Raw genomic sequence first — 111,807 nt, 5'->3', positions numbered from 1 at the left:
CACTCCACCGGCCACCCACCTGAGTGGACCGGACCGCTTCAAGTGGTGGAGCCCCTTTACGGAATCGAACCGTAGACCTTCTCCTTACCATGGAGACGCTCTGCCGACTGAGCTAAAGGGGCGCGCCGTGGGGCTTTCTCTCGTCCGCCCCGGGGGCGTTGCCCCCTTGCGCTGGTCATGACTATACAGGTCTTCGGGGGTGGTCTGCCAAATCAAATCCCGCCCGCCCCCGGCACGGACCCCCGGGGGTGCCTCCACCCCACTCCCCCGGAAGGGAAAACCCCAGTTCGAAGGCGGTTTCCCGGGCCATCGGACCCCTTACGCGGAACCCGCGGAAACCGCCGATGTGATCCAGGACGCCCCCCGCGAGGGGGCTCCCGGGCCTCACCCGGCCCCCTCGGCCACCCACACGTTGGACATGGCGTCGCGGTTGATCGTGCGGATGGTGGAGGGCAGTCCGAGTCTGCGCAGGGCGTCGGACAGGCGCGTGTCGTGTGTGAACACGATGAGCTGCCGGTGGCGGCCCACCTCCGACAGGACGGTGGCCAGCCCCTCGACGGTCTCGGTGTCCATCGCCTGGACCGGGTCGTCGAGCACGAGGAAGCCGAAGGGGTTGCCCTCCACGAGGGCGCGCGGCAGGCAGATGGACAGTGCCAGTGCCTGGAACTCGCCCTGGCTGAGCAGGCCGGGGGCGCTGGTCTGGTCCTCGACCCCGTCCACGGACACCTCCACCTCGACCCTGCGCCGGGCGCCGCGGCCGATGAGGCGCATCCCCTGGAGGTCGATGTGGCGTTCCTGGCGCAGCCGGAACCAGACCTGCTCGGCCTGGGTCGCGACCGGACCCAGCTGCTGCGACCGCAGTCCCCGGGCCTGTTCGGAGAGCCAGTTCAGGGCGGCCTCGGCGGGGGCCAGCGCCTCCCGGGCCGTGATGGCCTCCTGCGCGTCGTCGAGCCAGCCGGAGAGCTGTTCCGCCAGGGGGGCCCACCCTCCGGAGGGGTCCTCCAGGCGCTCACTGGCGTCGCGGCGGGCCGTGACGGCGGCGGCGCGGAGTTTGCGCCCGACCGTCTCGATGTGCTCGGCCAGCTCCCCCAGGTCGGCGATGTCGGCCCCGGACTCCCACAGGGCCCACACCTGTCCCAGCTCGCTCTCCGGAGGCAGCCACGAGGGCGCCGGGGCGAGCAGGAAGCGCGCCTGGTCGCGTGCGGCGTCGGCGCGTTCGTAGGCCGCGGAGGCGGTCGCCGCCTGGGAGCGCAGCGCGCGGAGCTGGGCGTTGGCCCGCCGGACCCAGTCGGCGCCCAGGGCCCCCTGCGTGGAGCAGGTGGGGCACGTGGTCTCCGAGGGGTGGCGCTGGTGGTGTTCCAGGGCCTGTTCGAGCAGGCGCACGACGCCGTGGGCGTGGTCGCCCTTGCTGCCCGCGGCCATCGCCAGCTCCATGGCCGCGCCGCGGAGCTCGTTGACGACGTCGCTGATCACGACCCGTTCGGGCACGGAGAGCCGGCGCAGTCGGCGCAGGACGGTGTGGAGGGCCGGGTCGCTCGGCCCGTCGTCGGTGGCGATCGAGCGCAGCGCGTCCAGCTCCAGGTGCGGCGCCGTCAGGAGCTGGGCCGCGCGGGCGGCCCTGGGGTCGTCCGCGTTCTGGAGCGCCTCCAGGAGGAACCTGAGCTCGCGGGAGGGCCGGTCGCGGCGCTTGGCCAGACCGTCGCACACCCGGGCCAGCCTGCGCTCGGCCTCGGCGAGACCGGTGAGGCCCAGGAGGGCGGTGAGGGTGTCGTAGAGTTCGGCGGCCCGACCGGTGACGGTGCGGCCGAGTTCGTCGTAGGACAGGAACGGGCGGTAGCGGACGAGGTGCTCGCCCCAGGCGAGGGTGCGCAGGGGGGAGGTCTCGCCGTTGGGGTGGACCACCTCGCCGCGCGCGGAGCGCACGCTCTCCCCGGTCCAGCGCCGGTTGACGCGGGTGGGACCGTCGTCACCCGCGATGTGCAGGTCGACGGTGGCCTCGGTGCGCTCGTCGTAGTGGAGGTTGCGCCAGCCGTCGCGCCACCCGGTGGGCATGGCGTCCCAGCGGGGGTTGCGGCCGGTCAGCGCGGCCTCGGCGGCCTCGGCGAAACTGGACTTGCCCGAGCCGTTGCGGCCCACGATGACCGTGAGTCCGGGGCCGGGCGGGAAGGTGAGCTCCGCGGGGCGGCCGATGCCGCGGAAGCCCTGCACCCGTATACCGGTGAGGTAGGCGCGGCGGGCCGGGCCCGCCGGAGCCGCCTCGGGTACGGGTGCGGCGCCCTGGGCGGCGTCCGGCATGTGCTCGCCGTTCAGCAGGGCCGTCAGCGCCTCGTCGCCCCACAGGGCGGCGGTGACCCAGGAACGGACCTCGGCGGGCAGCCCCGACCGTGCCAGCTCGTCCAGGATCCCCTCGGTGACGGGGTCGTCCGCGGGCGGCGGGGCATGGCGGTCGTGCTGTCCTCCGTCGTCGAACGCCTCGGGTCCCCGAGTCACCTGCGCCACCCCGCTCCGTTGTCGATCCTGCACAAGCAGATTAGGACAGAGGGGAAACAAGCACGCTTACTTCCCCCTCGTCTCCTCTTCCGCCTCCCCCCGGCCACCCGCCGTCCGCCGTGCCCGGAACCGGCCGTCTCACACCCCGCTCACACGCCGACCAGCCTGCGCCTGCTCCCGTCCCAGGTGAAGTGCAGTGTGGCGATGCCGGGCACGTCGGGGTCGCGCAGGCACTCGTAGATGTTGAGGCTCGGCACGCTGGCGAAGCAACCCCACACACGTTCGGAGGTCAGCACGAAGTCGAGGTCGAGTTCCACGAGCAGTCCCAGCAGTCGTCCGTGCGTGGGTTCGTCGACCTTGGCGAACGCGTCGTCGAGCAGGATGAGCCTGGGCGCCCACGGGGCGTGGGCACCGAGGGCGTCGAACTGGGCGGCCGCGGCGGCGAACAGCACCAGGTAGGCCACCACCCGCTGCTCGCCCTGGCTGAGAGCGGTCCGGTGGCCGAGCCTGCGCTCGGCCCCGCTGCCGTCGGTGACGTAGACGGTGAAGGCGAACCAGGAGCGGTAGTCCAGGGCCGCGCGGAGCTGGGCGCCGCCGGTCGCGGTGGGGTCGAGTCGGCGGATCGCCTCGATGCAGCGGCGCAGGGCGTCGCGCAGGCGCGTGGTCTGGACCCGGGTGCGCCTCTCGGCCGGAGTGGCCAGGAGCGGGACGACGGCCTCGACGTCGGCCCCGGCGTCGGGGGCCAGGTCCCAGTCCAGGCGGACACCGAGTCCGGCGGAGGTGGTGACGTCCTTGAGGACGCCGTTCATGGTGGCGATGAGGCGGCGCGCCTCGTCGATCTGGCGGGAGAGGTGGCCGGCGAGTTCGCCGAGCAGGTGCCGTTCGAAGGCCTCCTCCTCCGCGATGGCGACGGTCTCCTCGGCGCGCGCGGCGGCGGCCTTGACGCGTTCCGCGTAGCCGGTGACGTCGTGGGTGCCGTCCTCGTCGTGGACGGTGAGCCGCTTGAGCCCGCGCGGTTCACTGAGCTCGGTACGGGTCTGGGACCAGCCGACCGAGGAGAGCAGACGGCGCAGTTCCTCGCGGCTGCCGAGGATCGCGCTGTCGTCGACGTCGGCGGCCTCACCCTGGTCGGCGAGACCCTCCTCCAACCGGGTGACGACATCCTCCAGCAGGGCGAGGCGGGCGTCGGGGCCGGGCGGCGACGCGGGGGCCTCCCCGGCGGGTGCCGGCCCCCCGGCGTCGCCGTCGTCGGAGGACGGGGCGCCCTCGGCGCGGGCGGCGAGGTAGCGGGCCAGGGGCGCGTCGGCGGCCGCGCAGTCGGCGAGACCGGCGGCACCGAGCAGGACCGCGTCGGGTGCGTCGCCGGAGGTCCCCGAACCGGTCGTGACGGCAAAGACGAGCGCGTCCCCGGCGACGAGGGCCAGTCGGACCTGTTCGGCCCGTTCGCGGGTGGCGGCGGCGAGGCGGGCCTCGGCGCTGACCCGGTCGTCGCGGGCGCGCTGGGCCGCGCGTTCGAGCTCGGGCAGCCGGGCGGCGGCCTCCTCGGCGCGGACCCGGACCTGTTCGCGGGCCGCTTCGAGCTGTTCCCCGGGCACGCCGCGGGCCCGGTCGCCCAGTTCGATCTGGCGGCGGACCGTGATCATGTCGTCGATGGCGGCGGCCCGGGCGTCCTCGGCCAGGACCCGGTCGGAGCGGGCGCGCCCCCAGGCCGCGACGTGGCGCTCGTGGTCGGCCAGGGCCCAGGCCAGGACGTCGAGGTCGCGCAGTGCCGTGGCGACCAGGACACGCAGGTGGTCGAGGGCGCGCAGGGTGCTGTCGAGTTCGGCGCGCACGGTCGGGAGCGGACGGTGCTCCGACGGCCGGGCGGCCTCGCGGAGGCGGGCGCGGATGTCCAGGAGTTCGGCCCGGGCCTCGTCTGCGGCGGTCTGGGCGGTGTCGTGGGCGCGGCGGGCGGCGGCCACGTCGGCTCGGGCGACGTCGAGGGTCGCCCAGGCGCGGACCAGCGGGGCGGGGTCGGGAAGGTCGCGGGAGACCTCCAGGAGTTCGGCGTAGGAGCTCTCCACGGCCCAGCGGCGCTCCCCGGCCTCGGAGAGCAGCGCCTCGGCGATGGCCCTGCGGCGGTCGGTGTTGGCCACCTGGCGGTCGCGGGCGCGTTTGCGGGCGGCCTCGCCGATGAACTCGGGATCGGACTTGTGGTGTGCCCCGGAGGTGACCCCGAGGCGCCAGCCGCCGCCGAGGGACATGGAGCTGACGGTGGCGACCGCGGCGTCGCGGCGGTGCTTGGGTTCGGAGTCCTCGGCCGCGTCCTGGGCCCCGGAGCGCAGTGCGACGGAGGAGAGCAGCGTACGGAGCGTGTCGTGGCTGACCCCGGTGTCGGGTGCGGCCACGGGCACGAGGGCGTCGAGGAGGGTGCGGCCCTTGGCGGGGCGCGCCGGGGTGAGCACGATGTCGCGCGTGGCGGGGTCGTGGAGGACGCCGTCCGCGCGGATCCACGCGGTGAGCAGCCCGCTGGCCTCCAGGGCGGCCTCGAGCCCGGCCCGCTGGTCGTGGGTGAGGTCCTCGGCGAAGTCGACGGCCAGGTGGAAGGGGACGCCCTCCCCGTCGGGTCGGGGATGGGTGGCCCAGGCCGGGCGTTCGGGGGCGTGGTCGGTGTTGTGGGCACGGCGGTCGGCGAGCTCGTGGAGTTCGTCGGAGAGCCGGCCCTCCTCCCCCACGGCGACGTCGCGGCGGGCGCGGAGCTCCTCCAGGAGCGGGTCGACGGCGGCGTGGGCCAGCCGGGAGACGCCCACGGGCACGTCGGCGGCCAGGACACGCAGGTCCTCGCTGATGGGCAGTTCGACACTGCCCTCCAGTTCGTGGATGGCCTCGCCCAGGGCGTGGGCGTGGCTGGAGTCGCGCAGACGGGCGGTCCAGGCGCGGACCCCCTCGGCGTAGTCGGCGCTCTCCCCGCGCAGGCGGGCGATGGCGTCGCGTTCGCGGCTGTGCGCGTGTTCGAGGTGGGCCTCGGCGCTCTCCGCCTCGCTGGTGAGGGCGACCAGGCGGCGGTCGGATGCGGCCTCGTCCGTGGTGAGGCCGGTGAGGCGGGTCGCGGCGTCGGTGCGGGCGTCGGCGAGGGCGGCGGCCGAGGTGAACCGGTCGTGGAGCCGGCCGAGGTGCTCGCGCAGGGCGTCGAGGTCGATGCCGTCGACGGGCGGACGTTCGACGGCCTGTTCCAGTCCCTGGAGGTCGACGCGGGTGGTGCTCTCCCGGGGGGCGTGGACGCGGGCGTCGGTGTCGGGGACGCGGCCGAGGGCGGCGGGGTCGATCCCGGCGGCGACGGCCGCGCGGGTGGCCTCGGTGTGGGTCTGCCGGAGGACGTCGAGGGTGCGTTCGATGGCACCGGTGTCCTCGCCGAGCCGCTCGACGGCGTGGTCCTCGGTGCGTTCGGCGTGTTCCGCGGCGACCCAGGCGGCCTCGGCGGCACGGATGTAGGCGCCGACGGCGGCGTCGTAGGCGCGGCGTTCGTTGTCGGTGGCGGTCGCTCCGCCGCTCTGGGCTGCGGTGGAGAGGGTGCCGTCGTCGGCGTTGGCGGTGTCGCGGGTGCGGCGGGCCTGGTCGCGTTCCTCGGAGATGCGGCTCTCCGCGGTGACGAGCTCGTCGAGTTCGGCGCGCAGGCGGTCGGCCTCGGCGGTGCGCGCGGCGCAGGAGTCGAGGCGCTCGCGGACCGCGGTGGCGCGGGCGCGCAGGGCGTGGACCAGGTAGCCGCGGTAGTCGGTGAGGAAGTCGGCGACCCCGGCGTCGGCGCGGGTGAGCGCGTCCTTCTCGGTGCGGGCCTGTTCGAGGTCGGCGATGTTGCGGGCGACCTCGTCCAGGACGGTCTCGTCCATCGGCGGCAGCGCCTCGGACAGGACGCTGACGAGCTCCCCGGCTTCGAGGCGGTCGCCGATGGTGGGCCTGCGCAGGCGGTAGAGCAGGTGGACGAGGTTGCGGTAGCGGACGGAGTCGTCGATGCCGAAGAGGGTGCTCATGACGCGGGCCCGGTAGGCGACCGGGCTGGTGAAGCAGTGGTCGGCGCCGAGCTCGGAGCGGAGGCGGTCGACGGGCTTGGGACGGCCGTCGGTGACCAGCTCCAGGTCGTACCCGACACGGCGGTCGGTGACGAAGAACACGCAGCGCGGGTCGGCGTCGCCGACGGCCAGGACGGCGGCGCCGAGCGTGAGGTGGCGGGGCGGGCCGTCCGGGGCCGCGGCGGAGTCGTCCCGTTCCCGGTCGGCGGCACCGCGTCCGGCGGCGTCCAGGCCGCGGTCGCCCCGGGCGGTGGTGAACTCGACCCACAGGTAGCCCAGGCGTGTGGCGGGGCCGGCTCCGGTGTCGTCCGGCGCGCCGTCCTCGTCGGCGGGTTCGGGCAGTTCGGCGCCGCCCAGCAGGTCGGGACCGGTCTCCTCGGGGTCGGGTCCGCGGCCCGCCCTGGGGCCGTCGGCCATCAGCCAGCGCAGGCTGGTGCGGTTGGTTCCGGTGGTGTCCAGGCGGCGGACGTCCCCGTCCAGGAGGAAGGGCAGCAGCATCTCCAGGGCCTTGGACTTGCCCGCGCCGTTGCGTCCGCGCAGCAGGAGGCGCCCCTCGGCGAAGTCGAGGACCTGGTCGTCGTACTGCCAGACGTTGCGGATACCCGCCCGTTCGAGACGGTAGCGGGGCGCACTGGCCGGGTCAGTCGGAACCGTTCCGGGGGTCTCGCTCGTCTCCTGGGTCACCACTGGTCGCGCTCACCTTCTCGTTCGCCACCGCTTGCAGCACGGACGCCACGCGGCTCAGATCACCGTGGGGGTCGGCGGAGGCCCCGGGCGCGCCGGGGTCGGCGCCACTCGTTTCGTCGGGGTGTGTCCGGCTGTTGTCGTCATTGTCCTGGATCCGGGGGACGCGCTCGTCCGCGTCGCCTCCGTAGCGGGCGGCCGCGGCGGTGAGCCGCCGGCGGCCGGGGCCGCCACGGAGCAGGCCGAGGTCGGCCAGCAGGGTCAGCACCCGTGCGCGGAGCCGGTCCGGATCGGGGATCTCCGGTCCGGCCGTCCGGGACCACTCGGCCCGTTCGGGGGTCCCCTCGGCGCACAGGACGTCGAGCACGGCGTCCAGTTCGGGTTCGGGGACGGGGACGGAGGTGGCGGGTCGGCCGGGGTGCAGGCGGCCGGAGAGGTGTCGGACCAGGGCGAGTGCGGTCTGGCCGACGGGGTCGTCGGAGGGGAGGGCGGTGTGCGGCGCGGCCTCGTCGGGGGAGACGAGCGCGACGCCCTCGGCGCGGACCTCGGTGTCGAGGCCGAGGAGGTTGCCCAGGGCGGCGGCCGCGCGCCACTGGTGGGCGGCGAGCCGGTCGCGCTGGCGGTCGGGGAGCTCCTCGCGGTAGACGACGGCGGTCTCCGCGAGCAGGCGGCGCAGGGCGACCTCCCCCGCGTGGTCCCCGGAGGGGGCGGTGTCGGCCGCCTCCGCGAGGAAGCTGTCGGGGGTGTCGCCCGCGTGCGGCGGATGCGCGACGACGGAGCTGAGCACCTGGTGTTCCGGGCGCAGCAGCGGGTCGGCGGTGGCGTCGGCGCGGTGGTCGGCGACGGTTCCGGACACCTCGGTGAGGGCGCCGAGGCCGACCAGCCGGGTCAGGGCGGCGCAGAACGCGCGGCGCTCCCCGAGTCCGCGTGCGGGGTCGGCGTCGACGCCGGCCTCCCGGCCCGCGGCGCGGACCCGGGCGGCGAGCGTCCGGACCGGGAGGGGCTCCGGCTCCTCCGGCAGGACCGCCAGGGACAGTGCCAGATAGGTGTGGACGCGCGGGGTGAAGCGGGCGCCGGTGTGCCGGGTGTGGGGCCGGGTGATCTCGGTGACGAGCCCGCGCTTGGCGAGGCGCGCGTGGTCGTCGGCGACGGTCAGCCGGTAGCCGAGTACGCGTTGGAAGCGCTGGACGAGCCACTCGGCGTGGGTGCGCACGAGCGCGAACTCGGCCGGGTGGGTGCGCGCGGTGATCAGCGGACGCGCCATGAGCGCGCGGGCGGCCGCCTGGCGCTCGCCGATGAGGGCGGCGTCCTCACTGTAGGTGTCCGTCTTCTTCACCCCCGTCTAGTGGGCGTCGCGCCGGTGCGCGGACAGGTCGATCGGTCCGGTGGTCTCGTTGTCGGGGTTGGCGTCCGCTCGGGAGTGCGGGGCCCCGCCCCGGGGCGGTTCGGCCCCCGCGTCGTCGGGCCGGGGGGTGTCGGCCGGTGCCGCCGGATCGCCGTCGCGGGTCTGCGGCGTGACGACGGGGAGGGGCCCGGTGTCGGCGTCCGCGGCGTCGCGGTCGGGCCGGGCCGCGGCGGTGTCCCCGGGCAGCAGGGACGTGAGGAGTTCCGTGGCGGTCAGGGGCTGGGCGGTCCCGCGGGGGGCGTCCGGGGGCACCGCGGCGTCCCCGGACCCGGAGGTCTCCCGGGGGCCCGGGTCCTCCTGGCTCTCGGCGGGCTCCTGGTCCGTCCGAGTCACCTGGGGGGTGCGTGCCTCCGGAGACCCGGAGGGGTCCTGGGCCACCGTGGTGTCCCGGGGTTCGGAGAGCTCCTGGGACTCGGATGGCTCCGGGGAGGCCGGGCCCCCGCGGCTCTCGGCGGACTCCTCGGCGACGGGTTCGGTCAGGGGGTCCGGCAACGCCGGGAGTTCGACGGTGTGCTGGTCGTAGGGGGTCACGCAGAGGCGCAGCCCCTCCAGGGTCAGCTCTCCGCCCTCCCCCAGGATGGTGACCTCGGCTCCCGGTGCGGAGACCACGTGCAACCGCAGGGAGAACTCCAGGTCCCCGGCGGAGGTGGGCCGGTGGCTGGCGTCCCCGGCCCCGAGGGCGGCGGTGAGGAGCTCCATGAGGACCTCCATACCGGCCCCGGACAGGTCCAGGCTGGCCCGTGCGCCCGTGGGCTCGGTGAGCAGGGACCGCACCTGCGCGGCGCCCGCACGGCGCCAGTGGGCGGAGGACTCGGCCGCGTCGCGGAGCCGTGCGCGCTGGGCGCGGTGGTCGCGGACGGGTTCGGGCGGTCGCGTGCCGGGGCGTTCGGTGACCGGGCTGCGGTCGGGCTCGGCCTGCCACCAGCTGGTCGTGGCGGCGACCGTGTCGTCCACACGGCCGCCGAGGTGGAGGGAGGCGTGCAGGCCGTAGGCGGCGGCGGCCAGCGCGTCGGCCCGGTCCGGGTCGGCCTCCTCGAACCAGGAGGCCAGACGCAGCAGGGCCGCGCGGCCGTGTCGTGCCGCCGACGGGTCGCCGGGGCCGTGTCCTTCGTGCGCGCCGTCCTCTGGACGCTCCTTGAGTCCCACAACTCAGCAGAGTAGAGACCTCCGGGACGCGCCACGCCCGGTTCGGGCCCGGATGGCCCGACTGGGCCACCCCCGACACCAGCTCTGAGCAGGGATTATGTACTTTTTCCTAAGATTGGACCGATTCCGGGTGACGCGGTCACTCCTGCGGAGGCAGGTCCAGTCGACCGGCGTCCGCGGACTCCATCGCCTCGCGGGCGTCGGCGGGCATGTCACCGGCGGGGTCGCTGACCGTGTAGGTCGAGAAGTACACGGTGCCGCCGACGTCCGTCGGCTCGGAGAGCTCGACGTCCACCTCGTAGGGATTGCCCACGCAGCCCTGTTCGAAGCACCAGGTGCCGGAGAGCTCACCGTGGCCCCGCGCGGTGTCCGCGGACCACTCCTCCCAGTTCATCCGGCCGAAGGTGGTGAACTCGGTGGCGACGTAGTCCGTGGGCCGCTGGTCGTCGTAGCCCTCGGGGTCGCCGTAGCGGTTGAACACGTAGGTCCCGGCGTCCGCGTCGCCGGCGGTCGGCGTCCCGCCGTCGTCCGGGGACGTACCCCCGCCCTCGGGTTCCCGGGGTGGCTCGATCTGCTGTCCGCAGGCCGTCAGCAGGACAAGGGCGACACCGCCCAGAAGGGCACGCTTCATTCCGACCTCCTCCGTGTGGCCCCCATCATGCCCCTGAACAGCGGGAAGGCCCCCCAGCACACGCCGGGGGGCCTCCGAACCGCTCTGTTCCGTCACTGTGGGGCCGACGGCCCCGCCACGCTGGGTGGGCTAGAAGCCGTACCCGTCGTCCTCGTGGCTCATGTTGGTGCTCTCGGGGCCGTTGGTGCAGTCGCCGGTGGTCTGCGGCGACAGGATCGGCACGTTGGCACCGACCAGGCCCACGGCCAGCTCGGTGTTGCAGAGCTGAACCGGAACGACCTGCAGGTTCTGGTTGAACTGCTGGTCGCCGCCGTGCGAGGCCGAGGCCGGGGAGGCCGCCAGAGCCGCCCCGAACGCGATCCCCGCGATGGCACCGGCCACGGTGAGCTTACGCAGCATCGCCGGGTCTCCTAGTCGATGTTGGTGTGCGTCGGCCCGTTGACGCAGTCGCCGGTGGTCTGCGGCGACAGGATCGGGATGTTGACGCCGGCCAGGAGGCCCACGGCCAGCTCGGTGTTGCAGAGCTGAACCGGAACGACCTGCAGGTTCTGGTTGTACTGCTGGTCGCCGCCGTGCGAGGCGGAGGCGGGCGTGGCGGCCAGGATGGCGCCCAGGGCGATTCCGGCGACGGCGCCGGCGGTGGTGATCTTGCGCAGCATGATGGTTAACCCCTAGCGGATGTTGGTGGAGACCGGGCCGTTGGTGCAGTCGCCGGTGGTCTGCGGCGACAGAACCGGAACGTTGACGGCCACCAGGCCAACGGCCGCGCTGGTGTTGCACAGCTGGACCGGGATGCCCTGGAGGTTCTGGTTGTACTGCTGGTGACCGCCGTGCGAGTCGGCGGAGGCCGGGGAACCGGAGAGAACCACGCCGAAAGCGGCGCCAGCGATGAGGCCGGCAACACCGAGCTTACGCAGCATTTGCATTACCCTTCAGAAAAGATTGTGAACTGTCTCGGTCTGGCGAATTGCCGGAAACTAGCTGATGTTGGTGCCGACGGGCCCGTTCGTGCAGTCGCCGGTGGTCTGCGGCGACAGGATCGGAATGGTGACGGCAACCAGGCCGACGCTGCCGGTCAGGTTGCAGGACTGGATCGGAACCACCTGCAGGTTCTGGTTGAACTGCTGGTCGCCACCGTGGGAGGCGAAAGCGGGAGCCCCCGTGAGGATCGCGCCCATCGCGGCACCGGCGACCAGGCCAGCAGCGGCCATCTTCTTGATCATGTTTCCCCCGAGAATCAATGCGAGGTGTTGACAGAAAAAGACGCAGGCGCTTCTTGCACCTGTGTCGCGGTGGACTGGGGCAATCATCATCCGGCCCCTGTTTTTTGTCAACGCCGAAACTCGGGAAGCAATTTGTCCGCATTGTCGGTGACATTCTTTATGTGCGGTGCACGAAACACCCCCAAGGGCGCGCGGAACCATGACCGCGACCAGAGCCGCGAACCACCGCCGACCTCCGCCATCACGACGAAGCAGGCGGAACACACGACATCCGCCCACACCCCCCGGCGACACGCCCTCGAAGCGCCGACCCTGTCAGCGAAACCGCAGATCAGCGAGGCGCGGGGGAAAACGGGGAGCGGACGTCCACGCCAACCCGATCGTCACTCGACGTAATTTCTCCGTGACGCTATCGCGATCCATCCGCGACCGGCCGAATCCACCGAGGGTGACGACGAGGCCCGCAGGGGCCCGACGGGCCTCACGGAGGGTGACACAGGCCACTCGGTTCGAGGCCCGGTACCCCGGACACGCGAGAGGCCCCGGTGGCCAGCGTGTTCGCTGGCCACCGGGGCCTCTCCCAGGGTGGCAGGTGAAGGATTCGAACCTTCGAAGGCAAAGCCGACGGATTTACAGTCCGCTCCCATTGGCCGCTCGGGCAACCTGCCTGGGCTGCGGCGACGTGTTCGTCGCGACGCATGTAAGAGACTAGCGGATGATCGGCCCAAACCTGAAATCGTTTGTCCGTGAGGCCCCCACCAGGGGTTTCGGGCGTGCCGGCCGGTGCACGGCTAAGCTCGTGACCCCGCCCGGCCGGACTGCAGGCACGGGCCGGACGAGACCGCGCGGGCGCCCCACGGGCGTCCGCTACCCATGACAGACAGCGGGGTGTGAGCGTACGTGGCCGCCGAATCCAGTTTCGACGTCGTGTCCAAACTCGACCGTCAGGAGGTCGACAACGCCCTGAACCAGGCGGGCAAGGAGCTGGCCCAGCGGTTCGACTTCAAGGGCACCGGAACCACCATCGCCTGGCAGGGCGAGGACGGGATCGAGATCAAGAGCGGCTCCGAGGAGCGCGCCAACGCGGCGCTGGAGGTCTTCAAGGAGAAGCTGGTCAAGCGCAAGATCTCCCTGAAGGTCCTGGACCCGGCCGACGAGCCCAGGCCCTCCGGCAAGGAGTACCGGCTCCCCGTCAGCCTCAAGGAGGGCATCTCCTCCGAGGACGCCAAGAAGATCTCCAAGCTCATCCGCGACGAGGGCCCCAAGGGCGTCAAGGCGCAGATCCAGGGTGACGAGCTGCGCGTCAGCTCCAAGAAGAAGGACGACCTCCAGGGCGTCATGAAGCTCATCGAGGGCAAGGACTTCGACCTGGCCCTCCAGTTCGTCAACTACCGGTAACCCCCCGGAACCGGCCGCGGGCCGTTCCTCCCCGCGGGGAGGGACGGCCCGCGACGCGTCTCAGCCCAGGTCCCAGCCGCGGCGCAGCTCACGCAGTCGCCGTACGCGCTCGGCCACCGGCGGGTGAGCGGAGAACAGCCTGCCGATCCCGTCCGGGAACGGGTTGGTGGTCATCAGGTGCGCCGAGGCCAGCAGGGGACGTTCCCTCGGCAGGGGGTAGGCGCGACCGCCCGCCTCCAGTCTGCGCAGCGCGCTCGACAGGGCCTCCGGGTCCCCCGTCAGCCGCGCCGCCTCCTCGTCCGCGCGGAACTCCCGTCGGCGCCCCGCCCCGCAGTGGATCACCAGCGCGGCCAGGGGTGCCAGCAGGGCCAGCAGCAGGCCGCCCAGGAGGTTGGGCATGTCGGTCTCCTCCGAGTCGCCCAGGGGCAGCAGGAAGGTGACCATCGTCAGCGCGGCGATGAGACCGGTCAGGGTGACCACCACCGAGCTGATGACCGTGTCGTGGGCGCGGATGTGCGCGAGTTCGTGGGCCAGCACGGCGCGGAGTTCGCGCTCGTCGAGGGTGCGCAGCAGGCCCGTGGTGCAGCACACGGCCGCGCGCCGCGGACTCCCGCCCGTGGCGAAGGCGTTGGGCGAGCGCACCTGCGACAGGTACAGCCGGGGCATCGGCTGCCGGGCGGCGGTGGCCAGTTCGCGGACGATCCGGTACAGCTCCGGCTGCTCGATCTCGCCCACCGGGTGGGCCCGCATCGCGCGCAGCGCGAGGGTCTCCCCGAACAGGTAGACCAGCACCCCGGCGCACACGACCAGCGCCAGGCAGAACTGGGCTCCCGCGGCGGCCCCGAACAGCCAGCCGACGACCACGAGGAGGACTCCGGCGCCGACGAACAGACCGACCGCACGAACCACGTTGACGTGCACGCCGTCACCCCCTCCGAACCGAATCCGCGCCCGCTTTGGATGCGTACATGGTGACAAACGTGCGGGTCGGCGTCTTGCGTTCCCCATGTGACCGGCTCTCCGTCACATCCCCGGAGCGCACCCCCGTCCATCGGCTGTGACAATCGCCACCCGACCGCGAACCGACTGCGGGCGACGACCTATAGTGCGAACGTGGCCCTTATCACCAGGTCGCGTCCCGCGGCCCCCGCCCGTCGCGAACGGGGGGTGTGCCCGTCGGACGCGCACCACAGACGTCGGTCCGGGTCCGGCCCGGTCCGACGGGAGAGCGGCCGTGTCGTCGATGGCTGGCCCCTTCACGACCCGACCGCCGCGGCGACGCCGCGACACGCGAGGCCGGGTTGGCGCGCCCGGTCCCCGCGAGGGCCGCACCCGCTGTCCCCACGCCCACGGACCGACCGTTCCGCCAGGCGCGGCACGGCTCGCCCGGGGCTGACAACCGAGCGCCGCCGCCGGCACGACAGGCGGCTCACCAAGGAGGTCGTCGATCTCAGTGGCCAAACAGATCGAACAGCTCGACCGCGTCATCATCCGCTTCGCCGGTGACTCCGGCGACGGGATGCAGCTGACCGGTGATCGTTTCACCCAGGAGACCGCGTCGTTCGGCAACGACCTGTCGACACTGCCGAACTTCCCCGCGGAGATCCGCGCCCCCGCCGGAACCCTGCCCGGCGTGTCCAGCTTCCAACTGCACTTCGCGGACCACGACATCATGACCCCGGGGGACGCCCCGGACGTGTTGGTGGCCATGAACCCCGCCGCGCTCAAGGCCAACCTCGGCGACCTGCCACGGGGCGCGACGGTGATCGTCAACACCGACGAGTTCACCCGGCGCAGCCTGGCCAAGGTCGGCTACGACGTCGACCCCCTCACCGACGGCACGCTCGACGGGTTCAAGGTCAGCGCGGTCCCGCTGACCTCCATGACCGTGGAGGCGCTGGCGGGGAACGACATCTCGAAGAAGGACGCCCAGCGGGCGAAGAACATGTTCGCGCTCGGTCTCCTGTCCTGGATGTACAACCGGCCGACCGAGGGCACCACGTCCTTCCTCAAGTCCAAGTTCGCCGCCAAGCCCGACATCCTGGCCGCCAACCTGACCGCCTTCCAGGCCGGGTGGAACTTCGGGGAGACCACCGAGGACTTCGCGGTCTCCTACGAGATCAAACCGGCGCGGCTGCCCTCGGGCACCTACCGGAACATCACCGGCAACCTCGCCACCGCCTACGGGCTCATCGCAGGGTCCCAGCGGTCCGGTCTCCCGCTCTTCCTGGGCTCCTACCCGATCACCCCCGCGTCGGACATCCTCCACGAGCTCTCCCGGCACAAGCGGTTCGGCGTGCGCACGTTCCAGGCGGAGGACGAGATCGCCGGAGTCGGCGCGGCGCTGGGAGCGGCGTTCGGCGGCGCGCTCGGTGTGACGACCACGTCGGGTCCGGGCATGGTGCTCAAACAGGAGACGGTGGGTCTGGCCGTCATGACCGAACTCCCGCTCGTGGTGGTGGACGTGCAGCGCGCGGGACCGAGCACGGGCATGCCGACCAAGACCGAGCAGACCGACCTGCTCATGGCCCTGTACGGCCGCAACGGCGAGTCACCGCTCCCGGTGGTGGCGCCCTCCTCGCCCGCGGACTGTTTCGACACCGCGGTCGAGGCCGTCCGCCTGGCGGTCACCTACCGCACGCCGGTGGTGATGCTCTCGGACGGGTACCTGGCCAACGGGTCGGAGCCCTGGCGGCTTCCGGAGGTCGACGCGCTGCCCGTGATCGATCCCGGCCTCGCCACCGGGCCCAACGGTCCCGACGGAGCCTTCCTCCCGTACCTGCGGGACGGCGGGACGCTGGCCCGCCCGTGGGCGGTGCCCGGCACGGCGGGGTTGGAGCACCGGATCGGCGGCATCGAGAAGCACGCCGAGACGGGCGACATCTCCTACGCTCCCGCCAACCACGACCTCATGGTCCGCACCAGGCAGGGCAAGATCGACGCCATCGCGCGCGACATCCCCCCGGTGGACGTGTCCGACCCGACCGGCGACGCCGACGTCCTGGTCCTGGGGTGGGGCGGCACCTACGGGTCGATCACGGCGGCGGTGCGCCGGGTCCGGCGGGCGGGCGGGCGGATCGCCCAGGCCCACCTGCGCCACCTCAACCCTTTCCCGGCCGACCTCGGCGACGTGCTGCGCCGCTACGACCGGGTGGTGGTTCCGGAGATCAACCTCGGCCAGCTGGCCCTGCTGCTGCGCGGCAGGTACCTGGTCGACGTCATCGGTTACAACAAGGTCCGCGGTCTTCCGTTCCGGGCCGAGGAGCTGGCGGGCGTGCTTCAGGAGGTCATCGACCGTGGTGAGTGAGAACGGCGGCGCCGTGGACGGAGCCGCGCACGGGAGCGGAACGGCCCCCCGGGCCGGTGGCGGGCTCGCCGGACTGAGCCTGGTCCCGAAGACCGACACCGCCTACCGGGCGAAGGACTTCAAGTCCGGCCAGGAGGTGCGCTGGTGCCCGGGCTGCGGCGACTACGCGATCCTCGCGGCCTTCCAGTCCTTCCTCCCGGAGCTGGGCGTCCCGCGCGAGAACATCGTGATCGTGTCGGGGATCGGCTGTTCCTCGCGCTTCCCCTACTACCTGAGCACCTACGGGATGCACTCGATCCACGGACGCGCCCCGGCCATCGCCACCGGGCTGGCGAGCAGCCGACCGGACCTGTCGGTGTGGGTGGTCACCGGTGACGGGGACGGTCTGTCGATCGGCGGCAACCACCTCATCCACGCGCTGCGGCGCAACGTCAACATCAACATCCTGCTGTTCAACAACCGGATCTACGGGCTGACCAAGGGCCAGTACTCCCCGACCTCGGAGGCGGGCAAGGTCACCAAGTCCTCGCCGGTGGGGTCGCTCGACCACCCGTTCAACCCGGTGTCGTTGGCCCTGGGGGCCGAGGCAGGGTTCGTGGCGCGCACGGTCGACTCCGACCGCAGGCACCTGACGTCGGTGCTGCGGGCGGCGGCCGACCACCCGGGGGCGTCCTTCGTGGAGATCTACCAGAACTGCCCGATCTTCAACGACGACGCGTTCGAACCGCTCAAGGACCCCTCCGCGCGGGACACCCGGCTGCTGCGTATGGAGCACGGCGAGCCGCTGCGGCTGGGGGCGGACCGGGGCGTGGTCGCCGGGGAGTTCGGCGGGTTGGATGTCGTGGACGTCGCCTCCGTCGGCGAGGACCGGCTGATCCGGCACGACGCGCACCGCGAGGACCCGGGGTACGCGTTCGCGCTGTCGCGGCTGGACCAGCCCGCGTTCGAGCACGTGCCCGTCGGGGTGTTCCGCGACGTGCGGCGCCCCGCCTACGACGAGCTGCTGAACGAGCAGATCGCCGACGCGCGGGCCGCGCAGGGCGACGGCGACCTGGCGTCTCTGCTGGCCAGCGGGGACACCTGGACGGTCGAGTAGTCCGGTAGCGCCCGGCGGGTGCGCGGCCCTCGGGCCGCGCATCCGGGGGCCGGGTCCGCGCACCGCCCCGGTGGACGGGCCCGGACCGCCCCGTCCACCGCCGCACCCCGAGGCAATACGCTTCGGGCATGCGTATCGTCATCGCCGGAGGGCACGGGAAGATCGCACTGCGTCTGGCCAGGCTGCTGGCCGACCGCGGCGACGAGCCCGTCGCCCTCATCCGCAACCCCGACCACGCCCGGGACGTCCGCGACGCCGGGGCGGAGCCGGTGGTGGTGGACCTGGAGAAGGCCACCGTCACCGAGCTGACCGAGAAGATCATGAACGCCGACGGCGTGGTCTTCGCCGCCGGCGCCGGTCCCGGCAGCGGGGCTCCCCGCAAGGACACCGTGGACCGCGCGGCCGCCGTCCTGACCGCTGACGCGGCCTCGCTGGCCGGTGTGCGCCGCCTGGTCCAGGTCTCGGCCATCGGGGTGGACGAACCCGTCCCCGAGGGCACCGACGAGGTCTGGGCCGCCTACGTCGAGGCCAAGCGCGCCGCCGACGCCGACCTCCGGGAACGCCACCTGGAGCTCGACTGGACGATCCTGCGTCCGGGGCGGCTGACCGACGCTCCCGGATCGGGGTTCGTGGCGCTCGGCCCGGACGTCGGGCGCGCCGAGGTGACCCGTGACGACGTGGCCGCGGTGATTCTCGCCCTGCTGGAGGAACCGGGGACGGTCGGCAGGACTCTCAACCTGGTGAACGGCGGGACCCCCGTGGCGGAGGCGGTCCGCGGCGCCGCGTCCTAGCCCTCAGGAGGGTTCGGGCGTTCTGTGGTCAGATGCCCGCACAGCGGGCATCATGGTTCCGGAGCCCGGCGGAATCCCGCCATGCCGAACGCGGACGACCGGGAGGCCCCAGCGGGTGAAGCAGCTCCGATCAGAGCAGATGGGTACGGTTATTCATGAGCGTCACACAGGTCGTGAGGGACAGCACGGTCGTCGAGCACGCGAAGGTCGCCGCGCAGCAGAAGCGCCGGATGTTCATCATCCAGCTCGACGTCAACGCCTATGACGAGCAGGGCAGCAAGCTGCGCCCCGGCCTGACCCGCATCCTGGAGGGGATCGAGGAGGCGGGCTGGCGCCTGGAGATGACGGCGCCGAGCGAGTCGGAGGAGACGGCCTCGCGCCTGTTCATCTTCCGGCCGGACGCGTCGGCGGCGCCGGGCCCCGCCGACCAGGCCGAGACCCAGCAGCCCGCTCCGCCGCAGGACCACACCGGCCAGCAGCAGGCGTACCCGCACACGGGGGCGCAGCAGGTGCACGACCCGTACGCGGGCTACGCCCAGCAGCCGGGATACGGGCAGCAGCAGTACCCGGGCTACGACCAGCAGCAGTACCCCGGGTACGGACAGCAGCCCGGCTACGGCCAGCAGCCCGGCTACGGCCAGCAGCCGGGGTACGGGCAGCAGTACCCGGGCTACGGGCAGCAGCAGGGCTGGTAGCCACCGCACCGATCCGAAGGGCCTGCGCGACGCGCGGGCCCTTTTTCGTGTGCGCGACCAGTGTCGGGCGCCGAAGGGCTCACCGAAGGGCCGCGCGTGCCGTGTTCTCAGTTCGGTCACATGATGCCGCCGTGTTGACACGGCATGTCCGTCATGTCGTGCACGGAGCCAGAGAAAGCCCGAGGAACCTCTGAATTCTTCCCCGAAAGTACTCCGAGCACGCGCCTGGCTACGCTAAGTTATTTCCGGCGGCTACAGCCATCCAATTTTGGACCTTCCGAAAGGTGACCCCATGACGCGTATCGCCAAGGCCTCCGGGCTCGTCCTCGCCACCGGCCTCGCCCTCGGCGCCCTGACCGGCACCGCCGCCGCGGACAACAACGCCAACGTCCAGAACGTCACCATCCCGGTCTGCCTGGACATCATCCAGGTCGCGGGCCTGACCGCCGACGGCTGCAACGTCGTCGACAAGGACTCCAACGGCAACATCAGCGTCCACCGCTAACCACGGGCACGCACCCCGGGGGCCGACCGGCCTCCACCGAACCAACGATCGCATCGCGAACCGACAAGGACCAACACCATGAAGCGCTTCTCCACCGTCTCCGGCCTCGTTCTCGCCACCGGCCTCGCCCTCGGCGCCATGAGCGGCACCGCCGTCGCGGACAACAACGCCGACATCCAGAACATCACCGTGCCGATCTGCGCCGACGTCCTCCAGTTCTCCCTGGTCAGCCTGGACGGCTGCAACGTCATCGACAGCAACGCCAACAACAACATCCACAACTGATCCCGCCGGGAGGCGAACGCGGGGCACGGTTCGGACCGTGCCCCGCCTACACCTCCCGCCTCACCGGCCACCGCACCGCGGCAGGGCGACCCCCTCCGCCGGATCGGTGGCCAGCCGTGCGTGCGCCCCGACGTCGAACCGCTCCGTTCCGTACCGCAGGCGGGCCCGCCGCACCCCTTCGGGACGGAACCCGGCCCGCAGCGCCGCCGCGCACGAGGCGGGGTTGTTGATCCGGTGCTCCAGCTCCAGCCGGTGCAGGGACAGGTCACCGAAGGCGTGCCCGGCGACGAGGGCCGCCCCCGCGGACGCGACGCCCCGCCCCCGCTCGGCGGGGTGCGTCCAGTAGGACACCCATCCGGTGTCGTGGCGCGGGTCGGTCACCGCCACCTCGACGTGGCCGAGCACCGGCCCGCCGCCCTCGACGACCGCGAACGCCAGCGCCCGCCCGTCGGCGGCGCGGTCCAGGCAGCGGGCGATCCACTCCAGCGCCAGAGCACGGGTACGCGGCACGAGTGTGGTCTGCCGCGCCAGGTCGCGGTCCTCGAACGCCGCCGCCAGGCGGTCGGCGTCCTCGGGGCGCCACTCCCGCAGTCGGTACACCCGGCCCTCCCCAGCGTGGTCCATGGACGGGCCACGGTAGGGGCGTGACACACCGCCGGGCAAGGGGATCGCGCGGTGACCGGCCGTCACGGGCACCGGACACACGGAGGGGACCGCACGTGATGTCACGTCCGGGGCACCGTGATACGTCTTCCCGACATGACCACCGATGTCTTCGAAAAGCACCGCTCCCTCCTCACCGGGGTGGCCTACCGCATCCTCGGCAGCGCAGCCGACGCCGAGGACGTGGTCCAGGAGACCTGGCTGCGCTGGCGCGGCGTCGATCCCGCCACCGTCGACGAACCGCGCTCCTACCTGGTCACCGTCGCCTCCCGGGTCGCCCTCGACCGGCTCCGCTCCGCACGGTCCCGACGCGAGTCCTATGTCGGCGAGTGGCTTCCCGAACCGGTCAGCGACCTTCCCGACGGGGCTGACCACGCCGAGCTCGCCGACTCGGTGGAGTACGCGCTCCTGGTCGTCCTGGAGACCCTCAGCCCCCTCGAACGCGCGGTCTTCGTGCTCCGCGAGGCCTTCCAGTTCCCCTACGCGCGCATCGGCGAGGTCATCGGCCGCGAGGAGGACACCACCCGGCAGCTCGCCCGGCGCGCCCGCGACCACGTGCGCGAGCGGCGCCCGCGGTTCGACGCCGACCGGGGTTCCCGGCGCCGGATCACCGAACGCTTCCTCCAGGCGTGTCTGGAGGGCGACCTCGACGGCCTCACCTCCCTGCTGGCCGACGACGCGACACTGGTCGGCGACGGCGGAGGAAGGGTCAGGGCGCCCCTGCGGGTGCTCCAGGGGGCCCGGAAGGTCACCGGCTTCCTGCACGCGGTCACCCAGGAGCGCAACACCCGGCGCTTCCTCGACTCCGCCGGGGTCACGGGCGCGGCGGACCTGGAGACGGGGGTCACCGAGGTCAACGGCGCCCCGGCCGCCTACGTCGCGGTGGACGGCCACGTCGTGACGCTGATCGTGCTGGACGTGGTCGACGGCCTGGTCCAACACGTCTATCTCGTGGCCAATCCGGAGAAGATGTCACGTCTGCGGACGCCCGACCCGTCCTAGTGGCATGGACATCACCGTTGTGGGCGGTGGCCTCGCCGGACTGACCGCGGCCATCGCCAGCGCCGAGAGGGGCGCGAACGTCACCCTGTGGGAAGCGCACGGACGGCTGGGCGGCAGAGCCCGCTCGACCGAACCGCCGTACGTGGTCAACGACGGTCCGCACGCCCTGTACAGCGACGGGACGCCGTACACGTGGCTGGCCGACCGCGGGCTCCTCCCGCCGGTCTGCGTACCGACCGCCGCCTTCTTCGCCGGGACGCGGTTCCGGAGCGGGGGCCGGGTGGGCCGCCTGCCGTCAGCCGGTCTGCTCGGGGCGATCCGGCGGCGGAGGCTGCGCGCACCGCACGACCGGGACTTCGCCTCGTGGGGGCGGGAGAACCTGGGCGGGGCCGCCACCCGGGCGGTCTGCGGTTTCCTGGGGGTGACCACCTACGAGGCGGACCCGGGACGGCTGTCGGCGGCGTTCGTCTGGGAACGCTTCACCCGGGTGACCGCGCTCCAGGCCCCGGCCGTCCGCTATCCGCGCGGCGGTTGGGGCAGCCTGGTGGAGCGCATGGCGTCGCGGGCGCGGGAGGCGGGGGTGCGGATCGAGACCGGTGTCCGGGTGACGGAACTCCCGGGCGCGCCGACGATCGTGGCGACCTCGCTCGCCGCGGCCCGGTCGCTGCTCGGCGACGACACGCTGCGGTGGGAGAGCGGCCACTCCCTGCTCGTGGACCTGGGTGTGCGGCCGCGGAAGAAGGATCCGACGATCGTGTTCGACCTCGACGAGTCGGGGTTCGTCGAGTGCTACTCCTTCCTCGACCCGGGGATCGCGCCCGGGGGCGAGGCGCTGTACCAGGCGCAGCTCCCGGTGCGCGCGGGCGAGTCCCGTGCGGAGGCCACCGCCCGGATCGAGCGCCTGCTGGACGGCGCGCTGCCCGGTTGGCGGGAGCGGACCGGCTGGCGGCGCGACCAGGTGTGCCGGGGCCGGACGGGCGCCCTCGACCTGCCGGGCCGCACGTGGCGGGACCGGCCCGCGATCGACCGGGGCGACGGCGTCTACCTCGCGGGGGACGCGGTGGCGGCGCCCGGGTTGCTGGGTGAGGTGTCGATCACCAGCGGGCTCGCCGCGGCGGAGGCCGCGGTCACCGGGGTGCGGGCCTCCGTGGCCTAGGGTTCGCTCCGGCCCGGGGCGACCCTCCCCGGGCCGGGCACGGCGGCGCCGACGCCGCGGAGGGGCGTCGGCGGACCCGGATCGGCCGAGGGCCCGTTGTGCGGAGCGGTCGGCCGAGGGGGCACCGTTCGGGCGTCGGCAGGGTGGTGCGCGACGGGGTGGGCCGCGTGGCGGGGAACGGGCGGCGGGCGCCGCCGCGGAGCGGGAATCCCTGCCTACCGGGGCGCCAGGACCCGGCCCGCAGCGCAGCGAAGGCCCCGGGCACCACCGCCTACACGTGTCTCCTGCTCAGTCCGTAGAGGGACGCCGCCGTCACCAGACCGTAGATGGCGTGCCCCAGCAGGCTCATCATCGACGTCTGCCCCATCGGGAACATCGCCATGCCGAGCATCGCGGGCATGAGGATGAGTCCGCCGACGACCCACAGCGCGACGCCGTAGGCCAGGCCGGCCCCGAGGGTGACCCACACGCGGTCGGCGTACGCACCAGCCAGGACCCCGAACACCACACCGAAGACGGCGGAGATCGCCAGGTGCACCACCGCACCCACGACCGCGTTCGAACTGCCGACCAGCATGGCGACCATCGGCAGTAGGCCCGTCATGGCCATCAGGACCCCGAAGACGACACCACCGATCACACCGGCCACCGCGCCCCTCCAGGCGTGCGTCATGGCGTGTGAGCGGGCGTGAGCGATCGTGGACATGGCCGCCACCTCCCAGGTGATCCGGGTTCGCGGCACGAGCCCGGGATGTGACCTGTCTCACTTAGTGGAGTACCCCGCGCGGGCCGTCGGTCACACGCCGAACGCCCCGTTCACGGCGTTCCTTCGGCAGGTTCGGCCCCCGGAGGGGAGGAGCCCCCGTGGACCGCGCGGCGGCGTTCTGGTTCGCTGGGTTGCGCCCCTCCCCGCGACCGACCTCCGAGGTGACCATGACGACCGCGCCCCCCTCCGAACGCCGTCTCCCGACGATCCTGGCGGCGGTGGCGGCCTCCGCCGCCCTGCTGACCGCCTGCGCCGCCACCGGCCCCGGGGAGGAGTCCGGAGACGGCTCCGCCGAGGCGCCCGCGACACGGGGACCGGACGCCACCGGATCGGACACCGCCACCGGGGAGGTCCCCGACGCGCTGGCGTTCGACACCCGCACGGTGGACGGCGACGACTTCTCCGGCGCCTCGCTCGCGGGCGAGCCCGCCGTGCTGTGGTTCTGGGCGCCGTGGTGCACGGTCTGCCGGGGCGAGGCCGCGGGCGTGGCCGAGGCGGCCGAGCGGCACTCCGGCGACGTGGAGTTCGTCGGCGTCGCCGGCCTCGGCGAGGTCGACGCCATGCGCGGTTTCGTCTCCGACACCGGCACGGGGGACCTGACCCACCTGGTGGACGGGGACGGCTCGATCTGGTCGGACTTCGGCGTCGCCAGCCAACCCGCCTTCGTCTTCCTCAACGCCGACGGCACCTTCGAGACGGTTCAGGGCACCCTCACCGAGGACGACCTCGACGCCCGCGTCGAGGCGGTCACCCCGGGGTCATGAGTCAGCTTCCGATCGCGATCGCCCTGGTGGCGGGCATGCTCGCGGTACTCAACCCGTGCGGTTTCGCCCTGCTGCCCGGCTACCTGACGCTGCTGGTCGCCTCGGAGGGCGGTAGCGGTGCGACGGCGGCCGGGGCCCGGTGGCGCCCGCTGGGCCGCGCCCTGGCCACGACGGCCGCCATGACCGGCGGCTTCACGCTCGTCTTCGCGGGCTTCGCACTGGTCGTCACGCCGCTCGCGCTGTCGGTGGAACGCCACCTGCCCTGGGTGACGGTGCTGATCGGCGCCGCTCTGGTGGGGCTGGGCGCGTGGCTCGCGGCGGGCCGGGAGATCACCCTGCTGCTGCCCAGGCCCTCCCCCGGGCGGCCCGTCCGCTCCCTCCGCTGGGCCCTGGTCTACGGGATCACGTACGCGGTCGCGTCGCTGTCCTGCACGGTCGGCCCGTTCCTCGCCCTGACCACGGCGGCGCTGCGGTCCGCCAGCCCGGTCGGGGCGGTGGCCGTGTTCCTGGCGTACGCGCTGGGTATGGGAGCGGTGGTCGGCGTCCTGACCGTGGCCGTCGCGCTGGCCCGGGACTCGGTCGCGGCGCGCCTGCGCCGGGCCATGCCGTACGTGACGCGCGCCGGGGGCGTGCTGCTCGTCCTGGCGGGGCTGTACGTGGCCTACTACGGGTGGTTCGAGCTGCGTGTGCTCTCCGGGGGCCCGGCCGACGACCCGGTGGTGGGCGCGGCCGTCCGGGTGCAGGCGGAGCTGGTCCGCCTGCTGGAGTCCGTCGGTCCGGGGTGGACCGCGCTCGTCCTGGCGGTCCTGGTCACGGGCGCCGGAGGAGCGGGGTGGTGGCGCTCCCGCTGCGGTTCCCGCCCCCGGTAGCATGCCCGTCGTCGTCACTCCACCACCCTCCGCAACCCCCTGGAAGGGGCACGCATGATCGACATCGAGACCGCCCGGGCCGACACCCCCGGCTGCGCGGGGCGGATCTTCCTCGACAGCGCCGGATCCTCCCTGCCACCGACACCGGTCCTGGACGAGGTGATCGCCCACCTGAGGCGCGAGGCGCAGATCGGCGGCTACCGCGCCTACGCCGAACGGGCGGAGGACGTGGAGGCGGGCCACGCCGTGTTCGCCGAGCTCCTCGGCTGCGCGCCCGACGAGGTCGCCTTCACCGACAGCGCCACCCGGTCGTGGCTGACCCTGGCCGGGTCGGTCCCCCTGGGCGCGGGGGACCGCGTCCTGGTCACCGAGGCCGAGTACGGCGCGAACGCCGTCGCGCTGCTGCGCCTGGCCGAACGGCACGGCGCGCGCGTGGAGGTCGTCCCGTCGGACGCCTCGGGGGCGATGTCGGTCGAGGCCCTGCGCGAGACGCTGGACGAGCGCGTCCGGTTGCTCTCCCTCGTCCACGTACCGACCAACTCCGGGCTGACCAACCCCGTCCGGGAGGCGGCCGAGGCCGCGCACGAGGCGGGCGCCCTGGTCCTGCTCGACGCCTGCCAGTCCGTCGGCCAGCTGCCGGTGCGGATGGACGAGCTGGGGGTCGACATGCTCTCCGGCACGGGGCGCAAGTGGCTGCGCGGTCCCCGGGGCACCGGTTTCCTCGCGGTCCGCCGCTCCGCGGCCGAACGCCTGCGCCCGCTCCTGGTCGACCACTCCGGCGCGGAGTGGGACAGCGCCACCACCTACCGGCTCCGCGGCGACGCCCGCGTCCACCAGCTGTGGGAGTACGGCGTGGCCGAGCGCCTGGGGCTGGTCGCCGCCGCCCGCTACGCACTGGACCTGGGTCTGGAGGCGGTCGCCGACGCCGTCGCCGACCGCGCCGCACGGCTGCGGCGGGGGCTGGCGGGGACGGAGGGGGTCGAGGTCGCCGACATCGGGACCGAGCACAACGGGATCGTCACGTTCACCTGTGCCGGGGCGGAGCCGAAGCGGGTGGCCGCGGCGCTGTGGGACGCGGGCGTGGCCGTCACGGTGAGCCCCCGCGAGTCCACCCGTTTCGACATGGAGCGGCGGGGGCTGGAGGCGGTCGTCCGCGCCTCGCCGCACTACTTCGTCTCGCACGACGACATCGACCGGGCGGTGGAGGCGCTCGACGGGATCCTGCGCGGCTGACGGCGCGCGGGTGCCACGGGTTTGCCGGGCCCGCCTCAGCCGTCGTCGGCCGGCCGCGGCGGGCCCGCGGCCCAGGCCACGGCGGCGTCGAGGTCGTCGTAGTCGAAGTGGCGCAGTTCGGCCCGGACGAAGTGGTTGGCCAGGTGGGGCATCAGGTCGGCGACTCTGCTGTCCGCCGCGAGTGCCACCCTGCGGACCCGCCGGTGGTGGTCGCGGACGAAGCGCACGTGGCGGAGGAGGCTCGTGATGTTCTCCCACCCCGGGAAGTCCCGGGTGTGCACGACGATTCCGGCCAGTTCGTCGTGCGTGGCGAGCCAGGTGTCCGCGGTCTGCGCCAGCGCGTCGAAGTCCTGGACCCGCAGCGGCGCGTCGACCTCCGCCACGAGGACCCTGGACCGGGGATCGAGGCGGTGGGACAGGCCCGGCCCCTCGGGCAGGGCGGCCAGCCAGCGGAGGGCTCCGTCACGGTCGTCGACGTCGAAGACGCGCACCGGGCACGGGGCCAGGAAGCGCCCGAGGCGGGTCGACTGACGGATCCATCCGGTGTCGGTCACGACCGCGCAGCCCTCGAAGAGCCGCATGGAGCCCATCCCGACCTTGAGGTCCTCCCAGGCAGCCCCGGGGGTGAAGGAATCGAACTCCGGACCGAACTCGCAGAGCATGCGGACGCGGCGGCCCTCGCGTCGGGCCTCGTCGATGATCGGTTCGATCACCGTCTCGTAGTCGTCCTTGGTGACGTCGCCGACGGCCTTGAGCGCGTCGACCCCCGCGGGTGCGTTCGCGATCCTCTCCAGCATGGCCCTCTCCCCTTCTCTCCACTGTGACGCGACTCGACCAGGAGGGGGAGGGCAGGCGGGGTGCCCTCCACGGTCTACCCCGGCAGGCCGTCGGGTACACCCGGCGCGCGTCTCCCGGACCGTGCGTCCCGCGGGCCGGGGGGCGTCCCGGGGGCGGGAATCCATCCTGGATGCCGCGCAGGGCCGGATGTACACTTCGGGTATCCGAAATGAGTTGCACAAAGGTCCGGGAAAGGTGTTCCACCGTGGACGCGAGAACCGAGAAGTACCCGAAGGCGACGTTTCGTCCCCCCTCCCCCTCCGGTTACGTCTACGCCGGGCTGTCGGTCGACCCGCCCCGCGCACCCGTGGTCCGCAAAAGCGCCCGGCGTGACGACGCGATCCGGGAGTGCCGCTCCCTGGTGCGGGGGCTGACCGACCGTCCCGAGGTCGTCCGCGCGCGGGTGTTCGAGTCGGTCCTCATGCCGCCCCTGCGCGGGCTTCCCCGCTGCGACGTGCTGGTACTCGTGGAGACCTCCTCCCCGGACACCATCGCCGACGTGCGCGCCTCGGCTGGTTTCGGGGAGATCGGGGCGGAGATGGTCATCCCCGCCCGCAACCCGGCCCGGATCGGCGACACGGAGAACCCCTCCGACGGCGTCTACCTGTTCAACCACTTCCTCGCCGATGACGGCGCGAGGGCGGAGCTGGTCTGGGAGAGCCTCACCGGCTGGTACACGACCAAGGTCGGTGTGGACAACTCCACGCCGCTGCTGCCCGTCGAGCAGGGCCGTTTCGCGTTCGTCAACTACGCGAGGCTTCCGGGGCGGGCCGTTCCCTTCCTGCTCAACCAGCTCCTCCGGCCGAGTTTCCACGGTTTCGTCAGAAGCCGTCTCAGGGCCAACGGGATGAGCGCCCTCCCGCTCCTGTGCCGCCCGGCCGACGGATAGCATCACTCCCATGGGTGGGGAAGAGGCCGAGGACGGCGCGCGGGTTCCGGACATGGAACTGGTCGAGGGCGCGCTCCGGTTCATCCCGATGCTGGAGGTCTACTACCGGCGGGCGCCGGGCGAGATGCCCGAGGCGCTCCGCCGCGTCTTCGAACGCCACCACCTGACCGGGCGGCACGGCACCATCCTGGCGCAGCTCACCATCGTCGAGGAGATCAGGATGGGCGACCTGTCGGCACGGCTGGGCGTCGGCCCCTCCACCGTCAGTGAACTGGTCAGCGACCTCGCGAGCCTGGGCATGGTGGTCCGCCGCAGCGATCCCGACAACCGTCGGCGTGTCCTGGTCTCCCTGGCCGAGGACCAGCGCGAGACCATGCGTGCCTTCATGGCCAGACGCTCCGCCCCGCTCGTTCGCGCGTTCGCCGGCCTGTCCCCGGAGGAGGCCAGGGGCTTCGCCGCGGGGCTGGAGGCGTGGGCGCACGAGGTGTACGCGGACTGACCCGGGCCGGGGGGCGTCCCTCGGGGACGGACGGGGGCGGAGGGTGTTCGTTCCGGCCCTCCGCCGTGCCCGACCGTTCCGGCGGAGGCCCTACTCCTCCTCGGTGGAGGTGCCGGTCCCGGCGGAGTGGAGGGTGCGCCTGAGGTCGGGCTCGATGTAGATGAGCCGGGCGATCGGGACGGCCTCGCGGACGCGCGCCTCGGCCGCGTCGATGGCCCGGGCGACCCGTGCGGCGTCGTCCTCGCCGTCGACCTCCACCTTGGCGGCCACCAGCAGCTCCTCCGGGCCCAGGTGCATGGTGCGCATGTGGATGACGGAGTCGATGTCCTCGGTTCCGGCGATGGCCCGCTCGATCTGGCGCACGTGCTCCTCGGTCGCGGACTCCCCGACCAGGAGGCTCTTCATCTCGACGGCCAGGACAATGGCGATGGCGACGAGCAGGAGGCCGATCGCGGCGGTGCCCAGGCCGTCCCAGATCCCGTTGCCGGTGATGAGGGTCATGCCGACGCCGATGAGCGCGAACACGAGGCCGATGAGGGCTCCGGCGTCCTCCAGGAGGATGACCGGCAGCTCGGGCGACTTGGAGCGGCGGATGAAGTCGACCCAGCTCGCCTTGCCGCGCACGGCGTTGGACTCCTTGATCGCCGTGCGCATGGCGCTCGACTCCAGGATGATGGCGACCACCAGGACGGCGACCGGGACCCAGCGCCAGTCCTCGATCGGGTGCGGGTCGGAGATCTTGTGCCAGGCCTCGTAGAGCGCGAACAGGCCGCCGACGCTGAAGAGCACGATCGCGACGAGGAAGGCGTAGATGTAGCGCTCGCGGCCGTAGCCGAAGGGGTGCGCCGCGGTGGCGTCGCGCTTGGCGCGCTTTCCGCCGAGGAGGAGCAGGCCCTGGTTCCCGGAGTCGGCGACGGAGTGGATGGACTCCGCCAGCATGGACGAGGATCCGGTGAGGAGGAACGCCACGAACTTGGTCACCGCGATCCCGAGGTTGGCGCTCAGGGCCACGACGACGGCCTTGGTACTTCCATCAGCAGCCACTGTGCTCTTCTCTCTGCTCTTCCGGCTCAGTCCGGGTCGCATCCTAGCGATGCCGGGTGCCGCAGGTCATACCGGAGGTGAACGGACGCCGCCCCGTGGCCGGCTCCGGCTACCCCGCGAGGGCCGGGAGGTCGCCGCGGAAGACCTCCCGGCCGTGCCAGTCGACGTGGTCGGGTTCGACCGCCGGGTCGGCGCCCCCGGGGCGGTTCAGCGGCCGCCCCCGCAGGGAGGACACGAGCCGCTCCGAGGCCGGGGAACGCCCCCCGAACCGGGAGGAGACGGCGACGGTGTGGTCGCGCGAGAGGCCGAGGACGCCCCTGTCGAACAGCCGGTGGTGGATCGAGCACAGGCACAGGCCGTTGGTCAGGTCGTCGGGGCCGCCGAGCGCCCACCAGCGCACGTGCGCGGCCTCCAACGCCACGGGTCCGCCGTCGATCCACCCGTCGTACCCGCAGAAGGCGCACCGGTGGTCGTAGGCGTCCAGGACCAGGTCCCGGAAGCGGGGGTCGCGGCGTCCCGCGACGAAGCGGACGTCACCGTGGCGGTCGGCTCCGCCGTCCAGGCTCAGGCCCGCGAGCGTGCAGATCTCCGCGTGCAGCGAGGGTGCGAAGTTCGCGTCGAGGAGGTGGCGCGCGATGCGGACGGCCAGGGCGGGGTCCGCCGACAGGGCCGCGGAGAACTCCGGGCTCAGGCTGCCGCGCGCGTCCTCCCTCCGCAGTCGGGGGGCGGTGTCGGCGTCGCACGCTCTCCCGTCCGGCGTCGTGACCCGCCACAGGCCGTCGCTGGCCAGGTGGTGGAAGGGATAGTGCGGCGTGGGTCTGCGGGGAGGTCCGAACTCACGGAGGAGGTCGGCCAGATGCCGCTCGGCCCCGCTGTAGGGGATGGGGCGGGCGCCGTGGCGTTGGTGGTGTCCCAGCGCGTAGAGCAGCAGGAGGGGTTTGTGGGGGGCGCGGTAACCGTTCTGGTTCCAGCGCCTGATCGCCGCGACCCGCTCGATCCAGTCCATCCCGCGACCCTAGCGCGAGGCCCCGTCCCGGTCCGTGGCCGCCGCCTTCGCGGGGACGCCCGCCGGACCTACACCGCGGCAGGCGGAGCGCCCCCCTGCGCGGGGACGCGGAACGAGATCCACACGTCCGGCGGCAGGTCCGGACGCCCCGGCACCGGCTCGCGCCGCTCGGTCCACCCGGCACCGGCGGTCTCCGTGGCCGCGCGGCGCCAGAACCGGACCGCGGCGGTGTTGGCGTCCTGGAAGGCCACCTCCCACGGCCCCGGGTACCCGGCCACGACCTCCCGGACCGCCCGCAGGCCGATCCCCCTCCGCCGGGCCCCGCGCACGACGAAGAAACTGTTCAGGACACGCACCGGACCGCCCACACCGCGGACCAGGGCGAGACCGACGGGGCGGCCCTCACTCGTCAGGAGGTAGGGCGCCCAGTCCGCGTCGGTGAGGGCCGCGCGGAGCCGGTCGTCGCGGAAGGTCCCGTCCGGGTTGGGCAGCACACCGTGGAACTCCGACAGGTCGTGATGGAACATCAGCCACAGCCGTTCCATCGTCGGGCGGTCGGAGTCGTTCGCGGGGCGGACGAGGTCGGGCATGGGGCTCCTTCGCGGGATCGGGGGCGGTCTCCGTGGCACGAAGCAAGCCTCCCCGGCGGACGCGCGGATCCAACCCCGGGAGGGCTCCGGTTCCGCCGGGAACTCCGACAGCGGCGGGTGACTCCCGCGTCCTGCCGCGTGACCCGGTGCCACCCGTGTGGTGCGCCGGGGCCGGTGTGGCATCGTCGTCACCCTGCAGAGGAACGAGGGGGAGCCGGTATGCGCACGGAACCGGAGCGGCGGGCCGCCGACGACCGGGAGAGGGTCGCGGCGTTCCGCCGGTCGCTCGGACTGGCCGCCCTGGTGGACGTACACACCCACTTCATGCCCGAGCGGGTCCTGACGAAGGTGTGGGCCCACTTCGACCAGGCCGGTCCGCTCGTGGGACGGCCCTGGCCCATCACCTACCGCCACGAGGAGGAGGAGCGGGTGGAGACGCTGCGGGGCTTCGGCGTCCGCGCGTTCACGTCGATGCTGTACCCGCACCGGCCCGGCATGGCGCGCTGGCTCAACGACTGGTCGGCGGAGTTCGCCGCGCGGACCCCCGAATGCCTGCACACGGCCACCTTCTTCGCCGAGCCGGGCGCCCCCGACGACGTGCGGCGCGCCCTCGACCAGGGTGCGCGGGTGTTCAAGTGCCACCTCCAGGTCGGCGGGTTCGATCCGAACGACCCGGTGCTGGAGCCGGTGTGGGGGCTGCTGGCCGAGGCCGGAACACCGGTCGTGACCCACTGCGGTTCCGGTCCGGTTCCGGGGGCCTTCACCGGCCCGGGCCCGATCGGCTCCGTGCTGGACCGCCACCCGGGGCTGCGGCTGGTCGTCGCGCACCTGGGCGCGCCCGAGTACGAGGACTTCCTCTCCCTGGCCGAGCGCCACACGCACGTCATGCTGGACACCACGATGGCGTTCACACCGTTCATCGAGGACATGGCACCGTTCCCGCGCGCCGCACTGCCCCGGCTGGCGGACCTGGGCGGGAGGGTCCTGCTCGGTACGGACTTCCCGAACATCCCCTACCGCTACGCCGACGCGCTCGACGCCCTGGAGGCCACCGGCCTGGGGAGGGCGTGGCTGCGCGCGGTCTGCCACGACAACGCCGCGCGGTTGTTCGGACTGGCGCCCCGGAACCCGCCCGCCGACAGCGCCGGACCGGTGTGAGGAGGCCGTTCCCACCGCGGTCGGACGCCCCTTGCGCCGGGCGGGTCCGGGGTCACGGCGTCACGGAGCGCCAGCGGACGTGTTCGGGAACGACGTCGTCGACGTGCCAGTCGAGACTGGACTCGACGGAGACCACCCCCTCGACCCGCTGGGCGCGGCGGACCAGTTCCTGGGCCTCGCTGCGCAGCCGCACGGTGCCGGTCAGGTGGACCACTCCGTTGGCCACCGTCGCGGTCGGATCCTCGTCGCGCGCCCGGTTCATGACCTCGGTGATCTCACCGCGCACCTCGTCGGCGAGGTCGGCGTCCCCGCGCAGGAACACCCGCAGCAGGTCGGACCGGCTCACGATCCCGACCAGGCGCGTCCCCTCGTCCACCACCGGAAGGTGCTTGACACCGCGCCGTTCCATCAGCCGCGCCGCCTCGACCACGCTGTCGTCGGGCCCCACCGTCACGGCCGGGCGCGTCATGAGTTCGGCCGCGCTCGTGGCCTGGGCCTTGTCCCGCGCCGCGCCGCCGACGCCCAGGTGCGCGCGCAGACGGGCCCTCGGCGGCGGGACGTAGTCACCGCCCTTGAACTCCTCCTTGTGGAGCAGGTCCTCCTCCGACACCACCCCGACCACGCGCCCCTCCTCGTCGGTGACGGGCAGAGCTCCCACGTGGTGGTCGACCAGCGCTTCGAGGACCTCCCGGTAACCGGCGTCCTCCGTGACGGCGACCACCTGGGACGTCATGACACTGCGGACCGTACTCATCGCGGACCCCCCTCGTCCGTCGGGCCGCCGACCCGGGTGGGCGCGCGGCCGTCGAGTCCCCTTCCAGGCTACTCCGGGAACCCGCTCCGACCAGGGGCGACGACGGCATGGAGTGCACCCCGCGGCTCCCCTTCGGCACCGGACCACGGTGGCCGGGCGGTGGTCGCGGCACCGGTCGAGAGGGTGGGCCCGCGACCGTGCCCCGGCGGGCAAAGACACGGCACCCGACCGGCGTTGCCCACCCACTCCTGTCGCCCCCGGTCATTGAATGGGCACGTTTGGCAATGTCCCATCCGTCGAGCATGACTGGAGCACCCGAACGTGTTGAAGCGTCTCGCCGTCACCGCCGCCACCGCCGTGGTGGCGCTGCCGTTGTTCACCGCACCCGCCCACGCCGCCGAGGGCGTCGTCCTCTTCAGGCACGGCCTCGCGAACAACCCCGTCACCATGGCCGCCGACCCCGCCGAGGGCTGCCACGACATCCCGCAGGTGTTCCCGGGCCTGCCCTCCGCGGAGCGGGCCAAGAACCGCACCGACGGACTCCTGCGCTTCTACATGTCGCCCGACTGCCACCACCCCACGGGCCGAAAAGCGCGGCCCGGGGACGTCGTGAAGATCCAGGGTGCGCTGTCCTTCGAGGTCATCGACCTGGAGTAGCAGCACCGCGATCGGCGGCGGCCGTGCGCGACGACGGTCCGCGCACGGCCGCCGCCGCGTCCCGGCCCCGGCCGCGACCGGGGGTTGACAGAATGATTATCATTTTCATTGTCTACCCCGCCTCGCCCCCCGCCCAGGGGAGAGGACCGCCCTCGCCCCTGCCCTCCCACCCGTCACGCCCCCGCGAACCCCGGCGCCGGTCCCCCGCCGCCGACCGTTCCCCCGTCCCGAGAAGGAAGGTGCGCCCCGTGGCGCGGACCGCATCCCCGCCCCCGACCACCCCGCCGGCGCCCGTCCGCGAGCCCCGCGCCCCGAGAACCCCCCGCCGCCTCTCGGGCACCGCCCGGACGGTCGCCGCCCTGTCCGTCCTGCTGGCCGCCTCCGCCGTGCTCGCCATCGGCCTGGGGTCGGCGGTGGTCGCCCCCCTCGACACCCTCCGCTACCTGTGGGCGGGCACCACCGGCGACCTGATCGGCGCCGACGAGGTCACGCGCTACCAGATCGTCTGGCAACTGCGCACACCCAGAGTCCTCCTCGCGGCGGCCGTGGGCGCGGGGCTGGGCGCCGTCGGCGTCGCCGTCCAGGCGCTGGTCCGCAACCCGCTGGCCGACCCGTTCATCCTGGGCGTCTCGTCGGGCGCCTCGGTCGGCGCCGTCGCGGTGGGCGTCTTCGGCGTCCTGGGCTCCCTGGGCGTCTACGCGGTCTCGGCGGGCGCCTTCCTGGGTGCGCTGGGCGGGACGGTGCTCGTCTACCTCGCGTCGCTGTCGGCGGGCGGCATCACACCGCTGCGCCTGGTCCTGACCGGTGTCGCGCTGTCGTTCGGCTTCCAGGCGGTCATGGGGGTGATCGTCTACCTCGTCCCCGGCAACGAGGCCACCAGCACCGTCCTGTTCTGGACGATGGGCGGCTTCGGCGCGGCGACCTGGGGCTCCCTGCCGCTGGTCACGGCGATCGTGGTCACCGGGACCGCCCTGCTGGCCTCGGCCAGCCGCCGCCTGGACGTCATGACGCTCGGCGACGAGACCGCCGCCAGCCTGGGTGTGGACACCGACCGCCTGCGCCGCGGCCTGTTCCTGGTCACCGCGCTGATGACCGGTGCGATGGTCGCGGTGAGCGGCGCGATCGGGTTCGTCGGCCTGGTCATCCCGCACGTCGTGCGCATCGTCGTCGGCGCGGGCCACCGCCGGGTGCTGGCGGTCGCGCCGCTGGTCGGCGCGGTGTTCATGGTCTGGGTCGACCTGGTCGCCCGGGTGGTCGCCGCCCCGCGCGAACTGCCGCTGGGCTTCATCACCGCCCTGGTCGGCGTCCCCGTGTTCGTCCTCCTGCTGCGCCGCAGGGGCTACCTGTTCGGAGGCCGCTGATGGAACTGCGCCTGGACGGGCTCTCGGTCAGCGTCGGCGGCGCGGAGCTGGTGCGCGAACTGTCACTGGAGGTGCCCAAGGGACACGTGGTGGGGCTGGTCGGCCCCAACGGGTCGGGCAAGTCGACCGCGTTGCGCTGCGTCTACCGGGCGCTGCGCCCCTCGCGCGGCACGGTGTGGCTGGACGGGCGGGACCTGGGCGGGCTGGGCCTGCGCGAGAGCGCCCGGTCGGTCGCCGCACTCACCCAGGAGGGCGGCAGCGACCTGGACTTCACCGCCGCCGAGGTCGTCGCGCTCGGTCGCACCCCGCATGTGAGGGGGAACCGTTCCCCGGACGCACGCGAGCGGGAGCTGTGCCGTGCGGCGATGCAGCGCATGGACGTCGCCCACCTGGCCGACCGGGGTGTGCTCTCCCTGTCCGGCGGCGAGCGCCAGCGCGTCCTCCTCGCGCGCTGTCTGGTGCAGGAACCGCAGGTCCTCGTCCTGGACGAGCCGACCAACCACCTCGACGTGCGGCACCAGATCGGGCTGCTGTCGCTCGTGCGGAGCGCGGGGATCACCGTCCTGCTCGTCCTGCACGACCTCAATCTGGCCGCCGCGGTCTGCGACCGCATCGGCGTGCTGTCCGAGGGCCGCCTGGTCGCCTCCGGAACCCCCCGGGAGGTCCTCGTCCCCGAGCTGGTCGAGCGGGTCTTCGGTGTGGCCGCCACGGTCGTCCCCCACCCCCTGACCGGAGACCCCCAGCTCCTCTACACCCTCACCCCCCACACACCAGAGGAAGGCACCACATGAGCCACCGATCCGGCCGACCAAGGCGCGCCCCCGCCGCTCTCGGCGTCCTCGCGCTGCTGACCGCGGGCTGCGGGGCCCAGGTCGAGGGCGCCGAGGACGCCGCCGCCGGGACCGTCACGGTCAACCGCTGCGGCGAGGAGGTCGAGTACACGACGCCGCGGAGCGCGGTGGTCTACGAGGGCGGCAGCGCGGACAAGATGTTCGCGCTCGGCCTGACCGACCACGTGCACGGCTACGTCCTGCCGCCCGCCAACCCGCCGGTCTCGGAGTCCCCCTGGGCCGCCGAGTACGAACGGGTGGAGTTCCTCAGCGACGACCTGCTCAACCGCGAGCTCGTGGTGGACGCCGAGGCGGACTTCGTGCTCGCCGGGTGGCAGTCCGGCTTCAGCGACGAGCGCGGGATCACCCCCGAGATCCTCGACGGGCTGGGCATCCAGAGCTTCGTGCACGCCGAGTCCTGCTACAACTACCCGAACTTCCCCGAGCACCACACCCCGTTCGAGGGCCTGTACACCGACCTGGAGCGGCTGGGCCGGATCTTCGGCGTCGAGGAGCGGGCCGAGGAGCTCGTGACCGGGTACCGGGAGCGGGTCGAGGCGGTCCGGGAACAGGCGCCCGGGGGCGACCCGGTTCCGGTGTTCCTCTACGACTCGGGCACCGAACAGCCGTTCACGGCGGCGAGCCAGGTGCCCGCGAACGACATCATCGAGTTCGCGGGGGGTGAGAACGTCTTCGGCGACCTGGACGAGCGGTGGACCCAGGTGGGTTGGGAGGCCGTCGTGGCGGCCCAGCCGGAGGTGATCATCATCTTCGACTACGGGGACCAGCCCGCCGAGGACAAGATCGGGTTCCTGCGGGAGTACGAGGCCACCGCCGACCTTCCCGCGGTCCGGAACGACGCCTTCTACGTCCTCGACTACAACGAGGGCATCTCCAGCCCGCGCAACATCGACGGCCTGGAGGGCTTCGCCGAGTACCTGCGCGGACTGAACAGGTAGGAGCGGACCAGCACACGCGGGCCCGTGCGGAGGCGATCCGCACGGGCCCGTTCGCGGTGGGGGTGGAGCCCGGTCAGGCGGTGCGGTCGAACCGGGCCCGGCGCGGCGCCCCGGCCCGACGCCACTCCATACGCGCCCAGGGGAGCTGGAGTTCGGAGGTGTCGGCGATGTCCAGCGGCTTGAGGTCCTCGACCGCCTCGGCCTCCCGGTGCCGGGCGAACACCGAGTCGGTGTACCGGTGTCCGGTGTCGGCGGCGACGAACAGCACCGTCCGGCCGGGGTCGCGCTCGCGCTCCCACCGCGCGGCCAGGTAGGCGGCGCCGCTGGAGAGCCCGGCGAACACGGCGTGCCGCCGGAGCAGGTCGACCGTCCCGGCCAGGGCCGCCTCGAAGCCGGTCCAGTGCACGGTGTCGTAGAGGGTGTGGTCGACGTTGCCGAAGGGGATGGCGCTGCCGATGCCCGCGATGATGATGTCCCGGTCGGGCACGCCGTCGCTGGCGAAGGTGACGCTGCCGAACGGCTGCACGCCCACGAGGCGGGTGTCCGGGTCGGTCTCGCGCAGGTAGGTGCCGAGCGCCCCGCTGGAGACGCCGGTCCCGACGCCGCACACGAGTGTGAGGTCGCCGCCGCCCGTCTCCCGGCGGATCGTCTCGGCGGTCTCGCGGTACCCGAGGTGGTGGACGGGGTCGTGGTACTGGCGCATCCAGTGGTAGCCGGGGTTCGCGGCGAGGATCTCCCGGACGCGGCGCACACGGCGGTTCTGGTCGAGCCGGAGGTCGTCGGTGGACTCCATCTGCTCCAGGTGCACGCCCAGGATCTCCAGTTGCGCGCGCAGGGTGCGGTCGACGGTGGTGGAGCCGATGATGTGGCAGCGCAGCCCGTACCGGTGACAGGCCAGCGCGAGGGCGTGGGCGTAGACACCGCTGGAGCTGTCGATCACGGTGTCGCCGGGACGGACGGCCCCGGTCTCGATGAGGCGGTGGACCGCGGCCAGGGCCGAGACCACCTTGAGGGTCTCGAACCGCAGGCACAGGAGGCCGTCGCCGAGGTCGATGAGGTCGGGGCGGCCGATCGCTTCGGACACGTGCTCGTCCACGGTCGTTCTCCTTGGTGAGGGTGGGGCCATGCCGGGCGGAGGTCATCCGCACGAGGGCGGAACCACGCCGTGGTCGGCCATGGAGGGTGGTGGAGGGCGACGGGAGGGCGGGAGTCCGCCCGTCGCGCGCGGCGACCCCGGTGAGCGGGGACGGGCGGGCGCGCGGGAGGGACGGGGCGCGCGCCCGCCCTGCTCGGGGGGGCCGGTCCGGTCAGGCCGCGCCGGTGGCCCGGTAGCGGTAGAGCGTGGTGGGGTCGGCGCTGAACTGGGAGAAGGGGAAGGGTTCGGCGCAGACCCCGGCGACCCCGTGCCCGAGGAAGGCGCGGGCGACGGCGCTCGCGCTCTGGGCGTAGACGTGGAGCGGGATGTCGCGCTCGCGGCAGCGCGCGAGGAGCTCGTCGAAGGTGCCGTTGCCGAGGGTCATGCCGGTGGCCACGACGGCGTCGGCGGCGTCGACCACCTCGGCCATCGACTCCGTGACCGGGTCGCCCCACCGGGTGGTGCGCAGGTTGAGGTCGCAGGGCAGGCACTCGCCGCCGCGGTCGCGGATCGCGGCCACGAGGGGGTTGACGACGCCGATGAGCGCGATCCTGGCCCCCTCGGTGACGGGGGCGAGCCCGGCGATGGCGGCGTCGCGGGCGGCGGCGCGCTGTTCCGGCGTCCCCGCGGGCAGGGTGAGCGGCTCGGCGCGGGGGTCGTCGCGGTGCGGGCGGGTGTGGGCGAGGTAGGCGTCCAGGGCGGCGATCCGCAGGGGCGTCGGGCCGTCGGCCAGCAGGTCGGCCAGGGGCGCGCCGGAGACCTCGCGGCACAGGTCCGGCGGGATCTGCCCGTCCTCGAAGGCGCAGGCCCCGAAGGAGCCGCCGACACGGACGGCGACGTACTGGTTGAGGTAGGTGGTGCCGCTCCCGGCCAGGCGGGTGCCGTGGTGCAGCCAGAAGACGCTGGTGGCCGCGGTGTCGCCGACCCGGTCGAGGGCGTCGCGGAAGAGGTCGTCGAGGGTCATCGGCGCTCGGCCTCCCGGAAGCGGAAGAGGTAGGTCACGACGCCGTCGCCCCAGTCGTGGCGGTGGTGGACCTCGGCGGAGAAACCGGATCCCTCGGCGTGGACGACGATGCGGCGCAGGTCGGCGGTGTTGGAGGCGATGAGGTGGACCTCGGCGCCGGAGGCCAGGAGGGAGCGCTCGCGGAGCTGGGTGAAGAACGTCGCGGTGATCGGCGCGCCGACGCAGACGTTGCGCACGACGTCGGGGTCGGTGCTGGTGGGATGGCTGACAGCGGGTGGGTTGAAGGTGACCACGTCGAAGCGGGCGTCGTCGGGCAGGCCGGCGAACATGTCGCTGACCCAGGGCACGAGCCGGGTGGCGGTGCCGCCGTCGAGGACGCGGTCGAAGTTGCGGGCGGCGGCCTCGACGCTGGGGGCGTGGACGTCGATCGCGTGGACCTCGTCGGCCCCGCGGACCCCGGCGACGACGGCCTCCACGCCGAGGCCGACGCCCATGGCGGCGTACCGGCGCCCGCGCACGTCGATGTCGTCGTCCAGGAGGCGCTGGTGGATCATCCGGCTGGTCCCGCCGGGCAGGAAGACCCCGGGCGGCACCTCGAAGTCCCAGCCGTTCCAGGTGTAGGAGCGGGTGGTGCGCAGGTCGTTCCTGGGCGGGTTGACGGCGAGGATCTGCTCGGCGGGCAGTGGCGGAGGCAGCTCGGCCGCGAGGGAGCGGTCCACGGGGGTCCTTCCTGGGGCGGGTGTGGCACGCGGACGCGGAGGGGGTACGGGGCGTCCGTGTGCCGGAGGTCGTGCGCTATCTTAGTGAAAACGATAACCGTTGTCATCAGAGGGTGCCGGGAAACCCGTGCGCGACGCCGTCGATCGACCCGTCACGGAGGCGCACCGCCCCGGGAACGGTGTCGGCCCCGGCGCGGGGGGCGGACGGTGAACGGCGTCGGCTCCGCGCAGGGGCGCCGGTTCCGGGAACGGCCTCCGCCCCGGGATGTGCGCCCGGCACGGGACCGGCACAGCGCACGGTGTCGGCCATGCGCCCGGCACGGCCCCGTGAACGGGTCCGCACCGGCACCGCCTCACCGACCACACGCGGAAAGGACATCGAACGAACGTGGCCCCTCCCCAGGAGACCGAGACCGCAAGCCCCTCCCCACCACGCGCATCCGTACTGCGGGACCCGGCCTTCCTCCGGCTGTGGTCGGGAAACACCGCCTCCGGCCTGGCCACGTGGGCGATGCCGTTCATCCTCGGCCTGGCCGTCCTGGACGGTTCACTCACCGCCGTGGGGCTCGGCCTGACCCTGGCCGCCCGCACCGCCGGTTTCCTCCTCGCCCTCCCGCTCGGCGGTCTGGTCGCCGACCGGTTCTCCCGCAGGTCGGTGGTGCTGTGGGCGGGGCTCACCGCGGCGGTGGCCACACCGGTGGTCGCCATCGGCGCGGGGACCTCGGCCATCGTGCTCGCGACGGTCGCGGCGGCGTTCGTCGGAGCGGGTCAGGGGGCGTGCCGACCCGCGTTCCAGGCGCTGACCGCCGAGGTCGTCGACGAACCCCGCCGCCAGCGGGCCAACGCGGCGCTCACCATCTCCGTCCGGGTGACCACCCTGGTCGCCCCCGCGCTGACGGCGCTACTGTCGGCTGTCCTGGGAACGACCGCCCTGCTGCTGCTCACGGCCGCGATGTGGGCGGTCGCGGCACTGGCCCCGCCCGGGGGGACACGGGTGCGGCCGACCCCGGAACGGACGGCGGGGCGGCGGTGGTCGCCGGTCGCCGACTTCGCCGACGGGCTGCGCGAGGCCCGTCGGCACACCTGGTTCCTCGCCGGACTGGGCGCGCTGACCTCCGTCATCGCCGCCGGGTACTCCGCGACCAACGTCCTCCTTCCGGTGGTCAGCCGCGACACCTTCGGCACCGAGGCGGTACTGGCGGGCGCGATGACCGCCTACACCGCCGGGGCCCTGGCCGGGGCGGTGCTGATCGGGCGGTGGCGGCCCGCCGCCCCGGGATGGGCCGCGCTGGCCGGCCTGGCGCTGTACGGACTCGCGCCGCTGAGCCTCCTGTTCCCCGTGAGTCCGTGGACGGTGGTCGCGGCCTACGTGTTCGCGGGGATCGGGATCGAGCTGTTCAACGTGCCGTGGTTCACCGCCGCGCAGCGGGAGGTCGATCCCGACAAGCTCGCCCGGGTCTCCTCGCTCGACTTCCTCTTCTCGTACGGTCTGGCGCCGGTCGGACTGGCGCTGATCGCCCCGGCGGCACAGGCGTTCGGCGCCCAGGCGGTGCTGGCGGTGTGCGCGGCCCTGTGCTTCCTCGGTCCGGGCGCCGCCGCGCTCGCCCCCGGAGCCAGACACTTCGGCGCGGGAACCGGACGGACCACGCGAACGACCTGAACGGGGAGGACAGCACCGGCATCGGCGCGACGCGCCGGCGACGAGGGGAACGCCGCCATGGAACAGGACGAGGACACACCTGCCGAGGACGCGGCCGAACGGGCGCGGGGCGGGACGTGGACGGCACTCCGGCCGCTGCTCCTGCGGCTGCACTTCTACGCCGGGGTGTTCGTCGCCCCGTTCGTCCTGGTCGCGGCGGTCACCGGCCTGTTGTACGTGTGGACGCCGCAGATCGAGGACGCCGCCTACGCCGACCTGCTGCGCGTCGAACCCGCCGGGGAGGCCCTGCCGCTGCACGAACAGGTACGGGCGGCGCGGGAGGAACTGCCGGACGCCGAACTCGACGCGGTACGCCCGCCCACCGGCGCGGGCGACACCACACGGGTGCTGTTCGCCGTGCCCGGTCTGGGGGCGGGGCAGCGGGCCGCGGTGTTCGTCGACCCCTACGACGGCGACGTGCTCGGGGTGACCGAGTCCTACGGCACCAGCGGGGCGCTGCCCGTGCGCACGTGGATCGAGGTGTTCCACCGGAACCTGCACCTGGGTGACGCCGGGCGCCTGTACAGCGAACTCGCGGCCAGCTGGCTGTGGGTGGTCGGGCTGGGCGGCCTCACGCTGTGGGTCGCCCGCGTGCGGCGTTCCCGGGGCGGGGCGCGCCGTGCGCTGGTACCCGGTTCGGGGACGTCCCCGGGGCGGGCGCGGTCAGTCTCGCTGCACGGCGCCACCGGCCTGTGGATCCTGGTCGGCCTGCTCTTCCTGTCGGCGACGGGGATGACGTGGTCGCAGTACGCGGGCGGAAACATCGCCGACCTGCGGGAGCGGCTGTCCTGGACCACCCCCTCGGTGTCCGTGGCGGCCACGCCCGCCTCGCCCGGCGTGGACCTGGGCGTGGACGCGGTGCTGGACAGCGCGCGGAACGCGGGGCTGGACGGCCCGATCGAGATCGGCTACCCGCAGACGCCCGCCTCCCCGTACGTCGTCGACCAGCTCGACCGGCTCTGGCCGACGCGGGCGGACAGCGCGGCGATCGCGCCGGACACGGCGGAGGTCACCGACGTGGTGCGGTTCGCCGACCACCCGCTGATGGCCAAGGTCACCCGGTGGGGGATCGACGCCCACATGGGGTTGCTGTTCGGGGTGGCCAACCAGGTCGTGCTGACCGCGCTGGCCCTGGGGCTGCTGGCCGTCATCGGCTGGGGCTACCGGATGTGGTGGCAGCGGCGGCCCACCCGGGCGCGGTCGCTGGGGGTCGGCCGCCCCTACCCGCGTGGCGCCTTCCGCGCCCTGCCGCTGCCGCTGAAGGCGGCGGTCGTGGTCGTGCTGGCGGCGGTCGGCTGGGCGGTACCGCTGGTCGGCGTGTCGCTGTCCGCGTTCCTGGCGGTGGACGCCGTCCTCGGGTGGCGTGGCCGAAGGCGCGGCCGGTCGGTGGAGGAGGCGGATGTGCCGGTCGGGTCGGGCTCGGCGGAGGGGTCCCGCGAGGGGGATGAGACACTGAGCGGGCCCGTGAATACCCCCTGACCGTATCGGAGCGCCGATGACCCCTGACCGTCTGGAGGAGACGAGGACGCCCGACCGGGTGGGCGGCACGACCGTGCTGCTGACCCTGGTCATGGCCTGGTCGATGCTGCCGCTGTTCACGGTGGCGGCGTTGGCTCCGCGGCTCGGCCCCGACCTGGGCACGGGACCGGCGGAGTTGGGGCTCGCGGTCGGAGCCGGGTTCGCGATGGCCGCCGTGCTGTCCCCCGCGGCCGGGCGGCTCACCGACCGCTGGGGACCGCGGCGGTGCACGGTCGGGCTGCTGGTGCTGGCGGCCGTCGGGCTGGGGCTGCTGGCGGCGGCGCGGGACCTGGTCACGCTGTGCCTGGCGCTGGCTCTGTGCGGGCTGCCCCAGGCGTTCGCCAACCCGGCGACCAACAAGGCGGTCCTGCGGTCGGTGCCCGCCGGGCGGCGGGGCGGGGTGACCGGGTGGAAGCAGTCCGGGGTGCAGCTGGGCGCGCTGGTGGCGGGGGTCCCCCTGTCGCTGGTCGCGGCCTGGTCGGGGTGGCGGGTCGCGGTCGCGGCGGCCGCCGCGGTCGCACTGCTGCTCGCGGTGTGGGCGCTGGTCGTGCTCGCCGCCGACGCCCCGGGCGGTGGCGCACGGGGCGCGGGCGCCGAGCCGCTGCGCGGTCCGGTGGCGCGGCTGGCGGTGTTCTCGCTCTTCCTGGGCGTGGGCGTGTCGTCGATGAACGCGCACGTGGGGCTGTTCGCCGCCGACGGGCTGGGGTTGGCCCCGGTGGCGGCGGGTCTGGTGGTGGCGGTGCTCGGTGTCGCCGGGGTGCTGGGCCGGGTGCTGTGGGCGGCGAGGGCCGACCGCCGGGGACCGTTCCGCCTGCTGGCGCCGCTGGCGGGCGGGGCCGTCCTGGGTCCCGTGCTGCTGGTGGCGGCGGCGTGGGTTCCGGCGCTGGTGTACCCGGCGGCGGTCGCCGTCGGGGGGCTGGCGGTGGCGGCGAACGCGGTGTCGATGATCGCGGTGATGACCGCCGTGCCCGGCCCCCGGGCGGGGCGGGCCACGGCGCTGGTGTCGGCCGGGTTCTTCGCGGGGTTCGCGCTCGGCCCCGGGGTGCTGGGCGCGCTCGCCGAGGGGTTCGGTTACGTGTACGCGTGGGGCTGGCCCGCGGTCGCGCTGCTCGCGGCGGCGGCGACGGCGGCCCCGTGGCTGCGGAGGGAGGGGGGTCGTGAACGCTGAGGACGTGGCGGCCGTGACCGCCCAGGACCGGATGCGCGCGGGCGGCGGCCCGGCGGCCCGGCCCCCGGAGGCGTGGTGGCGGTGACCGACGGACGAACGCCAAAGAACGGCGGGGGCGAGCCCGGGCGGGCGAACGCCGCCGCGCCGCCGACGGCGGCGCGGCGGATCCTCGACACGCTCCTCGACGGCGTCGACGACCTGCACCCGAGGCTGGACGGCCGGTATCCGCTGTTCCGGCGTCCGGGCGACGCGTGGGTCACGAGTCAGCGCGGTTCGTGGACCGGCGGGCTCTGGGCCGGGCTGCTGTGGCTGCGGGTGTTGGAGCGTCCCGGTTCGGCGCGGGTGGACGCCGCCCGGCGGGCGAGCGAGGGGCTGGCGGTGTGGGCGGAGGCGGACACGGCCACGCGCGGACTGGTGTTCTGGTACCCGCTCGCGCTCTCCCGGTTCGCGCTCGCGGAGGGTCCGGCCCCGTTGGAGGAGGCGGCCGGTCGGGCGGCGCGGTCGTTGGCCGGGCGGTTCTCGTCCGGGGCCGGGGCGGTCCCGTGGGGTGGCGCCTTCGGGGGCGCGGGCGACCTCGTGCGTGTGGACGGTGCGCCTGGCGTGGCGCAGTTGACGCGGGAGGCACCGGGGGTTTCGGCGTCGGTCGCGGCGATCGGAACGGCACACCTGGTCCGGCACCTGCGGCTGTGCTGGAACGGGTCTGCCGTGGTGCCCGTGTGGCGGCTGGACGGGAACGGTGCGGTGCGCGACGCCGCGCCGACGCGGTTCTGGTCGCGTGGGCGCGCGTGGTTGCTGACGGCGTTCGCGGACGCGGTGCGGCTGGGGGCCGTGCCGCACGACGATCCGGCGCTGGGGGAGGTACTGGACGCGGACGCGCCGCTGGTGCCCCCGGCCGACGCGGAGGACGCCGAGGGGCCGGTGGACACCGGGGCGGCGGCGATCGAGGCGGCCGCGCTGCTGCGGGTGGCGCACGCGCTGGAGACCGCGCGAACGCACACGCCCGCCGCCCCGGCGCCGGACCCCGCGCGCCGTGTGACGGCCGCCAGAGCGCGGGCGCACGCGATCGTGCGGACGCTGGAGAGCGACCACCTGGGAACGCACGGCCTCGGCCAGGGGTCCTACGGGACCGCCGACGGGCTGGTCACCGGGATCGAGTCCGTGTGGGGGAACTTCTTCCTCGCGCTGGCGGCGGCGATGGCCCTGGGCACCGTCCCCGCGGACCTCGTCTGACCTCTCAGTCCCGCGCCACCGGACGAATGGCGCGGGACCGGAAGCCGTACCGTGATGACGGTGTGCTCACGGGCGGAGGTACGCTGGCGCGACAGGGACCCGTTGGGTTCCTCCACGCACCTCTCCTCGCAAGGGGACATCCACCAAGGTTCGCGTCCATGCCCACCATCCTGCTCGCGGAGGACGACCCCGCCATCAGCCGCGCGGTCAAGCAGTCGCTGCTACTCGAGGGATACCGGGTCGTCACCGTCGATGACGGCGTCGCAACGGTCGCCGCGGTCAGCAAGGACGCCCCGGACCTGCTCGTCCTGGATCTGATGATGCCCGGTCTGGACGGGCTGTCGGTGTGCCGCGTCCTACGGGCCCAGGGCGACCGGACGCCGATCCTCGTCCTCACCGCCCGGACCCAGGTCTCCGACCGCGTGGCCGGACTCGACGCCGGTGCGGACGACTACCTCGTCAAGCCCTTCGAGCCCGAGGAACTGCTCGCCAGGCTGCGCGCCCTGCTGCGCCGGGCGTCGCCGAGCGTCGCGGACGACAGGGCGGAGGCGGAACTGACCGCGTCCGATGTGCGGCTCGACCCCGGATCGCGCCGGGTTTGGCGCGGCGCAGAGGAGATCGTCCTGTCCCGAACGGAGTTCGACCTGCTTGAGCTGCTGATGCGCAACCGCGGGGTGGTGGTGGACCGCGCCACGATTCACGAACGTGTCTGGGGCTACGACTTCGGCGCCGGTTCCACGAACCTCAGCGTGTTCATCAGCCATCTGCGACGCAAACTGGCCCGCCCGGGCGCCTCCGAGGTCATCCACACCGTCCGGGGCGTCGGCTACACGATCCGCGCGACGTGAACCGCCCCCGTCGGGCCCGGCTGAGTCTGCGTCTGACCTTCTCGTTGCTGTTCGCCGCGATCGCGGCGCTGGTCGCCATCGGAGTGGGCACCCTGAGCTACGGCCTGGCATCCGCGCTGATCTGGCGGGAGACCGAGGACGACTTCGCCCGCGCAGTGGAGGCGGTGGCGGAACGCGCCGTCGACGAGGGCGACGTGACGACGGAGGATCTGGTCGAACCGGAGCCGAATGAGACGGACCTCGGCGACATGCTGGCCGGATCCCGCACGTTGATCGGCCAAATCCTGGGCCCGGCGGGGAGGATCGTCGACGCGGGCCGTCCCTGGCCGCTGCCGGTGTCGGACACCGACCGGTGGGCGGCGAGGGCCGCAGAACCCGGCCTCACCGCGAGCAGTGAGGTGGAGACGAACGGTGAGCGGGTGCGGATCACGGCAGTCTCCCTCGGCGGCGCGCGCGGAGCGGTCCAGGTGGCACAGCGGCTGAGCGAGGTGGACGGACTGCTGGCCAACCTCAGGAGCAGCGTCATCGCGGTGGGCGTCACGGTCTCGGCCGCCGCCGGGGTGTGCGGCTGGTTTGTGGCGGGTCGGGTGACCCGCGGGCTCGTCCGGCTGACACGGGTGGCCGAGGAGGTGGCCCACACCGGGCGGCTGGACCTGCCCGTGCCCGCAGGCGGACGGGACGAGGTCGGCCGACTGGGCGCGGCCTTCGACGCGATGCTGGGTCGACTCGCCCGGTCCAAGGACGCCCAACAACGGTTGGTGCGGGAGGCGGGCCATGAACTGCGCACTCCGCTGACGAGCCTGCGCGCCAACATCTTCCTGCTGCACCGTTTCGAGGACCTGCCGCCCGCCGCCCGAGGGCCGCTGTTGGCGGACCTGACGATGGAGTCCAGGGAACTGATCCAGCTCGTCGACGAGCTGGTGGAACTCGCGACGGACACCCGCCAGCCGGAGGAGGTGGAGCCGGTCGAACTCGCCGCGATCGCGGGAGGGGTGGCCGAACGCTTCCGGGTCCGTGCCGGTCGGGAGATCACCGTCGAGGCCGACTCCACCGCCGTCGACGGTCGGCCGCTGGCCCTGGAACGCTGCCTGTCCAACCTGATGGAGAACGCGACGAAGTTCGATTCGTCCGGAGAACCGCTGGAGATCGTGATCTCCCGGGGCCGCGTCGAGGTCAGGGACCGCGGCCCCGGCGTGCCGGACCTGCCGGAGGGTCGGCTCTTCGACCGCTTCTACCGGGCCCCCGAGGCCCGCGGAACGCGAGGCTCGGGGCTGGGTCTGGCGATCGTACGGGATGTGGTGGTCTCGCACGGTGGAACGGTGTTCGCCGGGAACCGCGAGGGCGGCGGCGCGGTGATCGGCTTCGAGCTGCCTGAGCGCTGAGCCGAGCGCCCTCACACGGGTGCCCGGGCCCGCCCGCGGCCGCCGCCCAGCAGCGAGGGGCGCCTGCGCGCGGACAGGTCCTCGGCCCACCCGAACGCGCACGCCGCCACCAGGAGCAGCAGGATTTCCACGCCCACCCAGGCCAATGCCTCCGGCACGAACCACTCGGCGAACACACCGTTCTCGGCGAGCCACCAGATCACGAGCAGCAACGGGTAGTGCCAGACATAGACGGTCACGGCCCGGGCGTTCATCCGGCGGCTCAGTCCGCGGAGCCAGGCCCATCGGTGGAGCAGCCCGGCGCCTGGCCGGAAGCGCAGCAGCATGACGATGAACGCGAGGGACAGCAGAGTGTTCAGTACGGCGCTGTCGTACAGGGTGAGCGAGGCGAACTCGACCTCCGGCTCGTCCCCGAGCGACCACCACAGACCCACGGCGACCAACACGGCGGAGAGGGACACGGCGACCCAGGCGCTCATCCGGGACAGCAGTCCGTCGTGGTGGGCGAAGCCGATCAGCCAGCAGGCCAGGTAGACGACGAGGCTGCTGAGCAGCCCCTCCGAGCCGGACAGCATCGAGGACAGGAGACTCTCGCCCTCGAAGGCGAGCAGGTCGAGGGCGAAGACCGCGCCCACGGCGGCCGCGACCACCAACCAGGGACTCAGGCGGAACAGGCGCAGCAGCAGGGGGGAGAGCAGGACGAACCACAGGTACGTACGCAGGTACCACAGCACTCCGCTGAACGCATCGCCGATCTCCAAACCGTTGGAGGGCGGATGACCCAACGGGAGGAGCCAGTAGAGCGTCTCCCACGACAGCGGAAGGGGGTCGCCCGCAGAGAGCGACTCCCACGACATCAGCGGCAGGGCGATCAGCGCCATCAACCACATCGGGGGCAGCAGTCGGCGCAGTCTGCCGCGGATGACCCGTAGGGTTCCCCTCCGCCGGTCGAGAGACGAGGCCATCAACGATCCGCCGAGCGCGAACATGATGCCCATCGACGGGAAGACCACCGACAACCAAGCCAGTTCGACGGTGTGCAGCAGCACCACGCGGACGATGGCGACGCCGCGTAGGAGGTCGAGGTAGCCGTCACGCCCCGCCGCCGGAGCGGAGCCCGACGGCGTGGGGGCCCGCTCACCCTCCTCGCCGACGGTCGGGGGAGTGTTGTTACCGGTGTGTGACACAGCTTTCTTCCTCACTCGGTGAATCACGTGGGGTGGCGAACGGAAGGCGCCGTGACCGGGGTCGGGGTCGGGGTCTCGGCGCGCGCGTCCCACGATGGCGGCGCGGTGTGAAGGGATGTCTGGGAAACGGCTAAGAATCGGCGAAAATCCGTCCGCGGCCCTCCGTGTCCGACACCTCCGTGGCCCGGCCGCCCCCTCAGCCCCGCAGCAGGCGCCGCGCCACCGCCGACACGTGCAGCTCGTCCGGCCCGTCCAGCACCCGTGCCTGGCGCGCCACCCGTTGCAGGCGCGGCAGTGGCGTGTCCGGCCCCAACCCCTCCGCCCCGTACACCTGCGCGGCGGCGTCGGCTGCCGTCGACAGCGCCCGCGCCGCCGCCACCTTCGCCGTGGCCACCGCCGTGCGCCCCGGGTCGGTCCCGGGGTCCGCCACCGCCGACACGGCCGCCCGCACCAGGGACCGCGCCGAGGCCAGGGCGAGGTGCGACTCGAACACCAGCCCCTGCACCAGCTGGTACTCCCCCAGAGCGGGGCTGCCCCGCCCGGTGTCGCGAGCGCGGTCGAGCAGCAGCCCGAACGCGCGCTCCGCCTGCCCGAGCCAGCGCAGGGCGCGCAGCGTCCGCCCGAGCCCCACCCGCGCACCCGCCACGCGCAGCCCCCCGCCGACCTCGCCCAGCACGTGGTCGGCGGCGACGGGCACGTCGTCGAAGGCGATCTCGTACTGCCCGCCAACACCCCACACGGGCAACTCCCGCACCACGCGCACCCCGGGTGCGTCGACGGGCACCGCCAGGACGGTCAGTCCCTCCCGTCCCCCGGAACCCGGCGGCCCCGTGCGCGCCACCACGATGACCAGGTCCGCCTCGCGCGCCCCGGTCACGAACCACTTCGCACCGCGCACGCGGAACCCCCCGGGTGACGGGCGCGCGGTGGTCGCGATCGCGGCCGGGTCCGACCCGCGCGCGCCCGGTTCGGTCATCGCGAAGCACGCCCGCAGCCGCCCCGAGACCAGCCCCTCCAGGCAGCGTCCGCGCAGGGCGGGTGTGGCGTACGCGTCGAGTGTCCGCACATCCAGCAGCGCCGCCGACCCGAGGGCCGACGGCCCGTGGTCGCTGCGCCCCTCGGCCTCGGCGACGGGCGCGTACCCGGCCAGCCCCAGCCCGCCTCCGCCGAGTTCCCGGGGCAGCGGCAGCGCCCACACACCCTCCCGTACCGCGAGCTCCCTCAGTTGCGCGCGTCGCGCCCGCGCCCGTCCGCCGCCCCCGTCCAGAACGTCCTCCCAGGGCTCCACCTCACGCACCACGAAGTCGCGCACCCGCCCGACCAGGTCCGCCCCCTCCTCCAACGCGTCCGTTCGCACCACCACCGCCGCCTCCTCTCCCGGCCGTGCGGGAACCATCCGTCCCCGGACGGCGACTGTTCGTGCGACAGAAAGGTCGAAGCGGACGATCGACGAGTTCCCCCGCCCCCTCCCCGAACCGACTCCTCCGGACAGAATTCGCGAGGCACACCCCATGACCTCCACTGTTCCCCCGGCCCCACCGCCCCTGGCGGGCATCCGCCCGTCCTGCGGCGGAGGCGGTGAGCCGTACCGCCACACCGCGCGCCAGCTCCGGTCCCTCGGCGCCGGGGTACCGGACGCCCCGGCCGACGGCGCCCCCGCCTCCTCCCGCCTCCGGCTCCCGCACGGCGTCGGAGCCGTCCTGGACTGGCCCGCGCACGCCGACGGCGAGACCGACCTCCAGGCCCGCACGGGGCTCATGGCCGTCCACGGCCGCCGACACGGCACCCCCGAACCCCTGCCCCTGGCCTACGTCGGCACCGTGGCCGCCACCGCCCACGTCACGGGCCTCCTGGCCGCGGAACTCCTGCGCCTGCGCTCCGGGCACGCCGCGACCGTCCACACCGGCGCGGAGGCGTGCGCCCTGCTCACCGTCTCCCAGTACCTGGCCGCCGCGGCCGCCGACGACGGCGAGGCCGTCCCCCCGGAGCCGGGCAGCGCCACGTTCACCAGCGGCGACGGAGTGGACTTCGAGATCGAGGCCCTCGCCCCCGAACCCTGGGACCGCTTCTGGACCGGTCTGGGTGCTCCCAGGCGCGCGATCAGCGCGGGCTGGGCCCCGTTCCAGTTCCGCTACGCGACCGCCCGCGCACCGCTCCCGGAGGAACTGCGGTCGGCCGCCGCCGCGAACTCCTGGACGGACGTGCGAGCCGCCGCCGGGCACGCCGGGATCGGCCTGGTACGGCTCCCGGACGCCCCCCGGAACCCGCGACGGGAGACCGGGCAGCGGCCGCCCTGGGCACTGCGCCCCGTGCTCACGGACACCTCCCCTCCCGTGCGTCACTCCAGCCCCGCGTCGACCGTCGACCCCCACAGCCTTCCCCTGACCGGCCTCCGCGTCCTGGAGGCGGGCCGCCGCATCCAGGCGCCGCTGGCCGCCCACCTCCTCCGGTCGCTCGGCGCGGCGGTCGTGCGGATCGAACCGCCCGGCGGCGACCCGCTGCGCGGCATGCCTCCGACGTGCGGCGGACTCTCCGCGCGCTGGTCGGCGCTCAACCGCGGCAAGGACGCCGCCGAGGTGGACATCAAGAGCGACCGGGGCCGCCGCGACCTGCGCGACCTCGTGCGCGACGCCGACGTCTTCCTGCACAACTGGGCCCCCGGCAACGCCGAGCGGCTCGGTCTGGACGCCACCTCCCTGGCCGCGGTCAACCCGCGCCTGGTGTACGCCTACACCTCCGGCTGGGGCGGCCCGGCCGACGGCCTGCCTCCGGGCACCGACTTCATGGTCCAGGCCCACGAGGGGCTCACCGCTCCCGCGCGCGCCCCCGGCCGCGCCACGGTCGCCTCCCTGATGACCGTGCTCGACGTCCTGGGCGGTTTCCTCGGCGCCCAGGCCGTCACCGGCGCCCTCCTGGCCCGTGAGCGCCTGGGCTCGGCGGTGTCCGTGGAGAGTTCCCTGCGCGCGGCGGCCGACCTGTTGGCCGGTGGCCCCCGTGCCGGGACCCCCGCACCGGACGGCCGCAGGGTCACCACCGACCTGCGCGGTCTCGAACACGATCCGCGCCTGGGACCGCTGCTCTCCCGTACTCCCGACGGACTCCTGGCGGTCGACTCACCGTGGAGGATCTCATGACGCCCCGCACCCCAGGCTCCCCCTTCCCCGACCTGGTCCCCGCCCGCCTGCGCGCACGGTGGCGGGACGAGGGCCACTACCTCGGCACGGGCGTCTACCGGCTGTTCCGCAACGTCGCCCTGGCCCACCCCGACCGGGAGGCGGTCGTGGACGACCGCGGACGGGTGACGTACGCGGCCCTGCGCCGCGAGGTCCTGCGCGTGGCCGGGTCCCTGATCGACCTGGGGGTGCGCCCCGGCGAGGTCGTGGCCGTCCAACTCCCCAACCACGCGGCGGCGGTGGCCGCCGAACTGGCGGTCGCGGCGGTCGGCGCCGTGGCGCTGCCCCTCCCGGTGGGACGCGGCGCCTCGGAGGTCGAGACCCTGCTGCGCGACTCCGGTGCGGTGCTGCTCGTCGCCGCCGCCGAGCACCGGGGGCGCTCCCCCGTGCGGACCGCCGAGGCACTGCGCCCGCGCCTGCCCGCCCTGCGCTGGGTGGTGGGCGTGGACGCCCGGGGGCGGCTGTCGTCGGCGACCGACACCCCGGCCGCGGAGTCCGACCTGCCCGACGTGGACGCGTCCTCGGCCGCCCGGATCCTGGTCTCCTCCGGCTCGGAGGCCCGGCCCAGGATGGTGGCCTACTCCCACGACGCGCTCGCGGGCGGCCGCGGCAACTTCATCGCCTCCCTGCGGCTGGGCACCGACCCCTTCCGGGCACACTTCCTGGTTCCGCTCGGGTCGGCCTTCGGCAGCAACGCCACCTCGGTGGTGCTGGCCCGGCACGGCGGAACGCTGCTGCTCAACGACCGCTTCGACGCCGACCGCGCCCTGGCGACGATCGGCGAGCACGACCCCACCCACGTACTCGGCGTGCCCACGATGATCCGCATGATGCTCGACCTGGACCGCTGCCCCCGCCCCGGCGGCGGCGCGGTCCTGGTACTGGGCGGGGCTCCGCTGGACCCCGACACGGCCCGGCGGGCGCGCAAGGTCTTCGGCGGGCCCGTGGTCAACCTCTACGGGTCGGCGGACGGCGTCAACTGCCACACCGGCCTGGACGGCGACCCGTGCGACGAGTCCGGCCCCGGCCGTCCGGCGGGGCGGCCCGACCCCGGCGTCGTGTCCGTCCGCGTGGTGGACGCCGACGGGAGGGACGCGGCCGCGGGCGCCGCGGGCGAGATCGTGGCGCTGGGTCCGATGACCCCGCTGTGCCGTGTCGGCGGGGACGGGGGCGACCGCACCGCCGACGGGTGGGTGCGCACCGGGGACCTGGGCGTCCTGGACGGCCGGGGCCTGCTGCGGGTGGTCGGACGGCTCAAGGACGTGGTGATCCGGGGCGGCGCCAACATCAGCCCGGTCGAGGTGGAGGCCGCCGTGCGCACCCACCCGGCCGTGTCGGACGCCTGCTGCTTCGGGATCCCGGACCGGCTCATGGGCGAGCGGCTGGTCGCGGCGCTGGTGCCGCGCGGCGGCGCGGAGCCGCCGGACGTCGCGGCACTGGCCGTCCACCTCAAGGAGGGCGGGTTGGACCCGTGCAAGTGCCCGGAGCGGGTCCTGCGGGTCGACCGGCTGCCCCTGACCGCCGCGGGCAAGGTGGACCGGGCGGCCCTGCGCTCCCTCGTCGACTGACCGCGGCCGACCGGCGGACGCGTCGCCGCGGCGAGCCCCGGTGGCGGGGCCGGTCCCGCCCCGCCGCCGGGAGGGGACCGGTCCGGCCTACTCCTCGGAGTCCCCGCCCCCGTGGTCCGTGTGCCCTCCGCGGCCCCCGGCTCCGGGCTCGGCCTCGCGGCCCGCGAACGCCTCGGCGATGGTGCGCGCGTTGGCCTCGTACAGCGCGATCAGGTCCAGGTCCTCGCCGGGGTAGTTGACCACCCCGATCTGGAGCGCGCCGGAGTCGGGCAGCACCCGGCCCGCGGACATGTGCGTGTTCTCGAACACGAACGCGGGCTCGGCCCCGGCCAGATCGGCCACGTCGGAGGCGCCCGGCTGCTCCGGCCCGTAGGTCCCGACCAGATCCGCCCCGGCGAGGTCGGCGGCCCAGGCGGCGTAGACCTGCGCGACGGCGCGCGGCGCCTCCCGGTCCGGCCACTGCCCGGCGAGGTCCCCGGCGATCCGCACGCGCTCCTCGTCGAAGGCCGACAGCCACGCCTGGGCGGCGTCGGAGGTGCCGAACAGCCCGCCCAGGCGGGTGACCTCGGCGGCGACGGTGTCCGGGGAGTTGTCCAGCTCCACCTCGACCGTCTCCGCGTCACCGCCCGCCGCGTCCGTGATCTGCCGGGCGAACGGCTCGAAGGGGCTGTAGAGCACGTAGTCCGCCTCGGCCACGGCCGCCAGGTCGGAGGGGGCGGGCTCGTACTCGGGAGCGTGCTGGACGTCGGCGGGCACGATCACCGTGACGTCCTCGGCCCCGGCCGCGGCGGCGAACGCCCCCTGCCAGGTGGTGGTGGCCACGATCGCGGGCCCCTCGGCGTCGGAGCCGTCCGCGTCGTCGCCCGTGCCCGCGCCCGCGGCGCAGCCGGTCAGCAGCAGCGCGGCGGAACTCAGTGCGAGGGGTCGGAGGAGTGCGGGGTGCGGTGCCATGCGCGGCGTGTCCTTTCGGGGAGGAGGTGGGCGGCCACGGCGAGGAGCCCGGCCGTCAGGACCAGGACGGGTCCGGGGGGAAGGTCGAGGAGGAGCGCGAGGGCGAAGCCGGCGACCGTGCCGGCCAGACCGCACGCCACGGCCCAGACCGCGATCGAGGTCAGGGAGGAGCCCAGCCGGCGCGCGGCCAGGGCGGGCAGGATGGTGAGCGCGTCGACCAGCAGCGCGCCGGTCAGCCGGATCGCCCCGGCCACGGCGACGGCGACGATCACCAGCAGGACGAGGGTGAACCACCGGACGCGCACACCGCTGACCAGGGCGAGTTCGCGGTCGTGCAGGAGCAGGGCGAGCTGGCGGCGGAAGAGGACGAGGAGGCCGGGGACGAGCACGGCCAGGCAGCCGAGGATGACCAGGTCGACGGTGCGCACCGACAGGATCGAGCCCCACAGGAGGGCGAAGGCGCCGGCGGCGTTGGTCCCCGAGACCGCGATGAGCAGCAGCGCCGCCGCCATGGCCAGGCTCATCAGCAGCCCCATCCCGCCGGACAGGCCGCCGGGCCGGTCCGCCAGGGGGCTGACCGCCGCTCCGGCGCAGGCGCAGGCCACCAGCGCGCACAGGGTGGGATCGGCCCCGGTGAGCAGTCCGACGGCGATCCCCAGCAGGGCGACGTGCATCATCGCGAAGCGCACCGGCATGATGTCCAGCCCGACGATGAGCACCCCGACCAGGGGCAGCCCGACCGCGCCCAGGAACAGTCCGAGGGCGGCGCGTTGGACGGCGGGCATGGCCAGGAGGGCGATCAGGGTGTCCGCGTCGGTCACGCGGCCTCCCGGAGCCGGCCCGCCGCCATCTCCAACCGCCGGTCGCAGTCGGCCGCGAGGTCGGGGTCGTGGGTGACGACCAGGGTCGTGACCCCCAGGGAGAGCAGGTGGCGGGCGGCCTCGCGGCGGGCGTCGAAGTCGAGCGCGGCGGTCGGCTCGTCGGCCAGGACCACCCCCGCGCCGGCGGCGACGCGCCCGATCACACGCGCCAGATGCACGCGCTGGAGCTGCCCGCCGGAGAGGGTGGCGACCGGTCGGTTCAGGAGGTGTCCGACGCCGAGGTCGTCGGCGGCGGCGTGGGCGGACCCCGTGCCGGGTCCGCCGCTTTCGAGGAGCTCGCGGACCAGGAGGGGGAAGGACCCCGCCGACTGGCGTTGCGGGATCCACGCGCACGCGCGTCGGCGCCGTGCCCAGTCCCGGGCGGTGCGGGCGACGTGCCCGTCGACGGCGATGGTGCCGGAGGAGGGTCGGTGCAGTCCGAGGACCGCGCGGACCAGGGTCGACTTGCCCGAGCCGTTCGTGCCGACCAGGGCGACGCGGCTTCCGGCCCCGATGTCGAGGTCGACCCCGTCCACGGCCCTGACCGGGCCGTGGTCGCAGGTCAGTGCTTCGATCCGGATCCCGGCTCCCGGTGCTGGCACGCCTCACCCGCCTTCCGTTGGACGGTGCCCTCCCGACAGGAGTCGTCACAAACCGGCGCGGAGTTCCCGGATCACGACATCACGGCATCAGCAACGGCACGGACGCCCCGGGCGGCGCAACGGCCGCCCGGGGCGGGCGCGGGCGACTCCGCGGACGGGACGGACCCGTCGCGGTCCGCCCCCCGTGGCGCCTCCGCGGTGGCCTCGGCGACCGCAGAGGCGGTACGGGGGGCGTCGTCGCCCCACCGCCGCCCTCGGCGCGGAGGGCGGCGGTGAACTCAGTGGTGTCCCCCGTGCGCGTCCTCGCCGCCGTCCCCGGCGGTCATCGGCTGGACGGGCACGGCGACCTCCAGTTCCTCCTCGCTGGCGAAGGTCAGGGTGAGGGTGACCTCGTCGCCGACCGCGAGCGGCTCGGGCAGGTCGTTGACCATGACGTGGTAGCCGCCCGCCATCAGTTCGGTCGCACCGCCGCCGGGGACGGGGATCTCCTCGACGGCGCGCATCATCGAGGCCCCGGAGTCGGTGGTCCCGGTGGTGTACAGGCCCACGTCGTCGGAGGCGTCGGCGGCCGCCGCGGTGATGGCGTCGTCGGCCTCGGCTCCGTTCTCCACGCGCAGGTAGACCGCGCCCACCTCCGGGTTGGCGGGTTCGGGCATCCACGCGCCGGAGATCCGCAGGTCCGCCGCCTCGGCGGCGCCCCGGTCCGCCGCGCGGGCGTCGGCCGGGGCTCCGCGGGCGGCGGTCTCCCCGGTCCCCCCGCAGGCGGTGACGGCCAGGAGGACGGCCACCGCCGCGGCGGCACCCGGTGCACGGCGTCCCGCGCCGGCCCCTTCACTCGGCATGCTTCCTCGTTCCCCCTCGTGTGCGGTGTCGGCCGGTGCTCCCCGGCGCTCGGATACGGAGTCGTCGGATCCCCCGCCCCGGTTCCCGGCCGGTCGGCGGTCTCACAACAGCGTTCCGGCCAGGCCGGACCCGCTCTCGGGCACGGGCGGAACCGCGAACACGGCGCTCCCCTCGTGCCGGATGAAATCGTTCAGCGCGTCCGCGCCCTCGTCGAGACTGGTCTGCACGGCCGTGAAGCCCGACCTCGGATCGGCCTGCCAGGCGGTGAAGAGCAGCCCCGCCTGTCTGCGCCCCCCGGTGTCCCACCCCAGGTCGTAGTTGAACCCCCTGCGCAGCATCCGTGCTCCCAGGGTGCTCTCCGGGCTGGCGAGCCGGACGTGCGCACGGCGCGGGATGACCGGTTCCCCGTCGTCGTCGCGGGCGGCCAGGTCGGGTCGGTCGTCCTCCCCGTCGCCGCCCAGCGGCGCGCCGTCCGACAGGCGGCGGCCGATCACCGCCTCCCGCTCACCGGTCTCCAGCGCGAACCAGTCGTGGAGCAGCATGCGGATACGCCGGACCACGACGTAGGAGCCGCCGTCCATCCACGCCAACGCCTCCTCCGGGTGCGCGGCCAGGACCTGGGAGTCGAACAGGGGCTCGGCCGGTTCCGGGTTGACCGTGCCGTCGACGCTGCCCATGAGGTTGCGCGGGGTGGCGGTGTGGTCCTCGGCAACCACCGGTGAGCGCTGGAATCCGGGCAGGGCCCAGCGCACCCGGACCCGGCCCCCGGCGCGGCGCAGCAGGTACTCGACGGCCGAACTGACCACCACCGGGTCCTCGGCCCCCACGTGCAGCATCAGGTCACCGCCGCACCAGCCGGGTTCGAGGTCGTCGGCGCCGAACCGCGGCAGGTCCGCCAGGTGGGGCGGGCGGCGGTCGGCCAGCCCCGCCCGGTCCAGGAGCGACCCGCCCAGGCCGACGGTGACCCCCAGGGAGGCGGGGCGCAGCCCGTCGGAGGGCGCGCCCTCGTCGACCGCGGCCAGCCCCCGCCCGTGCAGGGCGGCCGCCTCCCCGTGCCAGACGTCCAGCACCTCCCGGGCGCAGGCGCGCACGTCCGCCGCCTCCTGTGCCCGGACGTCCACGGCGAGCACCTGGACGTGCGCGGGCGTGGGCACGCGCAGGGCCGGGGGCCGCCCCGCCTCGGGGCCGCCCCGGGCGCGCACGGAGGCGAGCGCGGACCCGTCGTCCGCACCGGCGCCGACCGCGGCGGCGGAGGCGTATCCGCCCAGGCCGCCCGCGCCGAGCCCGGTGAGCCCGGCCGCGCCCGCGGCGGACAGCAGGCCGCGCCGGGAGACGCGGCGGGATCCGCTCCGGACCTCGTTCCCGGGCTCCGGCGCGCCCCCGCTCCGGGCGTCGTCCCCGGGGCCGCGCGGGGTGGCACTCACAGCAGGTCGTCCCGGAGCGCGGGCAGGAGTTCGGCGATCCGGTCGGCCTCGGTGCCCTCGTCGAACATGCCGGCCGCACGGCCGTCGGGCAGCAGGACGACGATCCGTCCGCCGTGGGTGACCAGGTACTCGCCGTCGGTCTCCTCGGGGGCCTCGATGGCGATGCCGTAGTCGGCGGCGGCCCCGACCGTGGTGTCGACGTCGCCGCGCACGCCCTGGAACTCCGGGTCGAAGCGGTCCAGCCAGGAGCGGAGCTGCTCGTCGGTGTCCCGTGCGGGGTCGGTCGAGACCATCACGACGTCGAAGTCCGCCGCGGTCTCGCCCGCATCGTCCAGGGCCAGGTTGATGTCGGCCATGGTCGTCGGGCACACGTCGGGACAGCTGGTGTAGCCGAAGAAGAGCAGGGTGAGACGGTCGTCGGCGACGTCGGCGAAGGTCCAGGGGCCGCCGTCGACCGTGGTCAGCTCCGCGGTGGAGGCGGGCATCGGTTCGTCGGACAGGTCGAGGTAGTACTCGGCGTCCGCCGTGGAGGCCCCCGTGGAGCAGGCCGCGGTGAGGGCGAGGAGGGCCGCCGACGCGGCGGCGGTCCGCCAGCGGGCGGGCCGGAGGGTCCGGGGTGTCATCTGTCTCCTTGGTGGTGGGCCGCGCGCGGATCCCGCGCGCGGTCGTGGGTCCGGGGCGGGGCGCGCCGGCGGGCGCGCCCCGGGGAGTCGGTCTCAGGCGGCCTCACGCAGCAGGCGCAGCAGGTCGCGGCGCCCGCGTGCCACCCGGGACCGGACCGTGCCGATGGGCACGCCGATACTCCGGGCCGCCTCGGCGTAGGGGACCCCCTCGATCTGGGTGAGGACGAAGGCCCTCCTGCGGTCCTCGGGCAGTGCCCTCAGCAGGTCGAGGAGGGCCAGGTACTCGTCGAACCGCCCGGGGGCGGTCCCGGCGTCGAACCGCGACCAGTCGTCCACGGGCTCGTGGCGCGGTGCGCGGCCGTGCGAGCGGTAGCGGTCGGCGACGGTGTGCCGGGCCACCGACAGCAGCCACGAGCGCACCGGGGCCCGGCCCTCGTAGCGGGTCAGACCGCGCATGGCACGGGAGAAGGTCTCCTGGGTCAGGTCGTCGACCCAGGAGGGGTCCACGCGGCGCGCGATGAAGCGCGCGACGTGGTCGCGGGTCAGCGAGAAGAGGCAGTTCATCTCCTCCACGCCGCCCTCCTTGGCCCGCAGCGCCAGGAGGGTCAGGTCCTCCCGCTCCGGGTGGCCGTCCGGGGACGGGGCGGTCCGGGCGGACGCGTGTCCGTCCGGGGGTAGGGGGGGTCGGGTCTCGACGAGCGCGGTCACGTGTGCTCCTTCGGTCACCGCGCGCGGTCGAGGCAGCGTCGGACGGCGAGGGGCCGCCCGTCGCGGCGACCGCGGGCGCGGGGATGGCTCTGGCGTTCCGGTGGCGGACCACCGGTGGCGTGGCCGTGCACGGCCGGAGCGTCGGGAGCGGGCGCGTCGGGGACGCGGGGCGGGCAGCACGGCGGGCCGCGGGGTGCCGGACGGCAGCGCGGACGGAGACCGTGTGCTGTGGTCGGGGGGCGCCGGACGCTCAGGCGGTGCGCGGAACCGGGGGCGGCCCCCGCAGGATCCGCGTGTGCCGGAGGTAGGGAAGGAGCGGCTGGGGCCGTTCCTCGTCGTTCCACGGCCCCCGGCCGGTTCCGGGTTCGGGGAGGATCCGCACCCGGCCCAGGACGACCAGGAGCGGCAGGAGGGTGAGCGCCATGAAGCGCAGGAAGGCGAAGAGGGCGTTCTCCCCGCGGTGCAGCCACCACGCGCTGAGCAGCGCGGCCACGACGTGCATGGCGAGCATCTGCCACGTCGACAGCGCCCCGCCCGCCGGGGCCTCGGCGACGCTGGCCGAGTAGGCCGCCGCGTCGGTGGCGAGGGCGGGGTTGTCGGCCGAGGCCGGGTGGGCGCCGTGCCCGCCGCCCCAGAGCTGGGTGTAGCTGAACGCCAGGTGCAGGGCGAACTGGCCCCACAGCATCCACCCGGCCAGGACCAGCGGACCGTGGCGGCGTCTGGCGGCGGCCCAGGCCATGGCCATGACCACGGCCACGCCGAGCAGGAGGCCGGCGAGGGGGACGTCGTGCCCGGAGCTCAGAGCGTGCCCGTGCGCGGACAGGCTCGCGCACACCAGGGTGAACACCCCGGCGCGCAACGGGCGGCACGGCTGGCTCTCGGACATCCCCTCCATGCTCTCACCCCCCGCCGAGACCCCCCGCCCGGGTCGCACCGTCGGCTACCCCGGCTGTGTCGCCGGGGCCGGGAAGCGCCGCCGCCAGGCCAGCGACACGTACACCAGGGCGACGAGGACCGGGACCTCGATCAGCGGTCCGACGACCCCGGCCAGCGCCTGGCCCGAGGTGACGCCGAAGGTGGCGACGGCCACCGCGATCGCCAACTCGAAGTTGTTGCCCGCGGCGGTGAAGGCGAGCGTGGCGGTGCGGTCGTACCCCATCCCGATCGCCCTGCCCAGGGCGAAGGTGCCGAACCACATGAGGGCGAAGTAGACCAGCAGCGGCAGGGCGATCCTGATCACGTCCAGCGGTCGGCTGGTGATGGTGCCGCCCTGGAGGGCGAACAGCAGCACGATCGTGAACAGCAGTCCGTACAGCGCCCACGGGCCGATCCGGGGCAGGAACACGCCCTCGTAGCGTTCCCGGCCCATCCGCCTCTCCCCCAGGCGGCGGGTGAGGAACCCGGCGGCCAGGGGGACGCCGAGGAAGATCACGACGTTGAGGGCGATCATCGCGGGGGAGACGTCCAGACCGGAGCCGTCCAGGCCGAGCCAGCCCGGGAGCAGGTCGAGGTAGAACCAGCCCAGGAGCCCGAAGGCGAGCACCTGGAAGAGGGAGTTGAGGGCCACGAGCACGGCCGCCGCCTCGCGGTCGCCGCAGGCCAGGTCGTTCCAGATGATGACCATGGCGATACAGCGGGCCAGGCCCACGATGATCAGTCCGGTGCGGTACTCGGGCAGGTCGGGCAGGAAGGCCCAGGCCAGCGCGAACATCACGGCGGGGCCGACGACCCAGTTCACCACCAGTGAGGAGACCAGCAGACGCCGGTCGCCGGTGACGGTGTCGAGGCGGTCGTAGCGGACCTTGGCCAGCACCGGGTACATCATGACGAGCAGCCCGAGCGCGATGGGCAGGGAGATCCCGCCGACCTCCAGGGCGGCCAGTACGGCGTCCAGGCCGGGGACCAGGCGGCCCAGGCCGAGGCCGACGGCCATGGCGAGCAGGATCCAGACCGCGAGGAACCGATCCAGGGTGGAGAGCTTGGCGGCGACGGAACCGGCGGCGGTGGTCGCGGTGTCGGCGCGGGTCACGTGCACGCCCGCTTCCGGTCGGCGGCGGCCGTGGCGCGGGCGGCGGCGGCGAGCTGGCCGAGGGCTCCGGCCAGGCCCTCCAGCGCCTCGGGGCGGAGCCGGTAGTAGGTGTAGCGCCCGCACGGCTCGGTCTCGACCACCCCGGCCTCACGCAGGACCCTCAGGTGGTTGGACAGGTTGGTCTGCCTCGCGCCGGTCTCCTCGACCAGGTGCGTGGTGCACAGCGTCTCGTGGGCGAGCAGGGCGACGATCCGCGTGCGCAGCGGGTCGCCCAACACCCTGATCAGATCAGTGTCGGCTGATGTCAGCATGGACTGATACTCTCACATCAGCCAGAGCTGATGCGACACTCCGACCAACGGGAGATCCCCATGGCCGACACACCCTCCGTCCTCTTCGTCTGCGTGCACAACGCGGGGCGCTCCCAGATGGCCGCCGCCTGGCTGCGCCACCTGGCGGGCGACCGGGTGGAGGTGCGTTCGGCGGGCTCGGCCCCGGCGGACGCCGTGAACCCGGCCGTGGTGGAGGCCATGGCCGAGGTCGGGATCGACATCACCGACCAGCGGCCCAGGGTCCTGACCGCGGACGCGGTCGAGGTCTCCGACGTGTGCGTCACGATGGGCTGCGGCGACGTGTGCCCCCACTTCCCCGGCAAGCGCTACCTGGACTGGGCGCTGCCCGACCCGGCCGGGCAGGGCGTGGCGGCCGTGCGCCCGATCCGCGACGAGATCCGGGGGCTCGTGGCGGGCCTGCTCGACGAGCTCGGCGCGGCCGGGAACCGCTGACAAAGGACCGGCCTCAGCCCGCCGCACCGGAGGGCGGGCAGTCGCACGCGGACGAGCGCGCCGCGGCCGGCTCCCCGTCGGGCCGGCGCCGCTCCAGCAGCACCGTGTCGCGCCACACCCCGTGGTGGCGGGCGATCCGCTCACGCACTCCCAGCGTGCGGAAGCCCGCCGCGCGGTGCAGGGCCAGACTCGCCTTGTTCTCCGGGAAGACCGAGGTCTGGAGCGTCCAGAGCCCGCCCGCGTCGGCGGCGGTGACCTGGCGGTGGATGAGCGCCCTGCCGACCCCGCGCCCGCGCGCCCCCTCCGCGACGTAGACGGAGGTCTCCGCGACCCCGGCGTACACCTTCCGGTCGGAGACCGGCGCGGCCGACGCCCACCCGACGACGCGCCCGCCGATCTCGGCGACCCAGCGGTGGCCGGGAAGCCACCGGGCGTCCAGGTCGCGCGCGTCGGGCACCTCGGTCTCGAAGGTGGCGTGCCCGGTGGCGATGCCCTCCGCGTAGATCCGCAGCACGTCGTCGGTGTCACCGGCGTCCATCTCCCGCACGGCCACGTCCTCGGGCAGGTCGGCGGGGCAGCAGGGACGGGAGGACAGCAGGCCCATGACGGCGTCGGCGGCGTGCGGCAGGCCGGTGCAGCAGGCGGGGTTGACCGCCACGTGCGTGGACGTGCCGACCTTGGCCAGGGTCACGAAGCCCACGTCGGCGAGCTTGCGCAGGTGGTGGGAGACGGTGGGCTGACGCAGACCGACCGCGTCGGCCAGCGCGCCGACGCTGATCGGGGCGGGCGCGGCGGCCACGGCGTGCAGCAGGCGCACGCGCGCGGGCTCGGCCAGGCAGGCGAACCAGGAGGCGTAGGTCTCGGCGTCCTCGGAGCGCAGGGGCTCGGCGGCCGCCCGCGCGGGTGTCGTGGTGGTCATGGCCCCATTATCAACGATGATCTATATCGACCGTCATCGATGTTGATTTCATCGATGTGGATCTCTACAGTTCCACCATAGACGCCAGTCGATGAAGAGGAGTGCGTCATGGAGGAGTACCCCGTCGTGGTGATCGGTGCCGGTCCGGTGGGTCTGGCCGCGGCTGCGGAGTCGGTCGCACGCGGCCTGCCGGTCCTGGTCCTGGAGAGGGGGGAGGCCCCGGGCGCGGCGGTCGCGGAGTGGGGCCACGTGCGGCTGTTCTCCCCCTGGCCGGACCTGGTCTCCCCCGCCGCCGAGCGGCTGCTGGCCGACACCGGCTGGCGTCGCCCCGCCGACGACGCGTACCCGACCGGCCGCGAGTGGGTCGACTCCTACCTGCGCCCGCTCGCCGACCGCCTCGGCGATCGTGTGCGCCTGAACACCGAGGTCGTCGGCGTCACCCGTCGGGGCCGCGACCGCGTGGTCGACGCCGGCCGGGCGGAGCTGCCGTTCACCGTGCGCGTGCGTACCGCCGGAGGCGAGGAGCGCCTGACGGCCCGGGCGGTCATCGACGCCTCCGGCACGTGGGGGACCCCCAGCCCGCTGGGCGGCGACGGCCTGCCCGCCCTGGGCGAGGAGGCGTGCGCCGACCGGATCGCGCACCGCGTCCCCGACCCCGCCGACCCCGCCGACCGGGAGCGGTACGCGGGCCGCACCACCGCCGTCGTGGGGCGCGGCCACTCGGCGCTGACCGCGCTGGTGGCCTTGGCCGCGATCGCCGAGGAGGTCCCCGGCACCCGGGCGGTGTGGGTGCTGCGGCGCGGTGGGGTCGGTGACGCGTTCGGCGGGGGCGGGGCCGACCAGCTCCCGGCGCGCGGAGCCCTCGGGGAGCTGGCTCGGAGGGCCGTCGAGTCCGGACACGTCCGCGTGGTGACGGGCTTCCGCACCGCCGGGGTCCGCGAGCGCGACGGAGGCCTGGTCCTCACCGACGACGACGGCCGGGACCTGGAGCCGGTGGACGGGGTCGTCGCCCTCACCGGGTTCCGCCCCGACCTGTCGTTCCTCTCCGAGATCCGGCTGTCGCTGGACGCCACGCTCCAGGCCCCCGTGGAGCTCGCCCCGCTGGTCGACCCGAACGTCCACTCCTGCGGCACCGTCTACCCGCACGGCGTGCGCGAGCTGTCCCACCCCGAGGAGGGGTTCTACCTGGCCGGGATGAAGTCCTACGGCCGCGCGCCCACGTTCCTCGCCCTGACCGGCTACGAGCAGGTCCGGAGCGTGGTGTCGCTGCTCGGCGGGGACCGCGAGGCCGCCGAGCGGGTGGAGCTGACGCTGCCCGAGACCGGCGTGTGCGGCGGCTCGGGCCTGTTCGACGAGGCCGCGTCCGCCGACGGGGACGGCGGCTGCTGTGGCGGATCCGGCCCGGAGACCGTCGAACTCACCGGGTCCGCCCCCGCGAACTGAGGCGTGCGCCCGCGGCCGGGCGGTGTCCGCTCCGGACCTCAGCGGCGCCGTCTCCGGCGGATCGACGGCATCAGGAGCAGACCGACGACCAGTCCGGCCACGGCGGCGCCCGCCAGGGTCGCCCACAGGGGCGCCGCGACCGAGACCACCAGGAGCTGGATCTGGGTCGACTGCCGGTTCTGCGCCACGAAGACGACGACGCCGACCAGGATGACCAGGGCCACCCAGACCCGGACGGGGATCCGCGCGAGGACGCTCCGCCGCTCGTCAGGAGCTTCACCGGTCATCGCGCCCTCCGTCCCGCCCGACGGTCGTACGGGGTCCGCGGCACGGGCCGCGGCACCGACCCGGGGCCGTCCTCTGGGGTCTGCCCGCTGCGCCGCCTCCTCCCGGGCACCCAACGGTCAAGTCTCGGCCCGGACTCGACAGGTGCGCGTGCCGCTCCCCGCGGCCCGTCACAAGGGTGCCGGTGACCACCGCGGTGGTCACCGGCACCGAACCCCCGGCACGGGACGCCCTCCGAGGGGCGTCCGCGTCCGCTACCGGCCTCCGGTCCCGCCGAGCGCCGCCGCCGTCGCGGCCTCGGGCGACAGGTCCAGGCGGCGCAGCAGCTGGGCGTTGAGGGCCACGACCACGGTGGACAGCGACATCAGCACCGCGCCCACGGCCATCGGCATCACGAACCCCACGGGTGCCAGCACACCGGCGGCGAGCGGAACCGACACGAGGTTGTACCCCGCCGCCCACCACAGGTTCTGCCTCATCTTCCGGTAACCGGCCCGGGAGAGCTCGATGACCGACAGGACCGACCGGGGGTCGTCGCTGGCCAGGATCACCCCGGCCGAGGCGATGGCCACGTCGGTACCCGCGCCGATCGCCAGACCGACGTCGGCCCGCGCCAGGGCGGGCGCGTCGTTGACGCCGTCCCCGACCATGACCACCCTGCGGCCCCGCTCCTGGAGTTCGGCGACCCGGGCGCCCTTGTCCTCGGGCCGCACCTGGGCGAAGACCCGGTCGATGCCCAGGTCGTCCGCGACGGTCCTGGCGACCGCCTCGGCGTCGCCCGTGACCATCACGACCTCCACCCCCAGGGCGTGCAGCGCCCGGACGGCCTGGCGCGACTCCTCGCGGACCTCGTCGGCCAGCGCCAGCGCGCCGATCACCTCGCCGTCGGCGAGCACGTGCAGGATGATCGCCCCCTCGGTCCGCCAGGAGTCGGCCACCGGCAGTTCGTCCGCGCCGTGGGAGCGCAGCATCCCGGGACCGCCGACGCTGATCCGCGCGCTCCCGACCGTGGCGGCCACGCCGACCGCGGTGGACGCCCGGAAGTCGGCCGCTCCGGGAACGTCGAGGCCGCGGCCCCGGGCGGCGGCCACGACGGCCCGGGCGAGCGGGTGTTCGCTGTCGGCCTCCACGGCGGCGGCCAGGGCCAGCACCTCGTCCGCGCCGCGCCCGGCGGCGGGGGCCACGTGGGTCACCACAGGCTCGCCCTTGGTCAGGGTCCCGGTCTTGTCGAACAGGACGGTGTCGGCGGTGCGCATGCTCTCCAGGGCCATGCGGTCCTTGATCAGGACGCCGCCCCGCGCGGCGCGCTCGGTCGCGATGGAGACCACCAGGGGGATCGCCAGCCCGAGGGCGTGGGGGCAGGCGATGACCAGGACGGTGATGGTCCGTACCAGGGCCTGGTCGGGCATGCCGAACAGCGACCACGCGGCCATGGTGAGGACGCCGGCGGCCAGGGCGAACCAGAACAGCCAGGCGGCGGCGCGGTCGGCCAGGCGCTGGGCCCGCGAGGAGGAGCTCTGGGCGTCGGCGACCAGCCGCCGGATGCCCGCCAGCGCGGTGTCGTCGCCCACCGCCGTGATCCGGACGCGCAGGGCGGTGTCGGTGGAGACGGTCCCCGCCACGACCCGGTCGCCCGGGCCGCGGCTGACCGGGCGCGACTCGCCGGTGATCATCGACTCGTCCACGTCCGCGGTGCCCTCGACGACCGCCCCGTCGGCCGGGACCCGGGCCCCGGGCCGGACGACCACCGTGTCCCCGACCGCCAGGTCGGAGGGCGGCACGGTGACCACCTCGTCGCCGACGACCTTCTCCGCCTCGTCGGGCAGCAGCGCGGCCAGCGACTCCAGGGCCGAGGAGGTCTGCGCCAGGGAGCGCATCTCGATCCAGTGGCCCAGCAGCATGATGACCACCAGCAGCGCCAGCTCCCACCAGAAGTCCAGGTGGTGGGCGACCAGACCCAGGTGGGCGCCCCAGGAGGCGAGGAAGGCCACGGTGATGGCCAGGGCGATCAGCAGCATCATGCCCGGCCGGAGCGCCCTGACCTCGCCGACGGCGCCGGCCAGGAAGGGCCAGCCGCCCCAGAGGTACATCACGGTGCCCAGGAGCGGGGAGACCCAGACGATACCGGGCAGGTCGGGGAGGGTGTAGCCGACCAGGTCGGCGAACATGCCGCTCAGCCCGACGGTGGGCACCGCCAGGACCAGCATGAGCCAGAACATGCGGCGGAACTGGCCCACGTGGTCCCCGTGACCTGCGTGGTGCGCGTGGTGTCCGTCAACAGTGCCGGTGCCGTGACCGCCGTGGTTCTCGTGGCCATCGTGGTGTGCGGGGGCGGTGTCGACGCCGTGCCCTGCGTGGTGTGCGTGGTGACCGTGACCGCCGTGGTCCGGGTGTGTGTCATGCGGAGGGGGTGTCGCGTTCATGTCGATGAACATATACCCCCCGGGGGTATTAAACAAGGGTGACCCACGTCACCCTCCGGGAAGTGCACACAGTTCCACGAACCACCCCGAACCACCATGGACTTTTTTACCCCCTCGGGGTATGTTCGCCCTCAACCCGGAAATACCCCCATGGGGTATATGGGGCGGCCACGTCGACCCCACCCACGAGAAGAGGCACCATGACCCGTCTGGAACCGCTGACCCCGGAGACCGCGCGCGGCAGCGCCAGGAAACTCCTCGCGGAGCTCGTCGAACGCAACGGCCGGGTCGGGCCGATGGTGCGCACGATGGCGCACTCACCCTCGGTCCTCGGCGGATACCTCGAACTGAGCCGCGCGATGAAGCGCGCCAAGCTGGACCGGACCATCAGCGAACGGATCTCCCTCGCGGTCCAGGCGCACCAGGGCTGCGCGGTCTGCCTGGCCGCGCACACCGCCGCGGCCCGTTCCCTCGGCGTCAGCGAGGAGGAGATCGAACTCGCGCGCGCCGGAACGTCCGCGGATCGCGCCATCGCCGCGATCGTCGAGTACGCCATGCGGGTGCACACCGCGCCCGCGACGATCACGGACGAGCACATCGAGGAGCTGCGGGCGTACGGCTACGGCGACCGGGAGATCGCCGACGTGGTGGGCGTCGTGGCGCTGAACGTGCTGACCGGCGCGTTCAACCTCGCCATCGGCCTCGAACCGGCCGAGACTCCCACCGCCTGAGTCGGACCCGTCCCGAGCACGACACCAGGACGACCCCCCCGGTCACGAAGGAGCGATGGTATGTGCGGCAGCAGCAGTCGCGGAACGACGACCGTGTCGGCGGACATCCGGGCCGGCGCCCAGGACGGGCCGGTCGGCCCGCACGTCGCGCCGAGCGCGGACTGGCACCTCAGGGGCGAGTGGTTCGACGTCTGTAGCTGCGCGCTGCCCTGCCCCTGCACGTTCGCTCAGGCGCCCACCCACGGGGACTGCCTGTTCACGCTCGCGTGGCAGGTGCACGAGGGCCACCACGGGGACACGGACCTCGGCGGGCTCGGGGTCGTGGCCCTCGGCGAGTTCGAGGGCAACATGTGGGTCGACGACCCGAACGCCATGATGAAGCTGATGTTCTACATCGACGCCAAGGCCGACGCCGCCCAGCGGACCGCCCTGGAACGCGTCTTCACCGGCCGTGAGGGGGGCTGGCCCGGGCAGTTCGGCTCCCTCGTCGGGGAGCTGCGCGGCATCGAGTACGCGCCCGTCCGGTTCCACGCCGAACCCGACCTGGCGCACTGGGAGGCGGAGGTGGACGGTCGGGTGAGGGTCGGTGTCAAGGCCCTCACCGGCCCCACGGCCGACCCGGACCACCGGGCCCAACTGATCAACGCACCGGGCGCCGAGGTCGGTCCCGGACAGATCGCGACCTGGGGCGTCGTGGAGGAGGACCACGCGGTCGGCTTCGACTTCTCCCACCCCTACAAGGGCGGGTCCAGCAAGCACTTCCCCTTCGACTGGCGTCCCGGGTGACCAACGGCCGCGCCCACCCCGGCCGCCGTCCCCGCTCCGGCTCCGGAGCGGGGACGGCCCGTGCCACGTCGGCGCCCCGCAGGCCCGCCTCACTCCTGGGCCGAGGCCTCCTGGACGAGGAAGAACTCGTTGCCGAAGGGGTCGGTGAACCAGGTCGCCCGGCCGCCCCACGGCACCGTCTCTGGGGGCTGCCTGAAATTCACGCCCTCGGCCGTCAGCGCCGCGTAGTCGGCGTCGACGTCGTCGGTGAGGAGGGAGATGCCGCACAACCGCGTCGCCGCTCCGGGCGGCTCCTGGCCGTACACCTCCGGCTGCCCCAGGACCAGCGCGGTCTCCGCCCCGCGCGGTGCCACGGTCAGCCACCGCATCGGACCCGTGGTGGTGTCCTCGCGCTTCTCCCAGCCGAGCACGCCGACGTAGAAGCGCAGCGCCTCCTCCTGGTCACCGACCAGGACGGTGGTCGAATGCATCCCGCTGATCATGCGCCCAACCTACGCCGCGCGCCCGCCCCGACCACTCCCCCACCTGTGCGTTTGCCGAGCCTTTGCCCCTCCGGCCGTGACCGCTCAGGCACCGTGCCGGTGCTCGCGCGGCGTGCGCCCGTAGCGGGAGCGGAAGGCGTGGTTGAAGGCGCTGAGCGATCCGAAGCCGCTCGCGTGGGCGATGTCGCCGACCGTGCGCCTCGCCCAGCCCGGGTGCCGGAGCCGGTTCGCCGCCCGTTCCAGCCGCAGTTCGCGGATCACCCGGGCGGGCGTCGTGTTCCGGCTCCGCAGCGCGTACTGGACCGAACGCGGCGACCAGCCCAGGAGCCGGGCCAGGTCGGCCGGGGCGAAGGAGGAGTCGTCGCAGTGCCGGCGGACCACGGCGCGCGCCTGTGACAGCAGGTCGTCCGCCGCGCTGGGGACGCCTCGCGCCATCAGCACCACCGCCGACTCGACGGTACCGACGAACGACGGCGCGTCCATGTCCCGCCACTGCAGGGACACCTCCCGCACCATCGCGGCGAAGACCGCGCCGACCCCCCGGTGCAGTTCCCACACCAGCGGGTCGGCCGGTGCCGCCGCCGGCCAGAGCCGTCGGGGAAGCGACATGATCAGGGCACGCGCCCGGTCGTCCTGCTCCAGGGTGAACCCCCGCTCCATGGAGACCACGGCCGCCGTCCCGGCCCCCAACGAGTGGCGGGCGTCCGGTCCCGTGAGCCGGAGGACCCCCTGGGAGGGGATCACGACCCGCAGACCGTCGTCGCCGTCCTGTTCGCCGGGCGGCCGCTCGTAGGCGACCGCGGACGACCAGAAGTCGACCAGCTGCAGGTCGGCTCCGCGCTGGACGCGGGTGCCCCCCGCGAAGCGGTCGGGCTCCCGGAAGGCGAACCGGAGCCTGCCGTGGTTGCGCACCACGTGGTCGCGCCAGTAGCAGGTCCGCTCGGGAGGGGGCACGGAGCCGGTGTCGGCCGCCGTCGCGACGTATCCGGGTGAACTCATCGCGCTCCCGCTGTTCCTCGGCGGAGTGCGCGCTTCCGTCAGCCGGTTGCGCGCGACCGCAGGACCCGCGACGCCCGGGTCCCTACGGTGAGGGTACGGCCGCAGTTGCCGATATCACACCCCCGCCTGGCAGAACGGAGTTGACAGCCGTGCAGCATATCGACGTCGACGGCGCCCGAATCGGCTACGAGGACCGCGGGCCGGCCGGAGGAGAGGTGTTCCTCCTCAGCCACTCCCTCTTCTTCGACCGCCGCATGTTCGACCCGCTGGTCGGCGTCCTCACCGACGCGGGCTATCGCACGGTCGCCTTCGACCACAGGGGACAGGGTTCCAGCTCGCCCGCGGGTGCGGTCGGGGAGCTGTCGATGGACGCGCTCACCGAGGACGCCGCCGCGCTGATCCGCGCGCTGGACCTGGGACGGGTGCACGCGGTGGGCAACTCCATGGGCGGCTTCGTGACCCTCCGGCTGGCCGCCCGCCACCCCGACCTGGTGCGCACCGCGGCCGCGCTGGGCTCGTCCTGCGAGGAGGAGTACAAGCTGGACGAGTTCGCGCCCCTGGTCGCGGCGCTCGGCGAGCACGGCGGGGCGCCGCAGGTGGACACGCTGACGCACATCATGTTCGGTGACGCCACACTCGCCGCGGGCGGACCGGTGGTCGAGCGCTGGCGGGAGAGGATGGCCGCGCTGGGTCCGTCGATCGGGGACTGCGCCCACCAGGTCATCCACCGCACCCGCCTCTACGAGGAGCTCTCCGGCTGCCGGGTACCCGTCCTGGCCGTCGCCGGAGCGGAGGACCACGCCTACCCGCAGCCGATCTCGGGCCGCAACATCGCCGCGGCGTCCGGGGGCAGGGAGGAGACGGTGGCGGGAGCGGGGCACTCGGTGGCGCTGGAGCGCCCCGAGGAGGTCGCCGAGCTCCTCATCTCCCACGCGAGGCGGTCGGGGTGACGGTGCGGGGCAGGGCGCAACGGAACCGGGCCCCGGCCTTCCGGTAGGGACGGGGGCGCCGCGCAGGCGCACCGCGACGACATGGGATGATCCTCTGCCGTCCCCGACCGTCGGGGACGGCGGAGGGGAGCGTGCCATGGGGGAAGCGGGGGCGCCGGGACGTCGATGGCTGTGGTTCCTCCTGGTGAGCGTGGTGTTCGCGCACACCGCCCTCAACGTGGCCCGGCCGCTGATCTCCTACCGGACCATCGCCGTGGGCGGGGACGCCGTCGCGGTCGGTCTGGTCACCGCCGCCTACGCGCTCCTCCCGCTCCTCATGGCCGTCCCGCTGGGCCGGGCGACCGACCGCGCGCGGCGGACCGCCTGGATCGTCGGGCTGGGCGCGGTGGTCCTGGCGGTGGGAAGCCTGTTCCTGGCCGCCGCGACCGGGTTGGTCACGCTCGCCCTCGCCAGCACCGTGGTCGGCGCGGGCCACCTGCTGTGCATGATCGCCGGGCAGGGGCTGGTCGCCCGGTTCTCGCCGCCCGAGCACATGGACCGCGACTTCGGCTGGTACACCGCCGCCGCCTCCCTCGGCCAGCTCGCCGGTCCGCTGATCTCCGGGGCCGTCCTCGCCGACGCCTCCGGGCCGGACCTGCTCCCGGCCACCTCGACGGCGCTGTGGGTCGCCTGCGCCATGGCGGTGCTGGGAGCCGCGGGGATCCTCCCCCTGCTGTCGCTGCGCGCCCCGGCACACGCCGACCAGGGCTCGTCCCCGGCCGCCGGGGCGCGCCAGATCCTGCGCGGGCGCAGGATGACCGCGGCGCTGCTGGCCAGCCTGTCCCTGCTCTCGGCGGTGGACATCCTCACGGCCTACCTGCCGCTGATCGCCGAGAGCCGGGGTATCTCCCCGATGTACGTGGGCGTCCTGCTGAGCCTGCGCGCCGGGGCCTCCCTGGTCTCGCGCCTGTGCCTGCCCCGGCTGCTCGCGCGCTGGTCGCGCGGGAACCTGATCGTGGCGAGCACGGCGGTGGCCGGGGTGTCGCTGGCCCTGGTGGCCGTGCCCGGGGGCGGTCCGGTCCTGCTCGGGGCGGTGCTGACGGTCGGCGGTTTCCTACTCGGCCTGGGCCAGCCCCTGACCATGGCGGAGGTCGCCACGAACGCGCCGCCGGGAGCGCGCGGATCGGCGCTGGCCCTGCGCATCTGGGGGAACCGGCTCGGCCAGGTCGCCATCCCCGCGGCCGCCGCGGGGGTGGCCGGGTCGGTCGGCGCGCCGGGAGCGCTGCTGGTGTCGGCCGCCGTCCTGTTCGCCGCCGCCGTCGTCGCCCGGTAGGGGTAGGGGAGGGCCCGCGGCCGCACCTGCGAGGGGGCCCGGACGTCAGTCGTCCCCGAGGATGAGGTCGGCCATGCGCAGCAGTCGGCCGAAGTCGGCGGCGGACTCTCCCCGGAGGGCGGCCACGGCCTCCCGCAGTTCGTGGCGGCACCGGTCCAGTTCGGACACGGCCGCCGCGTCGAGACACCCGTCGGCCAGGTAGGACGAGACGAACCCGGCCACCGTGGCGTCGAGGTAGGAAGGTTCGGTGTCCGTCACGCGCCCGACCGGACCGAGGTCCGGGAAGGGGGCCGAGCGGTGTTCGGCCCACAGCAGCTCCAGCTCGGTCAGGACTCCGTCCCCGCCACACCGATCGGGCAGCTGGCGCCGGTTCCGCCGATCCCGCAGTAGCCGTTCGGGTTCTTGGCGTCGGACAGGTACTGCTGGTGGTAGTCCTCGGCGAAGTAGAACGCCCGCAGCGGCGCGATCTCCGTGGTGATCGGCCCGTACCCGGCCCGGGCGAGGACCGGCTGGAAGGCGTCCCGGGTGGCCTCGGCTGCGGCCCGCTGGGCGTCGTCGTGGTGGAGGATCGCCGACCGGTACTGCGTGCCCGCGTCGTTGCCCTGGCGCATGCCCTGGGTGGGGTCGTGGCCCTCCCAGAACACCCTGAGGACCTCGGTGTAGGAGATCCGCTCGGGGTCGAAGACCACGCGCACCATCTCGGTGTGGCCGGTCAGGCCCGAGCACACCTCCTCGTAGGTGGGGTTGGGCGTGTACCCGCCCGCGTAGCCCACGGCGGTGGTGAAGATCCCGCGCTCCGCGCCCAGGCGCCAGAACGTCCGTTCGGCGCCCCAGAAGCAGCCCATCGCCACGTCGGCGATCTGGTGGCCCTCCGGGTAGGGCGGTGTGAGCGGCGTGCCCAGGACGGTGTGCCTCGCGGGCACCGGCATCGGGGTGTCCCGGCCGGGCAGGGCGCGCGCCGGGTCGACCATGGTCGTCTTCGAACCGAACATGCGTCCAGGGTAGTCGCGGCGGGGCCGCGCCGCACGGATCGTCCGATCGTCCACAGGCCGCGACATCCCCCGGGACACGGAGGTGGGTTCGTCCTACGATGGTGTTCGTGCCCGAATCCAACCGCGGCGTCGCCATCGGCGCGAGCGCCTTCCTCCTGTGGGGCTTCGCGGCCCTCTACTGGCCCTTCCTCTCCGCCTCCGAACCCAGCGAGATCCTGGCCCACCGCATGGTGTGGTCCCTCCTCGCGATGTGCGTTTTCCTCCTGCTCGCCCGACGCGGCTGGAACTGGCTGCTCCCCCTCCTGCGCAACCCGCGCCGCCTCCTCCCGGTCGCGGCCGGGGCCGTCCTCATCGGCCTCAACTGGTGGGGGTTCATCTACTCGGTCTCCATCCAGGAGACCCTCCAGGCCTCGCTCGCCTACTTCATCAACCCGTTGATGGCGGTCTGCCTCGGCGTGCTCGTCTTCTCCGAACGCCTGCGCGCCACCCAGTGGGTCGCGGTCGGCCTGGGCAGCCTGGCCGTGGTGGTCATGACCGTCGCCTACGGCGCGGCCCCGTGGCTGTCCCTGCTCATGGCGTCGTCCTTCGCGGCCTACGGCGCGGTCAAGAAGTACGTCGACCTGGACGGCATGCAGAGCCTCACCGTCGAGACCCTCATCATGTTCCCGCCCGCTCTCGGCTACGTCGTCCACCTGGAGCTGACCGGGGACGGCACGATGTTCTCCGTCTCGCCCGGCCACACGGCCCTGCTGGTCGGCGGCGGCTTCGTCACCGCCCTGCCGCTGCTGCTGTTCGGCGTGGCCGCCCGCCGGGTTCCGCTGAACGTCATCGGCATGCTCCAGTACATCGCGCCCTCGATGATCTTCCTCATCGGCTGGCTGGTCCAGGGCGAGGAGATGCCGCCGAGCCGGTGGCTCGGTTTCGGGTTCGTGTGGCTGGCGGTGCTGGTGTTCGTCTACGACCAGATCCGCGTGGCCCGTTCCGCCCGCCGGGACGGCCGCACCCGCGCCCCCGAGCCCACCGCACCGGCCGACTGACCCCTCTTCCCCGGTTCCGGCAAACCGAAACTACCCTCGGTGACTCTGTGCTAACGTCAGGTCGCGGACGGGGCCTCCCCGTCCCGACCACAGCACCCGTCGCGGAGGGCCCGCCATGCCTGCCACCAGCCGAAGCGGACGCGCGGCGCGCGTCGTCTCGGCCGCGTGCGCGCTGGTGCCCTCCCTTCTGGGACTGCCGCTGCTCGCCGGTGCCTTCATCGCCGCGCTGTGGCTGTTCGGCGCTTCCCCGGCCCACGCCGACGGACTCGCCCTCGACGGCGCCCGGCCCCTGTCCGACGCCGTGCCGCTGAGCGGGGTCGTCGGGGTCACCGACCCGGTCACCGCCACCCTCGGCACCGTCCACCAGGGCCTGGAGGACCGCGCCGAGCGCACCGCCGGGGCCACGGAGGGCCTGTCCGACCCGGCCGACGCGGTCGGCGGGGTGGGTGTGGGGGCCCGCCGCGTCGTCGAGGAGATCAGCCCCGACCGCTGGGACGCGCCCGCCGCCGAACTCCTGCCCGGGCTCGCGGCCGGCCCGGAGGAGGGCCGGGTCCCCGCCCCGCGTGAGGAGTCCGCCCCCGCACCGGCGGAGGACGTCGCGGAGCATCCGGCCCCCTCCGTGCAGGGCGACGACCCGGCACCCGCCCCCGCCCCCGACTCCGACTCCGTCCGGTGGCGCCCCGCCGCCGAGGCGGCCGCCGCCGACGCCCCGGCCCGCACCGACGAGGCCCCCCGTGTGGACCCGCGCGACGCCGAACGCCTCGGCGGCCACCTGACCGCGGGATCCGCGCCGACCTCGGGGAGCGCCTCCCCCGTACCCGGCGTCGCCGGATACCTCACCGCCACGTTCCTGGCCGCCCCGGCCTCCGTGCCCGCCAGCCCGGTCGGCGCCCGGCTCCACTCCGTGCCGGTCGACCCCGCCGACGACCCCACGGTCTCCCCCGACTAGGACCGGCCTCCGGGCGCGTCCGCCGCGCCCCGGACCGGTCCCAGCCCGGGCCCACGCGCCCGTCCACGTCCTGGGAGCTGACCTGAGTCCCGTGCGTTCGCACACGTGATTCACGTCAGCCGGTGGTCCACAGCTCCTCCGGCTCCGGCCCACGCGCCCCCGTCGCGCGATCGGCCGCCCCGTATCCACGAACCAGAGCTTTGGAAGGTTAACCATGACGCAGGTCAAGCGAACCTCAGCCCGGACCCTCGTCCTCGCCGCAGGGACGGCCGGCTTCGTCGCCCTGGGCGCGGGTGTCGCCGGGGCCGACGTGCTGGAGTCCCCCACCCACGAGATCGCCCCCATCGTCGAGCGGGCCCTCATGGAGGGTGTCGCCCCGACGATGCGCGGTCTGGCGCCCGAGGGCGCCGTCCCGATCGCCGACTCCGCGCTGTACGAGCTCCAGCGGACCGCGCACGACCCCGCCAAGCCCGCCCCCGACCTGTCCGCGCCGCTGCCCGAGTCGGGCCGCCTGGTCACCCCCGTGACCGACGTGAGGAGCCCGCTCCCGGCCGTGGGCGAGGCCGTCGCCCAGACGCAGGACGCCACGGGCCTGGACGGCGACCCGCACCACACGATCGGCCACTCGGCGGGTGAGGCCGTGACCGAGTCCGCCACGGACGCCGGGGAGTCCCTGAGCGACCTCGGCGGCATGGTCGAGGACACCGCCGACGACGCGGGCGGCCGGGTCGAGGGGTCGGCGGGCCGGGTCCTGCCGCACACCGTGCGGGCCGCGCACGACCTCAAGGACGAGCTGGACGTCCCCGCGCCCTCCGAGCTGACCCGACTGGCCCACCCCTCCGAGCTGTCCGGTCTGGCCGAGGGGGCGGAGCTGCCGATCGCCGAGGGGTCCGGCCTGCCCGAGGCGACGAACCTGACCGACCTGACCGGCGACAACTCGCTGGCCCTGAGCGACGTGGCGGACCTGCCGCTGGCCGAGGACACCGGCACCGTGCACCAGAGCGCGCCCACCGCCGCCACCGTCCCCAACATCTGGGACATGGCCTACGCCTTCGGGCTGGAGACCCCCAAGCAGGCCCAGGACCTGGTCGAGTCCAACCCGGTCACCGACGACAACTACGTCGACCTCGGCGAGGGCGAGATCCTGGGCATGGTGGGGCAGCGCAACATGGAGGAGCCCCTGACCGCGACCATCTCGCAGAGCTCCCCGGCCGCGGGCGGGCTCGGCGACCTGACCGGGGCGCTGCCCGAGGTGACCGAGGGCGGGCTGCCCCGCGTGGCCGAGGGCGCCGACACCCGGACCGTCGAGGACCTGGTCACCGCGTTGGGCCAGGGCGACCCGATGCTGGAGGACCTGGACACCAGCGACCTGGTGTCGATCGAGGGCGGCAGCCCCGCCCAGGCCCCCGCCGGTGACGACGGCATGACCCACCACCCGACCTTCACCGAGCTGCCCGGCCACGAGGCGCTGCCGGTCGTGGGCTGAGGCCCCGCACGCGAACGACGGCCCCGCCGCCCGGTCAGGGCGGCGGGGCCGTCGCAGGTCTGTGTCGGGCCCGGGCGACGGGCGGGACGAAGCGAGCGCGGAAGCAGAGGGCGCGGCTCAGCCGGAGCGGCGCACCACGTAGTCGCACAGGGACTCGAAGGCACCGCGCGCCGGGCCCTCGGGCAGCGTGGCCAGCTCGGACCGCGCCAGGTCGGCCCAGCGGCCCAGCGTGGCCTCGGCCTCCTCCATCGCGGGGTGTCGGCGCAGCAGGGTGAGCGCCTCCTCGGCCTCCTCGTCGTCCAGCGGGCGGCCCAGCAGCGACCGCAGCCGCTCGTCCTCCGGGGCGGTCGACCGCAGCGCGTAGAACATCGGCAGGGTGAGCACCCCCTCCCGCAGGTCCGTGCCGGGGGTCTTGCCGGAGTCGGCGGTCTCGCTGGCAACGTCGAGCAGGTCGTCGGAGATCTGGAAGGCCATCCCGATCGCGTCGCTGGCCCGGGTGAGTGTGCTCACGGTCTCCGGGTCGACCTTGCCGAACATGCCGCCGAACTCGGCGGAGGAGGCGATGAGCGACGCGGTCTTGTCGCTGATCACCTGGAGGTAGTGGTCCAGCGGGTCGGTGCCCTCCGGCGGACCGGAGGTCTCCAGGATCTGGCCCTGGACGAGGCGGCCGAACGTGACCGCCTGCAACCGGACGGCCTCGGCGCCCAGGTCGGCGAGCAGCTCCGAGGCCTTGGCGAACACGTAGTCGCCGGTGAGGATGGCGACGTTGTTGCCCCAGCGCTGGTTGGCGCTGGGCTCACCGCGCCGCAGCTCCGCCTCGTCCATGACGTCGTCGTGGTAGAGCGTGGCCATGTGGGTCAGCTCCACCACGGCCGCGGCCGGGATCAGGTCGGGCACCGACGGGTCGCCGAAGTGCGCGGCGAGCAGCACGAGTGAGGCGCGGAACCGCTTGCCGCCCGCGGTGATCAGGTGGGAGGCGGCCTCCGTCAGCATGGGGTTGCTGGACTCCACCGTCGACCTGAGCAGGGCCTCGACCTCGTCGAGGCTCGCCTGGACCTCCCGGGCGAGTGTCGGGTCGACTCTCGGCAGAGCGAGAAACCCGCTCGGGACAGCACCGCTCACCGTAAAGCTCCACCTGTCGAGAGGGCGCGCGGGTGGTCCCCCTGTGCGGGGGACCACCGCGCGCTCAGCACATGAACATGATCCGACTTGCCACGGTATCCGACCCGGAATGAAGAGCCAAAGCCACACCCGGGTAGCCGGTCACTCGGTGCCGATATCCGCCGTGACCTGGTACACCGTCACTGTCGCGGGCTGCGAACCCGGCTCCGCGGGAGGCAGCAGGTTCTCCAGGAGCGGCCCCGGGAGGACACCCAGCAGCAACGTGGCGGCCACCCCCAGGGCGATCACCCCGCCCGTGAGCACCCCGGCGGGAGCGACGGTCGGACCCTCGCCCTCCGGGTCCCGGAAGAACATCACGACGATGATCCGGACGTAGAAGAACGCGGTGACGGCACTGCTGAGGACACCCACGACCACGAGCGGCGCGGCACCCGCGGCCAGGGCCGCCTCGAACACGGCGAACTTGCCGATGAACCCGCTCGTGAGGGGGATCCCGGCGAAGGCGAGCAGGAACAGGCCCAGCGATCCGGCCAGCACCGGGGAGCGCCGCCCCAACCCCGCCCAGCGGTCGAGGTCGCCCAGTTCCTGGCCGCCGTCGCGGGTGCGCACCAGCGTCACCACCGCGAACGCGCCCAGCGTGGTGAACCCGTACGCCGCCAGGTAGAACATGGCGCCCGCGAGCCCCTCCACGCTGTTGGCGACGACCGCCGTGAGCACGAAACCGGCGTGCACCACCGACGAGTAGGCGAGCAGCCGCTTGACGTCCCGCTGCGTGACCGCGATGACCGCGGCGGCGACCATCGTGAGAATGGCCACCGTCCACAGCATGGGCTCCCACACGTCCGCGGAACCGCCGAACGGGACGAAGAACACCCGCAGCAGCGCGCCGAACGCCGCGACCAGCGTGCACGAGGCCATGAGCGCGGTGATCGGCGTCGGGGCGCCCTGGTAGACGTCCGGCTTCCAGTTGTGGAAGGGCACCGCGCCGACCTTGAACAGCAGGCCGACCGCGACCAGGCCGACCCCCATGAGCAGCAGCGGTTCGCCGTCACCACCCTCGAAGATGGCCGCGCCCCCGTTCTCCACGGCGACGCGCACGTCCGCGAAGTTCACCGAGCCCGCGTACCCGTAGACCATCGCGATGCCGAACAGGAAGAACGCCGAGGCGAACGCGCCCAGCAGGAAGTACTTGACCGCGGCCTCCTGCGAGAAGAGGCGGCGACGGCGGGCCAGCCCGCACATCAGGTACAGCGGCAGGCTCATCACCTCCAGGGCGATGAACATGGTGAGGAAGTCGTTGGACGCCGGGAACATGAGCATCCCCAGCACCGCGAACAGCACCAGCGGGTAGACCTCGGTGTGCTGGGAGCCCGCCATGATGTGGGCGCGCTCCTCCTCACTGCCGGGCACCGTGGCGGCCTGCGCGGCGAAGGCGTCGCGGCCGTGCCGGCGCTCGGCGATCAGCATGAGGCTGACCAGCGCCAGGACCGTGATCGTGCCCTGGAAGAACAGGACCGTCCGGTCCACGGCCAGCACCCCGGCGGCCAGCAGCGCGCCCTCCTCCGGGACGGTGCCCGTCTGGACGAGCAGCAGGACGAACGTGGTGAGCAGCGCCACGGCGGCGAGCCCGAGCTGGAGCCCCCGGCGCCGCGCGCTCGGCACGAAGGCCTCGAACAGCACGGCGAGCACACCCGCCGCGAACACGGTGAGCAGCGGCGCGAACAGCCACCAGTCCAGTTCCGGTGCCGCCTCGGTGAGTCCGGGGAGCGTCGGCTCCACCGCCTCGGCGGGGATGAGGGGGATCACTCCTCGTCTCCTTCCTGTGCGCCGCCGTCGGCGACCGCGTCGGCCTCGGAGGCGTCCTGGTCGACGGTGCGTTCGACGGCGGGGTTGATCACGTCCAGCAGCGGCTGCGGGTAGACGCCGAACGCGATGATGAGGGCGACCAGCGGGCTGATCGCCCAGGCCTCACGGCCGGACAGGTCACGCAGTCCGGACAGCCGCTCGGGCACCGGGCCGGTCATGGTGCGCTGGTACATCCACAGGATGTAGAGGGCGGCCAGGACGACGCCGGCCGTGGCCAGGACCGCCGGGACCGCGTTGAACTCGTACACCCCGACGAACACCAGGAACTCGCTGACGAACGGGGCGAGCCCGGGCAGCGCGAGCCCGGCCAGGCCCACGACCAGGAAGGTCCCGGCCAGCTTCGGGGCGATCTTCTGCACGCCGCCGTAGTCGGCGATGAGCGCCGAGCCGCGGCGGGCGATGAGGAAGCCCACGATGAGGAAGAGCGCCCCCGTCGCCAACCCGTGGTTGACCATGTACAGGGTCGCGCCCGCCTGGCCCGCCTGGGTCAGGGCGAAGATGCCCAGGGTGATGAAGCCGAAGTGGGACACGGACGTGTAGGCGACCAGGCGCATCATGTCGGTCTGGCCGATGGCGAGGATCGCGCCGTAGACGATGCTCACCAGGCTCAGTCCGACCACCGGCCAGACGAACCACGAGGTCGCCGCGGGGAACAGCTCCAGGCAGTACCGGAGCATCCCGTAGGTGCCGACCTTGTCCAGCACGCCGACCAGCAGGACCGCCGTCCCGGGCCGGGACGCCCCGGCCGCCGACGGCAGCCAGGTGTGCACGGGCCACATCGGCGCCTTGATCGCGAAGGCGACGAAGAAGCCGAGGAACAGCCACCGCGCGGTCTCCGGGGAGACCGCCCGCAGCGGACCGCCGTCCGCGACCAGGTCGGTCCACAGGAAGGTGCCGCCGTACACGTACACGCCGATCACCGCGACCAGCATGACCAGGCCGCCCGCGAGGCTGTACAGCAGGAACTTCACGGCCGCGCGCGACCGCTCGTCGCCGCGCCCGTAGCGCCCGATCATGAAGTAGACCGGGATGAGCATCGCCTCGAAGAAGACGTAGAACAGGAAGACGTCGGTGGCGGCGAAGACGCCGACCATCATCGCCTCCAGCACCAGGACGAGGGCGAGGTACCCGCGCCCGCCGTCCTCACGGTCGTCGTGCTCGCTCCAGGCGGCCAGGACGACCAGCGGCACGAGCACCGCCGACATCAGGATGAGCGCCAGGGCGACGCCGTCCACGCCGACCGCGTAGTGGACCCCGAAGTAGGGGATCCACGGGTACACCTCCTCGAACTGGAGCCGCCCCGCGGCGGAGACGTCGAAGCGCAGCGCCATCGCCGCGACCACGAGCAGTGTGCCCAGGGAGAAGCCCAGGGCGATCCGCTTCGCGGTCTCGGCCGAGCCGCGCGGTGTCGCCCAGAGGACGACCGCGCCGACCGCGGGGAGCGCGATCGCGATGGTGAGCCAGGGGATCATTGTCTACAACCTCACAACCAGCGTCGCGGCGACGATGACGGCGCCGAAGAGCATGGTGAGCGCGTACGTGCGGGCGAACCCGGTCTGGGTCCGGCCCAGCTCCCTGGAGGAGTCGCGCACACCCATCCCGAGCCCGTCCACCGCCGCGTCGATGACCTTGTCCTCGACCACGACCATGGCCTTGGTGAGGATCTGTCCGGGCTTCATGAACAGCTCCTCGTTGATCTCGTTGCCGTACAGCTCCCGGCTCGCGGCGACGGTGACGAGGTTCCCGACGGGCGCGGTCCGCGCGACCGGCCTGCGCAGGTACACCGCCCAGGCCGCCGCCACGCCGAGCACCAGGACGCCCAGCGCCGCCAGCCCGTAGGGGGAGGTGAAGGCGTGCGCCACGTCGAAGTGGTGCGGCTCGGCGGCCACGGCCGGGGCGAGGAAGCCCGCGAACCGGTCGCCGAACATCAGGAACGCGCCCAGGGCGGTGGAGCCGATCGCCAGCACGACCATCGGCGCGGTCATCACGCCGGGGGACTCGTGCGGGTGCACGCCCTCGTCCCACCTCTTCTCCCCGAGGAAGGTCATGAAGACCATCCGCGACATGTAGAAGGCGGTGAGGCCGGCGCCGACGATGACCGCGGTGCCGAGCACGGTGCCCGCGGTCCCGCCGAGGTCGAAGGCGGCGGAGATGATGCTCTCCTTGGTCCACCAGCCGGACAGGAACGGAACGCCGATGATGGCGAGGTAGCCCAGGCCGAAGGTGGCGAAGGTGACCGGCATGACCCGGCCCAGTCCGCCGTACCGGCGCATGTCCACACCGTCGTTCATCGCGTGCATGACCGACCCGGCGCCCAGGAACAGTCCGGCCTTGAAGAAGCCGTGCGTGACCAGGTGGGCGATGGCGGCCACGTAGCCGACCGGGCCGAGGCCGGCGGCCAGGACCATCATCCCGATCTGGCTCATCGTCGACCCGGCCAGGGACTTCTTGATGTCGTCCTTGGCCGAGGCGATGATCCCGCCCGCGATCATCGTCGCCGCGCCGACCACCGTGACGGCGGTCTGGGCGGCGGGGGCGCCCTCGAAGATCGGACCGGCGCGCACCACCAGGTACACACCGGCGGTGACCATGGTCGCCGCGTGGATGAGCGCCGACACCGGGGTCGGGCCCTCCATGGCGTCGAGCAGCCACGCCTGGAGCGGGAGCTGCGCGGACTTGCCGCACGCGCCCAGCAGCAGGAGGAGGCCGATCGCCAGCAGCAGGCCGTCGCTCACCCCGGGCACCTGGGCGAACACGTCGCTGAAGCCGACCGCGCCCAGGGCGGTGTACATGATCATGATCGCCACGAGCAGGCCGATGTCACCGACCCGGTTGATCAGGAACGCCTTCTTGGCGGCGGTGGCCGCGCTCGGCTTGTACTGCCAGAACCCGATGAGCAGGTAGGACGCCAGGCCCACACCCTCCCAGCCGAGGAAGAGCAGCACGAAGTTGTCCGCGAGCACCAGCACGAGCATGGCGGCCAGGAACAGGTTGAGGTAGGCGAAGAACCGCCGCCGGTCGGGATCCTCGGCCATGTAGCCGACCGAGTAGATGTGGATCAGCGATCCGACGAACGTGATCAGCAGGACGAACGTGATCGACAGGGGGTCGACCAGCAGGTTGACCTGGGCGGAGACACCGCCCGTGGCGAACCACTCGTACACCGGGACCGAGACGGCCCGGGCGTCGGCGGCCCGGCCGAGCAGGTCGAACAGGACGAGGACCGCCCAGGCGAAGGACGCCACCGGCAGGGCCACGGCCAGCCAGTGCCCCCAGGCGTTGGTGCGCCGCCCGCCCAGCAGGAGGATCGCCGCGCCCGCCAGGGGCAGGGCGATCAGCAGCCAGGCGTACGACAGCACCGGGCTGTCGGCGGCGGCCGCCACCGCGGGTTCGGCGGCGAGGTATGCGTGAGATGTCACTGCCACGTCGCCTTCTAGTGCTTGAGCAGGTTCGCGTCATCGAGCGACGCCGACCTGCGGGTTCGGAAGATCTGCATGATGATCGCCAGCCCGACGACCACCTCGGCGGCGGCGACGACCATCACGAAGAAGGCGATGACCTGCCCCTCGATGTCCCCGTGCATCCGGGCGAACGCGACGAACGCCAGGTTGCAGGCGTTGAGCATGAGCTCCACGCACATGAAGACGATGATCGCGTTGCGCCGGATGAGCACGCCGACGGCGCCGATGGTGAAGATCAGCGCGGCCAGGACGATGTAGTTCATCGGGTCCACGAGGACTCGACCTCCTGCCCGTTGCCGTTGTGGTCGCCGTCCGGTGCGCCCTCGGGGTCCGCCTCGTCACCGGGGGACCCGGCGGATCCGTCCGCGCCGTTCTCCGTCGGCCCGCCCTCCTTGGAGTGGGCCGAGTCCGACGCCCCGCCCGGGAGCGGCGGCCGTCCCGCCCGGACGTCGCTCGGCACGCCCGACTGGAGCTCCGGGTCGCGCGCGGCGAGGACGGGGTTGAGCGAGAGCTGGGAGACCGTGCCGTCCGGCAGCAGCGCGGGCATGTCGATCGCGTTGTGCCGGGCGTAGGTGCCGGGTCCGGGCAGCGGCGTCGGGTGGTCGCCGCGGATCCGGTCCTCGGAGATCTCCCGCTGGGTGCGGCGCTTCTTCGTCCGGGCGGTGTGCGCCAGGACCAGGGCGCCCAGGACCGCGGTGATGAGCAGCGCGCCGGTGGCCTCGAAGGCGACCACGTAGCGCAGCAGCAGCTCGTTGGCGATCCACGGGATGCTGCCCCCGGCGGCGGCCGCTCCCCCGGCGATGCCGACCGGGTCGCCCACGACGATGCGGGTGATCCCGGTGGCCAGGGCGCCGACGAAGCACAGCGCGACGACGGCGGTCAGGATCCGCTGCCCGCCGAGCGTCTCGGTGAGCGAGTCGGCCGAGCTGACACCGATGAGCATGAGCACGAACAGGAACAGCATCAGGACCGCGCCGGTGTAGACGACGATCTGGACGACCATGAGGAACGGCGCCTCGTTGATGCCGTAGAAGACGGCCAGGCCGACCATGGCCAGGGCCATCGACATGGCCGAGTGGACGGCCTTGCGGGAGAAGACCACGCCCAGGGCGCCCAGGACGACCAGGGTGCCCAGGATCCAGAAGGCGCCGGCCTCCCCGCCGCCGATGGGGGCCGCGAGCGCGGGGGCCGACGAGGCGGCGACGGTGGCGGGGGTCAACGTACCGCCTCCGTCGTCTCCTGCGACCCGTGCTGGCCGCGCCCGGTCGCGTAGTACTCCTCCTCGGTCTCGCCGAGCCGCATCGGGTGCGGCGGCGCCTCCATGCCCTCCTTCAGCGGGGCGAGCAGCTGTTCCTTGGTCCAGATCAGGCTCTGCCTGCTGTCGTCGGCCAGCTCGTACTCGTTGGTCATGGTCAGCGCGCGGGTCGGGCAGGCCTCCACGCACAGCCCGCACAGGATGCAGCGCAGGTAGTTGATCTGGTAGACCCGCCCGTAGCGTTCGCCGGGCGAGTACCGCTCGTCCTCGCTGTTGTCACCGGCCTCCACGTAGATGGCGTCGGCGGGGCAGGCCCAGGCGCACAGTTCGCACCCGATGCACTTCTCCAGGCCGTCGGACCACCTGTTCAGCTGGTGCCGACCGTGGAAGCGTGGCGCCGTGGGGCGCTTGACCTCCGGATACTCGACCGTCGGCACCTTGGTGAACATGGTGTGGAAGGTGACGCCGAAACCCTTGACCGGGTTGAGCCACTCAAGCACCGCTGACCTCCTCACGCTTGTCGTTGCGTCCGGCGGCGGCAGAGGCCGTCCGCGGGGGTTCGGCGAGCACGCTGCTGCCGTAGTGCGCGGCGGTGCTCGGGGGGACCGGGAACCCGCCGAAGGACGGGTCCTCGTGGGAGCGGCGCGCGTTCTCCGCCCGTTCGCGGGCCTGGGCCGCGCGTTCCCGGCGCGCGTACCGCACCCAGGACCAGAAGGCGGCGAGCGTGGCCGCGGTGAACGCCGCCACGACGAGGCCGACGACCACCGGGGAGGCGCCGTCGAGGACGAGCATCCGCACGACGGCGACCGCGGTGATCCACACGAGCTGGACCGGGATGAGCACCTTCCAGCCGAACTTCATCAGCTGGTCGTAGCGGACGCGGGGCAGACTGCCGCGCGCCCAGATGAACAGGAACATCACGCACACGAACTTGAGCAGCCACCACAGGGCGGGCCACCAGCCCTCGTTGGCGCCGGGCAGGACCGCCTCGACACCGGGCGGGGCGAGCCAGCCGCCGAGGAAGAGCGTCACGGACACCGCCGCGACCGTGCACATGTTCACGTACTCCGCGAGGAAGAACATCGTGAACTTCATGGACCCGTACTCGGTCATGAAGCCGCCGACGATCTCCCCCTCGCCCTCGGCGAGGTCGAACGGGAGCCGGTTGGTCTCGCCGATCATCGTCACCAGGTAGACCAGGAACGACGGCAGGAGCAGCACCGCGAACCACAGGCCGCGCTGGGACTCGACGATGCCGGACGTGGTGAGCGTCCCGGACATGATGAAGACCGCCACGAAGGACATGCCCATGGCGATCTCGTAGCTGATCACCTGCGCCGACGCCCGCAGACCGCCGAGCAGCGCGTAGGGCGACTGCGAGGCCCAGCCGCCGAGCACGAACCCGTACACGCCCAGGGCGGCGGTGGCCAGGACCACCAGCGCGGCGATCGGCAGGTCGGTGAGCTGGAGCGGCGTGAGGACACCGAACAGGTTCACCTCCGGTCCGATCGGGATGACGGAGAAGGCGATGAAGGCGGGCACGGCCGCGATCATCGGCGCGGCGATGTAGACGAACCGGTCCACCCCGCGCGGGATCAGGTCCTCCTTGAGGGAGAGCTTGATCCCGTCGAACAGGGACTGGAGCAGGCCGAAGGGGCCCATCCGGTTGGGGCCGTGCCGCTGCTGCATCCGGCCCATGACCTTGCGGTCGGCCATGATCATCATCAGCACGCACACCATGAGGAAGACGAAGATCGCCAGGGCCTTGATCGTGGTGATCCACCAGGGGTCCTGGCCGAACGCGTCCAGGCCGGCCTCCGAGGCCAACTGGACCGCACGCGGATCGGGGGCGGCGGGGCTCACTGGTTCCTCCCGGAGTCCGTGGCGGTGGCCAGGATGACCGTCTCGCCCGCGCCGCCCCCGAGGTCACGCGGGACGTCGCAGCCGCGGGCGTTGGCGGGCAGCCAGACGACCCGGTCGGCGATGTCGGTGACGATCGCGGGGACGGTCACGGAACCGCGGGTCCCCGTGACGCGGAGCGTTCCGCCGTCGGGGACGCCGACCTCGTCGGCCGTGGCCTTGGACAGGTAGGCGCGGGGCGCCCGGGCGGTCCCGGCGAGGAACGGCTCGCCGTCCTCCATCCGTCCGGTACCGAGCAGTTGGCGCCAGGTCGACAGGACCGCCTGGCCGGGCCCGGTGGCGGGGACCGGCACGGGGCGCACCGACGGTCCGTCGGCGCGCTCGCCGGTCCACAGCCCGAGTTCGAGCAGTTCGCGGTAGGCGGTCGCGGAGTCGGGCAGGCCGAGGTGGACGTCCATACCGTCGGCGATCGCCGCGAGCACCCGCAGGTCGGAGAGGGCGCCGGGCACCTTGAGCGCGTCGCCGAAGGGCCGGTGGCGGCCCTCCCAGTTGACGAAGGTGCCGGACTTCTCCGCGACGGCGGCCACCGGGAGCACCACGTCGGCGCGGTCGGTGACGTCGCTGGCCCGCAGTTCGAGGCTGACCACGAACGGCACCCGGGCCAGCGCGGCGCGGGCGGCGTCGGGGTCGGGCAGGTCGTCGATCTCGACCCCGGCGACGAGCAGGGCGTCCAGCTCACCGGCGGCGGCCGCCGCGATGATGCGGTCGGTGTCGCGGCCCGGGGCCTCCGGCAGGGAGCCCACGTTCCAGACCCGGGCCACCTCGGCCCGGGCGGCCGGGTCGGCGACCGGACGGCCTCCGGGCAGCAGGCCCGGCAGCGCTCCGGCGTCGACCGCGCCGCGCTCGCCCGCGCGGCGGGGCACCCAGACCAGGCGGGCGCCGGTCCGCTCGGCCAGGGCGACGGCGGCGGTGAGCGCGCCGGGGACGGCGGCGAGCCGCTCACCCGCGACGATCACCGCGCCCTGCGACCCCAGGGCCTCGGCCGCCTCGGGGCTCTCGTCCTCCAGGGCGTTGAGCACGCGCGCCTCGTCACCGGGGACCGCGCGGACGAGTCGACCGTCGGCCTTGGTCAGGCCGAGGGTGGAGTGCGAGGCGACGGAGAAGACCGCGACCCCGTTCTTCCGGGCGCCCTTGCGCAGCCGGAGGAACATGCTCGGGGACTCGTCCTCGGGATCGATCCCGGCCAGGAGCACGGCGGGCGCCTTCTCCAGAGCGGTGAAGTCGACCCCGATCGGCGCGCCCGCGACGCGGGCGGCCAGGAAGTCGGCCTCCTCGTCGGAGTGGGCGCGGGCCCGGGCGTCGACGTCGTTGGTGCCCAGGGCGACACGGGCGAACTTGGCGTAGGCGTAGGCGTCCTCGTAGGTGAGGCGGCCGCCGACCAGGACGCCGACCCGGCCGCGCGCGGCGGCCAGGCCCCGGGCGGCGATGTCGACCGCCTCGGGCCAGGAGGCGAACTCCAGGGCACGGGACTCCCCGTCCCGGACGAGGGGGCGGGTGAGGCGGTCGGCCCGGGTGGCGTAGGTGAACGCCCACCGGCCCTTGTCGCAGTTCCACTCCTCGTTGACCTGCGGGTCGTCCCCGGCCAGGCGGCGGGTGACCTTGCCGCGCCGGTGGTCGGTGCGCTGGGCGCAGCCGCCCGCGCAGTGCTCGCACACGCTGGGTGTGGACACCAGGTCGAAGGGGCGGGACCGGAACCGGTAGGCGGCGCCGGTGAGCGCTCCGACCGGACAGATCTGCACGGTGTTGCCGGAGAAGTAGGAGTCGAACGCCTCCCCCTCGGCGATGCCGACCTGCTCCTGCGCGCCGCGCTCCATCAGCTCGATGAGCGGGTCCCCAGCGATCTGGGCGGCGAAGCGGGTGCAGCGGGCGCACTGGATACAGCGCTCACGGTCGAGCAGCACCTGGCTGGAGAGCGAGATCGGTTTGGGGAAGGTGCGCTTGACGTCGACGAAGCGCGTCTCCCCCCGCCCGTTGGACATCGCCTGGTTCTGGAGCGGGCACTCACCGCCCTTGTCGCAGACCGGGCAGTCCAGCGGGTGGTTGATCAGGAGGAACTCCATGATCCCGCGCTGGGCCTTCTCCGCCACCTCCGAGGTCAGCTGGGTGTTGACCACCATGCCGTCCATGACGGTGATGGTGCAGGAGGCCTGCGGCTTGGGCATCCCCCGCCCGTTGCCCATGTCGGGGATCTCCACCAGGCACTGGCGGCAGGCGCCGACCGGGTCGAGCAGCGGGTGGTCGCAGAACCGGGGGATCTGGATCCCGAGCAGCTCGGCGGCGCGGATGACCAGGGTGCCCTTGGGCACCTGGATCCGGAACCCGTCGATGGTGACGGTGATCAGGTCCTCCGGGGGCGGTGCGGGTGCCGCCCCGCCGGAGGAGTTGGACGTGACGGTCACTGGTTCCCTCCCCGTTCCGTGGTGGTCGAGGTCGGCCGGTCCCCCCAGAGGGTGGCCCTGGAGTGGTCGAAGGGGCATCCGCCCTTCTCCACGTGGTCGATGTACTCCTGGCGGAAGTACTTGATGGAGGAGGTGACCGGGCTGGTGGCGCCGTCGCCGAGGGCGCAGAAGGACCGGCCGAGCAGGTTGTCGCAGATGTCGAGGAGCTTGTCGAGGTCCTCCTCCGTGCCCTGGCCGTTCTCCAGCCGGTCCAGCACCTGGACCATCCAGAAGTTGCCCTCGCGGCAGGGCGTGCACTTGCCGCAGGACTCGTGGGCGTAGAAGGCGATCCACCGGCCGACCGCGCGGACGACGCACGTGGTCTCGTCGAAGATCTGGAGGGCGCGGGTGCCGAGCATGGACCCGGCGGCGCCCACCGACTCGAAGTCGAGCGGTGTGTCGAGGTGCTCGTCGGTGAAGATCGGCGTGGAGGAGCCGCCGGGCGTCCAGAACTTGAGCCGGTGCCCGGGACGGATCCCGCCCGCCATGTCGAGGAGCTCGCGCAGGGTGATCCCGAGCGGCGCCTCGTACTGGCCGGGGTTGGTGACGTGCCCGGACAGGGAGAAGAAGCCGAACCCGGCGGACTTCTCCGTGCCCATGGAGGTGAACCACTCGGCGCCGTTGGCGACGATGCTCGGGACGCTGGCGATGGACTCGACGTTGTTCACCACGGTGGGCGAGGCGTAGAGCCCGGCGACGGCGGGGAAGGGCGGCTTGAGCCGGGGCTGGCCCCGGTAGCCCTCCAGGGAGTCGAGCAGCGCCGTCTCCTCACCGCAGATGTAGGCGCCCGCCCCCGCGTGGACGACGACGTCCAGGTCGAAACCGGTGCCGAGGATGTTCCTCCCGAGCAGCCCGGCGTCGTAGGCCTCGGCGACGGCCCGGCGCAGGCGGCGGATGACGTGGACGACCTCGCCGCGCACGTAGACGAACGCCTGGCTCGACCTGATCGCGTAGGAGGCGATCGCGATGCCCTCGACCAGCGCGTGCGGGTTGGCGAGCATCAGCGGGATGTCCTTGCAGGTGCCCGGCTCGGACTCGTCGGCGTTGACGACGAGGTAGCGCGGGTTGGGGTTGTCCGGCGGGAGGAAGCCCCACTTCATCCCGGTGGGGAACCCGGCGCCGCCGCGGCCGCGCAGCCCGGACTGCTTGACCAGGTCGACGATGGCGTCGGGCGCCATGCCCAGCGCCTTGCGCAGGGCCCCGTAACCGCCGGTGGCCCGGTAGCCGTCGAGGGTGAAGGAGTCCGATCGGTCCCAGTGCTCGGACAGGATCGGGGTCAGGGTGGTCACTTGGCTTCCTCCTCACCCTGGTCGGGAGCGGGGAGGTTCGCCGGGTCGGGAGCCGTCCATCCGTGCTCGCGGGCGAGCCGCAGCCCGGCCAGGGAGGGGGCCGCCGCCTGGACGCCCTCGTCCGCGCGGCCGTCGTCGAACCCGGCCAGCACGCGCGAGGCCTGCTTCCAGGTGCACAGGCTCGACGGGCCGCGGGTGGGCGCGACGTCCCTGCCCAGCCGCAGGTCGTCGACCAGGGCCTTGGCGCTCTCGGGCGTCTGGTTGTCGAAGAACTCCCAGTTGACCATCACGACCGGCGCGAAGTCGCAGGCCGCGTTGCACTCGACGTGCTCCAGCGTGACCCGGCCGTCCTCGGTGGTCTCGGCGTTGCCCACGCCCAGGTGCTCCTTGAGGGCCGCGAAGATCTCGTCGCCGCCCATCACCGCGCACAGGGTGTTGGTGCACACGCCCACCTGGTAGTCGCCGCCGGGACGGCGGCGGTACATCGTGTAGAAGGTGGCCACGGCGTTGACCTCGGCGAGGGTGATGCCGAGCTGGTCGGCGCAGAAGCGCATCCCCGCGCGGCTGACGTGGCCCTCCTCGGCCTGCACCAGGTGCAGCAGGGGCAGGAGCGCGGACCGCTCCTTCGGGTAGCGGCTGATCAGCTCCTTGGCGTCCTGCTCCAGGCGGGCGACCACCTCGTCGGGGAACCGGTCGGGAGCGGTGCCCCCGTCGTCGGGTGTGCTGTGCTCGGTCACCGGTCCACGCCTCCCATCACCGGGTCGATACTGGCCACGGCCGCGATGACGTCCGCCACCGTGCCGCCCTCGCACATGGCGGCGACGGCCTGGAGGTGCGTGAACGAGGGGTCGCGAAAGTGCACGCGGTACGGACGGGTGCCCCCGTCGCTGACCGCGTGGCACCCGAGTTCGCCCTTGGCGCTCTCGACGGCCGCGTAGGCCTGGCCCGCGGGCACCCGGAAGCCCTCGGTGACCAGCTTGAAGTGGTGGATGAGCGCCTCCATGGAGCCGCTCATGATGTGCGCGATGTGGTCGGGCGAGTTGCCCATCCCGTCCGGGCCGAGCACCAGCTTGGCGGGCCAGCCGATCTTGGCGTCCTCGATCATCACCGGGCCGGGCTGGAGCCTGTCCAGGCACTGCTCGACGATCCTGAGGCTCTCGGTCATCTCGGCCATGCGGACGCGGTAGCGCGCGTAGACGTCGCCGCCGTCGGAGACGGGGACGTCGAACTCGTAGTTCTCGTAGCCGCAGTAGGGCTTGGCCTTGCGCAGGTCCCAGGCCAGGCCGGAGGCGCGCAGCAACGGGCCGGTCACGCCCAGGGCCATGCAGCCCGGCAGGTTGAGGTAGGCCACGTCCCTCGTGCGGGCGAGGTAGACGGGGTTCTCGTCCAGGAGCTTGCGCATGATGGCGATGCGCTTGGGCATCTCCTTGAGGAGTTCGCGGATCTTGCCGACCGCGCCGGGCGGCAGGTCCTGGGCCACGCCGCCGGGGCGCACGTAGGCGTGGTTCATCCGCAGGCCCGTGATGAGCTCCAGGATGTCCAGGATCATCTCGCGCTCGCGGAAGCCGTTGGTCATGACCGTGGTCGCGCCGAGCTCCATGCCGAACGTGGCCATCGCGACGAAGTGCGACGCCATCCGGTTGAGCTCCATGACCAGGACGCGGATGACGTTGGCCCGCTCGGGGATCCGGTCCTCGACGTCGAGCAGCCGCTCGACCGCCAGGCAGTACGCCGTCTCGTTGAACAGCGGCGTCAGGTAGTCCATGCGGGTGACGAACGTGGTCCCCTGGGTCCACGTCCGGTACTCCATGTTCTTCTCGATACCGGTGTGCAGGTAACCGATACCGACGCGCGCCTCGGTGCAGGTCTCACCGTCGAGGGTGAGGATCAGGCGGAGGACGCCGTGCGTGGAGGGGTGCTGGGGTCCCATGTTGACGACGAGGCGCTCGGCGCTCGTGGCCTGCGCCCTCTCGATGACCTCGTCCCAGTCCCCGCCGGAGGCGTCGATGTAGTCCTCGGTGACGGTCATGCCGGGCCTCCCTTCAGGCCGAACCGTGGTGTGGTGGTCCGCGGGCTCACTTGTAGGACCTCCGCTCGTCCGGCGGGGGCACGGTGGCGCCCCGGTACTCGACCGGGATTCCGCCCAGCGGGTAGTCCTTGCGCTGGGGGTGGCCGTGCCAGTCGTCGGGCATCTGGATCCGGGTGAGGGCGGGGTGCCCGTCGAAGACGATCCCGAAGAAGTCCCAGGCCTCGCGCTCGTGCCAGTCGTTGGTCGGGTAGACCGACACGATCGAGGGGACGTGGGGATCGGCGTCGGGGCAGGCGGTCTCGACGCGGATCTGGCTGTTGTGGGTGATCGACCGGAGGTGGTAGACGGCGTGCAGCTCCCGGTCCGTGTCGTCGGGGAGGTGCACACCGGACACCCCGGTGCAGAGCTCGTAGCGCAGGGCGGGGTCGTCGCGCAGGGCCCGGACGACCTCGACCAGGGCGTCGCGGCGCACGTGGAAGGTGATCTCCCCGCGGTCGACGACGATCCGCTCCACCGCCCCGGCCCCCTCGCCCAGGGCGGCCTCCAGGCCGTCGGCGACCCGGTCGAAGTCGGCGGTGCGGGGGTCCTCCGGGTCGGTGAACGGACGCGAGCTCACGGCGGGAGCGCTCCCCCGCACGTTCAGGCGGCCGAAGCCGGAGGTGTCCCCGGTGGTGGTGGCCCCGAACATGCCGGTGCGGACGACGGGCGCGGCCAGGCGCTCGCTGCCCCGGCGGTCGGGAAGGTTCTCCTCGGCCTCCGCGCCGTCCCCGTTGTGGTTGGCCTCGTTCTCGGTGCTCATCCTCAGTCCTTGCTCACCAGCGGCAGCGAACGGCGCAGCATCCGCTCCTCGGTCTCGGTGATCTCCTGCTCCCGGTGGGCGCCGAGCTTGGTGTTCTGCACCTTGTCGTGCAGCTTGAGCACGGCGTCCAGGAGCATCTCCGGCCGGGGCGGGCAGCCCGGCAGGTACATGTCGACCGGGACGATGTGGTCCACGCCCTGGACGATCGCGTAGTTGTTGAACATGCCGCCGCTGGAGGCGCACACACCCATCGCGATGACCCACTTGGGCTCGGGCATCTGGTCGTAGATCTGGCGCAGGACCGGCGCCATCTTCTGGCTGACCCGGCCGGCGACGATCATGAGGTCGGCCTGGCGGGGCGTGGCGCCGAACTTCTCCATACCGAAGCGGGCGAGGTCGTAGTGGGGGCCGCCGACGGACATCATCTCGATGGCGCAGCAGGCGAGTCCGAACGTCGCGGGCCACATCGAGCTCTTGCGGGCCAGGCCGACGACCTGTTCGACCGTGGTGAGCGCGATGCCGCTCGGCAGTTTCTCCTCGAGTCCCATCAGTGACGGACCTCCTCGGGACCGTGGGTTGGCCGGGTGCGGGACGGGCGGGCCGCCGTCGGGATCAGTCCCATTCGAGGCCTCCGCGGCGCCACTCGTAGGCGTAGGCGATGGAGACGTTCACCAGGAAGAGGACGATCGCGACCAGTCCGAACCAGCCCAGGGCGTCGAAGTGCACGGCCCACGGGATGAGGAAGATGATCTCGATGTCGAAGACGATGAACATCATGGCCGTCATGTAGTACTTGACGGTGAAGCGTCCGCCGCCCGCGGGCTGCGGGGTGGGTTCGATGCCGCACTCGTAGGCCTGCATCTTGGCTCGGTTGTAGCGCTTGGGGCCCATGACCGCCCCCGCCACCATCGACACCACGACGAACGCGGCCCCGATCCCGCCGAGCACGAAGATCGGTGTGTAGAGCTCCATCGGTCACCCTCCTTCTGGCTGTTCGGGGAGGTACATGCTTGTGATTGCTTTCACTAGCGGGGGCTCATCCTTCGTCCCGGGATTCCCCCCGCGCGCGGACGGGGGGACTGGCGTGTGTACGGCTTCGGGCCCCGGCCCTACGCGGCGGGCGCCATGCGCGACAGACCGTTGATGACCCGGTCCATGGCGTCCCCCTGGGTGGGTTCGGTGAGGTTGGCGAGCATCTTCAGCGCGAACTTCATGAGGGTGCGCTGGCGCAGGCCGTAGCGGGTCGCGTACTTCATGAACTCGGGCTGGCCGAGCATCCGCACGAAGTAGCGCCCGAGCGTGTAGTAGCCGCCGTAGGTGTCGGCGAGCACGTCGGGGTAGCGCAGGAGGGCCCGTTCGCGGGTCTGCTGCGTGGGGCGGCCGTGCGCCTGCGTGATGACGTCGGCGGCGATGTTCCCGGCCTCCATGGCGTAGGCGATGCCCTCGCCGTTGAAGGGGTTGACCATGCCGCCCGCGTCGCCGACGAGCATGAGTCCGCGGGAGTAGTGGGGCACCCGGTTGAAGCCCATCGGGAGCGCGGCGCCGCGGATGGCGCCCCTCTGGTTGTCCTCGGTGAAACCCCAGCCCTCGGGCATGCTCTCGGTCCACCGGCGCAGGAGTCTGCGGTAGTCGACTTCCTGGAAGGAGGAGGTGGAGTTGAGGATGCCGAGGCCGACGTTGCAGGTGCCGTCGCCGACGCCGAAGACCCAGCCGTAGCCGGGCAGGAGGACGTCGCGGTCACCGGTGCGGTCCCACAGCTCCAGCCAGGACTCCAGGTAGTCGTCGTCGTGGCGGGGGCTCTCGAAGTAGGTGCGCACGGCCACGCCCATCGGGCGGTCGTCGCGCTTGCGGATGCCCATGGCCACGGACAGGCGGGAGGAGTTGCCGTCGGCGGCGACGACGAGCGGGGCGCGGAAGGTCACGGGTTCGCGGTCGGCGTCCTTGGCGTGCACGCCGACGATGCGGTTGCTGCGCTCGTCCATGAGCGGGCCGGTGACGGTGGTGCGCTCCAGGAGCTTGGCCCCGGCGGCGACCGCGCGGTTGACCAGGATCTGGTCGAAGTCGAAGCGGGTGCGGACGAGTCCGAAACCCGGGTAGGCGGCCAGGTCCGGCCACGGGAGGTCGAGGCGGACACCGGCGCCGATGATGCGCAGGCCGTGGTTCCTGATCCAGCCCTCGTCCTCGAAGGTGATCCCCATGGCGGTGAGCTGCTTGACCGCACGGGGGGTGAGCCCGTCCCCGCAGACCTTCTCGCGGGGGAAGGAGGTCTTCTCCAGCAGGAGGACGTCCAGTCCCGACTGGGCCAGGTAGTACGCGGTGGTGGAGCCCGAGGGTCCGGCGCCGACCACGATCACGTCGGCGTCGTACTCGATCCGCTCCCGGCGTCTGGGGGAGGAGGTGGCTGTCTCGCTCACGGTGGGTCCTCGACTACTCGCGCGGTGCACCGTGGCGGGCCTGTGCGGGGTCCGACCCGCTCACGGGGTCTGTCGTGAGGTGACCCCGCCTTCCGGGATGTCCGGTTTGTGGCTTGTGGGATACACCTCGCGTCCTTGTGAAGTGCTTCACAAGGCCACTTTTCCGCAGTCTAGACCCTCCGGGGGTCGATAGGCGAGTCCCGAGGGGGTATTCGGAACCCTCTAGCAATAAAGGGGACATACAGCTACAGACGGTTGCACCAGCCCCAGAAAGCCGCCACTCCCTGACATACACACAGCTCAGGGATGGTTTCCGGCACCACACGAGCCCGTCGAGCCACACGAAAAACCCTGAAGAACAAGAAGTTCCTCAGGGTTTGCGAGTTATTGAGTTATGTGTGACCTATGGGACCAAGAGGTACCAATGTCGGATTTTACTTCTCCCGGAAGCCCCTGTGCAGGGCGACCGTCCCGAGGGTCAGGTTGCGCCACGCGACCCGGGACCAGCCGACGTCCTGTAGGGTGCGCGCCAGCTCGGGCTGGTTCGGCCACGCCATGATCGACTCCGACAGGTAGTCGTAGGCCTCACTGCGGCCGGACACGGCGCCGGCGATCCTCGGCAGCGCCGCCATGAGGTAGGTGGAGTAGATCCGGTCCACGGCCTCGACCGGAATGTGGCTGAACTCGCAGATGACCAGGCGCCCGCCGACCTTGGTCACCCGCAGGAGCTCGCGCAGGGCCTGGTCCACGTCGTTGACGTTGCGCAGCCCGAAGGAGATGGTCACCGCGTCGAAGGTCTCGTCGGCGAACGGCAGCCGCAGGGCGTCCCCCGCCACGAACGTGACCCCGCCGCGCGAGGCGCCGCCGCGCCGCTCGACCCCCGAGCGCAGCATCCCCAGGGAGAAGTCGCAGGCGATGACCCGCGCGCCCTTGCGCACGAAGGACTCCGAGGAGGTACCGGTCCCCGCGGCCAGGTCCAGGACCAGTTCGCCGCTGTGGGCGTCCACCGCGTTCACCACGGCGCGCCGCCAGACGCGGTCCTGGCCGAGGGAGATGACGTCGTTGACGAGGTCGTACCTGGAGGCGATGCCGTCGAACATCGCCGCGACGTCCTGGGGCTTCTTGTCGAGCTTGGCGCGGGTCATGGGACCAGCCTAAGGGCGCCGCCCCGGTCACCGGGCCCCTCCCCCGGATCGGCGCCCGCCGCGACGCGGCCCCCGGGCGCACCGCCCCTGTGATCGCGTGGCGCGGCCGCCCCGCGCGGAGTCCGTCCGACGCGGTCGCGCGGCTGGACGAGCAGGGCCGGGACACGGGCGCGGCACCGCCGGGCACCTTCCGGGCGGGACCCCTCCCGGATGAACGCCCGCGTCGCGTCTCCGCCCGTGTACGGAGGAAACCGGACACACACGGCACAGCGAATATCACCATGTGTGATTTGGGAGATACTCTTTGCGACAATGTGGCTGCGCCCATTTCCGTGGCACTCCGGCCCCGCCGCCATCCACGACCGAGGAGAGTCCTCCGTGAAGCCCACCCGATTCACCGCGCTGGCGATGAGCGCGCTGCTCCTGCTGCCCGTCGGGGCCGCCGTGTCGGCACCGGCCGCCTCCGCCTCGGGCGAGGGGGTCGTCAGCGAACGACCCGCCCCCTGGACCCCGCACGTCCTGGACGGGCGCATCAAGGACATCCTGCGCGTCGGCGACGTGGTCGTGGTGGCCGGGGCCTTCAACCGCGTCGCCGACAGTGACCGCGGCGTCACCCACGACCGGCGCAACCTGTTCGCCTTCGAGCACGGCACCGGCCGTGTCATCGAGTCCTTCGACCCCGTGGTGCCCGGGACCGTCAACTCACTGGTCGAGGGCCCTGACGGCTCCGTGATCATCGGCGGGGACTTCAGTGCCGTCAACGGCGAGTGGAGCAGGGGACTGGCCCGGATCTCCCTCCAGGACGGCGGCACCGTTCCCGGCTTCACCGTCCAGCTCGACGACGGTGTGGTCAACCGCCTCGCCACGGACGGAACGAACGTCTACGTCGGCGGCGCCTTCCACGGCCTGGACGGTACGGGGCGCCTCGGTCTGGCCCGGATCGACGCCCGCACCGGCGAGGTCGACCCCGACTTCGCGCCCCGCATCTCCGAACCCCGGCGCGGCGGCACCCGCCTCGAGGAACTCGCCCTGAGCCCCGACGGCCGACGGCTGCTCATCAACGGCACCTTCACCAGGGTCGACGACGAGGAACGGCACCAGATCGCCATGATCGACACCGTGAGCGGCTCCCCGACCCCGTGGTCCACCTCGGCCTTCGAGCCCGACTGCGACTACTCGCGCATGCACACGTACATGCGGCAGATGTCCTTCTCCCCCGACGGCACCTACTTCGCCGTCGTGACCGCCGGCGGCCCCAGGATCAAGCCCGGACTGTGCAAGGCCGCCGTCCGCTTCGAGGTCACCGACACCCCGGACGCCACCCCCACCTGGTTCAACAAGACCGGCGGCGACGCCCTCTACTCGGTGGAGATCACGGACGCGGCGGTCTACATCGGCGGGCACCAGCGCTGGATGGACAACGAGGAGGGCGCGCACAACGCCGGACCCGGTTCGGTCGAGCGCGAGGGGATCGGCGCGGTCGACCCGGAGACCGGCCGTGCGCTGGCCTGGAACCCGGGCCGCGACCGGGGGCACGGCGTGGAGGCCCTCCACAGCACCCCGGACGGCCTCTACGTGGGCAGCGACACCGAGCAGTTGGGCGGCGAGTACCGCGCCCGCCTCGGCCTGTTCCCGCCCGTCTGAGGCGACCCGCACGGGCGGACGGGCAGCGTGTCCGGGCGCCGGGGAGCGCCGGCGTCAGGCCTCCCCAGCCGACGTGCGCGCCTGGCCGTCCGTCCGCCCGGCGTCGTCCCCGTCCCCGTCCTCACGCGCGGCACCGCCCGACAGCCGCTCGCCCACCCCCGGGTCGCGGCGCCTGTTCAGGCGCTCGATCGTGGCGGCCGACATCTGGTCCCGCAGCCTCGACAGCAGGACGTAGGAGACGAGGCCGCTGACGAGCCAGGCGAGCACCAGCGCGATCCACGACCGCGCACCGAACAGATAGACGATCCCGAAGGCCGCCGCGAAGAGCCCGAGGCGGGCAGCGGTATAGGTCAGCCAGCTACGCATGGAAAAGCCTCACAACAGACGATTGCCTGGACTAGATTGGTCGCAACACTCATCAGCGCGCGATTGCGCCCGGCCCTCTGCGGGCCGGGAGCGTTCCGGGCGGCCGTACCGCCCGCACGTGTGCCGATCGGGTGACGCCCCAGAAGCCCTGACCTCCAGGTTAAGGGCGTGCATCGGGAGGCCCGCACCAGGGCTGCGTGTGTCGCCTCTCAGGAGTGTCCGGGACGGCCCAGCCATGGGCCCGGATGGTCATGGGATGTTTCCAATCCCGACAGCAAGGGCCGAACATCACGTTCCGGTCACATATCCCGTACTCCTCCCCCCAACAACGCAATTTCTCCGAAAACTAGGGAGGAAACGGACCAACTCGTGCACACTAGGGGATCAAACGCCCGCCGCCCCCGCAGTCCGAGGCGGGCACGATTGGGGGAATGTGAAGGTGGAACGAGCAAGCGAACGCCTGTTGACCCCCGGGGAAGTGGCCTCACTCTTCCGGGTTGATCCCAAGACCGTCACCCGCTGGGCCGCCTCCGGGCGGATCAGCAGCATCCGCACCCCGGGAGGTCACCGCCGCTTCCGTGAGTCCGAGGTACGCGCACTCCTGCTCGGTGAACCGAGCGAGAGCACGCACTGAGGGAGCCGCGCCCTCCGAGGGCGGGGACACGCCGCTCACCACCACGGTCCGCAGCACCCCCGTACGGACTCCCGAATCCCGTGTCGGTGTCCAGCTGTGAGGAGTCGACAGCAAGAGTAGGCTGGAAGCATGGTATGGCTCGGTGGCCTGATCACTCTCGCGACGATCGTTCTGTGGGTGTACGCGTTCTGCGACGCGCTCACCACGTCGGCTCAGGACGTACGTAACCTGCCGAAATTCCTGTGGCTGGTCGTCATAGCCGTGTTCATGCCCGTCGGTGCGATCCTCTGGCTCTTCCTGGGCCGACCTCGCCAGTCGGCCCCGGCTCACGGCGGCGCGCCCTCTCCGGCCCAGGCCGGGTCCGCCGCCGACGGCCTCGACCCGTCCGACTTCGCCAAGCCCTCCGACAGCCCGCACCCGCTCGGGCCCGACGACGACCCCGAGTTCCTGCGACGGCTCAACCGCCGCATCGACCCGGACGACTGAACGACCGCACGGTTCACACGACGGTGGGGCCGCACCCGCGAGGGGGTGCGGCCCCACCGTCGCTCCCGGCCCGGAGCCGGAGGGCGGGCGCACCACGTCGGGCCCGCCGCGAACCGTTCCGGCCCCGCGTCCGCTACAGGCGACCGGCGCCCGCCCGGGACGGTACGGAGCGGACGGCGTGGACCGGGTCCACCCGCTCGACGTACGCGGGCGTCCACGTCCGCTCGGTCCCCAGCGCGCGTTCGGGGTTGGCGGCGTTGAACTCCGCCACCAGGTCGACCGGGGCCAGCCGGCCGCGGCCCCCGTCCAGCGTCGCGTTGCCGCACCCGACCATGTCGGTGCCGCCCCAGTTCTCGATGATCTCGTCGGCGCCGATGCCGTCGTACAGGTCGAAGACGTTGTTCTCGGCGTACAGGTGCGACTCGAACCCGGCACCCAGGCTGTACTGGTAGTGGTCGCCGCGCAGGCTGTAGTAGTTGTTGTACACGTGCGTCCGGCCGTAGCGCACACGGGGCGCCCGCTGGCCGAGGCCGTCGAAGTGGTTGTGGTGGTAGGTGACCCGCAGCCGCCCGCGGTCGGTGGTACGGCTGTCGCTGTTGCCCAGGATCATGGCCTTGTCGCGGTCGGCGAGATGGTTCCAGGACACCGTGACCAGGTCGGACCCGCGCACGATGTCCAGCAGGGCGTCGTGCACCTCGTACTTGCGCCCGAAGTACGAGGGGAGCTCACTGCCCGGGTTGTCCCCGTCGTCGAAGGTGTTGTGGTCCACCCAGACGTTGGTCGACCCCGAGATCTCGACGTTGTCGTACTCGGAGTTCCAGTTGCCGGAGCCGCCGTCACCCGGATCCCAGCCGGGGAAGCAGTCGTGGGCGTCGGAGATGGTCAGGTTCCGCAGGATGACGTTCTCCACGTCGGTGATCCGCAGGCTCATCCCGGTGACGGCCGCGTTCCCGTCCGCCCCCACGATGGTGGTGTTGGCGCCGACCCGCACCACGATCTGCTCGGCCTGGCGGTCGGACGACGCCAGCCGCGCCTCCTCCAGCGGCCCCTCGGGGTCCTCCCAACCCCAGACCTCGGGGGCGTAGGCGGCGAGGTACTCCTCCCGCGTGTAGCCGTCGACGGCGTAGTCGGCACACGACAGGGCGGTGCCGTCGGGGGCGGTGTTGGCGTCGATGACGCCCTCCACGCGGACGATCCGCGGGGTGTCGCCCTCGCGTGCCCCGACCGCATCGCGGAACTCCTCCAGGGTGGACACGTGGAAGACGTCCCCGGCCGCCGCCTCGGACCCGCCGGTCGTCCCCGCTCCGGCGGCGCCCCATCCGTCGTTCCCGGACAGGACCGCACGGCCGGGGTCGGTGGGGCCGCCGGAGGTGGTGGCGGTGTCCGGGACCGGGGAGCCGGATCCGGCGGAGACGGAAGCGGGGGCGAGGGCGCCGACAGCGGCCAGCGCGGTCGCCAGGGTCAGGGGGAGCAGGTGTCTGCGTCGTGACATACGTCCGTCCTGGGGGGGGAGGGGGTGGCCGGCGGTGACGGCCATCTGATTGCAAACGTTTGCAAAACGATCCCCCGACATCCGGCGCGGAGTCAACCCTCCCGACACGCGTTCGACACGGAAAACCTGGGAAAAACGGCGTTGTACCCGGTCCGGTTGCCTACCGGACCGAGACGCCCGCCGTCGCGAACGGCAACCGTTTGCCGTAGTCTCTGAGAACTCGACGCGGCGAGTGGGGGGGAGGCCGACCGTGGCCGTCACGATCCGGGATGTGGCGCGTGAGAGCGGCGTGCACGTCTCCACCGTCTCGCGGGCCTTCTCCGCACCGCACCTGGTCAACACCCGGACCCGGACGCGCGTCCTGGCCGCCGCCGACGTGCTCGGCTACCGCCCCAACCGCGCGGCCCGGGCGCTGTCCACCCGCCGCACGGGGAACCTGGGACTGATCGTCGCCGACATCGCCAACCCGTTCTTCCCGCCGCTGATCAAGGCCGCCCAGGCACAGGCCCGGACCCGCGACCACCACGTGTTCGTCGCCGACACCGACGAGCGGCCCGAGGTGGAGGAGGAGCTGATCCGCTCCATGGCCACACAGGTGGACGGAGCGCTCCTGGTCGCACCGAGGCTGAACAACCAGGTGATAGCGGAACTGAGCCGCGACGTCCCCTTCGTCGTGGTCAACCGGAGGGTGCGCGGTCTACCCGCGGTGCTCATGGACGTCGCCTCGGGCGCCCGGCAGACCGTCGACCACCTGGTGGAGCTCGGTCACCGCCGCATCGCCGTCCTCACGGGGCCGAGCGCGTCGTGGACGAGCCGGGAGATCGGGCGGGCGGCCCGGGAACGGGCGGCCGAGCACGGGGTGAGTGTGCACGAGGCGGGCCCCAACCCGCCGACCGAGGAGGGGGGCCGGGCGGCGGCCGGGAGAGTCGTCGCCAGCGGCGCGACCGCCGCCCTGGCCTACAACGACCTGGTCGCCCTGGGACTGGTGCGCGGGGTGGAGGAGCTCGGCGGGTCCGTACCGCGCGACCTGAGCGTGGTCGGTGTGGACAACACCCGGATCGCACGCCACTGCCGCCCGGCGCTCACCACCGTGGACATGCCGGTCGCCGCGGCCGGACGCGGCGCCGTCGACCTCCTCCTCCAGGCGGCCGTGGCCGGGGAGTCCCCGGGGACCGTCTCCCTGGACACCGCACTGGTGGTCCGGGACTCCACGGCCCCCGCCCCGGCCTGAGGCCGCCGGTCACGCGTAGGAGTGCAGTCCGCTGAACACGTAGTTCACCGCGAAGAAGTTGAACATGACGGTCGCGAAGCCGAGCACGTTGATCCAGGTCGCCCTCCGGCCGCGCCAGCCACCGGTGGCCCGGGCGTGCAGGTAGGCGGCGTAGATCACCCACGAGATGAACGACCACACCTCCTTGGGGTCCCAGCCCCAGAAGCGGCCCCACGCCTCGTCCGCCCAGATCGAGCCCGCGATGATGCCGAAGGTCCACAGCGGGAACGCGAACAGGATGAAGCGGTGCGAGAGGCGGTCGAGCAGCTCCGGGCTGGGCAGTCGGCCGGCCACGCCCGTGACCTGTTCGCCGCGCGCCCGACGCGTCTCGGCGCGGTCGGACACCAGGTAGGTGATGCCCGCGGCACCGGAGACCATGAACGCGCCGCCCGCGACGATCAGCGCGGTGATGTGGATCGGCACCCAGTACGAGTGGAGCGCCGGGATGAGCGGGCCCGGGTCCACGTACAGCCACCGCACGCCGATCCCCAGCAGCAGCAGCACCGGGACGAGGACGAACGCCCCCAGGAACCGCGCCTGGTAGCGGAAGGACGCGAACAGCAGTCCGGCGACGGCGACCAGGCACAGGGCGACGACGAACTCGAACATGTTGCCCCACGGCCAGCGCTCCGCGGCCAGGCCGCGCGTGACCACCTGGGCGAGGCTCATCACGAAGCCGAGCGACGTCACCCCCAGGGCGATCCGGCCCAGAACGCTCTGGGAGGCCCGCGCCTCACCCTCACGCGTGCGGACCCGGACCTCGATGTCGTCGTCGGTCGGGCCCGCGGCCCCGGCGGCCACCGGCATGAGCCGACCGGCCTTCAACTTGGTGCGGCGCCCGTAGGCGGCCTCGATCGCGAAGAGGAACAGCGCCGCCGCGTACGCGAGGATCATCCCGATGATCAACGTGTCGCTGGCTGACGCCATCGCCTCGTTCGACACTCCGGCAAACGTCACCGGTCACTCCGTTCGTCGACTGGGTCGGATGGTGTGTTGGGCGGCCCCGTCCCGGCGGACCCGTCGCGGAGCCGGTCGGCGAGCCTGGTGGTGAGTTCGTGGAACTCGGCGTTGTCCCCGGCCACCTCGGTCTTGCCGAGACCGGCCAGCTCGACGGTGGTGCGGCCGTCCGCGCCCTCCGTGGCGCGCACCCACACGCGCCGCGGGCGGACGAACAGGGTGATGAGCAGCCCGGCGACCGCCGTCGCGGCCGAACCCAGGGCGAAGGGCCGGGCCCCGTCGCGGTTGGTCTGGAGGCTGACGTACTCGCTGACGCCGGAGAAGGTGACGGACCCGGCCCCGTCCGGGAGCTCCCAGGTGTCACCGACCTCCATCACGGGCGAGGAACCGAGCTCCTCCATGCCCTCGGTGCTCAGCCGGTAGACCGACTGCGGTTCGATCAGCCCCAGGTCGCCCTGGTAGCCCTCCAGGGTCACCCGCGGGTTCTCCACGCCGGGGAAGGACGACACCAGGTCCCCGGCCTCGGTCTCGGCGGCCGTCGGCAGGAAGACCCCGACGAACCCCAGCTGTTCACCACCGGTGTCGGGGACCTTGATCACGCCGTCGGAGGCGAAGGTGGCGGTCTCCCGGAACAGGAACGGCACCGCCTGGTCGAAGACCACGTCGCCGTCGGGGTCGCGCACCACGAACTCCGGCGCGTACCCGTGGCCGAGCAGGTAGACCTGGACACCGTCGACGGTCAGCGGGTGGTTGACCTCCAGCCGGTGCGTCGCCTCCTCGGCGTCCGGGGACTCCCGGTAGGTCATGTCCGCCACGTAGGAGGAGGCCTGCCCACGCAGGTCGCCGTCCTCGATGAAGGTCGCCTCGAAGTCGTCGAGTTCGAGCGTGAAGGGCTGGAGGTCGTCCGTGTCGGTCCAGTGCCCGGGGTAGATGGCGTCGTAGGAGGGCAGCGTGTTGGCGAAGCCGGTCCCCTCGACCATGAGCATGTTGCCCCGGTACCCGAAGAACGCGCCCGCGGCCAGTGCCATCAGGAGCGCCAGCAGCGCCAGGTGGAACAGCACGTTCCCGGCCTCGCGCAGGTAGCCGGTCTCGCTGGAGAGCGAGTCGCCGTACCGTTCGACGCGGTAACCGCGCAGGACCCCGCGCGCCTGCTCCAGGACGGTGTCCGGGCTCGCGTCCGTCGAGAACCGCGCCGCGTACGGCATCCGGTCCAGGTGGCGCGGGGTGCGCACCGGTCGGGCCCGCAGCGCGCGGGCGTGCGCGGCGGCGCGCGGTAGGACGCAGCCCGCCAGGGAGACGAACAGCAGCAGGTAGATCGCCGCGTACCAGGGCGAGGAGAAGACGTCGAACAGGTAGAGCCGGTCCAGCCACGGAGCCAGGTCGGGGTGCTCCCGGAAGTAGGTGTCGACCTCGTCGACGCTGACCACGTTCTGCGGCAGGATCGATCCGGGGATGGCGCCGACCGCCAGCAGGAACAGCAGGATCAGCGCGGTACGCATCGAGGTGAGGGTCCGCCAGATCCAGCGGAGCCACCCGACGGCACCGATGCCCTTCGGCTGTGCGGGGGCGGTCCCGTCCGCGGATCTCGGGCTCGGCGTCCCGGTCTGGGTCTCGGTCATCAGATCACCGTCTGGTATCCGGCGGTCCACCCCTGCATGGTGGTGGTCAGCTCGCTCCAGAGGCCGGTGACCATCGCGAGGCCGACCAGGACGAGCATGACACCCCCGATCACGGTGACCGCCCGGGTGTGGCGGGTGAGCCAGGCGAACGCGCCCAGCGCCTTGCGGTAGAGGAGTGCGGCCAGGATGAACGGCAGCCCCAGCCCGACGCAGTAGAGCAGGGAGAGGAACATGCCGCGCCCCGCACCGCCCTCGACGAAGGCCAGCGACTGCACCGCGGCCAGGGTCGGGCCGATGCACGGCGTCCAGCCCAGCCCGAACAGCACCCCGAGCAGCGGCGCCCCGGCCAGGCCAGCGCGGGGCAGGCGGTGGAACCGGAACTCGCGGCCGAACCCCGGGACGAGGCCCATGAAGGCCAGTCCGAGGACGATGGTGAGCGCCCCCAGGATCCGGGTGACGGGGTCGGTGTACTCCAGGAGGGCGTCACCCAGCCAGCCGACGAATCCGCCGACCGCCACGAACACCAGGGTGAACCCGGCGATGAACAGGGCGCTGCCCGTGACCATCGTCCAACGGCGCGAGGCCAGCTCGGTGTCGACGTCGGTGGCCGTGGCCGTGGCGCCCCCGGACGCGGTCCGGCGCTCGCGCACGGCGGTGCCGCTCATGCCCGTGACGTAGGACAGGTAGCCCGGGACCAGCGGCAGGACACACGGGGAGAGGAAGGACACGAGCCCGGCGACCAGGGCCAGGGGCGCGGCCAGGAGGAGGGACCCGCTGAGGACGGTGGTACCGATGGCGTCCATCAGTCGGTGCCCCCGTCGGAGCCGTCCGTGTCACCGTCGCCGGAGTCCGCGTCCTCGGAGGGCTCCGCGTCGGTGTCGGAGGGATCGCTCCGCGCCTCCGTCGCCTCGGCCTCGGCCGCCTCCTGTTCGGCGACACGCGTGCGCTGCTCGGGGTCGCCGAGGTCGAACTCGACCACCACCGGGTTGAGCAGCTCGGTCAGCTGCCCGTAGGTGGTGGGGCCGATGACGCGGGCGGCGATGCGGCCGTCGGGATCGATCACGATGGTGGTGGGGATGGACCGGGGCGGGACGGTGTCGCGGAAGGCCTGCGGTACCTCGCCCGGCGGGTCGAACAGACTGGGGTAGGGGACCTCCTGGGCGGAGGCGTAGGACTGGGCGGCGGTGTCGTCGTCCTTCATGTTGACACCGAGGAAGTCCACACCCAGGTCGGCGTACTCGGTGTGCACCTCGTCGAGGACGGGCTGCTCGGCCCGGCAGGGGCCGCACCAGCTGGCCCACACGTTGAGGACGAGGACGCCGCCCTCGTAGTCGCTCAGCGAGATCTCCTCGCCGTCCAGGGAGGTACCGGTGACGTCGGGCGCCTCCAGCCTCTCCCCCGGGGCGAACGCGGTGGCGCTGCCGTCGCCGGAGATGAAGCGCGCGTCGTCGTTGTTCTGGATCTCGGTCCCCCCGGCACAGCCGGTGAGGACGAGCGCGGTGGCGATCGCGGTCACGGCGAGGCGCGGCACACGCGGCCGCGCACCGACTCTGGCACTGGGCATCGACGGTCCTCACGAAGGGGGCTGAGCAGGGCGGACTACAACAACGACAAAGTGTAGTAGCTACCCGGCACCCCACCTCGGCGCCCCGACGGAAGCGGCGTTCGCCCAGCGCAGGAGAGGCCCCAGAGGAATCGGTGGTGGGGCGAGCGCCCCCGCACCGACCGTCATGTGTTCAGCAGACCGGGGGCCGGGCACACGGCCCCGCCCCGGTCGCCGCTCCGCTGTCAGCCGGCCTCGACGAAGGCCTCACGGAGATAGTCGTGCACGGCGCGCTCGGGGACCCGGTAGGAACGTCCCACACGAATCGCGGGGAGAACCCCCGAGTGCACCATTCGGTAAACGGTCATCTTGGACACACGCATGATCGTGGCGACCTCCGCCACGGTCAAAAACCTGACCTCGTCGAGAGGCGGCTTGCTCCCGTTCATCTTCCGACGCCCTCATTCCCGGACGTGAGCATTGTCTACCGTTCGTCCCGGCGCGGAGGCCCAAGGAGGGGCGACCCCGGTATGCGCCCGCCCCACCGCCACGCCGGTGTGTCATACCGTCACTACTGACACGTCCGTTTTCAGAGTAGGACGGAGTTCGCCGGAGCGAAAGGGCGTTTGTCCTGTCTTCGCCGACATACCTCGCCGACGCGGCCAAAGAGGTTTAGCGCTGGGTATAAATGGTCTCCCCTGATCACATGAGTCCCGCCCGTGCGAGAACGTAATCACGCAGAGGCGCGTAGTCCTCAGGTGGATATCCGTCGTCCAAAGGCACGGTGACCAGTAGTTTTCCCTCGTGCTCCGCGAGGAAGAGGGCGGGGTCGTTGCTGTCGGCGAATCCCACCGCGGGCACCCCCGCCTCCCCCGCCGCCCCCGCGAAGCCGTGATCGGCGATGACCAACTGCGGCCACGCCTCACCCTGGTTGGCGAGGTCGCCGAGGATGGCACGCATGGCGAAGGGGTGATGGCTGTGACGGGGGTGGTGGCCGTCCGTGACGATGGCGACATCGTCCTCCCAGACCACGATCCGGCGGCTCGGAGGGCGTTCCGCCGGCACCTCGTAGGTGTACCCACCCGCCGCGGTCAGGACCGGGCACCCGCGCTCGGCCAGCGCGTCCTTCCACGCGGCGTACATCTCACGGAGCTTGAGGGGGTGCCCGGTGGCGAACATGACCGGTTCGCGGCGCTCGGCCGCCAGGGCGAGGCGGTCGGCGACACCCTCCAGCGCGTCGACGGTCAGGTCCGGGTCGATGGTGTCCATGCCCCAGACGTACTCCTCGTCCCCGACCACGCCGCACCGCTTGCTCATGAGCGCGAGGACCTCGGAGTAGGTCCAGTCGTGGGAGAAGGTCAGGCCGAACCGGTGGTAGGTGTCGCCGTCGACGAGTCGCCGGTAGTGCCGAAGGTTGTTCTGGCGCGGGGTGTCGACATGCCCGGCGATTCCCTTGCGAACCAGATACGTGATGAGTTCAGCGCGTGTCGGCGGCGTCACCGGCGTTCCCCTTCCTCGAATGCGCGGCGAGCGTGCGCCACGCTGTGCGGCCACCACGACGCCTGCTCCCGTTCGCCCGGTATTCAACCTCTTCCTACCCACTGGACGCGCGCCACGCCCAATCCTGGTGATTTCCACCATGAACGTACGCCTGCACGCGCACGCGGAGAAAATCCCGAAGAGTCCGGGGAGGTCAGAGACTGGGGTCGATTCCGTGGCTCGGGAAAACGGCGGTACGCGTCGCGTTGATCGCCCGGTCGACCGGGTCACCCGGGTCGTAACCGTCCTCGAACCGCGCGAAGTCCACCTCGCGCCCGTCCGTCATGTACAGCGGAGCCTGTTCCCCCGTCCGCCGCCGCACGAAGTCGCGCCAGGACTGCGGCGTCTCGGTGTCGGGGTCGACCGGCATTCCGGCGGCCTCGGCCAGCAGGTGCGTCCAGGCGCGCGGTACGACGTGCACGAGACCGTATCCGCCGCCGCCGAAGAGCAGCCACCGGCCGCCCGCGGTCTTCTGGGCGAGCTTGTGCAGCTCGGCGTAGGCGCGGCGCTGGCCGTCCAGGCTGAGGGTGAGGTTGGCCAGGGGGTCCAGGGCGTGGGTGTCGCAGCCCTGCTGGGTGACCAGGATCTCGGGCTGGAACTCGTGCAGCAGCGGGGGCACGACCGCGTCGAAGGCGCGGTGCCACCCGGTGTCCCCGGTTCCGGCCGGAAGGGCGACGTTGACCGCGTAGCCCTCGGCGCCCGGTCCGCCCGTCTCCGCGGCCTGACCGGTGCCGGGGAAGAGCGTGGCCGGCGACTCGTGGAGGCTGATGGTGAGGACACGGGGGTCGTCGTAGAAGGCGCGCTGCACGCCGTCGCCGTGGTGGACGTCGACGTCGACGTAGGCGATGCGCTTCGCCCCCTGCTCCAGCATCCAGGCGATCGCCAGCGCCGGGTCGTTGTACACGCAAAAACCCCAGGCGTGGCCGCGCATGGCGTGGTGGAGGCCGCCCGCGATGTTGGCGGCGTGCGCGGTCTCCCCGGTCCACACCGCCCGCGCGGCGGCGACGGACGCGCCGGAGATGAGGGCGGCGGCGTCGTGCATGTCGGGGAAGACCGGATTGTCGGGGGTGCCGAGCATGTGGACGTCGTCGGGCTCCAGCGTCTTGCCCGCGCGCTTCACCGCCTGGATGTAGGCGGGATCGTGCACCAGCGACAGGAGTTCGTCGGAGGCGGGCTCCACGTCCAGGAGGCTCACGCCGGGAGCGTCCAGAACGCCCAGCTCACGGCTGAGCGCCATGGTCAGCTCGACCCGGACCGGAGCCATCGGGTGCTGCGGCCCGAAGTCGTAGGCGGTGAGTCCGTCGTCCCACGCCAGTCGGAGCGAACAGGACGTGCGCCCTCCCATGCCGTGACCCCCGTTCCAGTGCGCGTGTTCCACTGCACACAGTACGCACCGGGGCCCGGCGCCGGGAGCCCGGGGTCGGGGGGAGGACGCACGGAAGCGCCCGGGGCGGGCGCGTGGTCCGCCCCGGGCCGCCGCCGGGTCAGCCTCCGACGAAGTAGCACTCCTGGTACTCGTTGCCGCCGGTGAGGTTCACCGTGCCGTGCATCGGCCTGGTCTTGCCCACCATGGTGAGCAGCATCCGGTACTCGCCCGGCTCCAGCTCGACCCGCATGGCCTCTCCCCCACGAGCGAGACACGAACTGAGGAACGGAGGCGAGGTGTAGTCCTCACAGTCCTCGCACCCGGGGGTGGTGATGTCCCCGTGGACGCCGTCCGGACCGACGTAGAGGAGGCGCATGTCGTAGGCGCTGTCGTTGGTGAAGTCCAGGACGGCCACGTCACCGTCCGCGCTCCCGGTGGGATACGTGTCGAACGCGTTCCCCTCGTTCGCGCCCAGTTCGTCCATCTCCTCCTCGACGTGGGCGGCGCCCACGTGGCGGACCAGGTCCTCGACGTCGTCGGCCTCGTGGTCCGGGTACTCCGCGGTCAGGAAGTCGGTCATCTCCTCCGCGCGGTCGGCCGACCCGTCCTCGACCTCGGCCCAGCCGCACCGGCGCGCGGCATCGGGGGACTCGGCGTCGATCCGCTCGGCGACCGCGGGCGCGAACGTCCAGTCGAGGTCGGCGAAGACCTGGATCTGGTCGAACGCGTCACACCAGAGCCGATCGCCGTAGTAGGCGGTACCGAGCTCGTACAGCTCCAGCATGGCGTCGGCCGCCTCGCCGTCGGTGTCCCCCCACCGGGAGGCCGGGTGAGCGAAGTACTCACCGTAGGTGTCCGCCGCCTGGCCGTACTGCTGGAACTCCGCCTGGTACCGCGCCTCGGCGAGCAGGTCGCACGCCTCGACACCCGAACGCGCGCGACCCATCAGGGACGGCGACATCGAAAGCTGGAAACCGCCCTCGACCTGCCCGTAGATGTCCACAGCCTCATCACACCCACCCCGGGCATGGGCGGCGTCGGCCACCCGCAGCCGCCACTCCCCCGACTGCCACACACCGGCCAGCGCCGCCGTCACGGCGAGCACCAGACCGACCGCGGTCAACACGGGCGCCAACCTCCTCACCGGCTGACCACCCGCAACCGTGGCGCGTTCGTCGTGGGAACGCCCGACGAACAGCCCGTGGACACCAGCCGCCAGGAACCACACCAACAGGACCGGCACCCAGACCAACAGCTGGTCCGCGGCCCCGTGCAGGGCCGCACCGACCAGGAGGCCCGCCGTGACGACCAACGCGACCGCGAAGAGGATCCACTTGCGCAGGTAGAGGTATCCGGCACCGAGCCCGGAGAGGTTGAGCAGCGCGGCCCGGACCGCCGACGGCGAGGCGAACAGCCCCGTCCGGGACGGCCTGGGCCGCGGCGAATCCTGCTGGGGCTGCTGATCCGAGTCCGTCTGCGGGGTCGAATCGGAAGAGGAAGAGGAGGGTGAAGTCATGGGGGACCTGGGATCGGGGGATGGGGTGTCCCGCGTGTACGGGACCGGGAGGGGAGCCGCTGGCCCCTCCCCCGACACTATCCGCGTATGGGGCGGCCCGGGGCGGGCGCGTGGTCCGCCCCGGGCCGCCGCCGGGTCACTCCACGACGAAGAAACAGCTCTCGTAGGAGTTGCCGCCGCTGAGGTTCACCGTGCCGTGCATCGGACGGGTCTCGTCCACCAGGACGAGCAGCATCCGGTACTCGCCCGGCTCCAGCTCGACGCGGATGGACTCGCCGCCGCGGTCGAAGCACGAGTTGCCGGACGGCGGAGAACTGTAGTCCTCGCAGTCCCCGCACGCCTCCGCGGTGATGTCGTCGTGGACACCGTCCTCGCCGACGTAGAGGAGGCGCATGTCGTAGGCGCTGTCGTTGGTGAAGTCCAGGACGGCCACGTCACCGTCCGCGCTCCCGGTGGACTGCACCTCGAACGAGCTCTCCCCGCCCCGGCGCAGGGTGTCCATGGCCTCCTCGACGTGGGCGGCGCCCACGTGGCGGACCAGGTCCTCGACGTCGTCGGCCTCGTGGTCCGGGTACTCCGCGGCGAGGAAGTCGGTCATCTCCTCCGCGCGGTCGGCCGACCCGTCCTCGACCTCGTCCCAACCGCACCGGCGCGCGGCCTCGGGGGACTCGGCGTCGATTTGCTGGGC

General features: G+C 73.1%; 107 protein-coding genes and 2 tRNA genes (1 of these 109 running past the window's edge). 40 read left to right on the top strand and 69 right to left on the bottom strand.

The features are described 5' to 3' along the window. Positions 1–46: 46 nt before the first annotated feature. From ACTVAJ_RS12990 to ACTVAJ_RS12940, 11 genes are all read right to left on the bottom strand, one after another. Positions 47–122, bottom strand: a tRNA-Thr gene (locus tag ACTVAJ_RS12990). A 262-nt stretch (positions 123–384) separates the two neighbouring features. Further along, the gene (locus ACTVAJ_RS12985; RefSeq protein ID WP_470388382.1) at positions 385–2,499 is read right to left on the bottom strand and encodes an ATP-binding protein; all 2,115 of its coding nucleotides are present in this window, start codon (positions 2,497–2,499) and stop codon (positions 385–387) included. A gap of 140 nt (positions 2,500–2,639) precedes the next feature. Continuing rightward, positions 2,640–7,223 carry an SbcC/MukB-like Walker B domain-containing protein gene (locus ACTVAJ_RS12980; RefSeq protein ID WP_470388381.1) on the bottom strand — a complete coding sequence of 1,528 codons (4,584 nt, stop codon included), beginning with the start codon at positions 7,221–7,223 and terminating at the stop codon, positions 2,640–2,642. Next, positions 7,177–8,556, bottom strand: coding sequence for a TIGR02678 family protein (locus ACTVAJ_RS12975; RefSeq protein ID WP_470388380.1), 1,380 nt, complete (start codon positions 8,554–8,556; stop codon positions 7,177–7,179). Before ACTVAJ_RS12975 ends, ACTVAJ_RS12980 begins: the two co-directional genes overlap by 47 nt. Positions 8,557–8,562: 6 nt before the next feature. Next, positions 8,563–9,771 (bottom strand): DUF2397 family protein, encoded by a 1,209-nt coding sequence (locus ACTVAJ_RS12970; RefSeq protein ID WP_470388379.1) that lies wholly within the window; start codon positions 9,769–9,771, stop codon positions 8,563–8,565. A 139-nt stretch (positions 9,772–9,910) separates the two neighbouring features. Continuing rightward, a complete protein-coding gene (locus ACTVAJ_RS12965; RefSeq protein ID WP_470388378.1) occupies positions 9,911–10,402 on the bottom strand; it encodes a hypothetical protein in 492 nt (163 codons plus the stop codon). 129 nt (positions 10,403–10,531) lie between these two features. Next, positions 10,532–10,801: a hypothetical protein gene (locus ACTVAJ_RS12960; RefSeq protein ID WP_470388377.1), complete on the bottom strand. Its 270-nt coding sequence runs from the start codon at positions 10,799–10,801 to the stop codon at positions 10,532–10,534. A gap of 11 nt (positions 10,802–10,812) precedes the next feature. Further along, positions 10,813–11,061 carry a hypothetical protein gene (locus ACTVAJ_RS12955; protein WP_017598509.1) on the bottom strand — a complete coding sequence of 83 codons (249 nt, stop codon included), beginning with the start codon at positions 11,059–11,061 and terminating at the stop codon, positions 10,813–10,815. Positions 11,062–11,073: 12 nt separating this feature from the next. Continuing rightward, positions 11,074–11,322 carry a hypothetical protein gene (locus ACTVAJ_RS12950; RefSeq protein ID WP_017598508.1) on the bottom strand — a complete coding sequence of 83 codons (249 nt, stop codon included), beginning with the start codon at positions 11,320–11,322 and terminating at the stop codon, positions 11,074–11,076. Between the two features lie 57 nt (positions 11,323–11,379). Then, on the bottom strand, positions 11,380–11,625 hold the full coding sequence (locus tag ACTVAJ_RS12945) for a hypothetical protein (RefSeq protein WP_017598507.1): 246 nt from the start codon (positions 11,623–11,625) through the stop codon (positions 11,380–11,382). 586 nt (positions 11,626–12,211) lie between these two features. Then, positions 12,212–12,293 (bottom strand) — tRNA-Tyr (locus tag ACTVAJ_RS12940). A 232-nt stretch (positions 12,294–12,525) separates the two neighbouring features. Here ACTVAJ_RS12940 and ACTVAJ_RS12935 point away from each other — a divergent pair. After that, positions 12,526–13,023, top strand: coding sequence for a YajQ family cyclic di-GMP-binding protein (locus tag ACTVAJ_RS12935; protein WP_470388376.1), 498 nt, complete (start codon positions 12,526–12,528; stop codon positions 13,021–13,023). A 60-nt stretch (positions 13,024–13,083) separates the two neighbouring features. On the opposite strand, the gene ACTVAJ_RS12930 is transcribed toward ACTVAJ_RS12935, so the two are convergent. Then, a complete protein-coding gene (locus ACTVAJ_RS12930) occupies positions 13,084–13,944 on the bottom strand; it encodes a M48 family metalloprotease (RefSeq protein ID WP_470388375.1) in 861 nt (286 codons plus the stop codon). 532 nt (positions 13,945–14,476) lie between these two features. On the opposite strand from ACTVAJ_RS12930, the gene ACTVAJ_RS12925 reads away from it, so the two are divergent. The 6 genes from ACTVAJ_RS12925 (at position 14,477) to ACTVAJ_RS12900 (ending at position 19,702) form a co-directional block, all read left to right on the top strand. After that, positions 14,477–16,330 (top strand): 2-oxoacid:acceptor oxidoreductase subunit alpha, encoded by a 1,854-nt coding sequence (locus ACTVAJ_RS12925; protein ID WP_470388374.1) that lies wholly within the window; start codon positions 14,477–14,479, stop codon positions 16,328–16,330. After that, positions 16,323–17,426, top strand: a complete 1,104-nt coding sequence (locus ACTVAJ_RS12920; RefSeq protein ID WP_470388494.1) for a 2-oxoacid:ferredoxin oxidoreductase subunit beta — start codon at positions 16,323–16,325, stop codon at positions 17,424–17,426. The genes ACTVAJ_RS12925 and ACTVAJ_RS12920 overlap by 8 nt, the downstream gene beginning before the upstream one ends. Before the next feature lie 128 nt (positions 17,427–17,554). Then, complete coding sequence (locus ACTVAJ_RS12915; RefSeq protein ID WP_470388373.1) at positions 17,555–18,217, top strand: NAD(P)-binding oxidoreductase; 663 nt, start codon at positions 17,555–17,557, stop codon at positions 18,215–18,217. Between the two features lie 155 nt (positions 18,218–18,372). Further along, positions 18,373–18,912 (top strand): hypothetical protein, encoded by a 540-nt coding sequence (locus ACTVAJ_RS12910; protein WP_470388372.1) that lies wholly within the window; start codon positions 18,373–18,375, stop codon positions 18,910–18,912. A gap of 292 nt (positions 18,913–19,204) precedes the next feature. Then, entirely contained in the window at positions 19,205–19,417 is a 213-nt protein-coding gene (locus tag ACTVAJ_RS12905) for a hypothetical protein (protein ID WP_470388371.1), read from the top strand. Positions 19,418–19,495: 78 nt separating this feature from the next. Beyond that, positions 19,496–19,702 (top strand): hypothetical protein, encoded by a 207-nt coding sequence (locus ACTVAJ_RS12900; protein ID WP_470388370.1) that lies wholly within the window; start codon positions 19,496–19,498, stop codon positions 19,700–19,702. A 60-nt stretch (positions 19,703–19,762) separates the two neighbouring features. On the opposite strand, the gene ACTVAJ_RS12895 is transcribed toward ACTVAJ_RS12900, so the two are convergent. Then, a complete protein-coding gene (locus ACTVAJ_RS12895; RefSeq protein WP_470388493.1) occupies positions 19,763–20,302 on the bottom strand; it encodes a GNAT family N-acetyltransferase in 540 nt (179 codons plus the stop codon). A 159-nt stretch (positions 20,303–20,461) separates the two neighbouring features. Here ACTVAJ_RS12895 and sigJ point away from each other — a divergent pair, with 159 nt between their 5' ends. Beyond that, on the top strand, positions 20,462–21,367 hold the full coding sequence (sigJ, locus tag ACTVAJ_RS12890) for an RNA polymerase sigma factor SigJ (RefSeq protein WP_470388369.1): 906 nt from the start codon (positions 20,462–20,464) through the stop codon (positions 21,365–21,367). A 4-nt stretch (positions 21,368–21,371) separates the two neighbouring features. Then, a complete protein-coding gene (locus tag ACTVAJ_RS12885; protein WP_470388368.1) occupies positions 21,372–22,523 on the top strand; it encodes a phytoene desaturase family protein in 1,152 nt (383 codons plus the stop codon). A 271-nt stretch (positions 22,524–22,794) separates the two neighbouring features. Here ACTVAJ_RS12885 and ACTVAJ_RS12880 read toward each other — a convergent pair whose 3' ends face one another. Continuing rightward, positions 22,795–23,229, bottom strand: a complete 435-nt coding sequence (locus ACTVAJ_RS12880) for a hypothetical protein (protein WP_470388367.1) — start codon at positions 23,227–23,229, stop codon at positions 22,795–22,797. A gap of 227 nt (positions 23,230–23,456) precedes the next feature. Here ACTVAJ_RS12880 and ACTVAJ_RS12875 point away from each other — a divergent pair, with 227 nt between their 5' ends. The 3 genes from ACTVAJ_RS12875 to ACTVAJ_RS12865 are packed head-to-tail and all read left to right on the top strand — an operon-like array spanning position 23,457 to position 26,155. Next, on the top strand, positions 23,457–24,053 hold the full coding sequence (locus ACTVAJ_RS12875) for a redoxin domain-containing protein (protein ID WP_470388366.1): 597 nt from the start codon (positions 23,457–23,459) through the stop codon (positions 24,051–24,053). Next, positions 24,050–24,922: a cytochrome c biogenesis CcdA family protein gene (locus ACTVAJ_RS12870; RefSeq protein ID WP_470388365.1), complete on the top strand. Its 873-nt coding sequence runs from the start codon at positions 24,050–24,052 to the stop codon at positions 24,920–24,922. Before ACTVAJ_RS12875 ends, ACTVAJ_RS12870 begins: the two co-directional genes overlap by 4 nt. Positions 24,923–24,976: 54 nt before the next feature. Beyond that, positions 24,977–26,155: an aminotransferase class V-fold PLP-dependent enzyme gene (locus ACTVAJ_RS12865; protein WP_470388364.1), complete on the top strand. Its 1,179-nt coding sequence runs from the start codon at positions 24,977–24,979 to the stop codon at positions 26,153–26,155. 35 nt (positions 26,156–26,190) lie between these two features. Here the strand turns inward: ACTVAJ_RS12865 and ACTVAJ_RS12860 are convergent, their stop codons facing one another. Continuing rightward, positions 26,191–26,952 carry a SpoIIAA family protein gene (locus tag ACTVAJ_RS12860; RefSeq protein ID WP_470388363.1) on the bottom strand — a complete coding sequence of 254 codons (762 nt, stop codon included), beginning with the start codon at positions 26,950–26,952 and terminating at the stop codon, positions 26,191–26,193. A 245-nt stretch (positions 26,953–27,197) separates the two neighbouring features. Between ACTVAJ_RS12860 and ACTVAJ_RS12855 the strand changes: the two genes are divergently transcribed. Both ACTVAJ_RS12855 and ACTVAJ_RS12850 read left to right on the top strand, forming a co-directional pair. Continuing rightward, entirely contained in the window at positions 27,198–27,881 is a 684-nt protein-coding gene (locus ACTVAJ_RS12855) for a hypothetical protein (protein WP_470388362.1), read from the top strand. Positions 27,882–27,891: 10 nt separating this feature from the next. Then, entirely contained in the window at positions 27,892–28,380 is a 489-nt protein-coding gene (locus ACTVAJ_RS12850) for a MarR family winged helix-turn-helix transcriptional regulator (protein ID WP_470388361.1), read from the top strand. Between the two features lie 90 nt (positions 28,381–28,470). On the opposite strand, the gene ACTVAJ_RS12845 is transcribed toward ACTVAJ_RS12850, so the two are convergent. The 3 genes from ACTVAJ_RS12845 to ACTVAJ_RS12835 form a co-directional block, all read right to left on the bottom strand. Further along, a complete protein-coding gene (locus tag ACTVAJ_RS12845) occupies positions 28,471–29,424 on the bottom strand; it encodes a cation diffusion facilitator family transporter (RefSeq protein WP_470388360.1) in 954 nt (317 codons plus the stop codon). Between the two features lie 109 nt (positions 29,425–29,533). Continuing rightward, positions 29,534–30,430, bottom strand: coding sequence for a phosphorothioated DNA-binding restriction endonuclease (locus tag ACTVAJ_RS12840; protein ID WP_470388359.1), 897 nt, complete (start codon positions 30,428–30,430; stop codon positions 29,534–29,536). Between the two features lie 68 nt (positions 30,431–30,498). After that, positions 30,499–31,020 carry a GNAT family N-acetyltransferase gene (locus ACTVAJ_RS12835; protein ID WP_470388358.1) on the bottom strand — a complete coding sequence of 174 codons (522 nt, stop codon included), beginning with the start codon at positions 31,018–31,020 and terminating at the stop codon, positions 30,499–30,501. A 219-nt stretch (positions 31,021–31,239) separates the two neighbouring features. Here ACTVAJ_RS12835 and ACTVAJ_RS12830 point away from each other — a divergent pair, with 219 nt between their 5' ends. Further along, the gene (locus ACTVAJ_RS12830; protein WP_470388357.1) at positions 31,240–32,178 is read left to right on the top strand and encodes an amidohydrolase family protein; all 939 of its coding nucleotides are present in this window, start codon (positions 31,240–31,242) and stop codon (positions 32,176–32,178) included. A 52-nt stretch (positions 32,179–32,230) separates the two neighbouring features. On the opposite strand, the gene ACTVAJ_RS12825 is transcribed toward ACTVAJ_RS12830, so the two are convergent. Beyond that, positions 32,231–32,932, bottom strand: a complete 702-nt coding sequence (locus tag ACTVAJ_RS12825; protein ID WP_470388356.1) for a CBS domain-containing protein — start codon at positions 32,930–32,932, stop codon at positions 32,231–32,233. Positions 32,933–33,253: 321 nt separating this feature from the next. Here ACTVAJ_RS12825 and ACTVAJ_RS12820 point away from each other — a divergent pair, with 321 nt between their 5' ends. The 4 genes from ACTVAJ_RS12820 to ACTVAJ_RS12805 all read left to right on the top strand — a co-directional run bounded on the left by ACTVAJ_RS12820 (position 33,254) and on the right by ACTVAJ_RS12805 (position 36,739). Beyond that, positions 33,254–33,589, top strand: a complete 336-nt coding sequence (locus tag ACTVAJ_RS12820) for a hypothetical protein (RefSeq protein ID WP_470388355.1) — start codon at positions 33,254–33,256, stop codon at positions 33,587–33,589. Positions 33,590–33,837: 248 nt separating this feature from the next. Next, positions 33,838–34,950, top strand: coding sequence for a FecCD family ABC transporter permease (locus ACTVAJ_RS12815; RefSeq protein WP_470388354.1), 1,113 nt, complete (start codon positions 33,838–33,840; stop codon positions 34,948–34,950). Next, positions 34,950–35,741: an ABC transporter ATP-binding protein gene (locus ACTVAJ_RS12810; protein ID WP_470388353.1), complete on the top strand. Its 792-nt coding sequence runs from the start codon at positions 34,950–34,952 to the stop codon at positions 35,739–35,741. The genes ACTVAJ_RS12815 and ACTVAJ_RS12810 overlap by 1 nt, the downstream gene beginning before the upstream one ends. After that, positions 35,738–36,739: an ABC transporter substrate-binding protein gene (locus ACTVAJ_RS12805; protein ID WP_470388352.1), complete on the top strand. Its 1,002-nt coding sequence runs from the start codon at positions 35,738–35,740 to the stop codon at positions 36,737–36,739. The genes ACTVAJ_RS12810 and ACTVAJ_RS12805 overlap by 4 nt, the downstream gene beginning before the upstream one ends. A gap of 73 nt (positions 36,740–36,812) precedes the next feature. On the opposite strand, the gene ACTVAJ_RS12800 is transcribed toward ACTVAJ_RS12805, so the two are convergent. The 3 genes from ACTVAJ_RS12800 to ACTVAJ_RS12790 all read right to left on the bottom strand — a co-directional run bounded on the left by ACTVAJ_RS12800 (position 36,813) and on the right by ACTVAJ_RS12790 (position 39,557). Then, positions 36,813–37,835 (bottom strand): pyridoxal-phosphate dependent enzyme, encoded by a 1,023-nt coding sequence (locus ACTVAJ_RS12800; RefSeq protein WP_470388351.1) that lies wholly within the window; start codon positions 37,833–37,835, stop codon positions 36,813–36,815. Positions 37,836–38,046: 211 nt separating this feature from the next. Continuing rightward, entirely contained in the window at positions 38,047–38,838 is a 792-nt protein-coding gene (locus ACTVAJ_RS12795; protein ID WP_470388350.1) for a Rossmann-like domain-containing protein, read from the bottom strand. Beyond that, complete coding sequence (locus tag ACTVAJ_RS12790; RefSeq protein ID WP_470388349.1) at positions 38,835–39,557, bottom strand: class I SAM-dependent methyltransferase; 723 nt, start codon at positions 39,555–39,557, stop codon at positions 38,835–38,837. The genes ACTVAJ_RS12795 and ACTVAJ_RS12790 overlap by 4 nt, the downstream gene beginning before the upstream one ends. Before the next feature lie 388 nt (positions 39,558–39,945). Here ACTVAJ_RS12790 and ACTVAJ_RS12785 point away from each other — a divergent pair, with 388 nt between their 5' ends. From ACTVAJ_RS12785 to ACTVAJ_RS12760, 6 genes are all read left to right on the top strand, one after another. Further along, on the top strand, positions 39,946–41,217 hold the full coding sequence (locus ACTVAJ_RS12785) for an MFS transporter (RefSeq protein WP_470388348.1): 1,272 nt from the start codon (positions 39,946–39,948) through the stop codon (positions 41,215–41,217). Between the two features lie 57 nt (positions 41,218–41,274). Next, complete coding sequence (locus tag ACTVAJ_RS12780; protein WP_470388347.1) at positions 41,275–42,735, top strand: PepSY-associated TM helix domain-containing protein; 1,461 nt, start codon at positions 41,275–41,277, stop codon at positions 42,733–42,735. Between the two features lie 16 nt (positions 42,736–42,751). Then, positions 42,752–43,942 (top strand): MFS transporter, encoded by a 1,191-nt coding sequence (locus ACTVAJ_RS12775; protein WP_470388346.1) that lies wholly within the window; start codon positions 42,752–42,754, stop codon positions 43,940–43,942. An 81-nt stretch (positions 43,943–44,023) separates the two neighbouring features. Continuing rightward, positions 44,024–45,172 (top strand): serine/threonine-protein kinase, encoded by a 1,149-nt coding sequence (locus ACTVAJ_RS12770; protein WP_470388345.1) that lies wholly within the window; start codon positions 44,024–44,026, stop codon positions 45,170–45,172. A 158-nt stretch (positions 45,173–45,330) separates the two neighbouring features. Next, positions 45,331–46,020 (top strand): response regulator transcription factor, encoded by a 690-nt coding sequence (locus tag ACTVAJ_RS12765; RefSeq protein WP_470388344.1) that lies wholly within the window; start codon positions 45,331–45,333, stop codon positions 46,018–46,020. Further along, the gene (locus ACTVAJ_RS12760; RefSeq protein ID WP_470388343.1) at positions 46,017–47,402 is read left to right on the top strand and encodes a sensor histidine kinase; all 1,386 of its coding nucleotides are present in this window, start codon (positions 46,017–46,019) and stop codon (positions 47,400–47,402) included. Before ACTVAJ_RS12765 ends, ACTVAJ_RS12760 begins: the two co-directional genes overlap by 4 nt. Before the next feature lie 11 nt (positions 47,403–47,413). Here the strand turns inward: ACTVAJ_RS12760 and ACTVAJ_RS12755 are convergent, their stop codons facing one another. Beyond that, positions 47,414–48,589, bottom strand: coding sequence for an acyltransferase family protein (locus ACTVAJ_RS12755; RefSeq protein WP_470388342.1), 1,176 nt, complete (start codon positions 48,587–48,589; stop codon positions 47,414–47,416). Positions 48,590–48,785: 196 nt separating this feature from the next. After that, positions 48,786–49,952, bottom strand: coding sequence for an acyl-CoA dehydrogenase family protein (locus ACTVAJ_RS12750; protein ID WP_470388341.1), 1,167 nt, complete (start codon positions 49,950–49,952; stop codon positions 48,786–48,788). Positions 49,953–50,100: 148 nt separating this feature from the next. Between ACTVAJ_RS12750 and ACTVAJ_RS12745 the strand changes: the two genes are divergently transcribed. Then, positions 50,101–51,723: a CoA transferase gene (locus tag ACTVAJ_RS12745; protein WP_470388340.1), complete on the top strand. Its 1,623-nt coding sequence runs from the start codon at positions 50,101–50,103 to the stop codon at positions 51,721–51,723. Continuing rightward, positions 51,720–53,330, top strand: coding sequence for a class I adenylate-forming enzyme family protein (locus ACTVAJ_RS12740; protein ID WP_470388339.1), 1,611 nt, complete (start codon positions 51,720–51,722; stop codon positions 53,328–53,330). Before ACTVAJ_RS12745 ends, ACTVAJ_RS12740 begins: the two co-directional genes overlap by 4 nt. 87 nt (positions 53,331–53,417) lie before the next feature. On the opposite strand, the gene ACTVAJ_RS12735 is transcribed toward ACTVAJ_RS12740, so the two are convergent. The 10 genes from ACTVAJ_RS12735 to ACTVAJ_RS12690 form a co-directional block, all read right to left on the bottom strand. Continuing rightward, the gene (locus ACTVAJ_RS12735; RefSeq protein ID WP_470388338.1) at positions 53,418–54,281 is read right to left on the bottom strand and encodes a metal ABC transporter solute-binding protein, Zn/Mn family; all 864 of its coding nucleotides are present in this window, start codon (positions 54,279–54,281) and stop codon (positions 53,418–53,420) included. Then, positions 54,242–55,102, bottom strand: coding sequence for a metal ABC transporter permease (locus ACTVAJ_RS12730; RefSeq protein ID WP_470388337.1), 861 nt, complete (start codon positions 55,100–55,102; stop codon positions 54,242–54,244). Before ACTVAJ_RS12730 ends, ACTVAJ_RS12735 begins: the two co-directional genes overlap by 40 nt. Beyond that, positions 55,099–55,743 carry an ATP-binding cassette domain-containing protein gene (locus ACTVAJ_RS12725; protein ID WP_470388336.1) on the bottom strand — a complete coding sequence of 215 codons (645 nt, stop codon included), beginning with the start codon at positions 55,741–55,743 and terminating at the stop codon, positions 55,099–55,101. The genes ACTVAJ_RS12730 and ACTVAJ_RS12725 overlap by 4 nt, the downstream gene beginning before the upstream one ends. 278 nt (positions 55,744–56,021) lie before the next feature. Further along, complete coding sequence (locus ACTVAJ_RS12720; RefSeq protein ID WP_470388335.1) at positions 56,022–56,585, bottom strand: copper chaperone PCu(A)C; 564 nt, start codon at positions 56,583–56,585, stop codon at positions 56,022–56,024. Between the two features lie 102 nt (positions 56,586–56,687). Continuing rightward, on the bottom strand, positions 56,688–57,905 hold the full coding sequence (locus ACTVAJ_RS12715) for a Dyp-type peroxidase (RefSeq protein ID WP_470388492.1): 1,218 nt from the start codon (positions 57,903–57,905) through the stop codon (positions 56,688–56,690). A 101-nt stretch (positions 57,906–58,006) separates the two neighbouring features. Continuing rightward, positions 58,007–58,633, bottom strand: coding sequence for an SCO family protein (locus ACTVAJ_RS12710; protein WP_470388334.1), 627 nt, complete (start codon positions 58,631–58,633; stop codon positions 58,007–58,009). A 93-nt stretch (positions 58,634–58,726) separates the two neighbouring features. Continuing rightward, positions 58,727–59,341 carry a sigma-70 family RNA polymerase sigma factor gene (locus ACTVAJ_RS12705; RefSeq protein WP_470388333.1) on the bottom strand — a complete coding sequence of 205 codons (615 nt, stop codon included), beginning with the start codon at positions 59,339–59,341 and terminating at the stop codon, positions 58,727–58,729. Positions 59,342–59,591: 250 nt separating this feature from the next. Next, positions 59,592–60,227: a hypothetical protein gene (locus ACTVAJ_RS12700; RefSeq protein ID WP_470388332.1), complete on the bottom strand. Its 636-nt coding sequence runs from the start codon at positions 60,225–60,227 to the stop codon at positions 59,592–59,594. Between the two features lie 54 nt (positions 60,228–60,281). Further along, positions 60,282–61,370: an ACR3 family arsenite efflux transporter gene (gene arsB / locus ACTVAJ_RS12695; RefSeq protein WP_470388491.1), complete on the bottom strand. Its 1,089-nt coding sequence runs from the start codon at positions 61,368–61,370 to the stop codon at positions 60,282–60,284. Beyond that, positions 61,367–61,681, bottom strand: a complete 315-nt coding sequence (locus ACTVAJ_RS12690) for an ArsR/SmtB family transcription factor (protein WP_470388331.1) — start codon at positions 61,679–61,681, stop codon at positions 61,367–61,369. Before ACTVAJ_RS12690 ends, arsB begins: the two co-directional genes overlap by 4 nt. A gap of 60 nt (positions 61,682–61,741) precedes the next feature. Here ACTVAJ_RS12690 and ACTVAJ_RS12685 point away from each other — a divergent pair, with 60 nt between their 5' ends. Then, the gene (locus ACTVAJ_RS12685) at positions 61,742–62,155 is read left to right on the top strand and encodes an arsenate reductase ArsC (protein WP_470388330.1); all 414 of its coding nucleotides are present in this window, start codon (positions 61,742–61,744) and stop codon (positions 62,153–62,155) included. A gap of 13 nt (positions 62,156–62,168) precedes the next feature. Here the strand turns inward: ACTVAJ_RS12685 and ACTVAJ_RS12680 are convergent, their stop codons facing one another. After that, on the bottom strand, positions 62,169–63,074 hold the full coding sequence (locus ACTVAJ_RS12680) for a helix-turn-helix domain-containing GNAT family N-acetyltransferase (protein WP_470388329.1): 906 nt from the start codon (positions 63,072–63,074) through the stop codon (positions 62,169–62,171). Positions 63,075–63,182: 108 nt separating this feature from the next. Between ACTVAJ_RS12680 and ACTVAJ_RS12675 the strand changes: the two genes are divergently transcribed. Continuing rightward, entirely contained in the window at positions 63,183–64,517 is a 1,335-nt protein-coding gene (locus tag ACTVAJ_RS12675; protein WP_470388328.1) for an FAD-dependent oxidoreductase, read from the top strand. Between the two features lie 38 nt (positions 64,518–64,555). On the opposite strand, the gene ACTVAJ_RS12670 is transcribed toward ACTVAJ_RS12675, so the two are convergent. Next, complete coding sequence (locus ACTVAJ_RS12670) at positions 64,556–64,804, bottom strand: LapA family protein (protein WP_470388327.1); 249 nt, start codon at positions 64,802–64,804, stop codon at positions 64,556–64,558. 252 nt (positions 64,805–65,056) lie between these two features. Then, positions 65,057–67,225: a heavy metal translocating P-type ATPase gene (locus ACTVAJ_RS12665; RefSeq protein ID WP_470388326.1), complete on the bottom strand. Its 2,169-nt coding sequence runs from the start codon at positions 67,223–67,225 to the stop codon at positions 65,057–65,059. Positions 67,226–67,425: 200 nt separating this feature from the next. Between ACTVAJ_RS12665 and ACTVAJ_RS12660 the strand changes: the two genes are divergently transcribed. Both ACTVAJ_RS12660 and ACTVAJ_RS12655 read left to right on the top strand, forming a co-directional pair. Then, the gene (locus tag ACTVAJ_RS12660; protein WP_470388325.1) at positions 67,426–67,956 is read left to right on the top strand and encodes a carboxymuconolactone decarboxylase family protein; all 531 of its coding nucleotides are present in this window, start codon (positions 67,426–67,428) and stop codon (positions 67,954–67,956) included. Positions 67,957–68,016: 60 nt separating this feature from the next. Further along, positions 68,017–68,742, top strand: a complete 726-nt coding sequence (locus tag ACTVAJ_RS12655) for a DUF1326 domain-containing protein (RefSeq protein ID WP_470388324.1) — start codon at positions 68,017–68,019, stop codon at positions 68,740–68,742. An 89-nt stretch (positions 68,743–68,831) separates the two neighbouring features. Here ACTVAJ_RS12655 and ACTVAJ_RS12650 read toward each other — a convergent pair whose 3' ends face one another. Further along, on the bottom strand, positions 68,832–69,212 hold the full coding sequence (locus ACTVAJ_RS12650) for a VOC family protein (RefSeq protein ID WP_470388323.1): 381 nt from the start codon (positions 69,210–69,212) through the stop codon (positions 68,832–68,834). Positions 69,213–69,308: 96 nt separating this feature from the next. Continuing rightward, positions 69,309–70,223, bottom strand: coding sequence for an AraC family transcriptional regulator (locus ACTVAJ_RS12645; RefSeq protein ID WP_470388322.1), 915 nt, complete (start codon positions 70,221–70,223; stop codon positions 69,309–69,311). Between the two features lie 149 nt (positions 70,224–70,372). On the opposite strand from ACTVAJ_RS12645, the gene ACTVAJ_RS12640 reads away from it, so the two are divergent. After that, positions 70,373–71,173, top strand: coding sequence for an alpha/beta fold hydrolase (locus tag ACTVAJ_RS12640; protein WP_470388321.1), 801 nt, complete (start codon positions 70,373–70,375; stop codon positions 71,171–71,173). Between the two features lie 136 nt (positions 71,174–71,309). Further along, positions 71,310–72,485 carry an MFS transporter gene (locus tag ACTVAJ_RS12635; RefSeq protein WP_470388320.1) on the top strand — a complete coding sequence of 392 codons (1,176 nt, stop codon included), beginning with the start codon at positions 71,310–71,312 and terminating at the stop codon, positions 72,483–72,485. A 45-nt stretch (positions 72,486–72,530) separates the two neighbouring features. Here ACTVAJ_RS12635 and ACTVAJ_RS12630 read toward each other — a convergent pair whose 3' ends face one another. Both ACTVAJ_RS12630 and msrA read right to left on the bottom strand, forming a co-directional pair. Continuing rightward, positions 72,531–72,743, bottom strand: coding sequence for a hypothetical protein (locus tag ACTVAJ_RS12630; protein WP_470388319.1), 213 nt, complete (start codon positions 72,741–72,743; stop codon positions 72,531–72,533). Between the two features lie 68 nt (positions 72,744–72,811). Then, the gene (gene msrA / locus ACTVAJ_RS12625; protein WP_470388318.1) at positions 72,812–73,477 is read right to left on the bottom strand and encodes a peptide-methionine (S)-S-oxide reductase MsrA; all 666 of its coding nucleotides are present in this window, start codon (positions 73,475–73,477) and stop codon (positions 72,812–72,814) included. A 107-nt stretch (positions 73,478–73,584) separates the two neighbouring features. Between msrA and rarD the strand changes: the two genes are divergently transcribed. The 3 genes from rarD (at position 73,585) to ACTVAJ_RS12610 (ending at position 76,949) form a co-directional block, all read left to right on the top strand. Next, complete coding sequence (rarD, locus tag ACTVAJ_RS12620; protein WP_470388317.1) at positions 73,585–74,514, top strand: EamA family transporter RarD; 930 nt, start codon at positions 73,585–73,587, stop codon at positions 74,512–74,514. Between the two features lie 115 nt (positions 74,515–74,629). Continuing rightward, complete coding sequence (locus tag ACTVAJ_RS12615; RefSeq protein ID WP_470388316.1) at positions 74,630–75,463, top strand: hypothetical protein; 834 nt, start codon at positions 74,630–74,632, stop codon at positions 75,461–75,463. 214 nt (positions 75,464–75,677) lie between these two features. After that, positions 75,678–76,949 carry a hypothetical protein gene (locus ACTVAJ_RS12610; protein ID WP_470388315.1) on the top strand — a complete coding sequence of 424 codons (1,272 nt, stop codon included), beginning with the start codon at positions 75,678–75,680 and terminating at the stop codon, positions 76,947–76,949. A 117-nt stretch (positions 76,950–77,066) separates the two neighbouring features. On the opposite strand, the gene ACTVAJ_RS12605 is transcribed toward ACTVAJ_RS12610, so the two are convergent. From ACTVAJ_RS12605 to ACTVAJ_RS12525, 17 genes are all read right to left on the bottom strand, one after another. Beyond that, positions 77,067–78,071 carry a polyprenyl synthetase family protein gene (locus tag ACTVAJ_RS12605; RefSeq protein WP_470388314.1) on the bottom strand — a complete coding sequence of 335 codons (1,005 nt, stop codon included), beginning with the start codon at positions 78,069–78,071 and terminating at the stop codon, positions 77,067–77,069. 141 nt (positions 78,072–78,212) lie between these two features. Then, complete coding sequence (gene nuoN / locus ACTVAJ_RS12600; protein ID WP_470388313.1) at positions 78,213–79,877, bottom strand: NADH-quinone oxidoreductase subunit NuoN; 1,665 nt, start codon at positions 79,875–79,877, stop codon at positions 78,213–78,215. After that, complete coding sequence (locus ACTVAJ_RS12595; RefSeq protein WP_470388312.1) at positions 79,874–81,409, bottom strand: NADH-quinone oxidoreductase subunit M; 1,536 nt, start codon at positions 81,407–81,409, stop codon at positions 79,874–79,876. Before ACTVAJ_RS12595 ends, nuoN begins: the two co-directional genes overlap by 4 nt. A gap of 3 nt (positions 81,410–81,412) precedes the next feature. Then, complete coding sequence (nuoL, locus tag ACTVAJ_RS12590) at positions 81,413–83,356, bottom strand: NADH-quinone oxidoreductase subunit L (protein WP_470388311.1); 1,944 nt, start codon at positions 83,354–83,356, stop codon at positions 81,413–81,415. 14 nt (positions 83,357–83,370) lie between these two features. Continuing rightward, entirely contained in the window at positions 83,371–83,670 is a 300-nt protein-coding gene (gene nuoK / locus ACTVAJ_RS12585) for an NADH-quinone oxidoreductase subunit NuoK (protein WP_053617022.1), read from the bottom strand. After that, positions 83,658–84,617, bottom strand: coding sequence for an NADH-quinone oxidoreductase subunit J (locus tag ACTVAJ_RS12580; RefSeq protein WP_470388310.1), 960 nt, complete (start codon positions 84,615–84,617; stop codon positions 83,658–83,660). The genes nuoK and ACTVAJ_RS12580 overlap by 13 nt, the downstream gene beginning before the upstream one ends. Further along, the gene (nuoI, locus tag ACTVAJ_RS12575) at positions 84,614–85,153 is read right to left on the bottom strand and encodes an NADH-quinone oxidoreductase subunit NuoI (RefSeq protein ID WP_470388309.1); all 540 of its coding nucleotides are present in this window, start codon (positions 85,151–85,153) and stop codon (positions 84,614–84,616) included. Before nuoI ends, ACTVAJ_RS12580 begins: the two co-directional genes overlap by 4 nt. Then, a complete protein-coding gene (gene nuoH / locus ACTVAJ_RS12570; RefSeq protein ID WP_470388308.1) occupies positions 85,146–86,516 on the bottom strand; it encodes an NADH-quinone oxidoreductase subunit NuoH in 1,371 nt (456 codons plus the stop codon). Before nuoH ends, nuoI begins: the two co-directional genes overlap by 8 nt. Continuing rightward, on the bottom strand, positions 86,513–88,972 hold the full coding sequence (locus ACTVAJ_RS12565; RefSeq protein ID WP_470388307.1) for an NADH-quinone oxidoreductase subunit G: 2,460 nt from the start codon (positions 88,970–88,972) through the stop codon (positions 86,513–86,515). Before ACTVAJ_RS12565 ends, nuoH begins: the two co-directional genes overlap by 4 nt. Next, positions 88,969–90,300 (bottom strand): NADH-quinone oxidoreductase subunit NuoF, encoded by a 1,332-nt coding sequence (gene nuoF, locus ACTVAJ_RS12560; RefSeq protein WP_470388306.1) that lies wholly within the window; start codon positions 90,298–90,300, stop codon positions 88,969–88,971. Before nuoF ends, ACTVAJ_RS12565 begins: the two co-directional genes overlap by 4 nt. Continuing rightward, positions 90,297–91,037 carry an NADH-quinone oxidoreductase subunit NuoE gene (gene nuoE / locus ACTVAJ_RS12555; protein WP_470388305.1) on the bottom strand — a complete coding sequence of 247 codons (741 nt, stop codon included), beginning with the start codon at positions 91,035–91,037 and terminating at the stop codon, positions 90,297–90,299. Before nuoE ends, nuoF begins: the two co-directional genes overlap by 4 nt. Next, positions 91,034–92,329, bottom strand: a complete 1,296-nt coding sequence (locus tag ACTVAJ_RS12550) for an NADH-quinone oxidoreductase subunit D (RefSeq protein WP_470388304.1) — start codon at positions 92,327–92,329, stop codon at positions 91,034–91,036. Before ACTVAJ_RS12550 ends, nuoE begins: the two co-directional genes overlap by 4 nt. A 46-nt stretch (positions 92,330–92,375) precedes the next feature. Next, positions 92,376–93,128 carry an NADH-quinone oxidoreductase subunit C gene (locus ACTVAJ_RS12545; RefSeq protein ID WP_470388303.1) on the bottom strand — a complete coding sequence of 251 codons (753 nt, stop codon included), beginning with the start codon at positions 93,126–93,128 and terminating at the stop codon, positions 92,376–92,378. A gap of 2 nt (positions 93,129–93,130) precedes the next feature. Then, entirely contained in the window at positions 93,131–93,676 is a 546-nt protein-coding gene (locus tag ACTVAJ_RS12540; RefSeq protein ID WP_470388302.1) for a NuoB/complex I 20 kDa subunit family protein, read from the bottom strand. 64 nt (positions 93,677–93,740) lie between these two features. Further along, the gene (locus ACTVAJ_RS12535; RefSeq protein WP_017601065.1) at positions 93,741–94,100 is read right to left on the bottom strand and encodes an NADH-quinone oxidoreductase subunit A; all 360 of its coding nucleotides are present in this window, start codon (positions 94,098–94,100) and stop codon (positions 93,741–93,743) included. Between the two features lie 137 nt (positions 94,101–94,237). After that, on the bottom strand, positions 94,238–95,542 hold the full coding sequence (locus ACTVAJ_RS12530) for a geranylgeranyl reductase family protein (protein ID WP_470388301.1): 1,305 nt from the start codon (positions 95,540–95,542) through the stop codon (positions 94,238–94,240). A 434-nt stretch (positions 95,543–95,976) separates the two neighbouring features. Then, positions 95,977–96,687, bottom strand: coding sequence for a demethylmenaquinone methyltransferase (locus tag ACTVAJ_RS12525; RefSeq protein ID WP_470388300.1), 711 nt, complete (start codon positions 96,685–96,687; stop codon positions 95,977–95,979). Positions 96,688–97,065: 378 nt separating this feature from the next. On the opposite strand from ACTVAJ_RS12525, the gene ACTVAJ_RS12520 reads away from it, so the two are divergent. Beyond that, on the top strand, positions 97,066–98,331 hold the full coding sequence (locus ACTVAJ_RS12520; protein ID WP_470388299.1) for a TolB-like translocation protein: 1,266 nt from the start codon (positions 97,066–97,068) through the stop codon (positions 98,329–98,331). A 54-nt stretch (positions 98,332–98,385) separates the two neighbouring features. On the opposite strand, the gene ACTVAJ_RS12515 is transcribed toward ACTVAJ_RS12520, so the two are convergent. Next, entirely contained in the window at positions 98,386–98,697 is a 312-nt protein-coding gene (locus ACTVAJ_RS12515) for a DUF4229 domain-containing protein (RefSeq protein WP_470388298.1), read from the bottom strand. A 433-nt stretch (positions 98,698–99,130) separates the two neighbouring features. On the opposite strand from ACTVAJ_RS12515, the gene ACTVAJ_RS12510 reads away from it, so the two are divergent. Further along, positions 99,131–99,331, top strand: coding sequence for a BldC family transcriptional regulator (locus tag ACTVAJ_RS12510; RefSeq protein WP_470388297.1), 201 nt, complete (start codon positions 99,131–99,133; stop codon positions 99,329–99,331). A gap of 129 nt (positions 99,332–99,460) precedes the next feature. Beyond that, positions 99,461–99,817: a PLD nuclease N-terminal domain-containing protein gene (locus tag ACTVAJ_RS12505; RefSeq protein ID WP_470388296.1), complete on the top strand. Its 357-nt coding sequence runs from the start codon at positions 99,461–99,463 to the stop codon at positions 99,815–99,817. Between the two features lie 133 nt (positions 99,818–99,950). Here the strand turns inward: ACTVAJ_RS12505 and ACTVAJ_RS12500 are convergent, their stop codons facing one another. After that, on the bottom strand, positions 99,951–101,309 hold the full coding sequence (locus ACTVAJ_RS12500; protein ID WP_470388295.1) for a pectate lyase family protein: 1,359 nt from the start codon (positions 101,307–101,309) through the stop codon (positions 99,951–99,953). A 250-nt stretch (positions 101,310–101,559) separates the two neighbouring features. Between ACTVAJ_RS12500 and ACTVAJ_RS12495 the strand changes: the two genes are divergently transcribed. Then, positions 101,560–102,540, top strand: a complete 981-nt coding sequence (locus tag ACTVAJ_RS12495; protein ID WP_470388294.1) for a LacI family DNA-binding transcriptional regulator — start codon at positions 101,560–101,562, stop codon at positions 102,538–102,540. Between the two features lie 9 nt (positions 102,541–102,549). Here the strand turns inward: ACTVAJ_RS12495 and ccsB are convergent, their stop codons facing one another. The 9 genes from ccsB to ACTVAJ_RS12450 form a co-directional block, all read right to left on the bottom strand. Beyond that, positions 102,550–103,506: a c-type cytochrome biogenesis protein CcsB gene (gene ccsB, locus ACTVAJ_RS12490; RefSeq protein ID WP_470388293.1), complete on the bottom strand. Its 957-nt coding sequence runs from the start codon at positions 103,504–103,506 to the stop codon at positions 102,550–102,552. Between the two features lie 26 nt (positions 103,507–103,532). Beyond that, a complete protein-coding gene (resB, locus tag ACTVAJ_RS12485; protein ID WP_470388292.1) occupies positions 103,533–105,155 on the bottom strand; it encodes a cytochrome c biogenesis protein ResB in 1,623 nt (540 codons plus the stop codon). Next, complete coding sequence (locus ACTVAJ_RS12480; RefSeq protein ID WP_470388291.1) at positions 105,155–105,958, bottom strand: cytochrome c biogenesis CcdA family protein; 804 nt, start codon at positions 105,956–105,958, stop codon at positions 105,155–105,157. The genes resB and ACTVAJ_RS12480 overlap by 1 nt, the downstream gene beginning before the upstream one ends. Beyond that, positions 105,958–106,719, bottom strand: a complete 762-nt coding sequence (locus tag ACTVAJ_RS12475; RefSeq protein WP_470388290.1) for a TlpA family protein disulfide reductase — start codon at positions 106,717–106,719, stop codon at positions 105,958–105,960. The genes ACTVAJ_RS12480 and ACTVAJ_RS12475 overlap by 1 nt, the downstream gene beginning before the upstream one ends. A gap of 224 nt (positions 106,720–106,943) precedes the next feature. Continuing rightward, positions 106,944–107,147: a helix-turn-helix domain-containing protein gene (locus ACTVAJ_RS12470; RefSeq protein WP_017601078.1), complete on the bottom strand. Its 204-nt coding sequence runs from the start codon at positions 107,145–107,147 to the stop codon at positions 106,944–106,946. A gap of 253 nt (positions 107,148–107,400) precedes the next feature. Continuing rightward, entirely contained in the window at positions 107,401–108,198 is a 798-nt protein-coding gene (locus ACTVAJ_RS12465; protein WP_470388289.1) for a phosphatase, read from the bottom strand. A 193-nt stretch (positions 108,199–108,391) separates the two neighbouring features. Continuing rightward, positions 108,392–109,552 carry an acetoin utilization protein AcuC gene (locus ACTVAJ_RS12460; RefSeq protein WP_470388490.1) on the bottom strand — a complete coding sequence of 387 codons (1,161 nt, stop codon included), beginning with the start codon at positions 109,550–109,552 and terminating at the stop codon, positions 108,392–108,394. Between the two features lie 169 nt (positions 109,553–109,721). Next, positions 109,722–111,119, bottom strand: coding sequence for a DUF1109 domain-containing protein (locus ACTVAJ_RS12455; protein WP_470388288.1), 1,398 nt, complete (start codon positions 111,117–111,119; stop codon positions 109,722–109,724). Positions 111,120–111,255: 136 nt separating this feature from the next. Beyond that, a protein-coding gene (locus ACTVAJ_RS12450) for a DUF1109 domain-containing protein (RefSeq protein WP_470388287.1) crosses the window boundary here: on the bottom strand, positions 111,256–111,807 show its 3' end. It continues 912 nt past the right edge of the window; 552 of the gene's 1,464 nt are visible here — the last part of the coding sequence; the start codon falls outside the window, past its right edge; it ends in the stop codon at positions 111,256–111,258.

Source organism: Nocardiopsis sp. KDC1DS13DA1 (assembly GCF_055632325.1).
The sequence above is the reverse complement of the archived record's forward strand: the minus strand, read 5'-3'. Positions and strand labels throughout refer to the sequence as shown.

Bases quoted from the DNA above. Each gene is read 5' to 3' on its own strand.
- ACTVAJ_RS12965 (WP_470388378.1), bottom strand. From the start codon at position 10,402: ATGAAGCGTGCCCTTCTGGGCGGTGTCGCCCTTGTCCTGCTGACGGCC.
- ACTVAJ_RS12960 (WP_470388377.1), bottom strand. From the start codon at position 10,801: ATGCTGCGTAAGCTCACCGTGGCCGGTGCCATCGCGGGGATCGCGTTC.
- ACTVAJ_RS12955 (WP_017598509.1), bottom strand. From the start codon at position 11,061: ATGCTGCGCAAGATCACCACCGCCGGCGCCGTCGCCGGAATCGCCCTG.
- ACTVAJ_RS12950 (WP_017598508.1), bottom strand. From the start codon at position 11,322: ATGCTGCGTAAGCTCGGTGTTGCCGGCCTCATCGCTGGCGCCGCTTTC.
- ACTVAJ_RS12945 (WP_017598507.1), bottom strand. From the start codon at position 11,625: ATGATCAAGAAGATGGCCGCTGCTGGCCTGGTCGCCGGTGCCGCGATG.
- ACTVAJ_RS12915 (WP_470388373.1), top strand. From the start codon at position 17,555: ATGCGTATCGTCATCGCCGGAGGGCACGGGAAGATCGCACTGCGTCTG.
- ACTVAJ_RS12910 (WP_470388372.1), top strand. From the start codon at position 18,373: ATGAGCGTCACACAGGTCGTGAGGGACAGCACGGTCGTCGAGCACGCG.
- ACTVAJ_RS12905 (WP_470388371.1), top strand. From the start codon at position 19,205: ATGACGCGTATCGCCAAGGCCTCCGGGCTCGTCCTCGCCACCGGCCTC.
- ACTVAJ_RS12900 (WP_470388370.1), top strand. From the start codon at position 19,496: ATGAAGCGCTTCTCCACCGTCTCCGGCCTCGTTCTCGCCACCGGCCTC.
- sigJ (WP_470388369.1), top strand. From the start codon at position 20,462: ATGACCACCGATGTCTTCGAAAAGCACCGCTCCCTCCTCACCGGGGTG.
- ACTVAJ_RS12885 (WP_470388368.1), top strand. From the start codon at position 21,372: ATGGACATCACCGTTGTGGGCGGTGGCCTCGCCGGACTGACCGCGGCC.
- ACTVAJ_RS12880 (WP_470388367.1), bottom strand. From the start codon at position 23,229: ATGTCCACGATCGCTCACGCCCGCTCACACGCCATGACGCACGCCTGG.
- ACTVAJ_RS12875 (WP_470388366.1), top strand. From the start codon at position 23,457: ATGACGACCGCGCCCCCCTCCGAACGCCGTCTCCCGACGATCCTGGCG.
- ACTVAJ_RS12870 (WP_470388365.1), top strand. From the start codon at position 24,050: ATGAGTCAGCTTCCGATCGCGATCGCCCTGGTGGCGGGCATGCTCGCG.
- ACTVAJ_RS12865 (WP_470388364.1), top strand. From the start codon at position 24,977: ATGATCGACATCGAGACCGCCCGGGCCGACACCCCCGGCTGCGCGGGG.
- ACTVAJ_RS12860 (WP_470388363.1), bottom strand. From the start codon at position 26,952: ATGCTGGAGAGGATCGCGAACGCACCCGCGGGGGTCGACGCGCTCAAG.
- ACTVAJ_RS12850 (WP_470388361.1), top strand. From the start codon at position 27,892: ATGGGTGGGGAAGAGGCCGAGGACGGCGCGCGGGTTCCGGACATGGAA.
- ACTVAJ_RS12840 (WP_470388359.1), bottom strand. From the start codon at position 30,430: ATGGACTGGATCGAGCGGGTCGCGGCGATCAGGCGCTGGAACCAGAAC.
- ACTVAJ_RS12835 (WP_470388358.1), bottom strand. From the start codon at position 31,020: ATGCCCGACCTCGTCCGCCCCGCGAACGACTCCGACCGCCCGACGATG.
- ACTVAJ_RS12830 (WP_470388357.1), top strand. From the start codon at position 31,240: ATGCGCACGGAACCGGAGCGGCGGGCCGCCGACGACCGGGAGAGGGTC.
- ACTVAJ_RS12825 (WP_470388356.1), bottom strand. From the start codon at position 32,932: ATGAGTACGGTCCGCAGTGTCATGACGTCCCAGGTGGTCGCCGTCACG.
- ACTVAJ_RS12810 (WP_470388353.1), top strand. From the start codon at position 34,950: ATGGAACTGCGCCTGGACGGGCTCTCGGTCAGCGTCGGCGGCGCGGAG.
- ACTVAJ_RS12805 (WP_470388352.1), top strand. From the start codon at position 35,738: ATGAGCCACCGATCCGGCCGACCAAGGCGCGCCCCCGCCGCTCTCGGC.
- ACTVAJ_RS12795 (WP_470388350.1), bottom strand. From the start codon at position 38,838: ATGACCCTCGACGACCTCTTCCGCGACGCCCTCGACCGGGTCGGCGAC.
- ACTVAJ_RS12780 (WP_470388347.1), top strand. From the start codon at position 41,275: ATGGAACAGGACGAGGACACACCTGCCGAGGACGCGGCCGAACGGGCG.
- ACTVAJ_RS12775 (WP_470388346.1), top strand. From the start codon at position 42,752: ATGACCCCTGACCGTCTGGAGGAGACGAGGACGCCCGACCGGGTGGGC.
- ACTVAJ_RS12765 (WP_470388344.1), top strand. From the start codon at position 45,331: ATGCCCACCATCCTGCTCGCGGAGGACGACCCCGCCATCAGCCGCGCG.
- ACTVAJ_RS12745 (WP_470388340.1), top strand. From the start codon at position 50,101: ATGACCTCCACTGTTCCCCCGGCCCCACCGCCCCTGGCGGGCATCCGC.
- ACTVAJ_RS12740 (WP_470388339.1), top strand. From the start codon at position 51,720: ATGACGCCCCGCACCCCAGGCTCCCCCTTCCCCGACCTGGTCCCCGCC.
- ACTVAJ_RS12735 (WP_470388338.1), bottom strand. From the start codon at position 54,281: ATGGCACCGCACCCCGCACTCCTCCGACCCCTCGCACTGAGTTCCGCC.
- ACTVAJ_RS12720 (WP_470388335.1), bottom strand. From the start codon at position 56,585: ATGCCGAGTGAAGGGGCCGGCGCGGGACGCCGTGCACCGGGTGCCGCC.
- ACTVAJ_RS12710 (WP_470388334.1), bottom strand. From the start codon at position 58,633: ATGACACCCCGGACCCTCCGGCCCGCCCGCTGGCGGACCGCCGCCGCG.
- ACTVAJ_RS12700 (WP_470388332.1), bottom strand. From the start codon at position 60,227: ATGTCCGAGAGCCAGCCGTGCCGCCCGTTGCGCGCCGGGGTGTTCACC.
- ACTVAJ_RS12690 (WP_470388331.1), bottom strand. From the start codon at position 61,681: ATGCTGACATCAGCCGACACTGATCTGATCAGGGTGTTGGGCGACCCG.
- ACTVAJ_RS12685 (WP_470388330.1), top strand. From the start codon at position 61,742: ATGGCCGACACACCCTCCGTCCTCTTCGTCTGCGTGCACAACGCGGGG.
- ACTVAJ_RS12680 (WP_470388329.1), bottom strand. From the start codon at position 63,074: ATGACCACCACGACACCCGCGCGGGCGGCCGCCGAGCCCCTGCGCTCC.
- ACTVAJ_RS12675 (WP_470388328.1), top strand. From the start codon at position 63,183: ATGGAGGAGTACCCCGTCGTGGTGATCGGTGCCGGTCCGGTGGGTCTG.
- ACTVAJ_RS12670 (WP_470388327.1), bottom strand. From the start codon at position 64,804: ATGACCGGTGAAGCTCCTGACGAGCGGCGGAGCGTCCTCGCGCGGATC.
- ACTVAJ_RS12665 (WP_470388326.1), bottom strand. From the start codon at position 67,225: ATGAACGCGACACCCCCTCCGCATGACACACACCCGGACCACGGCGGT.
- ACTVAJ_RS12660 (WP_470388325.1), top strand. From the start codon at position 67,426: ATGACCCGTCTGGAACCGCTGACCCCGGAGACCGCGCGCGGCAGCGCC.
- ACTVAJ_RS12655 (WP_470388324.1), top strand. From the start codon at position 68,017: ATGTGCGGCAGCAGCAGTCGCGGAACGACGACCGTGTCGGCGGACATC.
- ACTVAJ_RS12650 (WP_470388323.1), bottom strand. From the start codon at position 69,212: ATGCATTCGACCACCGTCCTGGTCGGTGACCAGGAGGAGGCGCTGCGC.
- ACTVAJ_RS12645 (WP_470388322.1), bottom strand. From the start codon at position 70,223: ATGAGTTCACCCGGATACGTCGCGACGGCGGCCGACACCGGCTCCGTG.
- ACTVAJ_RS12635 (WP_470388320.1), top strand. From the start codon at position 71,310: ATGGGGGAAGCGGGGGCGCCGGGACGTCGATGGCTGTGGTTCCTCCTG.
- msrA (WP_470388318.1), bottom strand. From the start codon at position 73,477: ATGTTCGGTTCGAAGACGACCATGGTCGACCCGGCGCGCGCCCTGCCC.
- ACTVAJ_RS12615 (WP_470388316.1), top strand. From the start codon at position 74,630: ATGCCTGCCACCAGCCGAAGCGGACGCGCGGCGCGCGTCGTCTCGGCC.
- ACTVAJ_RS12610 (WP_470388315.1), top strand. From the start codon at position 75,678: ATGACGCAGGTCAAGCGAACCTCAGCCCGGACCCTCGTCCTCGCCGCA.
- ACTVAJ_RS12595 (WP_470388312.1), bottom strand. From the start codon at position 81,409: ATGATCCCCTGGCTCACCATCGCGATCGCGCTCCCCGCGGTCGGCGCG.
- ACTVAJ_RS12550 (WP_470388304.1), bottom strand. From the start codon at position 92,329: ATGACCGTCACCGAGGACTACATCGACGCCTCCGGCGGGGACTGGGAC.
- ACTVAJ_RS12545 (WP_470388303.1), bottom strand. From the start codon at position 93,128: ATGAGCACCGAGAACGAGGCCAACCACAACGGGGACGGCGCGGAGGCC.
- ACTVAJ_RS12540 (WP_470388302.1), bottom strand. From the start codon at position 93,676: ATGGGACTCGAGGAGAAACTGCCGAGCGGCATCGCGCTCACCACGGTC.
- ACTVAJ_RS12535 (WP_017601065.1), bottom strand. From the start codon at position 94,100: ATGGAGCTCTACACACCGATCTTCGTGCTCGGCGGGATCGGGGCCGCG.
- ACTVAJ_RS12525 (WP_470388300.1), bottom strand. From the start codon at position 96,687: ATGACCCGCGCCAAGCTCGACAAGAAGCCCCAGGACGTCGCGGCGATG.
- ACTVAJ_RS12515 (WP_470388298.1), bottom strand. From the start codon at position 98,697: ATGCGTAGCTGGCTGACCTATACCGCTGCCCGCCTCGGGCTCTTCGCG.
- ACTVAJ_RS12505 (WP_470388296.1), top strand. From the start codon at position 99,461: ATGGTATGGCTCGGTGGCCTGATCACTCTCGCGACGATCGTTCTGTGG.
- ACTVAJ_RS12500 (WP_470388295.1), bottom strand. From the start codon at position 101,309: ATGTCACGACGCAGACACCTGCTCCCCCTGACCCTGGCGACCGCGCTG.
- ccsB (WP_470388293.1), bottom strand. From the start codon at position 103,506: ATGGCGTCAGCCAGCGACACGTTGATCATCGGGATGATCCTCGCGTAC.
- resB (WP_470388292.1), bottom strand. From the start codon at position 105,155: ATGACCGAGACCCAGACCGGGACGCCGAGCCCGAGATCCGCGGACGGG.
- ACTVAJ_RS12480 (WP_470388291.1), bottom strand. From the start codon at position 105,958: ATGGACGCCATCGGTACCACCGTCCTCAGCGGGTCCCTCCTCCTGGCC.
- ACTVAJ_RS12475 (WP_470388290.1), bottom strand. From the start codon at position 106,719: ATGCCCAGTGCCAGAGTCGGTGCGCGGCCGCGTGTGCCGCGCCTCGCC.
- ACTVAJ_RS12470 (WP_017601078.1), bottom strand. From the start codon at position 107,147: ATGAACGGGAGCAAGCCGCCTCTCGACGAGGTCAGGTTTTTGACCGTG.
- ACTVAJ_RS12455 (WP_470388288.1), bottom strand. From the start codon at position 111,119: ATGACTTCACCCTCCTCTTCCTCTTCCGATTCGACCCCGCAGACGGAC.